Below are 115343 nucleotides of genomic sequence, written 5' to 3'. Positions count from 1 at the left end.
CTTAGTTTCATACGATTCCCGGCCTAAATTAAACGGCACTTCTCCGCTGTCACCGTCTCCAACAAGATTATCCAGCAGCGCCATCCTAAGATCAGAATTTCGGACGAGGGTAAACAAAGCCGCGATTTTCACTAGAGCATCGCGTTTTGATTTATATTCCGGATTTTCCTCCAAGCCGGCCTGCGCGAGTCGGGCGGCGGCATATTCGAGATAACAAGTATTCAGCTCGCCCTCGTACAGTTCCAGATCCTGCTCAATGTCCTGCTCGCTCATAAGGTCTTTCAGGACGGCTTGAAAATGTTTGTGCTGCTGCCGCATCCGCCCTCGCCGTTCTTCTTTGGCTATGTCATTGGGATGCGGATGCAAAAACAAGTCCTGACGTACAAAGCGGCGAAAAAAACGATAGCCCGAGCCTTGACGTCTACCCAGCTTACTCCATTTTCGGTGCAGCTCACTTTCGTTCTCCAACGTCGACGGTCCGTAATTCAATTCAAGCGGCATCTTCCCGAATATGCGCCGGACTGTTTCTTCTTTTTGTTCGTCGCTTAGTTCAGAAGATGAAGAAGACGCTCCGGCTCCCATCCCATTGTCGTTCAAATACAGGATTGAATTCTCAAACGTTGTGAGCCAGGTGCTTGGATCCATAAAAATCAGTTCTTCCAACAGATCACCAAGCGTGCGCCCAAACAAGGTATGGTCTTCATATAATGTCATCAGCTCGATCTCACGCACCGTCAGATGAGACGTCTCTTCGTACAGTTGACGCATGGCATGCATTTTGACTTCTTCTTCGATCCATTCCGTATCCAGCTCCAGATACATGCAGGCGTCGCGCATCGGCTGTCCAATATCTACTGCCCGCAGAATCGAATCCAAACTCCATTCCTTGTAAATCTCCATAAAATCGAATTGGAAGTCGCAAGTGTCGATTATAAATTTACGAATTGCCCGACTTCTAGCCATTCTATCAGCTCCTTTTCCGTGCATTAGGTTTGCATATGTAACTGTGTACAAATTGTGTCTATTTCGGTTTTTGAAAAAGTAGTTTCGAGTAAAACGTGTCCTTTTTGTGTCTTCTGAACATGTTTGACTGCTTTGAATACCTTATTTGTATAAAGATTTTTCTCGATCGGCCTTCTTGCTTACCCGTTTAACAGGTTCAAGAGACCTTAAAGGCTCATGCTAAGCTCAATTCAAGCCAAAAAGGAGTGTGAATAGTGACGATCGTCACGAAAGGCAGAGGATTTTGTCCGTGGGTAAAATTTCCTTCTTATTCTATGATGAGGAAAGAGACAAAGTAAAGTGGGCGGTGAGGGGGATTTCTGGTTCGAAAGACATACGATTGGGCTCGAAAATACGCAAGCTCAGAAAGCAGCAGCATATGACACAGGAGCAGTTGGCGGAAAAGGCTGAAATCGATATCTCCTACTTAGGTCAGATCGAACGGGGAGTCCGACAATCGCCAAGCATCTTGATTGTTGGACGACTTGCAAGTGCACTGGGGGTTGGCGAAGGCGAGCTTCTGGAGAGAAGCCGAATAGATATTCCGAATTCCAACCATGATTCGGATATTCCTCAAAGAATCGCTGAAGAGTTGGGAAAGCTAACCCCCAAGGAGCAGCAGTTGTATGATCAGATTTTTCGAACTCTTCTGGAATTGTCGAATGTCAGAAAGCGATAGCTCTAACAGTCGGGTTTATTTTGCTGATTAGCGAGTGGTTATATCAAATCGTATCCATAAAGGAGAAATGAATATGTTTGCTATGGGATTGGTTGGAGGGGTTTTTGGAATTATTGCAGCGATTGTAGCTATGATGATCGGAGGACTGGATGCAGCATTTTCCGATACGGGAACGTCGGAAATTAGCGGATTGGCTATTTCGGCTTTGTTGTTCAGCATTTTAGGCATCATTGGTGCGGCATTTTCCAAAAGCAAGCCCAAATTGGCAGGTTGGCTTATGCTGATTAGTGCGATCGCCGGTGTCATTAGCATCTCGATGTTCTACATTTTATCCGGTGTGCTGTTGGCAGTAGCAGGGTTTATGGGCATTTTCTCGAAAAAGAAGATTAAAGAAGTTCCAACGGCAGCTCCTTTGCCTTAAGCGAAAAACGGAGGAAATAAAAAAATGAAAATAACGATGAAGTTGGGTTTGATAGTGCTCGGTGTATCGGTCATAGCCGGGTGTTCTTCCACCTCCACAGATGCCGATATTCGGCATGAGACAGATCAAGCCGTGCAGACGGCTTCCGATCAATTGAACAATCTGGCGAATCTGACGGACGAGCATGTGCAGTCCGTCAAGAACGGGACCATGAACGGCCGCGATGACGTCACGATCGGTGAAGTCATGGACGCTTTCTTTGATGGACCGACGTGGCAGTACTTCTCGGGTACAGATGAGGATACGGAAGAAACATACGACGTAGTCGAATTCACCGGATATTTCCTTTATAACGAAAAGTCCGCCAAAGCGCGTATTCAGTTCCTTTTGCATGAAGACGGTACGTTCGAGATGGGGGCGGGATCATACAATGATATTGATCAGTCGGAGTTGGTGCTGGGGCTGCTGATGGATAAGGTGTACGAGACGTACGATGCGGGGAATGCTCCCGACGCCGGTGAAGAGGACACGACGGAACAGCCGTAAAAGTCGCATGTGGATACGGATTGTGGAGTCGGAAGGTAGTTCATTCATAGGGGAATAAAATAATCTGAGCACTTATTAAGAGGAAGGCTAGTATGTTTAAACGAAATCGGGTACTGCGGTGTTAGAGGGGAAGTGGAATGCGACTGCACGGGCGGGTTGGGTAAACAGGCTGCTGATGACGATTGTTATGCTTGCGGAGGCAGCGGTACCCATAGCTGCCCTGCTTGTAAAGAAACGGGGCGAGTGAGCGATTAAATTAGGCGAATGAAATTTCAATTATTTCCAAGCTAGTTCATCCGAACTAGCTTTTTTTGACGGATCATTCAGGTTTCGGAACGGAAAAAGACGAGAATATCACTGAGTCTAAAAGCCTAAAAATTCCGTTCAAGTTATTAAGCGATCGTGCTATAGTTAGAAAATGGTATATCAAGATAGCAGATAAGGGGAATGGGCCATAGTGGAAAAAGAAACGTCAGGATTACGAAGCTTTTTTATGGAAACGGCCAAGGCATATATCAGTTACAAAAGCTCCGGCAATGTCGATCTCAAAATATTTATGCGCCAGCAGCTTGAAGCCGCAGGCGTATATCGCGGAGAAAACGAACTGGCGGAAGCGATTGACGAAATAGATGAAACTTTTTCCAGAATCGATGCCAATCATCGTGAAATTCTTGAATACAAAAAGCGCGGAATTGCAACGAGCCGATGGATAGAAGAGAAAATTTCCAAGCTTCAGAACGATTATGCTCCCGGCGATAAACAGCAGATACCTGAAGTTATCCATCAGTCGATAAATCAAGCTACCCTAAAAGTTATCGAACAGGCCGATTTCATCGAAGGACCGGTGCAGTTGGAACAGCCGGCAAGTTATATATTCGAAGACCTGAATAAAAAAGCGGTCTCGCAGGCCATTCAACGGGCGGTCGGACAAAACCAAGCCGCCGATTGGGCCGAAGATGCCGGGGGAAAGGCCGAATACGTAGAAGATCATCCGGCCGCGGGCATATTCCGGGATTTTGTCGCTTCCAAGCTGGGAGAGCCTTCGGCGGCCGAGCAAACAGCCAGAACGATCGTGGCGACGTCCGCGATCAAGGCGGCCAATGCCGGATACCTCAAGCCTTTGGCCAATAAGTCGCCTGCCGAGATCGCGGCGATGGTGGATAGCGGCCTTACCCGCATCAAGATCGGTTACAAGATCGCGAACGGAGAAATAAAAGTTCCGGACGCGATCGAATACGGCGTCGATCGTGCCGCGGCTCGGGCCGAGGCTGTCGTTTCCCAAGCCTGCCGCAAAGCCGGGCGCTTCATGGGAGAGAAGATAGGAGCTTTTATCGGTTCCGTATTCGGTCCGGCAGGAACGGTAGTCGGCGGAACGGTCGGCAAAGTAGTCGGAGATATCGTGGGACAGCAGGTCGGCGAGAAAGCCAATCAAGGCGTTCGGAAAGTCGCCGAAGCTGCCAAAGAAGCCTGCAAGGAAGCATGGAATGGCGTTAAAGCCGCGGCGTCGAAAGCATGGAGCGGATTGAAAAGCGGATTCAAAAGTTTATTCGGCCGATAAAGGAGTATAAAGATGGCTAAAGTGATCAAGTTCAATCTGATTGTCGACGGTAAAAGCATTCGAACGTTGGCGGATCTGCGCGATAACTTCAATGTGGACGACGTGTATGACTTGTATAAAACCGGCGTGTTAAAAAAGTGGCTGGACGTTCGGGGGTACGAGCAGGAAGCCGAGGCGGTTGAAGCATTGACCGAACGAAAAGAAGAAAGTTTGTTCGACATAATTCCCAAGTTGGTCAAAATATTTATCGAAGTGGACGATTCCAATCTAAACCGGCATGCACAAGAAAGTTATGCAACCGTTCTGAAATTGTTTAACGACAGCAAATTAAAAGAAGCGCAGGAAAATGGATTTCAAAGCGATTTGATTATCCGAAAATACCATTCCGCTTATCAAAATATCAAAGAAGGCATAAAAACCAATCCGCAAAACTTTAATTATATTAAAAGTTATTTGCAAGAAATAGAAAATCGCTATATCGAACTGTTCAAGCTGGATCATCAAAATTTTTACGAAAACTACAAAGAAGATAAGCCGCTTGTTATTTTCCTGACACTGTCGAATCCGCGCCTGCGGGCCGTATTGTGGGAAAACGAAGAGATCAAAGAAGACATTCGGAATTCGTATTACGATGCGGAAGCAGCCTCCCCGAAAGCAGGACCGCATATAAAAACATTCATTGGTTCTACGAATGGATTGTGGAAGTATCTGGGCGACAAAGGGAAAAAGTACATGGTCATCCATTTGGATAACGGAGCCTGCAGGGTAGGCGAAGAACGCGCGAAAAATAACGATTATTCTTCGGACGATATCAATGGAAATTATTTGATTCTGGAAGAATTGCTGTTCAAATCGGATTCTTCTTATCTTAGCGTCACCTACATGGAGGTATAGCCGTGCGAACCAGCATGCTTAGCAAGCTCGAATCCTACGTAGACGCTTTGCGGACGATTATTTACATCCATTACTTCGATTTCGACAAGATCGATTCGCTGATTTCGGAAATATCGGATGAAGTTTCCGTTTACGAGTTCAATAATGCCGACGGCTATGTCGATTTCAAGACCAAGTTATCCAAAGGCGATTACACGCTGGAACAATTCCTCAAATTTCTGGACGAGCCCGGGGATGAGCCTTCGTTCATCGTTCTGAAAGATGTCCATCATCTGTTGGAGGAACCTGTGATCGTGGCGAGACTTAAATCTATCGCGGCCAAAAACATGCATCACGAAGATTTTCACTGCACCGTATTTATCGTCTCCAGCAAGCTGGTCATTCCGACCGAATTAAGCCCTTATATTACGCTGCTTGACGTCCTGCTGCCTTCTTTCGAAGAGATCGACGACATGATTCGGAAGTTCGCCGATGCCCAGCAGATCGAAGTGGAAGAAGACGTCCGGAAGGAGCTGGTCCTTTCTTTCAAGGGACTGAACGAATTCGAAATCACCCAGATTCTGAATTTGGCTTATCAGGCGGGCGGCGTTATCAATGCCGAGGACAAAGAACTCGTGCTGCAGGAAAAAGAGCAGATGATCAAAAAGTCCGGCATGCTGGAGATCGTGAACTTTAAAGAAGACTTGCACGACATAGGAGGCCTTGAAAATCTCAAGGAATGGCTTAAGAAGAAGTCGAAAATTTTTAAGCATTTGGACAAAGCACTCAGCTTCGGCGTGGACATGCCCAAAGGCGTACTGATCGTGGGGATGCCGGGCTGCGGAAAAAGCCTTGCGGCGAAAGCGACGGCCAAACTATTCGAGGTTCCTCTGCTGCGGCTCGATATCGGCAAACTTTTTGGCAAATACGTAGGCGAGAGCGAAGAAAACATGCGCCGCGCGCTAAAAATCGCAGAAGCGGTCAGTCCCTGCATCTTATGGGTGGACGAAATCGAAAAAGCCTTTTCCGGAGTCGGCGACGGGGGCGGCGGAAACAGCGTGACGACGAGACTGTTCGGGAATTTCTTGACCTGGATGCAGGATAAAGAAAGTACCGTGTTCGTGGTCGCGACAGCCAATGACATTTCCAAGCTTCCGCCGGAATTCTTAAGAAAAGGACGTTTCGACGAATTGTTCGCCGTCGACCTTCCGCATGCCGAAGAACGGCGGAATATTTTCGAAATCCATCTCAAAAGGCGTAAGCAGTTCAATCGGGAAATCGATACGATCCGGTTGATTCAAAATTCCGAAGGTTTTAGCGGAGCCGATATCGAAGCCGTGGTCAAAGAAACGATCGAAAATGCGTTTATCGAAAACAAACCCAAAATCACGACGGAAGACTTGGTGAAAGTCCTTAAAGAAACGAAAAGCATATCCGTCTCGCTTAAAGATAAAATTGTCGAGATGCGTGCTTCCATGAAAAGGATGGACATTTCCGCCGCAAGCCAAAATTCTTCGGATTAAACACGTTTCGCGCGGCACTCAATAACACTTAAAGGAGAGAAAATCATTGCTTTATCTTATTGCGGGAATTATTCTGCTTGTCATCCTTTTCACTTTCGGCCCGGCAGGCCTGCTTGCGGCAATCGTTGGGTTCATTCTCTGGCGGATCGGAGCCTTGGCCTTTATTTTCAACATGATTAAAAAAATTTTTGAATGGATTCTTATACGGGTTATGAAAATATATGATAAGTTTTTTGCCGAAGACGAATCCGTTTCTTCCTATCTGTTCGACTTCGGACGTGTATTGTTATCCTAATCGCGAAGACCGGAGGTTTTTATGTTACCGATTCGTCTTTCCAAAATCAAAACGAGAACGAGCGCGGAAGGTCCGGGCCTGCGTTACGCCATTTGGGTGCAGGGCTGCCCGATTCGCTGCAAAGGATGCTTTAACCCGCACACCTGGGATTTCGGCGGCGGGTATTTGTCCGACATGGAAACCGTTTATGAAGACATCAAACGTACGGCCGACAGCACGCCCGATTTGTCGGGCGTGACGTTTCTCGGCGGAGAACCTTTCGAACAGGCGGAGGCGCTGAGCGCACTGGCCGAGAAAGTGCAGGCGGACGGGCTGGGAGTCGTCACTTTTACGGGTTACGAGTACGACCGGATTTTGAAGTCGGCGAACAGCGACGCTTGGAGAAAGCTGCTGCGGCATACCGACCTGCTGATCGACGGCCCTTATATCGAAAGACTGCATGATTTGAGCCGTCCCTGGGTCGGATCGAAAAATCAGCGCTATCGCTTCCTTACCGACGTCTACCGGGAATATGAAACTAAGCTGGAAGAAGTACCGAACAAGCTGGAAATTTGTTTGCATCCGGACGGAACGGTCTCGGCCAACGGAATGGCCGGACCGCTCGATCTCCGGATGCTGGAGAGCCTGATGGAATTCGACGGGAAGGCGGGAGAAAATCGATGAGCCTGGAAATTCTGCTGGTACCGCTGGCGATTGCGGCGACCAAAGAGATTGCCGAAGCGATCATGAGACAAACGGATCGACAAAAGGACGTCGGGTACGTGGAAATCCAGACCCGAATGAAAGACGAGAACCTGCTCAAACAAGCGTTGAAAGAGTGGGACACCGACTTTCGTCAGGTTGAAGACGCGGCGTCGCTGCGGCTGGATACCCAAAACGAGGCCGTATTCACGGTGAACGAGGAAGGTCGTTACCTGCTGCTTTTGCCTCAAACGGCGGATCTGGAAAAGTACGCAAGTTGGATCGAAGACGTGGAACGCTCTTATACCCACTACTTGCAGCAGGCCGTTTACCGGAAGCTGCTTGAACGCGCCGAAGAGCGGGGAATGACGCTGGAAAAGGAAGAACTGATGCAGGATGATTCCATTCAATTGACTTATGTGCTGAACGGAAAATAAAAACCAAAGGATGATCGACGTGACCACCTACACAAACAGGGGAACGAAATGGGAATGGGCAGCAAGCTGGTGGATTCTGTTGACAATTGTGCCCTTCGGCCTGACTTCTTTTATCGGATTCATTTACGCGGGATCGGCGACGGGCAACCGCCGTTGGACGATGTACGGTTATGCCTATCTTGCCGCCGTCATTGTTGCGATGCTGACTACGGCTGTCGGAATCGGCGCATTTATCGCAGTAGCTGCATGGGTGGTCTCCATCATACATGCCTTCAAGATCCGGCCTGCTTTTCTGATCCAGCTGGACATGCGAAATCGAAACAAAAAGGCGTTGAATGAACAGAAGATATCCCGACTTCGTCAAGAAGCGGAAAGTCTGCTTAAGGTTCAAGATCAAGTGCCTCCCGTCAAAAAGCAGGTCTCCAATTCCTACAGCAAAGAAACGGATTCCGAAAAGGTTCGCAACGAACTGCATGATACACTCGATTCGTTGAGCCGGCGTCCGCCTTTGGTCGATCATGCCGACTCCAATGCGGGGAAGATCGGACCGGAGGCGAAAGTCCGTCCGAAAATCGACGCGAACCGAGCATCGGAAGCGGAACTTGCCTCCATTCCGGAAATCGGCATCATATTGGCGAAAAAGATTGTGCTTAAACGCGAAGAAATCGGCGGGTTCGTATCCTTCGAGCAGTTCTCGCAGTCGATAACGCTTAGGGAACAGGCGGCGGCCAAGCTTGGAGAGCAGCTTATGTTCGTGCCGCTCGAATCGCCTCAGACCGACAAAGAACTTAAACAAGGCCGCATGATCGACTTTTAAGGAGGAACCCCACCGATGACCGTTCGCAAAAACAACGAGGAATTTCGTAATCTGGTCGCCAATTTGATGAAAGCCCGCTTCCCTTATTTGTATATCCAGACGTGGGAAGAAGACCGCGTCCTTTCGGTGCTGCGTTCCGTGGCCCAGGATGCCGAGCGCATCAAAACGCCGAGGGAAGTACTGACGTGGACAGTAACGACAGGCCTGCTGGACGGAAAAAGGGGAACGTTGGGAGAAACCAAAACGCCGCTCAAAGCGCTGGAGTATATCGAAAGGTACGGCAAACCCTGTATCGTCGTCCTTCAGGATTTCCATATCTATATGGGAGCCTCGGGCCGTCCGGCGGACGTTCAGGTGATTCGAAAACTCAGGGATATGCTGCTTCCGATCAAACAAAACGCCAATCCGATCAACGTCATTTTCGTCTCCCCGTTCCTGACGCTGCCGGAAGACCTGCAAAAAGACATCACGATCGTGGACTTTAATCTGCCCGCTTTCGACGAGATCAAAGCAAGCCTGGAAGAGCTCATTTACTTTAACGAAAAAAGCGGCAAGATCAAGATCGACCTGAACGATAACGGAAAAAAGCATCTGGCGACAGCAGCGCTTGGATTGACTTTGTCGGAAGCGGAAAATGCTTTTGCGAGAGCGATGGTAGAGCGGGGACGCTTAACGATTGAAGAAAGCGAGATCATCCTGGAAGAAAAAGAGCAAATCATCAAAAAGACCGAAATTCTCGAATTCATCAGAAGCGACCTGAAAATTCAGGACGTCGGCGGACTGGACAATCTGAAACGTTGGCTGATCAAACGCAATAAATCGTGGTTGGACGCCGCCCAACAATACGGCCTGCCTTCCCCGAAAGGCGTGCTGATTACCGGCGTTCCCGGCTGCGGCAAAAGCCTGATCAGCAAATCGATCAGCTCCATGTGGCAGCTTCCTTTACTGCGGCTCGACATGGGGAAGATTTTTAGCGGCCTCGTCGGCAGCAGCGAAGAGAATATGCGCAAAGCGATCAAAACCGCCGAAGCGATTTCGCCGTCCATTTTGTGGATCGACGAAATCGAAAAAGGCTTCAGCGGAATTTCCGGCGGCGGCGATAGCGGAACGGCGGCGCGCGTATTCGGGCAATTTTTGACCTGGATGCAGGAAAAAACGAGTCCGGTATTCGTCGTGGCGACCGCAAACCGGATTCACAGCCTTCCGCCCGAACTTATGCGAAAAGGAAGGTTCGACGAAATTTTTTTCGTGGATCTTCCTACGGCAAAAGAACGCAAAGACATTTTGCGCCTGCATATCAACAAGCGATTGACCAGCATAGAAGCCAAAGGGAGCTTTGTGCTGACGGAGGAAATCCTGGAGAGTTTATCCGGCAAATGCGAAGGTTTCGTCGGCGCGGAGATCGAGCAGCTGGTGATCGATGCTTTGTTCGAAGCCTATGCGCAGAGCCGCTCTATTCGTACCGAAGATTTCGAAAAAGCTATTATCAATACGGTTCCGCTGTCCGTCACGCAGGCCGAGCAGATTCGCGAAGTTCGGGAATGGGCAAACGTCAGGGCGGTTGCGGCCACGCCGCAGGAGGACCGGAGCGGATACAAGCACGATGCCCTTCCACCCAAGCGGCCGGATGGAGAAAAGCCTGCATTCCCGGGATCGCCGGCAGCTCCGCCTGCATCGCCGCCGGCGATCGAAGACGATATCGTGCTTGTACGCGGCGGCCGGACGATCGATTTTTAGAAGGAGGTTTCCATGGACGAAAAGTTGCTGATCCGCATTTTTGCGGATGGACGCATTCAAGCCGAAACCAAAGGGATCAAAGGAGAAAAGTGTACGGACATGATTCCCCTGCTGGAAGAACTTTTGCAGGCGGAAGCGATAGAGGCGGAGTATACGAGCGAATTTTACGAGACGGAGCAGCGGGAAGAGCAGTTGGAGCATGAACAAACGCCGACTGTGAATGTTCGCGGAGAAAAGCGATGACTCGTCGGTGAAATGATACAAATAAGCACTCTCAAATGACATGAAGAACCCGTCCGGGAATCCCATGACTATTTGAGAGTGCTTTTTCGATTTCCGTGTTACAGCTCTTTCGTCATAAACATACTATGAGGATCCGCCGCATAATCCCCGAACGGCCCGGACTCCGTGAACCCGTGCTTCTCGTACAGCTTCCGTGCCGGGGCAAAAGCATCCATCGAACCCGTTTCCAGACTGATCCGCTTATAGCCGCGCCCGCGCGCTTCTTCGAGGATATGTACCAGCAGTTTCTCCGCCACGCCTTTGCGCAGATGCTTCGTGTCGGTCTTCATCGATTTCAGTTCGGCATGTTCGGGATCGAGTTCCTTGATCGCGCCGCAGCCGAGCAGTTCTCCCTGGTCCCACAAAGTCCAGAACGTGATCTCCGGCTTGCGCAGCTTGTCCAGATCCAGGGCATGGATACTTTCCGGCGGCGAATGCAGCGTCATGCTGTGGAGATGGTCTTCGAGCAGCGCCGCAATTTCGGGGCCTTGCAGATTGTCGATTTGGATATGCATGCAGGTTCACTCCTTGAGAGGTTTTCTTTCGTTTATCTATTTTAAACCGGATTTTCTCGGGGAACAAGCAGGAAAACTTACGTCATAGCAGGAATTGATGATTTGCATCAGTTATTTTTCGGGAAAAAGGCAGGAAAGATAACATGAAGTCCGTTTTCCAAGACGTTTATCGGGAGTTGACCCTTCTTCGGACGGCGTTATAAGGTAAAGGAAATGCGACAACAGGAGGAGAGGAAGTGACGGGAACAAGCGGAAGCCTGTTTGGACGCGAGCTGCTCGAGAGCGGGTTAGGCCCGCATTTTCATGCCTATTATTACAAGCAGTGGGCATCTTACCGGATGGACTATCATTGCCACGATTCCACGGAGATCATGTATTTGATGACCGGAAGCTGCATTGTGGATGTGAGGACGGAAGCCGGAAACGAGGAGCGTTATACGCTTAAAAAAGGCGAGCTGATCCTGCTGGACGCCGGCGTCCCTCATCGTCTTATTGTCGGAGAAGGTACGGTCTGCCGGATGCTGAACGTGGAGTTCTCCTGGGCGCCCATTTCGCCCGGCGACGAGAGTGCGCCGAGTATCGGCATGCTCGCCCGTGAAGAACCGGCGCTGGCCGAGCTGCTGCAGATGCCTTTTGACAGCCTTGTCCTGCCGGATCCCGAGGAAGTGCTGCATACGCTCAAGTCGCTGGTGCTCGAATTGGATCGGCAGCAGGGCGGGCAGAACGTGATGGTGCGGCTGCTGTTCGCGGAGCTGCTGCTGCGTCTGGCCCGGCTGCGGCGGGAGCAGCTGCATTCGAGCCGCCAGCACGCCCAGCATTATGTGCGCGCCGCGATCGAATACCTGCATCAGAACTATGATCGCGGTATCCAGGTCAAAGAAATCGCCGCCGCCGTCAATCTGCATCCCGGCTACCTGCACCGTCTGTTCAAGCAGCATACGGGGCGTACACTGACGGATTATCTGAACAATCTGCGTATGGACAAAGCCAAGATGCTATTGGCAGGCAGCTTGATCCCGGTAGCGGATATCGCGGACTACGTGGGTATCGCCAGCCGGCAGTATTTCCATCTCTTGTTCCGCAAGTACAGCGGCTGTACGCCGACGGAATACCGGGAACGTGTCGAGAGCGATTCTTGGAAGAAGGAAGAAAAGTGAGGATTCTTGACACTTATCCGCTTAAGTGGTCACGATATTGATAACGCTTTCCCAGTCCTCCCTGCTAAGATGAACGTGCAGGTTAATCTTAAGCCGCCGGGCAGTGACCGAAGCGGCGAAAGGGGCAAGACGGATGTCTTTTAAAGTGACGTTTATCGGGGCGGGCAGTATCGGATTCACGCGGGGACTGCTGCGGGATCTGCTCAGCGTGCCGGAATTCGCGAATATCGAAGTCTCGTTCATGGATATCGACCGGCGCAATCTGGATATGGTGACGGAGCTGTGCCAACGGGATATCGACGAGAACGGACTCTCGATCCGTATCCGCCCGACGACGGATCGGCGCGAAGCGCTGGACGGGGCCAAGTACGTATTTTGTACCATTCGGGTCGGCGGCCTTGAAGCGTTCGCGACCGATGTGGATATTCCGCTCAAGTACGGCGTGGATCAGTGCGTCGGCGATACGCTCTGCGCGGGCGGCATCATGTACGGACAGCGCGGAATCGCCGAGATGCTGGAAATCTGCCGGGATATCCGGGAGAAGGCCGCGCCGGACGTCCTCCTGCTCAACTACTCCAATCCGATGGCGATGCTCACCTGGGCGTGCATCCAATACGGCGGCGTGCGCACGGTCGGGCTGTGCCACGGCGTCCAGCACGGACACCATCAGATCGCGGAAGTGTACGGGCTCGACAAAAAGGACGTGGATATCATCTGCGCCGGCATCAATCACCAGACGTGGTACGTATCCGCCAAGCATGAAGGCCGCGATCTGACGGAAGGGCTGCTGGACGCGTTCGAGCGGCATCCGGAATACAGCCGCACGGAGAAAGTCCGCATCGATATGCTGCGCCGCTTCGGTTATTACAGCACGGAATCGAACGGGCATCTGAGCGAATACGTACCGTGGTACCGCAAGCGCAGCGACGAGATTCAGGATTGGATCGACCTCGGCAGTTGGATCAACGGAGAGACGGGCGGTTATCTGCGGGTATGCACGGAAGGGCGCAGCTGGTTCGAGACCGATTTTCCGAACTGGCTCCGGGACCCGGCGTTCGCCTACGGAGCGGAGCATCGCGGCGAAGAACACGGCTCCTACATCGTGGAAGGTCTGGAGACGGGCCGCGTATACCGGGGACATTTCAACACCGTCAACAACGGCGTGATCTCCAATCTGCCGGCGGATGCGATTATCGAAGCGCCGGGGTACGTGGACCGGAGCGGCATCTCGATGCCGGTGGTCGGCGACCTGCCGCTCGGCGCGGCCGCCGTGTGCAATGTCAGTATTTCCGTCCAGCGGCTGGCGGTGGAAGCGGCCGTCCATGGCGATGATAAGCTGCTGCGTCAGGCTTTCATGATGGACCCGCTCGTCGGTGCCGTCTGCAATCCGAAAGAGATCTGGCAGATGGTCGACGAAATGCTGGCGGCCGGAGAGAAGTGGCTGCCGCAGTACGGCGGTGCGATCGCGGCGGCCAAGGAACGTTTGGCAGCCGGCAATCTGATTCCGACGCGGGCAGACAGCCAAGGCGCGGCGCGGCTCAAGGTGAAGACGGTCGAAGAGATGCAGCAGGACCGCGACGCGGCGAACAAAAACGCGGGCGAGTCGGACAAAGGGAAAGACCGGGAGAAAGTGCAGCCGCAGCCGTCTTGACGGCCGGCCGGCACGAAGCCGTGCCGGGAACGAAGCCGACGAAGCCGACGAAGCGAGTGCGGGGTCCGCGGGGATCAACGAAGTCACGAGACCGAAGCATGTGCGGCAATCGCAGGGGCAGCAAAGCCGCAGCGAGTGAAGTCTAAGGAATCGCTGTATCGCTAATTCAGCTTTTTCGGACATTGGGTAAATGTAACGAATCCTCGTATCGCTGTTCGCTTCTTTTTGGCCGAATCTGCCGCTTTGGAGCGAATTAGCGTGATAAGGATTCGTTAGCCGTTAGCCGTCAGCGTGCGGGGCCGACGCCCGATTTAAAGGGCAGCGGCGAAGAGCGGAAATAGCGGAAATTCGCGATACGGGAAAATAAGAAAAAGCGAAAGTCTCCACCTCCGTGGAGCTTTCGCTTTTTGGCGCGTCCGGCCGTTCGGCCAACGGCTGCTTCGCCAACGTTTGCGCCGCAGGCCGGGCTGCGCGCTTAAGTCCGTGCCTGCATCGTTTCCATCAAAGCATAGAAATGGCGTTCCTCGCCCGTGTTGAAATAGTTGTACCAGGCTTCCAGGGTTTCTTCCGTGAACAAGTCCAGCATCGCGATCACTTCGCGCGCCAACAAGAGTCCGCCGGTCGCGCCGGTGGTGATCAGATTGCCGTCCGAGACGACCTTCTCATCGCGATAGTGGGCAGACCCCCGGTAGGAAGGGCAGAACAAATTGAGATATTCCAGTCCGTTGCTCGTATGCGGACGATGATCCAATAGGCCTGAATCGGCCAGAGCCGCCGTGGCTCCGCAGATCGCCGCGACCCTGCCGCCCTGTTCCAGCAGTTCTTTGGTTTTTTCGATCATCGGCAGGTGCTCCGGATTCGTCCAGGTGTTTGCTCCCGGCAGCAGCAGGATCGCGGAAGTATCGTGCGTGATCTCGTCTACGGTCAGATCGGGCAGAACAGTCATACCGCCCATGGTGGTAATCGGACGCTTGGAAGCTCCGACCGTTCGAACGGGAAGGCGGCTGCCCGGAATTTTGAAATACTGCCCCGAGTTGAGCTGCGCGGTGACCCATCCAAGCTCCCAATCGGCCATTGTATCCAGTACATAAACATAAGCGTATTTCATAAAAGTCCTCCTTGGGAATCGGTTGTAGTTGGTCATCGTGTGCAATCTCAGTGTAGACGTTCAACATGGACAGCATAGTGTCGAGGATACAAAAAAGAGTGAAGGTTCGCCTCAGCGTACAATCGCTCTTTTTGGCGGAGAAAGCAAGCGTAGGAGAAGGAGGAACTCCTTGTCAGGGCAGCGGCGTCAGATAGTCCCGAATCCCGTCGTCCGTCTGGTATCCTTCGCGAAACATGACGTTCGTCCCATCGTCGGCCAGCATGAACGTGTACAGCACCGGCTCGCCCGTATCGAACACCACTTTGTAAAAGGTCGGGTCTTTCCCTTCGACATTCGAACGGTAGTTTGGCGTATAGGTCGTATATTGGAGCAGCCGGATCAGCGGCTGCACGGCCTCGCCGGATACGACGCGTAAAGGTTGAATCTCACCGAGGCGATAAATCGAAACCGAAGAAGGTTCGGCCCGCAGCGCCGCTTGGAAGCTCTCTTCCGGCAGCCTTTCGACTTGTTCGCGTGCATACAGCTTGTATCCGCCGATTTGATCATCCGCGCGTACCGCGAGCACATCTTCCGCAGCGAACCCTTTCACCCGATACAGCTTCGTCCCTTTTTCCAAAAAGGCGGCGTCTCCCGGTTTGCTTCGGTAGCTTGAATCGTGTACGTTTTCGTCCAGCTTGTACCTTACGGTCGCGATCACTTCATCCGTAACGGTATCGGGATCGCGCAGCACACCGTTCCATACGCTTTCGTAGATTCCGTCTTCCGTCATGACGAAGTCCACCCAGTCGATGACACTGCCGTAACGCGCGTTCGAGCATCCCGAGGATAAGCACAAGCAGAAGAGCAGTATTCCCGTGACCCATCGAGCCCTTCTTTTTGCAGCCGCCGAATTTCCCATCGCAGTCCCTCCCTTTTTCTGATGAACGCGCTTGACCGAAGCTTTGTTTCCCGGGTACGGTAAATGCAGAATACGATTTCGCCAAAAAGGAGCTTTTCCATGAACAAAACGATCGGCATGCTGGCTCACGTGGACGCGGGCAAAACGACGTTCGCCGAGCAGCTGCTTTATCATACGAAGAGTATCCGCACCCGGGGACGGGTCGACCACCGGGATGCTTTTATGGACAGTCACGATATCGAACGGGCACGCGGCATCACCGTGTTTGCGGGTCAGGCGGTCATGCCGTACAACGGCTCGACCTATTATCTGCTCGACACGCCGGGGCACGCCGATTTCTCGGCCGAGATGGAACGCGCGCTGCGCACGATGGATTACGCGGTACTGCTGCTGAGCGCGGTGGAAGGCGTGCAGGGACATACGGAGACGGTGTGGCAGCTGCTGCGGCGTTACGGGGTCCCGACGTTCTTTTTCATCAACAAAACGGACCGGGAAGGTGCGGACGTGCAGCGGGTGACGGAAGAAATCCGCAGTCTGCTGACGCCGGATGTGGCCGATCTGACGGATCCGGCGGCGGAAATCGCGGATAGAGAGGCCGGAGAACGGAACATCGGGAGCTCGGAAGCAAAATTCGCGGACGAAGGGCAGTCCGAACTCGACCGTCCTTCGTCCGCGTCCCGCCCGCTGCCGCCCGTCACACTCTCCGACTCTCTCAAAACCTTTCTGGCCGAACGCGACGAGCCGCTGCTGGAAGGGTATCTGGACGACCGGCTGACGGAGCACGAGTGGACCGAAGCGCTGATCCGGCTGATCCGGGAAGGCCGCGTGTATCCGTGCCTGCACGGCTCGGCGCTGCTGGATATCGGCGTAACCGATTTTCTGCGCAAGTTCGACCGGCTCACCGTCACGGATTACGCCGCGGCGGATGAAGACGAGGATACCCGGAAACCGTTCGCCGGCCGAGTCTACAAGATCGGACACGACGGGAACGGAACCCGGCTCACGTATATCAAAGCTCTGCAGGGGTCGCTTGGCGTGCGGGAATTTGCCGCGTATGCGGACCGAAGCGACGGCGCGGCACGACCCGGCGTGCGTGAAGAGAAAATCACCGGCATCCGGATCTGCAGCGGCGACCGGCATACCCAAGTCGACCGCGTGTACGCCGGCGAGCTGTTCGCCGTGACCGGACTGACGCAGGCGCAGGCAGGCGATGGAATCGGGGACCTGCCAGGCGAAGTCGTGCCGTTCGGGATGACGCCTACGCTGACGGCAAGCGTTGCGTTTCCGCGCGAGCTTCCGGTTAAGGACGTGCTGCGCGTATTCCGGATGCTGGAGGAGGAAGATCCGGCGCTCGGCGTGATCTGGGAAGAGGAACTGCAGCAGCTCCAGATCCGCGTCATGGGCGCTATCCAGCTTGAAGTGCTGAGCGCCGTGCTGCGGGAAAGGTTCGGCCTGAACGCGACGTTCGGCGCGCCGGAGATTCTGTACCGCGAGACGATCGCGGCGCCGGTGACGGGGTACGGGCATTTCGAACCGCTCAAGCATTACGCCGAAGTACATCTGGAGATCGAACCCGGCGAGCGTGGCAGCGGCGTCGTATTTGAAGATGCCTGCCATGCGGACGATCTTCCCGTCGGCTACCGCAATCTGGTCGGGCAGCACGTGACGGAGCGCGAGCATCACGGGCTGCTGACGGGCTCTCCGCTGACCGACGTGAAAGTTACGCTGCTCACCGGCCGGGCGCATAACAAACACACGCACGGCGGCGATTTTCGCGAAGCGACGCTGCGGGCGCTGCGGCAGGGGCTGGAGCAGGCGGACAATATCCTGCTGGAGCCGTGCTACCGCTTCCGGATCCGCGCGGCAGCCGAGCATCTCGGTCGCCTCATGCACGACGTCCAGCAGGCGCACGGGATCTTCGATCCGCCGGAACTGAGCGAGACGCACCTGAGCCTGACCGGAATCGTGCCGGCCGCCTCGTTCATGAATTACGCGGTCGAACTGGCGTCCTATACCCGGGGCAAAGGCATGCTGAGTCTGACCTACGGCGGCTATCGCCCCTGCCATAACGCGGACGGGGTCATCGAACGGCGCGGCTACGACAAGAACGCCGATCCGCTGTATACGTCGTCATCGATCTTCTGCGCCAAAGGGGCCGGTTATTCGGTGCCGTGGGACGAAGCGGAGGCGGCGATGCATCTGCTGTAAGGTTGCATCGGCAGGCGCTTGATTCCAAGCACGCAGACGTCGTTTGTTGCGTCCTTTTTCAAACGGAGGTATCCTTAATTGAAGAAAATAGTCTACCCAATCCATAAGGAATCGAGCGATAAATCATGATTACACTCAAAAGCGAACGCGAAATCCAGATGATGGACGCGGCAGGGGATCTGCTGGCAGCTTGTCACAAAGAAATCGCCAAAATGATCAAACCGGGCGTCACGACGATGGAGATCGACCGGTTTGTCGAGAAATTCCTCAAACAGCACGGCGCGACGCCGGAGCAAAAAGGCTACAACGGTTACGAATATGCGACCTGCGCGTCGATCAACGACGAAGTCTGCCACGGCTTTCCGCGCCGCCAGCCGCTCAAGAGCGGCGATATCGTCACGATCGACATGGTCGTCAACCTGAACGGAGGGCTGGCGGATTCGGCCTGGACGTATGCCGTCGGCGATGTGTCGGATGAAGACAAACGCCTGATGGAAGTGACGCTGCGCGCGCTGGAGCTGGGCATCGCGCAGGCGGTCGCCGGCAATCGCCTTGGCGATATCGGCCACGCGATCCAGAGCTATGTGGAAGGCGAAGGCTTCTCCGTCGTGCGCGAATTTACCGGGCACGGCATCGGGCCGACGATCCACGAGAAACCGCAGGTGCTGCATTACGGCGAGCCGGGCAAAGGCCAGCGTCTCAAAGAAGGCATGGTCATCACCATCGAGCCGATGGTCAATGCCGGCGTCTGGCAGACGTCTCGGGACTCCAACGGCTGGACGGCACGGACGGCGGACGGCCGCAATTCGGCGCAGTACGAGCACACGCTTGCGATCACCAAGGACGGTCCGCGGATTCTGACGCTGCAGGACTGACTGCGAAAATTGAAAAGAGCACGGAACCGATTGTGGTCGGTTTCCGTGCTTTTTTGCCGTACGGCGAGGCGGAGCGGAAAAGAAAGCCGGAGCGGCGAAAGGATAAGCTCCCGCAAGCCCCGGCCGGCCGCGCGGATAGGTCGTGACTTTCTCTTCACCAAGCCGCAACAAATGCCAAAAAGCGCTTTGTCTCCGAAAGAGACAAAGCGCTTGGATCCAACAATCTGCGGAAAACGTGAATCAAATACTGCCTGCGCTGCCGTCCGTCGGCTTGCCGCCGGTACCGGAAGTACGCATGGAATCCTGTACGTTCGATTTGACGTCGCGCGCCGCGGATACCGTATCTTCCTTGAGTTCTTTCACGGCGCCCAGCGTTTCCTTGACGACTCCGGTCACTTCCTGGCTTTTCTCGGCCAGGGCATGGCCTTTCTCGTTCATCTGCGGGCCGGCTTCGCGCAGCGCCTCGGCCGCGTCAAGCACAGTGCTGCGAATTTGCTCGCCTTTTTGAGTAGCGACGATAACGGCGGCTCCGGCACCGATCAGGGCACCTGCTGCGGCGCCGATGGCGGCTGTGGTTACAAACGATTTATCCATGATAGTAATCTCCCTTCGATTAAAGTCTCTGCCTGTTATTACCCGGTTGGCGAGATCTCTAACGGATAAGTTTACTTTTTTGCAGACTTTAAATATCGGTAAACGTTGATAATCCCCTTTTTACATAGGTCTTTATCGAAATAGACGATGAGTTAACAGTGGGCTGATATGCTGGCATCACTGGACACAGGTTCCGGAATATGGTTTTTTGGGAGCGAATTATGTTTAAAAATTGGGGTCGCGCAGCATCCGCATCATTGAGTTTTGTTCTGCTATCGGGCGTTCTCAGTCCCGGTTTGTCGGTTCTTCGCGCGGAAGAAGCGGCGGAGAATCAAGCGCAGTCGAATATTCTGTTAACCGAACAGCCGCAGCTTCAGAATTCGGAAATCCAGCTTCCGACGGTGACGAACAATGTCTACGAAGAAGCCGCAATCAGCAAAATAACCGCAACTTTCTACGGCGACAGCCGGACATCGAGAGGATTTACGTGGTACACGCCGCTGTCCGTAACGGGCACGGATGTACAGATCGCACCCGTCGGCACGGCCGATTCCTCCCAGGTTCTCGAATTCAAAGGAACCAGCAAACCTTCGACCAATTCGTCTCAAGAAAATGTACATAAAGCGGTCGCTTCCGGACTGCAGGCCGGTGTGACCTACACCTACCGCGTAGGCGACGCCGCAAGCGGAATCTGGAGCGAAGCCGGCACTTTCCGGACCGATGACGGAGACGGCTCGTTCACTTTCATCGATCTGGCCGATACGCAGGCGAAAGAAGAAGATGAAGCGGCCCTGTCCGCGGAAACGCTGGAAAAAGCACTTCTTACCGTACCCAACGCCGAGTTCGTCGTCCATAACGGCGATATCGTCGACACGGGAACCAAGGAAGAACAATGGAACTGGCTGCTGGGCCATTCGCAGGGCAGTCTGCTGAAGACGACGATCGCGCCGTCCGCCGGCAACCACGAAGACGAGAACTATGCGTTTATCGACCATTTCAATCTCGATACGCCGGCTAACTCCGCGACCGAGACGGGAGCCTACTATTCGTACGATTACGGCAATGCCCATTTCGTCGTGCTGAATTCGAACGAGGATTCGGCCGAGTACGCCAACTTCTCGGCGGAGCAAGTCGAGTGGCTCAAAAATGACGTAACCCGCGCAAAATCCAACGGTTCGAAATGGATTATCGTCAATATCCACAAAGGTCCTTATACCACGTCGAATCATGCAACGGACAAAGACATCATCGGTCCGAACGGCGTACGCAATAAAATCGCTCCGCTGATGGCCCAGCTCGGAATCGACTTCGTCGTTCAGGGACACGACCATATCTATGCCCGCACCAAGCCGATCAAGAGCGACGGAACAGCCGGTCAGGCGGCCGTTATCAAGGAATCGGTCGGCGGGCAAAGCATCGAGTATACGGTCAATCCGGATGGAAGCATCTATCTGATTCCGGCTACGGCAGGTGCCAAAGTGTACTACAAGAACCAGAAACCGGCGCTCGGCGATGCTTATTACAATCTGTTTAACCTGGCCGAGGAGAACCATGCCGCAAAGTATGGTCCGGACCCGACCAACAATACCCGTCCGGTTCGCGGACAGGTACAGAATTTCGTCGCGATTACGATCGACGGCGGCCGCCTCACGGCGACCACGTACGAAATCGATCAACAAAAGGATAACGGAGCCGCCATTCCTTTCGTTATCGACCGTTTCGGCATTGTAAAAGAAACGAAAGCGCCGGACACGGGCGCGCCTTCCGTCCCGCAAACGCCGTCGAACCCTGCGCCGGTGTCCCCGGCTCCGTCGACGCCGGTGCCTGCGGCTCCGGTCCCGGCCGCTCCGGTGCCGGCGGTACCGACGCCGACACCTACCGTTCCGGTCCCGGCCCCTACCGCTCCGACTCCGACCGTGCCTGCGGATAACGGAAGCCTTCCGCAGCCGGCCGTAAGCGATATCGCCGGACACTGGGCGGAATCGGCCGTACGCCGCGCGGTATCCGCCGGGTTCGTCAGCGGCTACGCCAACGGCGAATTCCGTCCGGACAGCGCGGTAACCCGTGCCGAGTTCGCGGCTCTGATCGTGCGCGCGCTGGAACTGCCCGCTTCTTCCGATGCGCTGTCCTTCGCGGACAAGAACCGTGTCGGAACCTGGGCGGTCCCTCATATCGCCACCGCGGTCGAAGCGGGGCTGCTCGGCGGATATCCGGACGGTACGTTCCGCCCCGGCCAAGCCATGACGCGCGCCGAATTGACCGCGACTATCGTCCGTGCGGCCAAACTTCCGGTTGATCCGTCGGCGAAGCTGTCGTTCGCGGATGCGGCCGATATTCCGAAATGGGCCGTGTCTTATATCGCGGCCGCCGAAAAAGCCGGCCTGGCCGGGGGCGTAGGCGGAGGACGCTTCGCTCCGAACAAGGAAGCATCGCGTGCCGAAGCGGTCAGCATGATTCTGGCCATGATGCAGTAGTCCGGCCGTTTCGCGGAAGGAAGCCCCGTTCGGGGCTTCCTTTTTTGCGTTATAATGATGCTATGAACATTCAACATAACGATCAGACGATCGAATTTCACGTCGAATACGCCAAACGCAAAAAAATCTATGTCCAGCTCGATCCCAACGGACTGGTGACGGTCAAAGCGCCGAACGGCATGCCGGAAGAACAGATTCAAGCGGCGGTCGCCCTTCAGGGGGACTGGATTCTGCAAACCCTGGCCAAGCAGGAGAAAGCGCGCGAAGCACCCAAACCCAAAGAATACCGCGAAGGAGGCGAAGGCGAGTTTCTGCATCTGGGACGCCGCTGCCGACTCGACGAACTGATTCCGACAGAAGGACGGACGGAGGAGCAGCTGCGTGCGGACCTCAAGAAATTCTATTTTTCCAGCTGCAAAAAGATCGTCAACGAACGGATCGGCCCGTATGCCAAACAGCTCAAAGCCGAACCGAAATCGATCGAAATCATCGAATCCGTGAGCAAATGGGGCAGCTGCGATTCGAGAAAAAGACTGAACTTCAATTATCTGCTGGCGATGGCTCCGACCTACGCGATCGACTATGTCATCGTCCACGAGCTGTGCCATATCCACCATATGAACCACGACCGCTCGTTCTGGCGCAAGCTCGGCAGCGTGCTCCCGGATTACAAAGAAAGGGAACTCTATTTGAACCGGTACGGGAACTTTATGGTCATGTAAAAAAGCAGGGCCGGTTCATCGGAAACAGGATGGAACGCCCGTACAAACCACCGGACACTGTCCAAGGCAAAGGAGAGAATACCGTGTCATTCGTGAACGGGAACGGAGCCGAACTGCTCGGGAGGATCGAGCGCTCGGAGCTTGAAGTCAATGGTCTGGTGGTGCTGCGTGCGGGCCGGACCCTAGTGGAACATTACCGGGAGCCGTACCGGGCCGGCGTACCGCAGCTGCTGTACTCGCTCAGCAAAAGCTTCACTTCGATCGCCGTCGGGATCGCCTGCGACCTCGGTCTGCTGGCATTGGACGATTTGGCCTTGTCCTTTTTTCCGGACAAGCGGCCCGCCGAAGTCTCTTCCAATCTGGCCGCCATGCAGATCCGTCATCTGCTGTCGATGACCGCGGGGCACGACGGGGACATTTACCCGTCCGTAACAGCCCGTACCGACTGGGCGGCAGCCTTTCTCGCGCAGCCTGTCGAACATGTACCGGGCACGTTTTACCGGTATAGCACGCCGTCCACCTACATGCTGTCTGCGATCGTCGAGCGGGTATCCGGCCGCAATCTGGTCGATTTCCTCATGCCGACGCTGTTCGAACCGCTGGGAATTGCCCGCCCGGTCTGGGAAACGTGTCCGCTCGGCGTGACCGCCGGAGGCATGGGGCTCAGCCTGTCGACCGCGGATACGGCCAAATTCGGACAGATGCTGCTCGGCCGCGGCGTTTACGCAGGGCGGAGGATCGTCTCGGAACATTACGTCGGGCTTGCGGCTTCGGAGCAGAGCGACAATCGAGCGGGAGCCTGCCGGGACAGGATCGACTCCGCGCAGGGATACGGATTCCAATTTCATCGGTGCCGCTTCGGTGCGTATCGGGGAGACGGTTCATTTGGGCAGCTGTGTCTGGTGTCGCCCCGGCATGATCTGGTAGTCGCGGCCAACTGCGGTTTTCCGAGTATGAGCGGTCTGCAGGCGCTGCTGGACCTGATTTTCGATTGGGCCGGCGAGAAGGTCGGCAGCGCGGACAGGGAGCTCCAACTGCGTCGGGCAGCGGAGACAGATGCTTTAGGCTCCACAATTTACGCTTCCTTAATCACGCCCGCGACCGCTGCCGAATCCGGACTGTCAGGCTCGCCGCCGCTCGAACTTCCTTTTTCGCCGGAAACGGTCTACCGGTTGGATCCCAATCCGGCGGGTCTGCGGTCGGCCGTTTTCCGCCTCACGGAGAACGGCTTCGAATTGACGACGGATTACGGAGACGAACGCAGCGGTACGCTGCCGTTCGGCTTTTCCCGTGCGCTCGAGGCGGAAGACGTATTCGTCAAAGACCTGTCGCGGCATCGGCAAAAGGTGGTGACCTCGGTAGAAGCGGCCGGCGAAGACAGTCGATCGCTGCGGTTGAAGCTGCATTATACCGAGACTCCGTATCGGGTTCTCTACACGATTCGCCGGGCGGAATGCGGGATCTTATGGAGCTTTGCCATCAATGTATCGTTCGGATACCGGTCGTACGAGGTCCTGGGGCGGGAAGAAAGTGGTTACCGAATTTTAACCGGTAAATGACAACCCGGGTGCGGGCTGTTACTTTCCAGCTTCCAAAGTTTGCTATACTTGCAGCGAATGAGGAGGCTGAACACCATGAACACACTTCGCAGACTTTCCATAAGTACCGGTTGGCTGGCCTCGCTTATTCTTGCAGGCAGCTTGATGACAGGCTGTTCCGCCCGGGAAGGATGGTCCGACACGGGAGCATCGCCCCTGACCGTACCGGCTTCTTCCGTCGCTTACGAGACATCCGCTGCAGAAGCGCAGTCCGGCGCCGGAACCCTGACCGAACAAACGGAAACCCGGGAATTTTATTTAAACGACGGCCATATCGGCTGGAAAATAGAAGCGCAGGCCGACAAAAATTCAGAGATAGAGAACACCTTGTACCGAACGGAAAACGGCGGGGCGGTGTGGCAGCAGATCAACGATTCGGAAGCGGGCTCGCTTCCTTCCGGACTGATCGGAACCGCACGTTTTGCCGATACGAACCGGGCGTGGCTCGCGGTGGACAGTCCCCGGGAAGGCGATCCCCGCCTGTATGAGACGAGAGACGGAGGAGCCACCTGGAGCAAGACCGAACTTAAGATTCCCGCAAGCTTCAGCAGAGCCTGGTTCGAACCGAAGACGCCGACCCTGTTCGAAGCGACGGATCTGGGACTGTTCATCGCACAGACCGGATATCCCGAATCCGGGCAGGAGCCGAATCCGCTGCTGTTCTACGTAACGGCCGACGGCGGAGCGAACTGGTCCGATCCGCTTCACGGCGAAGAAGGCGAACAGGGCGGGCTGAGCTGGAAAACCAAGCGTCTGGCCGACCACACCGGCCGCAGCTGGGCGATTACGATCGATGGCCGGACCTGGACCTTCGAGCGCAGCGACAAATAAGAAGTCCAACAGACCGGCTGAAGCTTCAAAAAGCGCGGATTGCGTTCACCGGCTGCGTTCACCGGGCGAGCGGAATAGTCTTTTTCGACTCAGGCTCGACTTGTTCAACGCAGCAGGGGTGATCCAACCGCAAATACAAAAAAGAGCCGTAATCCGGCTCTTTTTTTGTGTTGATTTGGCGGTGGACTGTTGAAAGCGGAAGTTTTTCTGTCCGTGCGGACTGTTCGATGTTTCTTTTTCCATGATAAAATGAACGAAATTTCTTCTCGTGGAGGGTCCTATGAACCAATTTCCCCTGTTTATGCTGATGTCGTTCCTGCTGATCCTGCTGCCCGGCCCGGATACGGGACTGGCGACGCAAAACACGATCGTATACGGACGAAAAGGCGGCATCCAGACGGTGCTCGGCAGCGCAGGCGGCACGCTTGTCCACACGCTGGCTGCCGTACTCGGATTGTCGGCGCTAATCGTAAAATCGGCGCTGCTGTTTTCCGTTTTTAAATATGCGGGCGCGCTGTATTTGATTTATCTCGGCGTCACTTCGCTCTGGGCGCTGCGCAAGGCAAAGAATACGGTATCGGAAAAGGAAGACATTCGTCATAAAGGCCGTTCGCCGCTGCTGCAAGGCCTATTTACGAATATGCTGAACCCGAAAGTAGCCGTCTTTTTCCTGACCTTCCTGCCCCAGTTTCTGGTCACGGGAGCAGATCCGCTGATTCCTTTTCTCCTGATGGGACTGACTTACACCGTAATGACGTTAATCTGGATGGTGCTGTATGTCTGCCTGCTTGACCGGGTAGGCGCCTGGATGAAACGGCCGGGTGTGCAGCGGGCCATGCAGGGCATTACCGGATTGGTATTGGTCGGTTTCGGCTTGAAGTTGGCATTGGAGCGGCGTCCGTAGCCGGCAGGACCGGCACTGGCGCAAGAATGAATCCGGCTTGGAGCTCAGCGGCATCGTTATCCGTCCAGACGTTTCGTTTCCCCGCCGGCGATCTCGACCGCTTCTCCGTTCGCCGTGATCCAGACGGATCCTGCGGACGGATTGCGGACCAGCGTGCCGCCCACGGAAAACTCCAGTCTTCGCAGAGCTTCCAGATAGTCCGCGATTTCGATATTCGTGGCATACCAAATATCGGGGCGTCCCGCGAATGCGGCACAGAACTCTTCGATTTCGTTCCAGTTTCCGTCGTTGTCGAACTCGTAACTGTGGCCCCAGACGTACAGCAGCGCCAGATTTGCGTAATGCGGCGGCGGATCGAGAGCCAGGAAGGCTTCTCCGTGTTCCTTCATCTGCTTGTGGTGGCAGGTGGGATGCCAGGTCAGCAGGCGCTGAGGCACCGCGAAAGCTCCGGTCGAATGCACGGTGCGGCAGTAGCGGATACCCAGCGAACCGATCGCATCCGCGACTTCTTCGGTATAGGCGCCGTACGGATACGACATGCCGCGTACGGGATAGCCGGTCAGTTCTTCAAGCGCGCCGCGGTCGTCCAGCACTTCCATGATCAGCCGCTCGCGCGGAATCCGCTCGAGAAAAGGATGGGTGACCGTATGCGCCGATACTTCGTGTCCCGCGTACAGTCCGGCGACTTCTTCGTATTTTACATAACCGTCTTCGTCAAATTTGCCTGAATTGAGATGAAACGTCGCTTTGAGGCGGTGACGGTTGAACAGGTCCACAAGCTTCCGGTCCTGCATGCGTCCGTCATCGTAACTGAAGGTCAACGCTTTATGAAGCCCTCCGGGAAAAAGATTCAACAAAATATTCATGCGTATCCTCCTTGTAGGTGTGTCCCGCCGGCTTGTCTTCCTGCGCGGGCGCTCCGCGATTCCAGGAATAGAATACGCTTTCAGAACGCTGCGGTCAATCCTGAGAATGCGCCGGAGAAGACATCTTTTTGCAAAAAAAGAAGCGGGAGTCTCTCGCATTCGGGCCCGGAGCGGGTACAATAACCATAAGAAGACGGCTGGACGGCAAACGATCCTTGAAGCCGAGGCCGCTCAAACGAACGGGAGGGATTCCCATGTGGAGATTGTTTATCAGACCCGAGAAGAAGCAGCCCAAGCGCCATGTACCGACGAAGGAAGAACAGGAAGAAATCTGGTTTCGCTATTTCTATGAGACCCACCCCCGGCTCGAATTGAAAGAATGGGCCCGCCGGCTGCGCGTGTTCCGTTTCTGCCGCGCAAATGCCGACCAGACGGGAGACCGTGACCGCTTGATGGCCGCTTTTCGCGTATCGTCGCGGGAGGAGCTGCTGGAAATCTGCGATCATCTGGGCATCACTTTGCAATCGCTGCCGGAGATTGACGCAGCCAGTGCGGCCGCGGACCGGTTCCGTATTCAGGAGTATCCGAACCTCAAACAGCCCGGTCACCTGAAGCTGTTCAACCTGCCTGCGCATGTCTGGGTCCGGCCGGGCAAGCTCGTGATTACGATTTCGGACGCGGACAAACCGTTTGACGTGACTCCCCGAACCGTGAAGGCCGTCGAAACGTTCGAGACCAAGCTGGGCTTTCTCACCGACCGCGCAGTCGACCCGCCGCTGAACGACAAACATTGTTTCTGCCCCAAATACTATCCGGAATATTTCGCGTAGACAGGGAAAAATGAACACCTCACGGCATGAAATACAGGTTTTCGCAATTTGCGAAAAACCTGTATTTTTATTTTAAGAACAAATTGAGAAAAAACATAAATCCTTTCGAATACCTATAGAGAGAATAGCGGTCGCAGAAAGGAGAGCGAATATTTGATGGAAGATAACAGGATTCGGGAAGCGCTGATTCGACGAGAGCCCGAAGCGCTTGGCCGGGTCATAGAACGTTATTCCGGACTGCTATGGTCGGCGGTACAGTCCGTGCTGCATAGTCATTCGCACGAAGAAGTCGAAGAATGCGTCGCAGATGTCTTCTTTGATTTGTGGCAAAAACCGCAGGCTTACGATCCAATGCGTGCAAGCCTGAAGACCTATCTGGCCCAAGCCGCGCGTTACAAGGCGATCGACCGCTATCGCAAACTAAGCCGCGAACAGCTTGTTACGCTGCGCGACGAAGAAGCGAGGACGGTCGATCTGTTGGAAACCCTGGAGCGGGCAGAAGAATCCGACGAACTTCGTCTTGCCATTGAACGATTTCCGCAGCCGGATCGCGAGATCTTGTATCGTCGGTTTTACGAAGGGCAGAAACCGGACGAAATTTCAGGCGAGCTGTCGATCGGAGTCAGGCAGGTGCAGAACCGTCTGTATCGAGCCAAACTTCGGTTGCGCGAATGGCGAAGAAGTCTCAAGAGAGAGGAGCGGGAGGAATGAAGCAGCAAAAAGAAGCGGAATTCAACGTCAAAAGTTTGAAAAGAATCCAAGCCGACGTTTACCGTCGCGCGAATCTGTCGCTCCCGCAAGAAGAGCAGCGATTCAAACGAAGCCGCCAGCCCACAAAGGGCAAGAAAGCTTGGACAGCCGCGGCAGCCGTATTGGCGATCGGTATCGCAGCCGGAACGGCCAATGCGGCGGGAATGATCGATTTGAACGGTGTACTCGGTTTTATCGGAGGAGAACGGTTGGGTCTGATTAAGCCTATCCAGCGCAGCAGCCAAGATCAGGGGATCGAAATGACGGTACTTGGCGCGGTGCGGGATGCGGGCAGCGCGGAAATTTATGTGGCCATGCAAGATCTTACGAATGAACCAACCCAACGGATCGACGAGACGTTGGACGTGTACGATTACTTTGTCCAAGGCGGCTCCGCAAATAACGTACAGAAGGTCGATTACGATCCCCAAACCGGTCGGGCCATCGTGAGATTTTTGGCTAATGGCAGGATGCAGGACCGGATGACCGTGCGAATCACTTCTTTTTTACGCGGAGCCCATAAACAGGAACGGTACGATCCCAACCTTGATTTGGCAGCCCTGCTAACCTCTCAAAAACCGGCCCCGTACGTGACTTTGAAGAGGTCCGAAGATATTGGAGGAATGGGAGGACCGAAGCTTCTGCAAGTCAAGGAACAAGAAGAGATAAGAGCTCTTCCGCTGAACGGAACATCGATCAGTCTTCCAGGCATCAACGGGATCAAAATCTCCAATGTGGGATTCGTCGACGGAAAGCTGCATATTCAAGTAAAAAGAGAAGGCGAAATGGGAAAGTACAACCATGGCTATTTGTATTTTACGGATCCCAAAGGAGGCCGCGACCGGATCGCCGATTACAGCTTCTCTTACGGTCGCTATGACGATGAACAAGGAAGCTGGTCCGGAGCTTACGAAGAGCATGTATTTGACCTTTCCAATATCGAGCAGATCAGGAGCTTGAAGCTGTTGGGCTATTTTGTGGATTATGACGAGCTTGTTCAAGGCCACTGGGAAGTTACATTTAATCTGGCTGCAGAATCGCGCAAGCTTACAGGAGTCATCGATTTGGCGGCAGAAGGAAGGACTGTGAAGAAGATCGAAGTCTCCCCGCTCGGAATTACATGGCAAGGAAAAGGAATGGAGAGCACACAAAAGCGGGCAGAAGATTTGACAAGTCGTTTGAATCTTATCGTTCATTTCAAGGATGGAAAGGAAATCAGAGCGCAAAACGGGTTTATCCAAAGCTCCGATGGTTCCTTGACATGGATCGCACCGCAGACGCTGCCGCTCGATCAGATCGATCACGTAAGTCTGGACGGCCAGCGGATACAGCTGAAGTAAGCGGCCTCTGTTTCACCGTCCGGTATACAAATTCCTTTTGTAACCTTCCACCCCGTGGTACACTACATCAGTTGACTTATACAGGCTGCCAAGCATTTACGCAACTTAGGGGGAAGAAAAGGAATGACGCTCGCACCACGCATTTACGCTACGCTTCAGCATTTGTTTATGAAAGGCATTATCGAGACGGTCGAACTCCGGGAAAAGCCGGAGCGCGAAGAAGAGGATAAACGAACCTATCTGCTGACCGCGGACGGGAAGCCGAAATACGCACTGCGCATGGATACGCCGGAAAATACCGCCATGTCGGAGCAGCTGCACAAAGCTTATCCGGACAGCCCGCTGCTGCCGAATGTAAAGTACGCCGACCCGGTCAAAGGTTATCTCGTTCAGCTTTACGTGGAAGGAACGGCGGGAAACGTGACCGAAGAACGCGGGTCCAAAAAAGTCTGGCTTCCGCTGATCGTCACCGAGCTGCTGAACCGGTACGAAACGGACGAAGCCGGAGGCAAATGGGGACGCTTGACCGAACCTTGTTCCTCCTGGAGCGAGTTCAACGAGCGCGAGCTGTCGAAAGCGCGGGAGAACCTCAACGGACTGCAGCCCGCGGAAGACTGCGAGCGTGTCGCGCTGCTGCTGGATCCTTTGTCCGAAGCGGACGGCAAGTTCCTGCTGCACGGGGGGATGGAGGCCCGGAATTTGATCTTCCTCAAACAGGAATTGGTCGGGGTAATCGAGCCCAAGCCTACTGTGGGCCCGGTGCTGTACGATCTGGTGCAGGCTTTCTGTTCGACGCCGGACGATCTGTCACTGGAGGTACTGTTCGAAGCCTATTCGCGGCTTAACGAACAAACGGCGGGCCAGGAACGGCTCGTGCAGGAAGCGCTGCTGCGTATTTACTGCCGAATGGGCGTCTGCGCGGCGGAACAATCCGCCGAGCTGGACGAATACGTCGCCGCTTGGCAGTTCTGGCGGATGCTGCTGCCGGAAGCCTGATTTCTGCGCAAACCGAAAAAGAAGTTCGCTCCGAAGGTACGGCCGCGATGCGGTCGTGCCTTTTTGTGTTGACAAGAAACGGTTGCGCCGGTAATATCTAATTTAACATTTGACTAATTAGATATTTGTTAAATTAGATAAGGAGGAAAACACATGCTCCAACCTGCGAACCTACTGCGCGACTCGACCATCCGGAACTTTTTGGATCGGGAAGGACGGCTCAAAAGCATCCCGGCACAGCTTAAGAAAAAATTGATCGTCCTGGAATATCTGGCGGACAAGCTGGAACCGGAACGCGACTATGCGGAATCGGAAATCAATGCTTTCATTCGGCTGTACCATGACGATTATGCGACGATTCGGCGGGAGTTTATCGTACAGGGCTTTATGTCGCGCAGCAGCGAAATCTACAGACGCAATCCCAAGTCGGCGGCCCGGCGCTGGGAAGATCTGTCCTGAGGCGGCGAAGACATGGGCGAACTGCTGGAATTATGGAAAAAAGAACCGGCCTACCGCAAGCTTGCGGCCGCCAATTTTGTCAGCGGCGTCGGCGACTGGTTCAGCAGCGTGGCAATCTTGAGCCTGCTGCTGCAGCTGACCGGTTCCGGCATGGCCGTGGGGATTACGCTGGCCGCGAGGACGCTGCCTTATTTGGTTATGGGCCCGGTCGGAGGTCTGCTGGCGGACAAACGCAGCAAAAAAACGATTCTGCTGATCTCGGATTACGCGCGGATCGGTCTTGCCCTGTCGCTGCTGTGGGTCGATAAGCCCGAACGGATCTGGATCGCTTATGCCGCAACGGTGGGACTTGTGGTCTTCTCGGCGCTGTCGCTGCCGGCCCGGCAGTCGCTGATTCCCCGGATCGTGAGCCCAGGCAATCTGCCGGCGGCCAATGCGTTCGACCAGATGCTGGGCGGCATGAATATGACGCTCGGCGCCATGCTTGGCGGAGCGGCGAGCGCGATGTTCGGACCGCAGTGGTCGTTTATGCTGAATGCCCTGACGTTTCTGGTCTCCGGACTGCTGGTGGGGTCGATGCCGGATCCCGAACGCCGTTACGGTCGAGAAGCGATCCAGCGGGCGGTGATCGTGCCGTCTCCCGAAACGGAGACCGGCTCGTCCCTGGATCGCCGGATTCCGCGGCTTTCGCCGGGCAGCCGCGAAGCTGCGGATTTCTGGCAAACGTTCCGCCGTTCCGCCTTGATGAAGGTGGTAGCGGTTCAATCCGTCGCCTGGCCGATAGGCGGGGGCGCGATCAATGTGCTGATCAGCGTCTACGGCTATCAGGTATTCGGAGCGGGAGACCGTGGAGTCGGCGTCTTGTACGGATCGCTGGGGGTCGGTTTTATTCTCGGGGGTCTGCTGGCACCGTCTTTCAAACGCTGGCCGGTTCAGGTTGTTATTGCGGGAGCGGCGGTAGAAGGATTGGCCCATATCGGCGTCGGCACCGCTCCCCATCTGATCCTGGGCGCGATATTCATACTGCTGGCTACGCTTGGCGGAGGCTTGGCAAATGCGGCGCTGGCGACTCTGATCATGAAGGCGGTGCCCGAACCGGTTCACGGCCGCGCTTTCGCGCTCAACGAGACGCTGTCCAACGTCACGATGGGCGTATCGATGCTGACGGCGGGGGTGCTGCTGGATTTCCTGCCGGCCCGCATGATCGGTCTCGGCGCCGGACTGCTGATCGTGTTGTCCTGTATCCCGGCTCTGCTGCTGCTTCCGCTGCGCAGGCAGCTCAACGCTCTGGCTGTTGACGATAAGAGCCTTGAGCGGAATCGATTGAAGATGGAGGAGGCTGCGCCATGACCGTTACCGTTTGGCTGGTGCGTCACGGCCTGAAGAGCAGACAGATCGGCGACGTCCCGCTGACTCCTGCGGGGGTGAAGCAGGCGCAGGCGGCGGCCCGGGCTCTGCAGGGCAGATCGATCGGGGCCATTGTATCGAGTCCGCTGAGGCGTGCCGCGGAAACGGCGGGGTGCCTGGCGAATCGGCTTGGAATCGAACCGGTCGAAGATGCCCGTCTGCGGGAGCGGGCGAACTGGGGCGATATTCCGGATCAGACGTTCGAAGAATTTGTCGCCGTGTGGGACCGCTGCACGCGGGAGCCGGATTACCGGCCTCCGGGCGGCGGCGATTCGGTCCGGGAAGCGGCAGCCCGTCTGTGTGCGGCTGTATCCGATTGGACGAAGAGGGGCCAAGCGGGCAGCGAGGTCGTCTTCGTTACGCACGGCGGATTGATTACCGATTTTTTGGGCGCGGTATTCGCGCCGGATACGCTGAACGCGGCCGTACCCGATTTTGCCGCCAGACAGAACCTGCTGATTCCCGAATGTTCGATCACGGAACTGCTCGTCGACGGGCCCCGTCTGCGGCTGGGAGTTTTCGCGAATATCGGGCATTTGCGGGATTTGAAGCTTCCCGAAGGATAATCGCAGGAGTCGGTTTCCCGCTTGCTTCCGCCGCCGAGTTCGTGCTTCAATGGGGATAGACAAGGAAACACTATCCGAGAGGAGTACGGTTGGCATGCAGCTGGAGAAACTGGTCGCCTACCACAAAGCGCTGGCCGATCCGACGCGGATCCGGATGCTGATCCTGCTCAGCGAAGGCGAATTGAACGGACAGGCGCTGGCCGGACGGTTGAACGTGACGCCGGCCACCATTACGCATCATGCGTCGAAGCTGCGGGCAGCGAGCCTGATCCGGGAACGCCGGGACAAGAACACGATTTATTTCTCGCTCGACGATTATTTTATTCGCACCAGCGGATCGGCTACGGCCGAGCTGATCTATCGGCGCGGATCGGAAGAGAACGCCGAAGAGACCGAACCTTCGGCCATAGAGCGGCAGAGCCGGATGCGCGCATCCGTACTCAAAAGCTTCTTCGCGGCGGACGGCCGCCTGAAAAGCATCCCCGCCCAACTCAAAAAAAAGCTGATTGTGCTCGAAGAACTGGTGAAGCGGCTTGAGCCGGGACGCAAGTACGAGGAGAAAGAAATCAATGCGTTTATCCGGACGTTCCACGACGATTTTGCTACCCTGCGGCGGGAATTCGTGATGCATCAGTATATGTTCCGCGAAGACGGGATCTATGAGCTGAACCCGCCGGAACTGTGGGCACGCTGGGAGACGTTGAAGTGAATAGGGAAGAAGCGGCCGGGGAATATCCCCGGCCGCTTCTTTTTATACACGAACTGCGAACAATTATGGGCTGCAACTAGACTTGACGGCTGCCCGCTTCAGCGCTTGTCTTTGGGAGGCCAGGTTGCCCACAGAATCCACCAGATGAACAGCGGCTGCACGAGCAGGCGGAGCCACAGATAGATCGGCGGCGTGTAATGCTGGCCCGGCATCGGAATGTTCATGATCGCCGAATAGATATTGGCCGGGAAAATGAGCACCAGATAAATCGAAATGACGATGCCCATCAGCTTGCGGATCCGCGGCACGAACAGCAGGACCGCGAGGATCCATTCAACTACGCCGGTGACCCAGATCAATTCTTTGCGCAGCGGCACGAAGTCCGGCAGCATGGCCGCGAAGCCGATCGTTTCCCGAAAATGGTAGACGCCCGCGGCTGCGAACAGCAGCGCAAACAAGATTCGTCCAATCGTGCGCGGGACGGTAGTGGGGGGATTGCGGTCGTTCATCGCTTTCAGCTCCTTGTCGGTCGGATAGTCGAGGCAGGGTTGTCGGTTGTTCCAGATAAGCCTGCGAATAAGGAGTATTACCCTCCCCTTCCTGACGGTACACGGATCGCACGTATTCCGGCAGCAAAAAAAGCGTATCCGCTTCTCTGCCGCGGATACGCTCGGGTTCCAATCCCGGTTACGAAGCGGTTCCCGTTACGCTCGAACCGTTCTTGGTGATCGTGTAGGTGACTTTTTCCCCGCTCCAGAAGTGGAACGTCAGTTTCACGCTGCCGTCGTTCGTTTCGGCGAAGAACGCCGGCTGCAGCTTGATCGCGCCGCTCGTCGGCGTGAACGCCGTCTCGAACTCTTTGTAAGAGGTCCAGTTCTGCGGGCCGGCAATTCCGCCGCCGGCATAGACGGCTTCCATCGTCGCGAGCTGGTCGCCGCCAAACGCGGTCGGAATGGAGAACGCGGACGTCGCGCCGCTTGTGCTTGACAGCTTCGGCGTTTGGTACAGGACCACATTGAATTTCCAGTCCGCGCCGCCGCTGAACTTGGCGGTGATTACGGCGCTTTTGCCAAGCGTGCCGGAAGAGGTCAGTTGGGACAGGCGAGACGCCTTGAATGTCAGGGTGCTGCCGCTGAGCGTATAATCCGTGCCGGCCTGCAGCGCCGCGCCGTTGACACTCAGCGAGGAGAGCGTGCGGCCGTTCAAGTTGAGCGTGACGCTCTTATCCTGCGCGGCGGCTCCTTTTTTTACGTAGACCAAGTCGCTTGAAGCGGTGGCCGAACGGCCGCTCCAGGAAGCTTTGATGACGTTGAACAGGTCGGAATCGGACCATTTGTAGATTGTGCGGCCGAAGTGCTGACCGTTGTCCCACAGCATGCTGGCGATCTGCTTCTGCTTCAGGTAATGGCCGATGTACTCGAAAAATTTCAGCTTCTCGCCCTGTTCGATCACGCCGGTGTTTTTGTCGAAGCCGAGCAGGCCGTATTCGCCGACGATGACCGGAATGCCGCGGGCCACGAAGGTGTTGTAGACGTTGTCGAACGTGGTCGTGATATCGTTTTGGACTTCCGCATTGAACGTCGTGTAGCCCGCGATGTTCACGCTGAACGGCCAGAAGCCGTAGTAATGGACGGTCGCGATAATGTTTTTGTCGTTCCATTTGGAGATCGTGTTGTAGGTGGCCGTCATGCGTTCCTGAGACGGCGAAGCTTCAAGCGTCGAGATCACGAGCGGACGCGCCGTATTGCCGCCGCCGGAGCCGCGCACGATTTGGTGGAACGAATCGTTGAGCTCGTTGAGCAGAGCCTGCTGCCGGCTTTCGTCGGTCGTGCCGCCGTCGGTGAACCGGGGCTCGTTGACGCTTTCGAACATCAGCTTGTTGGAGCTGCCTTTGAAGGCGTTTGCCAATTGCGTCCAGACGGCGTTGTAGCGGGCCAGCGTCTGGTCATGGTTGTTCTCCATTTTGCTCAGCCAGATCCAGGAGTCGTGATGCACATTGACCATGACGTACAGATTGGCGTCAAGCGCCCACTGGGCGACTTCTTTGACCCGGTTCATGTAGGCGGCATCGATCGTATAATTCGGCGCTCCGCCGATATGGGCATCCCAGGTGACAGGAATCCGGATACTTTTGTAACCCTGCGCGGCAATATTCTGGATCAGTTCCTTGGTGATGCGCGGGTTGCCCCAGGCCGTTTCGTCCGAACCGACGGCGTCGAGCGAGTTGCCCGGGTTCCAGCCGGGCTGCATCGCTTCCACATAGGATTGTATCGCGCTCTGCGGAGCGGCAGCCGATACCGGGGGAGAAACAGGCAGCAGAGAGAACAGCAAAGCGGCGGCGAGCGCCAGAGCAGCCATCGGTTTGACGGTTTTTTTTCTCATGAACAGTCTCCTTCGCAATTAGAGATTACAAACATTTAATACAATGTAAGCGTTTGCTGATACTAAAATAACATACCGGATATTTTGAAAACACCCTTATGATCGGTCATAAAATCATATAAAAATCGGAGATCGAAAAAGACGGGCCTCGTAGGGCCCGCCTTCAAGCGAGATTCTCCGGATTCAATCCGAGCAGATCGTCGGCGGTGAACCGTCCGTCTTTGCTGATCAGCACATCGTCGAAATAAATCTCGCCGCCGCCGAATTCTTTCTTGAGCAGCAGCACGATGTCCCAGTGAATATCGGAGACATTGCCGTTGTCCGCATTCTTGTAAGCTTGTCCGAGCGCGATATGGATACTGCCGTTAATCTTTTCGTCGAAGCCGATATCGTTCATGATCCGGTTCACGTGAGGATTGGTGCCGATCGCGAATTCTCCGACGTACCGCGAGCCTTCGTCGGTATCGAGCAGTTCGTTCAACTTGGCGTTATTGTCGCTGCGGCAGGAGACGACGCGTCCTTGTTCAAAAGTGAACGAGACGCTGCCGAAGTTCTGTCCCAGGTAGGATGCGCGGCTGTTGAACGAGATGGTTCCTTCCACGGAATCGCGAACCGGCGCCGTATACACTTCGCCGTCGGGCAGATTGACTTTGCCGTCGCATTTGACGGCGGGGATGCCGGCCACGGAGAAGGACAGATCCGTACCCGGAGCGACGATACGCACCCGCTTGGCGGCTCCCAACCGTTCGGTCAGCGGGTCCATCGCGGCCGACATCCGGCTGTAATCCATCGTGCACGTGTCATACAGAAACTGCGTATACGCTTCGGTACTCATTTCCGCCAGCTGCGCATAGGCTTTGGTCGGATAATTGAACAAAATCCATTTTTTCTTGGTTTGTTCGTCGGTGATCGGCTTGTACCATTTGCGGTAGGCATCGCGTTTGGCGGCCGGGATATCGGCATATTCGGACACATTGTTTTCGCCGAGAACCAGCACGACGGCGTCCATCTGTTTCATTTGTTCCAGTTTGAGCGCCGCGTCGAGCCGAAACTGCTCTTCGGTGCCGCCGAGCATCATGCGGCGGTTCACCGCGTAATCGCTGAAATCGAGAAAGGCGTGACCGCCGGCTGCATGGATTTCGTCGATAAAAGGAGCGAGAATATCGGCATCATGCACGTCCAGCGCCCGAATCAGTACCTTTTCACCAGGCTGTACGTTTGCGGAATAATGCACGACGGTACGGGCGAGCTGCTGTAATCTGGGATCTGTCATAAGAAAAGTTCCTCCCGGGCTGGTCCGTTCCCCGCGAACGATCCTCGCAAAGAGAAGCGCTGCCGGGACGGGAATCGAAGGTGTGGGTTCTGGGTGCCGGTTCTCGTTTTATCATAAGACAAAAAGGAAAAGCTGTCTGCTGCCTGCAAAAAAAGAAAGCCGCCTGACACCGGTATACGGGTGTCGGGCGGCTCCAAGGCAGACCGCGGCAAGAGTCGGGATCGTGCTCCGGCTTTTCCTGCGATCAATTCCTGTTAATCCCGATTACTGGGCCGGTTGTCCGCTGACGGCCGTTCCGTTCTTGGTAACGGTATACGTCAGTTTGTCGCCGCTCCAGAAGTGGAGCGTAAGCTTGACGGCTTCGCCATCGCGCAGCGTGTCGAGCAGGGCCGGACGCAGAACGATTCGGCCATCCTTATAGTCGGGGCTGAAGGTCGATTCGAATTCCTTGAACGAAGTCCAGTCATTCGGACCGGCATTGCCGCCCGACCCATAGACGGCTTCCATCGTCGCCAGTTTGTCGCCGTTCCAGGCCGTAGGGATCGAGAAGTCGGCTGTGGTACCTTCTGCCGCGCTCAGCACCGGCGTCTTGTGTACGGTCAGATAGAAGTTCCAGTCCGGACCTTTGGTGAACCCGGCGGTCAGCACGGCATTGACGCCAAGTTTGCCGGAAGCGGTCAGACGGTCCAAGGTCGCTTTTTTGATTGTCAGGGTCTCACCGCTCAGGGTGTAATCCTGATTGCGCGTCAGACGTTGGCCGTCCGCTTTGAGCGATGTGAATTTGTTGCCGTTCAGTTGAAGATGAACCGTCTCGTCGGTCACGGCCTCACCCTGGCGCAGCTGAATCAAATCGGATTCGGCGACGGAAGAACGCTGCTTCTGCCCGGAGCGGATGATTTCATATAGTTCCGGATCCGACCATTTGTACAGGGTGCGGCTGAAGTGCTGTCCGTTATCCCACAGCATGGTCGCGATATGTTTCTCTTTCAAATAATACGTCAGGAATTCGAAGAATTTGAGCTTCTCTCCCTGTTCGATCGTGTTGGTGTTTTTGTCGAAACCAAGCAGGCCGTATTCGCCTACGATGACCGGAATCCCGCGTGCCGTAAAGGTCTCGTAGACATTATCGAAAGTCTGCGTGATATCTTTTTGGGTCGTTTCGTCGAAAGTCGTCGTACCGGCAATATTCACGCTGAACGGCCAGTACCCGTAGTAATGCACGGTCGCGATCAGGTTCTTGTCGTCTTTGAGCTGTTCGAACGTCTTGTACAATTCGTTCATGCGCTCCTGCGACGGCGAAGTTTCAAGCGTCGGCAGGACAAGCGGCCGGACCCCGTTCTTGCCGCCCGAGCTGCGCACAATTTCGTGGAACGAGAGATTCAGCTCGTCCAGCATTTCCTGGGCTTTCGCTTCATCCGTTGTCCCGCCGTCCGTGAAGCGCGGTTCATTGACGCTCTCGAACGAAAGTTTGTCGGATTCGTTCTTGAAGCGATCGGCGACCTGTTCCCAGATGGCATTATACCGGGCCAGCGTCTGATCGTGATCTTTCTCCATTTTGCTGATCCACAGCCACGAATCGTGGTGAACGTTGATCATCACGTACAGATTTTCCGACCGGGCCCAGCCAACGACTTCCGCAACGCGGTCGAGGTAGGCGGGATCGATCTTGTAATCCGGTGCGGGTCCGATATGGTTGTCCCAGGTCACCGGAATCCGGATGCTGTTGAAGCCCTGGCGGGAGATCTGCTTGATCAGCTCGCGCGTAACGCGGGGGTTGCCCCAAGCGGTCTCGTCGGCTCCGACGGAATCCAGCGTGTTGCCGAGGTTCCAGCCGGGCTGCATATTGTCGACATAGGTCTGCATCTTGCTCTTCGGCGGATTCTCGGCTGCGGAAGCATTTCCTGCGCCTGCGGGAAGCAGGGCCAGCAGAAGTACGGCAGCGAGCAGTACGGCAAAAGCGGGCTTGAAGCGACTCTTGAACATGTAGGCCTCCTAGGTATGTAGAAATGGATGCACGGATTTGTAACCGCTTTATCTTTTACCCGGGCAAAGCGCCAGTGAATATAAAACGTTATCGAAAAGCGGGGTTTTTTAAAATAAAATCGTTTCGCCGGCCCCCAAAAAATTATTTTGAATAACTGAAGGAAAGGAAGCTTTAATTTACGTCTTTTCTTTCCGATAAAAAAAAGACTGGAAAACAGGTCCACTTCATGGGTGCAATTTACAACGGGGAGCGTGCAGAACGAAATGAAGAAGTTCAGGTTCAATATCGGAGCCAAGATCGGAGTCGGGTATTTGTTTGTTATTGTCGCATTGGCAGCCGCCATTCTGATCGTTCGAGGCCAGCTCGATAAATTGGAAGATGAGATGAACTTTATAGCGGGCCATGACATGGATGTGCACGACCGCATCAATCAGATCGAGAAAGACGTAATCGATATGGAGACGGGTCAGCGCGGATTCATTATTACGGGGGAAGACAAGTACCTCGATCCGTATAACACGGGCAAAGCGGAATGGATCGACCATTATAACGTGCTGTACGAATTGGTTTCCGACAATCCGGCGCAGCAGGAGAAACTGGATCAACTCAAAGCAAAAGTCGAAGACTGGATTCAGGTAGCCGGCGAGGCTACGATTGCGATGAAGCGGGCGGGAGATACCGCCGGGCTGGACCGGTTCTTCGTGGAAGATCCGGGCAAACAGGATATGGATGCTTTCCGGGAAACCGTTAAGATCTTTGTCGATACGGAAAAAGAACTGACCGTTCAACGGGTGGACAATTTGCATGGCAGCAACCAATCGTTAAAAACGATGCTGCTTATTCTGTTGATTGCGGTAATCGTCTCTGCTCTACTGCTGGCGACATTTATCTCTTCGCGGATTTCCCGCAATTTGAGAACCGTCACCGGAACGATCCGCGAGATCGCGTCCTCCGGCGGAGATCTGACGAAGCGAATCGAAGCCCGCAGCAATGACGAAATCAAGGATCTCGGCGATGCAACGAACCTGCTGCTGGCCAGCCTCCAGGATATGATCCGCGATCTGAAAGGCAATACGGAGCAGCTGCTCGGCGCGTCCTCCGTTCTGCAGCAGGGAGCCCGGGAGAATTCCCGCGCAGTCAAGGAAGTGACCGTGTCCATCCAGCGCGTAGCGGAAGGGTCGGAGCGTCAGGTCTCGCAGACGGAAGATATCTCGGCGGTCATGCAGCAGACGATTACCGGTCTGGAGCAGGTAGCCGAAGCGACTTCCGATGTAGCCGATCTGGCCAAGGAAACGCGCGGCGTAGCCGCCGACGGCGAACGGCGCATCAAGAGAAGCGTCGCCGAAGTTCAAAGCGTTGCCGATGCTTTCCTGACGATTCGCGGCAGCGTATCGGAGCTTGCGGAACGTTCGAATGAAGTTTTGTCGATCACGGGGTATATTTCCGAAACATCCAGCCAGACCAATCTGCTCGCCCTGAATGCCGCGATCGAAGCGGCGCGCGCCGGCGAGCACGGGCTCGGTTTCAGCGTGGTCGCGTCCGAAATCCGCAAACTCGCCGATCAGTCTTCCCGCTCGACGCAGGAAGTCAGCCGGATTATTACGGCGATGACGGGCGGAATTCGCGATATCGTCGAACTCGTCGAAGCCAGCTCCGGCAGCGTCGATCACGGCGTCGCTTCGCTCGGTGACGCGGGCAGCGCTTTTGAAGCGATCGTGGAGCGCGTCAACTCGCTCAGCGGACAGGTGGTGGAAGTTGCCGCAGCCGTCGAACAGATGTCGGCCGGATCGCAGAGCGTCGGTCAGTCCGTTACGGAAATTACGCGGGTAACGGAAGAAATGGCCGCCCTCACCGAAGAGGTCTCCGCGATGAGCGAAGAACAAGCCGCTTCGATGTCCGAGATGGAAGGCACGTCGATCCGCTTGAGAGACATGGCCGGTTCGCTCGCGGCCATTGTGGACCGTTTCAAAATCTGACAGCAAGCCCCCGGCCGTGCAGCGCCGGGGGCTTCTTTTGTATGTGCATATAGAAGCGGACGCCGGATCGGAATCCTGCACAGCCGGACGGGCGGGAGAAGTTCGTCAGGCCTGCAGGCTTTCCGTTATAATGAAGGAAAGGGCGAAGATCGCTGGAGAAATCGCAGGCGGGAAAGGAACAATTCTTATGAAGACGATTCAATTGAAGCGGCTGGAGCCGCAGGATGAAGAAGCACTGCTGCGGTTCGAAACGGAGAACAGGGCTTACTTCGAACGTTCCGTTCCCGGCCGCGGAGACGATTATTATCAGCCTGCCGGATTTGCGGAGCGGCATCGGGAACTGCTGTCTGAGCAAGCAGAAGATCTGGCGCGGTTTTACCTGGTTCAAGACGAGCTTGGACGTATTGTCGGGCGTGCGAATCTGAACGACATCGACCGGATCGAAGGGACGGCGGAAGTCGGCTACCGGATCGGAGAAGCCTGGACGGGGCATGGGCTGGCCAAGCGTACGTTGATGCTGCTGATCGACGAAGCGAAGGAAGCCGGGTTGAAGCGGTTATACGCCAAGACAACCCTGTCCAATCCCGCTTCGCGCGTCATCTCGGAGAGCGGCGGGTTTGTCCAGGTCCGAATCGAAGAATCGGATTACGAATTAGGCGGACAGCGGGTGAGCTTCGTGCATTACGCGCGCGGGATTCGCGGCGTATAGCGTGTAGGTGTATACAGAAAAGGAGGAGCAGACATGTTTATCGTGAATGTGGAAGGGGCAATCCGCAAAGACGGACGCTGGCTGCTGATCCGCCGGGGAGCGGCCGAAGAACATGCGGCCGGGACGCTTGCCCTGGTCGGCGGCAAAGTCGAAGCGCAAGGAGCGGCTTCGGCTGTGCTGGAGTCGACGCTGCGGCGCGAGATTTCGGAGGAAGTCGGCCTCGCCGTTGAAGACGTCATGGTGTACGCGCACAGTACGTCTTTTGTGACGGACCGGGGCGCGCCGGTGGTCAATGTCGTTTTCGCCTGCCGCTGGGCCGAAGGCGAAGCCTACGCGGCAAGCCCGGACGAGGTGGCGGAGATCTTGTGGCTGACGACGGAGGAAGCGCTGGGACGCTCCGATGTACCCGAATGGACGCGCGATAGTCTGAAGCGGGCGGCGGAAGCTTTGGGCGCGGAGTAATAGGCAACCGAATAGAAGCAAGAGCGGCATTCCGATAATGGGAATGCCGCTTTTTTATGAATACACGGAAATGAAAAAGAATTTACCCTGGATCGGAAGGTATAATGTAGGAAGTAAGCACACGGGAAGACTATAATTTTTTGACGGGGTGCGAGAATGAATTATTTTATTACCGACATTGAGATTGAAAAAGTACGTCACATAGAGGATTTTAAGATTAGATTGTCCACAGATAAACGGAAACACCTTCTGATTACGGGGAGAAACGGCAGCGGGAAGACTTCGGTTCTGGAAGAGATCAAAAAACAATTGGAAGGGATTTATTCTGGCGATTCTCTAGAGTTTATTAATTGGAGGTCTACAAAAGAAAGGCTCGAGCAAGAGCTTGAACAAATTAAGCAGAAAATCCCTTTCACGACACGGGATTCTGAGAGAATAGAAATAGAACGGAAAATAAAGATATTTGAACAAAGTATCGCCATCAATAAAGACTATCTGGAAAAGTATTCAAAAATAAGCCTGCATTTCTCTTCGATAAGTAACCTTGTCGCCGAAGCTCAATCCGGCCGTTTCATTCTCGCCTTTTTCGGAGCGAACCGCCAGCTTTCCATGAAAATACCCGATGCAATTGCCAAAATTGATTTTAAGGACGCCTATGCCCCCAGCGAAAGGGCTGCTGACAAGTTTCTTCAATATCTGGTGTATCTGAAAACGCAGCAGGCTTTTTCGATGACGGGCGGAGATCTGGCGGAGGCGGATCGGATCCAAGGTTGGTTTGACAGACTGCAAGAGCAATTGCGCAATCTATTTGAAGACGAGCAGCTGAAATTGGAATTCGATTCCCGCAATCTCAATTTTGTGCTCAGACTCGAAGGCAAGCGCGAACCCTTCGATTCTACGGTGCTTTCCGCCGGCCATACCGCTTATCTGGAGATCGTGTCCGAACTCATCATGCGCATGGAGAAGAACGAAGTCAGTTCCTATGATCTTCAAGGAGTCGTGCTGATCGACGAGATCGAGACCCATCTGCATGTCAGCCTGCAGAAGAAGATTCTGCCGTTTTTGACGGCTCTTTTTCCCAAGCTTCAATTTATCGTGACCACACATTCGCCGTTCGTGCTGAATTCGATTGGCGATACCGTGATTTGCGATCTGGAAAACCGGACGGTGATGGAGGACTTTTCCGCGTATTCCTATGAGAGCATTGTCGAAAAATATTTCGGGGCGGAGCAGTACTCCGAGGAAATCAAACAGAAAATGAACGAGTATATCGCATTGTCAGAAAAAAGGGAGCTGAACGTTCAGGAAGAACTTGCGTTGGATCAGCTCCGCATGTATCTGGACAGCATCCCTTATAACATGGCTCCTGAAGTCAAAATCAAGTTCGATCAGTTGGAACTGGATCGGGAGAGTGAGCAGCTTTGATCTTTTTCGAAAAATCACAGCCGGCTCCCGCTTCACTTGTTTCCGAGAAATTAAAACGTTCAGGAACCTACAGGCAACAGGATGTGCTGGATCGACTGGTGGACGATTTTAAAAATAAATGCTATCTCTGCGAACAGGATAAGCTGACTTCGATAAATATTGAACATCGGATTCCCCATCGCGACGATGTGAATCTCAAGTTCGATTGGAATAATCTATTCTTGGCCTGTCCGCACTGCAACAATATGAAGTCGGATAAATATGATAATATTTTGAATTGTACGGTCAAAACCGATGAGGTAGAAGATCGTATCAAGCTTAAGCTCGATTCTTTTCCAATGTCCGAAGTCGAGGTTGTCGCCAATAGAGCAGATGAAAGAACTAGGCAGACTGCGGAATTGCTTCATGCCATCTACAACGGTACAACTCCGATGAAGACCAAAGAAGCAGAGAGTCTAACATCAAAACTCGATGCGGAAATTTATCAGTTCCAGCAGCAGCTGCGCAGCTACATGGAAGCGAAGAAGCACGGAGACGAAGAAGAAATGCAAAGCTTGAGACGCAAGATCGGATACAGTTTGCAGAAGACTTCTCCGTTCACTTCTTTTAAACGATGGATCATTCGGGAAAACCCCAAACGAAACGCCGAATTCGGCAATTTGTTCGAAGTCGGAGAATAGCCCGAAGAACCCTAACCCAAAAAGCGGTTCCCGCTCGTTCAATACGAGGGGAACCGCTTTTTATTTATAAACCTTATGCTCTACCGGCAGTTTCCCGGGAATTCATCCGTGTGTCTGAACCTTCCCGTCCTTGCTCCACAGCTCCCGGAAATAGCCGCTGCGCGCCAGCAGTTCGTCGAAATTCCCCTGGTCGACCAGCTCGCCGCCGCGCATCAGGAGGATACGATCCACGCTGCGAATGGCGTGCAGGCGGTGGGCGACGATAATCAGCGTACGTCCCCGGAATCGCTCCAGCATCGTCTCCATGATCCGCCGCTCCGTCATATTGTCGAGCGCCGAGACCGGTTCGTCCAGCACGACCAGATCCCGGCTCTGCGCCAGCACACGGGCGAAGGCCAGACGCTGCTTCTCGCCGCCGGACAGCTTCATGCCGCGTTCGCCGACCGGAGTATCGAGCCCGCCCGGCAGACTGCGCATTTTGTCGCCGAGCATGACCTCTTCCAAAATACGGAGCAGCCGCCCGTCGTCCGCTTCATCGTCGAATACCAGATTGCCCCGCAGCGTATCGTCGAAGATCGGAGCGTCCTGCGAGATATACGAGGTGCGGGCGTACAGACTGTCCAGGCACAGTTCGTCGATTTCGGTACCGTCGATCAGCAGCCGTCCCGAGTCTTTTTTCAGCAGGCCGAGCATCAGCTTGACCAGGGTCGATTTGCCGCTGCCGCTCAAACCGACGATCGCCGTCGACGAGCCGGCCGGCAGAGAGAAGGAAACGCTTCGCAGCAGGGCAGACTGGCCGCCGCTGTATCCGAAAGCCACCTCTTCAAAATCGATCTCGCCCCGCAGCTGTGTTACCTGCCGGCCGCTGCTGAGATTGCGATCTTCCGGCGCGTTCAGCTGTCGTTCGAAACGGTCATAAGCCAAACGGTCGAGTTTGTAATCCACATAGACGACGTTGAAGATCGCAATCGGCGTATACACTTTGTCGATCAGCAGAAGCAGGGCCAGCACGACCCCGATCGTCGATTCGCCGGACGCCGCTTCCCGGATGCCCAAGGCCAGTACAACGATTTTGATCGCAATGACCAGCAGTTCGAATCCGGCAAAAAAAGATTCGTGCACCATACGGATCTGCACATTTTTGCGTACGATTTCTTCGGCGGTGCCCGTCAGTTTGCGGATCTCGCTGTCGTAACGGCGGTTCAGCCGGAATACGACCAGTTCCATAAAACCGCGGACGGAATAGCGGGACAAGCTCTCCTGGCTCGCCAGCAGCGATTCCTTGATCGAATAGAGGAAGCGCAGCAGCAGGCGGCTCAGGAGGAAAACGACTGCATAACCGGCCGCGACGACGAGCATGATACGCGGACTGTAAAAACCGATGAAAAGCAGGCTGAACAGCATCGCCGGCAGCAGTTCGTGCAGGATCCGCAGGTAAAAACCGTAGACGATCCCGGAACCGGCCCGGGCTCCGCTGTCGATGCTCTGGATCAGTTCGCCTGTACCGAGATTGCGATAAGCCTGATAATCCATGTTCGAGATGCGGGACAAGGCGAGCAGCTTGAGCTTTTCGGTTATTCCCCGCGGCAGTGCCGTCCCGGGATATTCCGACAGATAGTTGAGCAGGGCGGAGCCGGCGAGCAGAATGCCGTACAGAGCCAATAATCCGCCCAGTTCCCCGAGACCCGAAGAGGAGGGGATCGCGTCGATCAGACGCTGGAATGTATGAATGCCGTAGGCGGAAGCAAACTGCAGGGAGAAGCCGAGCAGCACATACAGCAGAATTTGTTTTTTGAACAGGGACACGCACATTTTCAGCACAAAAAAACCGCCTTCCAAATTGGGTGGAAAGCTGCGCGCAGCAAAAAGAGAAGGTTCCGCGCAGCATCGTCTCGAGCAGCCGGGGAAGTACGATCAAACGGGCAGACTGCCCCCTTGATAGCCGGTACGCGTTTTGATCCGGCCCGATTCCTAGTTACTTCGAACGATGCGGCAGAACATTCTCCAGGTCACCTCATTTGAAAAGATGGGTCCACTATAACAAAAAAAGTCGAATTCGGCAAAACCGAAAAAAGTTTTGGATTTATGCAACCAAACTGAAGGCACGTTCGTCTATAGGGTATACGTATTCACGGAAAAGTTCCCGGAAACGATGAAACCCGTTCCCCGGCTCGTGCGCCGGAAGGAACGGGTAAATGGAAAGTCTTTATTTGCGATGTAAGAGATGCAGGGAAAATACGAAGAAAATCATCTGTTCACCATCTGCTCGTACGTCCAATCGCTTGTAACGCGCTTGGCGGTGACATAACGGTTGGCCCAATACGAATTGGACAGGCTTGCTACGCTAACGCCCTTGCTGCTCGAAGAGTTGGCGAATTTGCCGTTGCCTACATAGAAACCTACGTGCGAAATCCCGCGGCCTGTCGTATTGAAGAAGACCAGATCGCCTACCCGAAGGTTGGACTTCGAAATGGTCGAGCCCTGCTGAGCTTGGCTTGCCGCTGTGCGTGCCAAGGTAACGCCGAATTTCTTGAAGATGTATCTGGTAAATCCGGAACAATCGAAACCTGATGTGGTAGTACCGCCATATTTGTAAGGCGTTCCCGAGACTTGACTGACTGCGGCATTGATCGGTGCGGAGCTGGCGGCATATGTACTTGCTGCCCCTGACGTAAGTACGATGGCTGCTCCCAATACGGAAATGACTAGCTTCTTCAAAAATTTTTCCCCCTGATGCCTACGGAGTTAGCTAAGGGTTCGGTGGTAGGAATTTCCCTATACTCCCTCTGGAACAAGAATAATTCACCCGACATGGTTCCCCCGTTTTCTTGCAAAGAAATTCGGCATTTATTAATATTTTGTAACTATTGATACTCTACCCTACCGCCTGCTGATTTGTCAAACCCCTATTACAAAGTTCTTGGACCAGATGATGCGAAGTGTCTAAAAATGAAACATAAATGACAAAAATGTAACGAATACAGGACAAAGCCGTTTGAGCTTGTTACAATTAGCCGAATAACGGCTTTTTTTTATACCGTGCAGCAGCTTCCGTTATTCTTTTTCGGCATGTTAAGCCATTTTCTCAATAGTTTTCCGTAAATAATTTGATATAAAATATGGGAATTCTATTTCGGGAAGCTGTCGGTTTACCGATTTTAAAGGTAACATGAATTCGCGCGGGAGGGCGTGCAGATGAACAAGGAAGAGATCCAGAACGAGATGGAGCACCAGCGGCGGATTTTGTATCAGCTTGCGGACCGGTACGGTTTTCTGGATGAAAGGGTGCTGGTTCAATCCCGGAAGCTTGACGATTGGCTAAATGAATATGACCGCCGCAAAAGCGGCTGAAGCAGACCGTTGAAAAAGGAGCAAGGCAGGTCTGTGATCGGAGGATTTCCGTCCATCTGGATAAGCGCGTGCGAGACGCGCTTTTTTTGTGTGCAGTTTCCCGGGCATCGCTTTCGGCACCGCAATCTTTCGGGGTATAATTGGAAAGAGAACGGAGAAATGAAGGAGGGACCGCCAAGATGGGCATGGAAATCGAACGTAAATTTTTGCTGGGCCGCAAACCGGAAGAACTAATTGCAGAAGGTGCTTTTATCCGGCGTTCGGAGCAGAAAATCGAGCAGACGTATCTGGCGCTGGACGAGCAGCAGGAAGTCCGGGTGCGGCGGCTGGTCGATGTCGATACGGGAGAAGTGGAACATACGCATACGTTCAAACAGGGCAACGGCATGAGCCGCGAAGAGATCGAATATTCGATTACGGCCAGCATTTACGAGCAGCTGTTTCAAGCTTCGGGTGCCGTCCCGCTGACCAAGACGCGCACGACCGGCGAGTGGAACGGCTTCACGGTCGAAATCGACCGCTACGAACAGCTCAATCTTACCGTAGCGGAGGTGGAGTTCGAATCGCTCGAAGCTGCGGAAGCTTTTGAAGCCCCCGACTGGTTCGGCGAGGATATCAGTTCGAAGCGGGAATACAGCAACAAGAAAGTGTGGAGAGATCTGCAGAATCGGATCCACGGCGGTTGAAAAGGATTGAAGAACCGGCGTGAGAAGCGGCTGTCGGGCATTTTGCCGAGCCGCTTGCGCCGGGCGTATGGTACAATAGAGCCAATTCGTGCGCAGAAATGCGGGCAAACCAACGAAAGAGGTGAGGATCATCGCAGTCAACTATCAGGTTCAGCATACCCCAAACCCCAATTCGGTCCGAATCGGAGCGGATTCCGTTCTGTTCGAAGGTCCGAAAAGTACGTCCGTGAAAGCGGGAGAATCCAGCGATCATCCGCTGGCTGCGGCACTGGTCGCGATTGACGGAGTGGACAATATCTTCGGCATGCGCGATTTCGTGACGGTCAGCAAACAGCCGGATGCCGACTGGGACAGCATTCTTCCCGAAGTGGAAGAAGCTTTCCGGCGCGTATACCCGTAGGACGTTTTTGGCAAGCTAAAAAACGGCCGTCCGATCGATGAACGCCTTCGCCGCCGGCATGATACTTTGTATGCGGGCGGGGAGGCGTTTTCTTTTTTTAGAGCGAAAAATTTTCATGAAGTCCGCATTCCGGGTATTATCTATAGAAGAAACGAAAGTTGGCACGACCTATGCGCATCAATAAATATGTCAGCGAGACCGGCTTCTGTTCCAGGCGGGAGACGAATCGTCTGCTGGCCGCGGGACGGATCTCGATCAACGGGCAGCCGTGCGGCGGGGCAGACCACGTACAGCCCGGCGATAAGGTAACGATCGACGGCCGGGCGATTCCTCAGAAAGCCGAGGCGGTCTATCTGGCGCTCAACAAACCGCGGGGAATCGTGTGTACGCATGCGGAAGGAGTAGCGGGCAATATCGCCGATTTTATGGACTTCCCTGTGCGGATCTTTCCCGTGGGCAGGCTCGACAAAGATTCCGAAGGTTTGATTCTGCTCACCAACGACGGCAGTATCGTCAATCGGATGATGCGGGCGGAGAACGGACACGAGAAAGAATATGCGGTTACGGTGGACAAACCGGTGACCGAAGATTTTCTGCAGCGTATGCGGCAGGGAGTCGCCATCATGGACACCGTTACCCTGCCCTGCCAAGCCTACGCGATCGGCGAATGTTCTTTTGGCATTCGACTGACGCAGGGACTGAACCGGCAGATCCGCCGCATGTGCAAAGAACTGGGGTACCGGGTTACGCAGCTCCGGCGCGAGCGTATCATGAATGTGCGGCTGGACGGTCTGGAGACGGGGCAGTGGCGGAATCTGGGTACGGAAGAGCTGAATAAACTGTTCGAGGCTCTGCAAGACGGGGAGGACCGGCAGGAAGAGGCCGGAAAGAACGACGAGATCACAGACGAAGGGACTGCTTGCGATGTTTGAATTCGACCAGATACCGTTTGCCGCGGAGTTTGCGGAAAACCCCGAGCCGAGATGTCCCTGCATTTTGCTGCTGGACACTTCGTATTCGATGAGCGGGCAGCCGATCGAGGAGCTGAACCGCGGCCTGTCTTCTTTTAAGGAAGAACTGATGACCGACAGCATGTCCGTCAAACGCGTGGAACTTGCCGTGGTCAGTTTCGGACCGGTGCAGGCTACCTCCGATTTCGGCACGCCCGACGATTTCTACCCGCCGATGCTGACGGCCAGCGGCAATACGCCGATGGGTGCGGCCATCGAGAAAGCGGTCGCGATGCTCGAAGACCGCAAGAATGTCTATAAACAAAACGGGATCTCGTATTACCGGCCGTGGATCTTCCTCATTACCGACGGAGCGCCGACCGACGATTGGCAGCGTGCGGCCTCCCTGGTCCGCGAAGGCGAAGCGGCGAAGTCGTTCATGTTCTTCGCGGTGGGCGTCGAGAACGCCGATATGAACGTACTGAACCAGATTGCGACCCGCGCGCCGCTCAAGCTCAAAGGGCTGCGCTTCGCCGATCTGTTCTCCTGGCTGTCGAATTCGCTGAATTCGGTTTCGCATTCGACGCCCGGCGACCAGATCCGGTTGGAAAATCCGGCTTCGCCGGAAGGATGGGCGCTGATCTGATGTGGAAGTACGCGAACGTCTCCGTACGCGGCACGTCGCATGCCAAGAACGGTACTCCCTGCCAGGATTATTCGCTGAGCCGGACGTTCGAGGGTCCGGGCGGTACCCGGGTGCTGCTGGCGGCCGCTTCGGACGGTGCCGGAAGCGCCTCGCGTTCGGACGAAGGCTCGGAGCTTGCCTGCACCCTGTTTGCCGACGCGGTCGGCAGCCATTTTGCCCGCGGAGGGCAGGTGGAGGAATTGACGCGCGAATTCTGCGAGAGCTGGCTCGGCCGGTTCCAGCGGGCCGTAAGAGCGCGTGCCGCCAAAGCGGGCTGCCGGTCGAGGGAGTTCGCCTGCACGTTTCTTGCGGCGGTCATCTGCGAAGGCGCGGCGGTCTTTATCCAGATCGGCGACGGCGCGATCGTATATGCGGAAAAGGAGGACGAGTATATGTGGGCATTCTGGCCCCAGCAGGGCGAATACGAGAACATGACGTATTTTGCGACGCAGAGCAGCGCCAAAAAGTTTTTGCAGCACAGTCTGCATACGGAGCGTACGTACGGCGAGGTCGCCGTGTTTACCGACGGGCTGCAGCGTCTGGCGCTGCATTACCAGACCCGGAGCGCCTATGCCCCTTTTTTCCGTCCTTTCTTCTCCGTACTGAGACGTCTCGAAGAAGAAGATCATACGCGCTACAGCGATTCGCTGCGTGCGTTTCTCGACTCGGATCGGGTCAATGAACGGACCGACGACGACAAGACGCTTGTCCTGGCGACCTGGCAGCGCGAACGGGAAGAATCGTCATGAAGCGGGCGGACCGGATCGTAAGCGGAAGGGGTGCGGATGTGATCTTCGGCCAGGAACTGGGTCGGGGCGGAGAAGGTTCGGTATTTGAAGTCGCCGGCCGTCCGGAAGTGGTCGCGAAAATCTATCATAAGCCGCTGCCAAAAGAAAAGCAGGACAAGATCGAAGCGATGGTGCGGCTGAAAACGGAAAGGCTGCTGCGCTTCACCGTATGGCCGGTCGAAGTGCTGCGGGATTCCGGCCGCCGCGTCATCGGATTTCTGATGCCGCGTCTAAACGGCAAGGAAATTCACAAGCTTTACGGTCCGAAGACCCGTTTGACCGAATTTGCCCAGGCCGGTTATCCGTTCCTGGTACATACCGCCGCCAATCTGGCCCGGGCTTTCGCGGCCGTCCACGAAGAAGGCCATGTGGTCGGAGACATCAACCACAGCAACTTTTACGTGACCGATCAGGCTACCATCCTGATGTTGGACTGCGACAGCTTTCAGGTCCAATCGGGCAGCAAACGATTCGGCTGCGACGTCGGCATCCCTATGTATATGCCGCCGGAGCTGCAGGGCGTCACTTCTTTTCGCGGCATGGTCCGCACCCGCAATCACGACAATTTCGGTCTGGCCGTCTTTATCTTCATGCTGCTCTTTATGGGGCGCCATCCGTTTGCCGGCAAGTATTCCGGACAGGGCGAGATGCCGATCGAGCGGGCGATCCGCGAATTCCGTTTCGCTTACGGCCCTTCTTCGTCCGGACGGCAGATGCAGCCGCCTCCGGGCTCGCTGCCGCTGCAGCTGCTGCCGCCGACGGTGCAGGCGCTGTTCCTGCGCGCTTTTGCGCAGGAGTCCATGACGCGCCGTCCGAATGCGCAGGAATGGGTGTCTGCGCTGCAGGAGATGGGCGGAACCCTGGTTCCTTGTGCCGCCAATGCCTGGCACCATTATCCCGCCCATGCCGCCTCCTGCCCCTGGTGCGCCATGGAAGCCGCAACCGGCGGCCTTCTGTTTCGCCCGGCGGATTCCGCTTACCGCACTTCCGCGGGCGCTGCACAGGCCGGCGCGGGATCTTCCTCCGCCGATCCCGGCGCCGGATTCCACCTGCCGGCCGTATGGGGGCAAATTCAGCGCGTGCCGAAGCCTGCGGGCGCGCGTACGCTGCCGGAACCGTCGTCCCTGCAGCCGCAGTTCTCGGCACCGGTGACGGCCTATCTCAGGCGAAAAAGATGGCGGGGGGCTTTGTCCCTGCTGTCCCTGGCTTCGGGTGCGGGGGTATGGATCTTCCTGCCCGGATTCTGGATGCTGACCGTCGGCGTGCTGGCAGGCTTCAATCTGCTGCTTCTGGCGGCGGGAAGAGGCCGCCGGGCTCTGCGCGAAGAACGCACCGAAACCTGCAGCCGTCTTCGGGTCCGGTGGAACGAGGTCTCCCGCCTCTATATCGAAGCGAGCGGGCACGGCGCTTTCTCCGCCAAGCTTCAGGAACTGGAGCAGGCGCGGCGCGATTATCTCGATCTTGAGGGCTACAAAGCCGGCGAGCTGCGCCGGCTGGAAGGCAGGCAGCGTGCGGTGCAGCTGCAGGTTTATCTGCGGCGGCAGCGGATCGAGCAGGCGCAGCTTGACGGAATCGGCCCGGGCCGCCGGGCGACGCTGGCGCTGTTCGGTATCGAGACTGCGCTGGAAGTCGAGACGCACCGTCTGGCGCGCGTTCCGGGCTTCGGCCCGGCCAATACGCGCATGCTGCTCGCCTGGCGGGACCGGATCGAACGCCGGTTCACTTTCGATCCGGTGCTCGGGCGGGTTCCGGCGGCCGAAGTGCTCGCCGTGGAACGCGCGGTCGAAGCCCGGACGCGCGAGCTGGAACGGCGTCTATCCGCGGGTCCCGGAGAGCTGATGCGCATCTCGTCGGGCATACGCGCCAGGCAGGAAGCGGCGCTGCGCGAAGCGGGCGGTACCGCCCAGGCGCTGGCTCAGGCGGAACTCGATCTGAAAGCTCTGTGATCTTTGCTTGGAAATCATGAAACGAAAGCGACGCAAACCGAAATCCGCCGGGCGCGGATTCCGGTTTGCGTCGCTTTTTTTGTCTTTTTCCGGCATGTTCATTTTTTGTATATGTGCTTGGTCTATGCTTCTTCTCAGGCGATTGCCAAGCAAGCATGTTTACATACACAAAAGGAGGATAACGGAAAATGAGAAGGAAAATGAGCCTGCTGGTCATCGGCCTGCTGCTTGTGGTTCAGATTCTGCAGGGCTTCGGCTTTGCGGCGGCTGCACAGGCGGAAGAGGCGGGGACCGGTACGGCGCAGACCTCGGAGATAACCGACGGTACGCAGCAGTCGGAACAAGGTACGGATCCGGAAGCATCTAAGCCCGAGATAACCGCCGGTGGGCAGGAACAGACTCCTGCAGCGGGAGAAGCCGTCCCGGCAGAAGAACAATCTCCGGCTCCGACCGTCGAGGAAGAAAAGGCTCCGGCGGAAGAACAACCCCCGGCTCCGGTTGTCGAGGAAGAAAAGGCCCCGGCCGATGAAGAAGGAGCCGCACCGAAGGAGACCGAAGAAGCCGCGCCCCAGAAATTTTCCGCACTGGCCGCGGAGCCCAGAGCTCCAAAGGCGATGACGGAGAACCTGATTACGTCGGTTGAGCTGACCGTATTCGACGCGAACGGCCAGACGGTTACAAACGGCGTGTACGAACAGGGAGCCAAAGTGAAGCTGGACTTCAATTGGGTACTCGGCGACGGACACGATTACGTATCCGGCGATACGTTTACGTTCGACCTGCTTCCGGCCGACAAGTTCGTGCTCTTCAACGACATTTCCGGTCCGCTGCTTATGGACGACGGAAACAGCGTAGGCACGTTCAAGGTGGATCGGCAGAGCCGTCAGGTCGTGATGACATTCAACGAATCCATTACGCAGTACGATGCCGTGCAGGGCAAGCTGACGGTGGAAACCCAATTCGATAAGCAGAAGATTACGGGTTCCACGCAGCAGCAGATCAAATTCCCGATCAAAGGCGGCGAACAGGTCGTCGATCTGGTATTCAAGACGAACATTGCCCCGGACATGAGTAAAAAAGGAACGCCAAACGGAGCTCTGAACGCCAAGAGTATCGATTGGACACTCGAAGTAAACCGGACCGGTCAAAACGTGCAGAACGCGATCGTAACCGATCCGCTTCCCGCCGGACTCAAACTGCAGGAGAATTCGGTGGCCGTCTATCCGCTGACGTTCAATTTGGACGGCAGTCCGGCAGCGGCCGGAACGGCTCTGCCAAGCAGTGATTACACGCTGGGCAAAGCGGACGGCGACAAAGAATTCACGCTTTCTTTCAACAATCCGATCGATTCCGCTTACCGGATCGTATTCAAGACGGATGTGACCGAAGCAGCGGTATTTAACGGCGCTCAAGCCAAATTCGACAACACGGCGACATTCGACGGCGATAATATCGACGAAGCGAACGCCTCGGCCAGTGTAACGATTCAAAGCGGAGCGCTGCTTAACAAGAAATCGACAGGCACCAACGCTATCGACCAAAGCATCTCGTGGGCAATCGAATATAACTACGGAGAACGTTCGATCACCCAAGCGGACGCCAAACTCGAAGATTTGTTCGATGCTTCCCAGAAATTGAAAAACGGCGCGTCTGACATCAAAGTCTACGAAGTATCCACGGCATCCGGCAGCGCAGTCAAAGGCGCCCTGGTAGATGCATCGGCATACACCGTAACGCTGACGCCGGAACAAAACGGCAAGACCGGATTCGTGCTGCAGTTCAACGCACCGATCGATTCGGCCTACGTGATCGAATACCAGACGATTGCGGCCAAAGAAGTGTACGGAAAAGAAACGATTACGAACACCGTAACTGCAAACGGCGAAACCAAAACGGCTACACGGGATCTCAACCAGGTCTTCCTGGATAAAAAGAGAAGCGGCGTCAACTACACGGACAAAACCGTGAGCTGGACGATTACCGTCAACCAAAACAAAGCCAAAATGAACGGAGTCACAATCACCGACACGTTCCCGAACGGCGGCCTTACGCTGAAGCCGGAAACGGTTGTGGTCAAGGATTCCAGCCAAAACACGGTGAGCGACAGCGTGTACGAGCTGAGCGCCCTGGGCACTCCGCCGGACTACTCCAAAGGCTTCACGCTGACTTTCAACAATGAGATCGAAGACAAGTATACGATCACGTATACGACCGAGTTCGATCCGAAGAAGGTCAATATGAAAAACCAAGCGGCGCTGAACTGGATCGATACGCTGGACAGCAAGCCGCGCGAAGTAATCAAAGAAGACGGCTTCGATCCGAACGCCTATACGAAAAATAACGGCTACAAAAACGGCAGTTACGATGCCAAGACGAAGCAGCTGAGCTGGTCCGTAGGAATCAACTACAACGGCGAAGCGCTGAACGGGGCTTCGATCGAAGACGTGCTGGAAGCCAATCAAAGTCTGGTTGCCGATTCGCTGAAACTGCACAAAATGGTTATCAAGCCGGACGGTACCGTAACGGCAGGAACCGAAGTAACCGCTGCGGATTATGCGTTTACGTATGATCCGGCGGCCCGCAAGATCGTGGTTACGCTTAAGCAGAATGATACTTCCGCTTATATCCTGACCTTCAAAACGACGCTCGAAGGCAAATTGATCGCCGATAAAGCTTCGAATACCGCAGTCGTGAAAAACGGTAGCAACGACTCCTGGTCGCTGACCGGTTCGGTCACCATCCCGAAAGGCGGTCAGTATGTCTCGAAAAACGGCGAACAAAACGGCGAAAATATCGATTGGAAGATCGAAATCAACGCCGCCCAGTCTTCCGTAACCGATGCGATCGTTACCGACAAGCCGACTGCCAATCAGGTTCTGCTTCCGAAGACTTTCCGTCTGTACGAAGCCGATGTCCAAGTCAATGCGCAGGATCCTGCGAAAAGTACTTTGACAAAAGCCAAGGAATTGACGCCGGAGACGGATTACAAGATCGAAATCAAGAAAAACGCGCAGGGTAACGATTACTTCACGTTGACCTTTGCCGAGAAAGAAATTTCCAAAGCTTTCATTCTGGAATATTCGACGCTGATCAATGCTGCCAATAACGAGAAAGTTTCCAACACGGTCGCTTTCGAAGGCAAAAACGTAGATACGATCAGCAAAGAAACAAGCGACGATGTTATCGTTGGCGTATCGTCCGGTTCGGGCAGCGGCAGCGGAGTCAGAGGACAGCTGACGGTTGTCAAAGTCGACGCGAATGACAGTTCCAAGCTGCTTGCAGGTGCGGTCTTTACCCTGGATCGCAAACTTGCGGACGGCACGATCGTGCGAATCGGCGAGCAAACGACCGGTGCAGACGGCAAAGCCGTATTTACCAAGCTGCTGTCCGGTTCGTATATTCTGACCGAAACAAACGCTCCCGAAGGCTATGCACTGGATCTGACATCGGCCAAGCGCACAATTGAAGTGAATGCGGCCGGTACGAACAATGTAACGATCAAGAACAGCAAAACGCCGGTAACGCCGCCGGTAACGCCGCCGGTAACGCCGCCGGTGACTCCGCCGGTAACGCCGCCGGTGACTCCGCCGGTAACGCCGCCGGTGACTCCACCGGTAACGCCGCCGGTAACGCCGCCGGTGACTCCACCGGTAACGGGCTTGTTCTTCCCGGTTCTGCCTCTTCCGACGCCGCTGATTACGCTGCCGGAAGATGGACCTCCCGCGGGCGGAATTGACGTTGACCCGGATCCGGTAACGCCGGAGCCTACACCGGTTACCCCGCCGGCGCCGACCGTACCGGTTGTAACGCCGCCGGCACCGACACCGGTACCGACACCGGTACCCGACGACAGTATCGACATTAACGACGAGACGCCTCAGGGCGGTCTGGATGTAAATCCCGATCCGACGCCGGGCGAGCCTCAGCCTGTACCTGCACCGGTGGAATCGCCGGACGGACCGACCCCAAGCGGTACGGTATCGGTTGAAGGCGATGTCCTTCCGCAAACGGGCGACTTCAGTACTACTCCGATTCGCGGCGTAGGGCTGGGCCTGATTCTGATCGGACTGATCGGCTTCCTGTTGGTTCGCAAGAACAGTCTCCAAAAGTAAGACAAGGCCTGGATTGGATCGAATAACCTCTCCCCCACGCAAACAAGAAAAGCCGCTTCCGAAGGGATAACTCCTTCGCGAAGCGGCTTTTTTGCAGGTGAACGATTTTTCTCCGGAATAAGGCAGGCCAAGCGGAAGAGCCTGCTTACCGGACAGCCGACCGGAGAGCCGGAGGTACGACTCCGCTGCCGGAAATCTCGCCCGCATTCCAGCGTCTGTACCATTCGGACAAAGCGATCGGCATTTCCACATCCAGTTCCTGTTCGAACAAACGCTCCGCCAGACGATAGCGGTCGTCGACGGCAGCGGGATCGCCCAGCAGGGCATAAGCCTGCAGCAGGCCCAAATGGGCATGTTCGGAGTAAGGGTGAAGCAGGGCGAGCTTTTCATAGGCTGCGGCCGCTTCGGCGATCCGGTTGTTCTCGAGCAGAAACAGGGCCAGTCCCGAGCCGTGATGAAGCTGCATCGTCCGAAGCCGCTGGCGTTCGCCTTCCGCCCAGGCGTAATCGTAATCTTCCAGGTAGTCGCCGATATAGAGGTCCGACAGGCGCAGATGATCGGCGCAGTTGTCCGCTTTGACAGGACCGAGCGAGCGGATGCCGCTCTCGAACCGATCCACATCCAGAGCGACGCTGCCCAGGTGCAGGGTGTATCCTTCGCCGCCGCTTGCGTTGACGATCTCCGCATCGATGCCGCTCTGCTTGAGACACTGACGGATCTGGTAGATCGTCGTGTACAGATAAGTGGAAGCCCGTTTGAACGGGGATTCGGGCCAGAACTGCTGAATCAGATGGTCTTTGCCGACAAAGCGTTCGCGATGATAGAGCAGATAGGCAAACAGTTCCTGGGCCCTCATGGTCCGCCAACGAAAAGGCGGCGCTTCGGAAGCGCCGGGGACGGCGCAGGAGCGAAGCGTCTTGAAGCAGCCGATCACCGTTTCCTGCGGGATCGGTTCGGAAACCGTATCTTCTTTGCGCCTTCCGTTCAGCCGGGACAGTGTCTTGGCGAGTCTTGCACGCTGCACGGGCTTCAGTACGTAATCGAGCGCATTCAGCTCGAAAGCTTCGATCGCGTAGCGATCATAGCCGGTTACAAATACGATGTCGGAATCGGGACTTGCCTGCTGCAGCATTTCCGCGGCCTGCATGCCGTTGATCTCGGGCATGACGATGTCTAGAAAGATGACGTCCGGCCGGCTCCGGCGCGCCGCTTCCACGGCGGCGGCCGGATCGGTGTACGATTCGACCTCTTCGAACTCCGGCAGTTCGCGCAGCAGCTTTTCCATATGCATCACGGCCAGCTTTTCGTCGTCGATCAGCAAAGCCTTCATCATGTTCGACTCACCTCTTTAGCGATTTTCTTTTGGGACAAAAAAGCGGGAAAGCGGTGTTAATCCGAAGCCAGGCCGCTTTGTTCCGGCGGATACCCGCCTTCGGGAATACGGAACGACACGGTCGTTCCTTCGCCGAGGCGGCTGCGGATCGAAAGGCCGGAACCGTACAGACGCTTGAGACGGCGGTCGGTATTGAGTGTTCCGATGCCCTGGCGTCCGCTGCGAACGGGAATCAGCAGACTGTCCAGCGTCTCGTCGTCCATGCCGATTCCGTCATCGGTAACGGTAAAGACGATGTCTCCGTCCACGGCTTCCGCACGGAGCGAGACGCAGCCGCCCTTGGAGCGGCTGAGGACGCCGTGCCGCACCGCATTCTCCACCAGCGGCTGGATACAGAGCGGCGGCAGCAGCAGGTCCGGATCGATATCGTCCGCGATGTCGACTTCGACGCGCAGCCGGTCTTCGAATCGCATCGTTTCGATATACAGATAAGACCGGACGAGTTCAAGTTCGCGTTCGAGCGGAACAAGAGGGCGGGCACTCCAGTAATCGAAGCTGATCTTTAAATAAGAACCGAAAGCTTCGATCGTTTCGTTCATCTTATCGATATCGATCCCGCTCAGCGCTGTAATCGAGTTCAGGGCATTGAACAGGAAATGCGGCTGAATCTGGGCCTGAAGATAAGCGGCTTCGAGGCTCAGGCGTTCGCTGACCGCTCGCTTGAGATCGGTCAGCGCCTTGACCCGGTAGTTCAGTTCCAGCGCATCGGCGGGCTTGGACAGATAGTCGCTCGCTCCGGCCGCGAAGCCGGCATAGATATCTTCGGGACGGCTTCGGGCCGTCAGCAGCAGAATCGGCAGTTCCGCCCGCGAATACCGTTCGCGAATCCGGGATGCCAGCTCGTAGCCGGACATCTGCGGCATCATGACATCGGCGATGACGAGGTCCCAGGTCCGATTCTCCAACAGTTCCAGGGCTTCCGCGCCGCTGAGTGCCGACGTGACGCGGTAGCGTTGTTCGGGCAGCATGCTGCGAAGCACGCGCAGATTGACCGGATCGTCGTCGACCGCCAGCAGCTGCGGCCGCGAATCGCCGTCTTCCGCTTCGCGGTGCAGGTGCATTTCGTTGTCCGTATCTCCCGCAAAGCGCTCTCTCACAGAATAAGCCGTAACCGGTTGTTTGTCATCCGGGTCCAGCGGCTCCGGCCAGGAAGCGGTCGGAACGCCGGCAGCAGAATCCAATACGCCCTGCTGCAAGGAATCGGAAGTCCCGGTGCCGACTTCCCAGGCGGAGAGTTCCGCCAGAGGCAAGGAGAAGAAGAAGGCCGCCCCCTGTCCCGGTTCCGATTCCGCCCGAAGTTCTCCGCCGTGCAGCTCCGCCAGGCTGCGGCTGATACTAAGACCAAGGCCAATGCCTGCGGCGTTGCGCAGCGAATCGCCTTGCTCGTACGGGAGGAAAATACGGGCAAGTTCTTTCACGTCGATTCCTGCCCCGGTATCGGCTACTCGGATTTCGGCGCGGTCGCCGACGATCCTTGCGCTGACGTTCACGCTGCCCGACGGCGTGAATTTGATGGCGTTATGTACAAGATTAAACAGGATTTGGGCCAGACGCTCTTCGTCCGCATAAACGGAAGGAAAAGTATCGGGAATGTCCAGTACCAGTTCCAAGGGCTTGCCGACCGCCATATAACGAAGCATGTCCAGCACTCCCGCGGCCACGGATTGGATTTTTACAGATTCGAGTCGTATGGAAAGCCGGTTTTCGCGCAGCTGTGAAACATCGAGCAGATCGCCGAGCAGAATATTCATCCGGCGGCCAACTTGGCCCAGCAGCTGCAAATCACGCCTGGAGCGTTCGCTCAGCGTTTCGCCTTCGGCCGCAAGCACACTGTCCGCCATATTGATCATGCCGTGCAGAGGCGTACGCAGTTCGTGGGAGGTATTGGCAAGAAAATCGCCTTTGGTCTTGTTTGCTTGCTGCAGTTGAGCCGCCAGCTCTGTCAGCGCCATATTATTGCGGAAATAATGTCGGACCGCATAGGCGACCGTGCCGAGGAAGGCGAGCAGAATATCAAAAGCGTAAAAACCCGGTTCGACCCAGCCGGCACTTTTGAATCCTCCCCAGATAAGCGTCGATGCCATTCCGGCTGCAGCAATCAGCAGAAAGACGGCCTGGCGGTCTTTCTGGATAATGTACCGAACGAGCAGGACCGGTACCCAGAATGATGGGAACAAGGTAGCGACACTGAAAATGCCGATTTTCGCCGAATACAACGCCGCCTCCACAGGCGCCAGGACAATAAACAGCCCGTAAATCCATGCGAAAGCAAAATAAAACCGGTACTTTCGCCGCCTGCGCGGATCCAGAGCGAAAGAAACGACCAAATGCAGCATCAGGGTAGACATAGCGGCGTATGAAAACAAGGAAATTTTCTTGGTAACGGCATAATCAAACGGCCAGATCGCAAGCAGAATTTTGTCTTCGTCGAGCGAAATGCTGAATATGGCTGCAACGATAAGCAGGGTGAACAGAAGAAAAACTTTGTTCCTTTTGCTGAAGAGGTAGATCAAGCCGCTGTACAGGGCATGCATGAACAAAATGGAGAGCGTGATCAACTGCATGCCGAAATTGTAAGTTCGCTCGGAATTGATTGCATTTGTGGGGCCGAATTTGATTGCCCGGGTGATCCCTCCTCTGCGGGCGTTTTCAAAATTCGACACTTCGAAGATCAATTCGATTTCCGCCGTCTGGGGCAGCGTGACCAGATCGGTGTTAACCTGGGCCCGATGGGTATTTTTGCCGGATGAAGGAGTGCCGAGCTGGGCCGCGGGCTGACCGTTCGCATACAGCCGGAAAGCGGTTTGAATATCTTTGATCATCAACTTGTAAGCCGGTTTCCGGGCCGGATCGGTCAGAATTCGCAGCCGGTAGCTTCCGTAGCCGATAGCGGAGTCTTTATTCGTAGGCAAAGAATCCGTCCATGTGCCCGGAACGTGGATATAAGAAGGCTGTTTTTTCTTTCCGGGATCGGAATGGATAAATTGTTCCGGGTAAAACTCCCACTCGCCGTCCAGCGGCAGGGTGTGCCAGTTATCGAGCGGTCTATTGCGCAGGTCGATAACGCCTTGCACGGCGGCGGGAGCATTCTGCATCGAATACGGATTGGTGAAAATCAATCGGAGTCCTGACAGAATCACGAGCAAAAGCAGCAGCAGGATAAAAATCGACAGAGTCGGCGGAAGCCGAAACTTTTTTTTGGGAAAATGGCTTATTAAGGTTCTCATATCTTCTACTTTAATTCCGAAAAGCATTCGAATCCACCTTTTCTTTGTCCGGGCAGGCTCTGAACCGCGATTTTTTGTATTCGGATACGTTAAAAAGCCGAAAAAACGGGAGAACCCCTCTTTTTCGGCCCACAAGATCCGTCCGCGCACTCCGCAATCCAAAAACCTCCGCTTCACGAGTCGGCGGAGGTTTTCGGGATCGGATTTCACAAAATCAACAGGCCCGTAAGTCCGCACAATATGCCGAGTCCGACCACCGAACCGGCCACGAACAACAGCGCTTTTTTGGGGAAAGAGCGGGATACCATGAGCAGGGAAGGAAGACTGACGGCCGGGAGCGTGAACATCAGGGCTGCGGCAGGGCCTCCGCCGAGGCCCAGAGCCATAAACGACTGCACGATCGGAATCTCGGCCGCTGTCGGAATCACGAACAGCATGCCCGCAATAGCGAAGCCGGCAATGAACAGCAGTTGATTCCCGCCTTCGAAGCCTCCGGCCGGAAACAGCCAGACCTGAACGGCACCCAACAGCAGCACAAATACGAAATAAGTCGGGACCAGGGTCAACGCCATTTTGGAGGCGCTTTTTACCCACAGGAGCAGCAGAGGCTGCTTGGATTCCGCGAAAGCGGCTGACGGTTCGTTTGCGGGCTGCGGCCGCAGCTCTTTCGGCAGTTCGGCTTCCGGAGCGAATCGGTTCGCCCAATAGCTGACACCGAAGACGAGCAGCAGACCGAACACGATGCGCAGCAGCACGAATTTCCAGGAGAGCACAAAGCCCATGAAGATCAGCGCGGCCGGGTTCAGCGTCGGGTTGCCCAGCCAGAAAGCGAGTGCGGCTCCGACGGAAGCCTGCTTCTGGCGCAGACCGACGGCAATCGGAGCGGCGCAGCAGGAACACATCATGCCCGGAAGCGAAGCTGCGCCGCCGGCGAGCGTGCTTCCAAAAGAAGTTCGTCCCAGAACTTTGAGCAACCACTGCGCAGGAAGCATAACCTGAACGAGCGAGCCGATCAGGATGCCGAACACGGCAGCTTTCCAGACGGCTTTGAAGTAAACGACGGCATAATCCCAGGCGGCTGCCCAGGAAGCGGAAGATCCGTGTTCGGCAAGAATCGAGGCACCGATCGAGTGATCCGCCGCCGCTTTGAACGCTTTGTGGTAATAAGGCCACCATTTTACGTAGAACAGTCCCGCAGCCGCAATCAGCACGAACAACGCGGCGAGCAGAATCGTTTTTTGACGTGTGGAACGAGAGGGGGAAGCCGAAGGTTCGGCAGGCATCATACATTCTCCTATCTAGTGATTGTCATTTTACAAATGTAAACTATAGCATATCTTCGGCGGGGCGATAAGCTTTTCAGAAAGCATTGAATTTTCGGTTTCCTAAATTTTGCTATCGCATCTTAAAGCAAGTTACAGTATACTGATTGGGAATGTTCATTATTCGGCTGCCTCAAAGGTTGTAGAGCCAATGTGTCCGAATCTTGGGCATATCTTCAAAAGCTGGGCCGGTGTTTGATGATGAATGAAAAAGAAACAATCAGCCTGGTGACGAGTTACGTCGGTAAGCTGCTGAGAACCCGTTTTGGCAAGGGCCCCGAATCGGTAAACGCCTTTCTGTGCGAACGGTGCTTGGTGCTCCATTTGCGGAATTTTATGGGACCGGTAGAGAAATTTCTGCTGACGCAGGAAGAAGAGAAGGCTTTCCGCTACACGCGCGAGCTGCTGATGGAATCGCTGCTGCCGGAACTCAAATCTTTCCTGCAGGAACACACAGGCTTGAATGTGTCCGAGTTCTATTACGATTGGGGCGTGCATAACGCTTCCGGCGTAATTGTCGGCATGTTCAATACGGCTCCGGGTGCTCTCGAGGACTACCCGGGCAAAGAAGACGTTCATGAGCAGGTCGTCAAGGTGACGGCCGCCATTCAAAAAGTACCGGAGCATATCGACTCCTGGTGGGTCACACCCAGAATGTTGGCAGTCTTTAGACAGGGTATAACCGTACTGCTGGAAAAGGAAATGGTCGAACTGGGTTACACCGAAGTACTCAAAGCCACCAAGCGCCGTCTGGAAAAGCGCATGCTGGAACAGGATGCGAATGCGGGTACCATTTTGAACAAAACGCTAACGGATCTGTACGCGGATTGGGATTTCGATCGCGATCGCAGCGTCGTCATTTATATATTCCAGCAATAAGAGACGAATAAAATCGGTAACGATTCAGACACTTATGGGATGCGCTGATTAATCGGGCCGAAGAAGAGGTGTGAACACCTCTTCTTCGGCCTGTTTTTTGGCGGGAAAGGATGGTTGAATTGCGGAGAGACACGACGTGCGTGCTGTACATTGAAGACGATCGTGCGAGTATGCTGCTGATGAGGCACATATTCAGAAAAAAGCTTCCGGGACTCACTCTCCTGGAAGCCGGCAGCGTGGAAGAAGGAATTGCGCTCGCGCAGCTTCACCAGCCAAACCTGATTCTCATGGATATTCAACTGCCCGATATGGACGGGTTCGAAGGGATAGGCAGTCTGCGTTCCGATTTGAAAACGGCATCGATTCCGGTATGGGCGGTCAGCGCAAGCGCGCTTGACGACGACGTGCGGCGGGGGCTGGAAGCGGGGTTTCAGCAGTATTTGAAGAAGCCGCTGGGGATGGGGCCTTTCGTCCGGCAGATCAAGGAAAGCCTGGATCTGCCGGACTGCGAAAAGTAACCCCAGGCTTTTTTCGAATGTAAGATCGATTATGGATCCGAACAGGCGTATACTGGGTACGAATACTCGCCTTCGGTTGAATCGCCAGTATCCAGATTCCGGACGCCGGGTATATCTCCGGGAAGTGAAGACGGGTAACTTGGATGACGAATCAAAAAGAAACGACAAGCTTGATTATGCGGTATGCAGGGAAAATGCTCAGGACCCATTTTGGCAAGGGACCCGAAGTCTTGAGCGTTTCCCTGGATCACCGGAGCCTTGTGCTCCATATGAAAAAATTCATCACGCCGATCGAAGACGCGCTGCTCGCCAAGAAAGACGAGAAGACGTTCCGGTATACGCGGGAGCTGATGATGAAAGCTCTTGTACCGGAGCTTGAGACGTTCGTTCGCGAAGAACTGCATCTGAATCCGATGAGTTTGTATTACGACTGGAATCTCGAGAATTCTTCGGGAGCCATTGTGGTTCTGTTTGATGCGGAAGCCGATATGCACGAAACTTACGAGAACAAAGAAGGCGTTCATGAACAAATTGTCGAAGTGCTGACGAAGACCCAGGCTAAGCCGAGCACAATCGAATCCTGGTGGGTCGATTCCAAGACGCTGCTCATTTTTCGAACGGGTATAGCCATACTTCTCGAAAAAGAGCTTCATGCTCTCGGGTATACGGACATTCTCAAAACGGTCAAACGCAAGTTGGAAAAAGAAATGCTGTGGGAACAGGCGGGAATCGGAAGAGTGCTGCACAGACCCATGGCAGATCTATATATCGACTGGAACTTCGACCGCGACGACAGCGTGATTGTCTGCCGGTTCTGAAGCCGCAGGAATGGCGAAGAAACAGGTGAATATGACGGTAGCGATTCAGACATCTTGCAGGTGAGCTGATCATTCGAGCCGAAGAAGAGGGTGCGCGGTCCGCATCTTTCTTCTTCGGCTTTTTTTGGAGGGAATCCTATTGAAAAACAATTTGCCGGCATGGATGGGTACCAGGGACTGCAGAACCTTCGGAACCTGCCTGAAACGCGAAATATTCCGGTATGGGCATTGAGTTCTTATCTGCCGAACGCAGCGGCGGTCGGAAAAGTGGTAGAATAGGAAGCGAACAGCCGATAGCAAGCAGCGACAGAAAGGAAGATCTGTAATGTCCATACCCGAAAAAATCAAATTGACTTCGCTTTCCTCCAAAGGCGGCTGCGGCTGCAAGATCGGGCCGGCCGATCTGGCGGAGGTGCTGCGCAAGCTTCCGCCGCAGGCGGCAAATCCGAATCTGCTCGTCGGACTCGATACGAGCGACGATGCGGGCGTGTACCGGCTGACCGATGATCTTGCGCTCGTTCAGACGCTGGACTTCTTCACGCCGATCGTCGATGATCCGTACGATTTCGGCCAGGTGGCCGCGGCCAACGCGATCAGCGATATTTACGCGATGGGCGGGCGTCCTCTGACGGCGCTGAACATTGTCGCTTTTCCGATCCATACGCTCGAAAAGTCGGTCCTGACCGAGATTCTGCGCGGGGCGGGCGACAAGATGGCGGAAGCCGGCGTGACGCTTGTCGGCGGGCATTCGATCGACGACAAAGAGCCGAAATTCGGCCTGGCCGTGACGGGAACCGTGCATCCGGACCGGATTCGGACGAATGCCGGAGCCAAAGCCGGAGATACCCTGATTCTGACCAAGCCGATCGGCGTAGGCATTCTGACCACGTCGATCAAAAAAGATCTGCTGAGCGAAGAAGAAATCGCACGCGTTACTTCCGTCATGGCGACGCTGAACAAGACGGCCGCCGAGACGATGGAACCGTATGACGTCAACGCTTGTACCGATGTAACGGGATTCGGTCTGTTGGGCCATGCGGTCGAGATGGCCAAAGGCAGCGGCATGGGGATCGTGATCCGCTCGGCGGACGTCCCGCTGCTGCCGAGAGTACGCGAGCTGGCCGAGGGCGGTTCCGTGCCGGGCGGCACCCGCAATAATCACGATCACGTCCAGCCGGACGTTTCGTTCCCGGATGACCTGGACCAGATCGGCCGATGGATCCTGTGCGATGCGGTCACGTCGGGCGGACTGCTGATTGCCGCTCCGGGCGACCAGGCGGACGAGCTGTTGGAACGCCTGCAAGCCGCCGGCGTCGAAGCTTCGGCGATCGGGAGCGTCACCTCCGAGAATCCCGGCCGTATTACGGTCATCTAGCCGGTCCGACAAAGGAGAGAACCGATTTGTTTCAAGACATTACGATAGAAGAACTTCTTGTCAAACGCTCGAACGGCGAGATCGCGGCGATCGATGTCCGGTCTCCGTCCGAATACCGCAGCGCGTCCATACCGGGCAGTCTGAATATCCCGCTGTTCGACGATGAAGAGCGTGCGGAAGTCGGCACGCTCTATACACAGACAGGGGTCGAAGCGGCCAAAGAACGCGGTCTTCGTATCGCTTCGGCCAAACTGCCGGAATTTGTCCGGCAGTTCAAAGAAATCGAAGGGCCCAAAGCCGTGTTCTGCTGGCGCGGCGGCATGCGCAGCCGGACGACAGCGACCGTGCTCGATTTGATGGGCATACGCGTCTATCGGCTGAACGGCGGTTTCCGCGCTTATCGCAAATGGGTCGTGGCCCGGTTGGAGAACTTCGAGCTGAACGCGCAGGCGTATGTGCTTGGAGGAAATACCGGCAGCGGCAAGACGGCTGCCCTTCAGAGGCTGCAGGCAGAAGGATACCCGGTTGTCGACCTGGAAAATATGGCGGGACACCGCGGTTCCGTATTTGGCGGGATCGGCGTTGAAGCCCGCAATCAGAAGACATTCGACGCTCTGCTGCTGGAACGGCTGCTTGAGGTTGCCGACTCGCCCTATATTCTGCTCGAAGCCGAAAGCAAACGAATCGGCAGGATCGAAGTTCCCGCTTTTCTCATGCGCAAAAAAGAAGAAGGCGTACAGATTCGCGTCGGTCTTCCCATGGAAGAGCGCGTCCGTCATATTCTCGAAGATTACCGGCCCCAAGAGCATGCCGAGGCCTGCATGGCGTCTTTTCTCCGGATCAAAGCCTATATCCACCAGCCGGTTGCCGCCGAAATCCATCGCTTGATGGAGAGCGGCGAGTATGCCGATGCCGTACGCATGATGCTGGAATCGTATTACGATCCCAAATACGATTATTCCGCGGACGGTCTGGATCCGGAATCGGTACGGGAGATCCGTGCCGCTACGGTTGAAGAAGCCGTGCAGCGGATCAAAGACATTCTCGCGGAGAAAGCTGCAGCCGAGCGTTCCTAGGGCTGCATCCTCCGTGCACACACTTTCTTTGCGTGCGTTGAAGACCCTGCGGGGTCTTTTTTGCGTGCCGTGTTTTGGCGGACAATTTTCGGATTGGTTATCCGGTTTTGCCCGATGCTGTGATACAATGGCTTACGCCGCGTCTTCGGGTTTGGAAACGCGACTTCTTTTATTTTTGGACCAAAGCCGCATCAAGCGGCGGAAGCAGGAGGATTTACATGAACCAGATTCCTTTTATCGCGGTCGAAGGGCCGATCGGAGCGGGGAAGACGACGCTCGCCACCCTTTTGGCCGCGGAATTGAATATGCCTTTGCTCAAAGAAATCGTCGAAGAAAATCCGTTTATGGAAAGGTTCTATCAGAACCTGGACGAATGGAGTTTCCAGCTCGAGATGTTCTTCCTGTGCAACCGGTACAAACAGCTCGGCGACGCCGAAGCCCATTGGATCCGGCAGGGCAAACCGCTGGTGTCCGACTATCATATTTACAAAAACCTGATTTTCTCCGAACGGACCCTCAAAGGGCGCGAGCGCGAGAAGTATCGGCAGATTTACCATGTGCTGACGGACGATCTGGTGAAGCCCGACGTGATCGTCTATATCAAAGCCAGTCTGGAGACGCTTCTGGCCCGTATTGCCAAAAGAGGACGTTCTTTCGAGCAGGATATGGACCGGGCCTATCTGGAGCAGCTGATTGAAGATTACGAGTCGGCGATGGCATCGCTGGCCGTCACGGAGCCCGATACCGTTATTCTGACCATCGACGGCGACGCTACGGATTTTGTGGCCGATCCGGAACACTTCGCCGATATCGCCGCCCGCGTCAAAGCAAGTATTGCGCACAGAAACTTTAGCTGATCGACGTCCGCACGGACTATTTTATCGAACAAAAGGAGCCTGACCTGACTTATGACATCCCCATCCCTGTTTGCTGTTCCTTCCGACGCCCTGATTACCGTAGCCGGAACGGTCGGTGTCGGCAAATCGACATTGACCGCGGCTCTCGCGGAGCGGCTCGGCTTCAAGACTTCCCTGGAAAAAGTCGACCATAATCCGTATCTCGAGAAGTTCTACCACGACTTCGAACGCTGGAGCTTCCATCTGCAGATCTACTTCCTGGCCGAGCGCTTCAAAGAGCAGAAAGCGATCTTCGAAGCGGGCGGCGGATTTGTCCAGGATCGTTCGATTTATGAAGACACCGGCATTTTTGCCAAAATGCATGCCGATCAGGGCACGATGTCCGCAGTCGACTACGAAACGTACACCAGCTTGTTCGAAGCGATGGTGATGACGCCGTACTTCCCTCATCCGGATGTGCTGGTCTATCTGGAAGGCAGCCTGCCGTCCATTCTGGGACGAATCAACGAGCGCGGCCGCGAGATGGAGATCCAGACCGAAGTCACCTATTGGGAAAAAATGCACGGCCGCTATGCCGACTGGATCGGCGGATTCTCCGCCTGTCCGGTGCTGCGCCTGAATATCGACGAGTACGATGTCAACGATCCGGCTTCGCTGGACCAGATTCTGGTCAAAGTCGGAGAGAAAATCGCGGAATCCCGCAGGGAGAAAGCGAATCTGAACGTCCAATAACCGAAGCGGAGGTGGCGGCGTATGAACCTGTTCCGAATGTCGCCGTTCGTCGGGGAAAGAAGCCGGCTGGACGACTTTCTGCGCGACTGCTTCGTCAGTATCGGGTACCCGGGGATCGGAAGTCTGGAAAACGCGGAAGCGGCGGAGGTTTCTAAGCGGCTTAATCGGGTGTATGGATATGAGGGGAACGTGCTGAAGTCGAGGCTTGGGAGCGTAGAAGCGTTCGTTCGGGACATGAACGACGGCGACTATGTTCTGCTTCCCTGCGGCGGAAGGACCTGGCTGGGCGATCTGGGCGATTATTATTATCGCGACGATTACGACAGCAAGGAAGAAGCGACCTGCCACCGTCGTGGCGTGACCTGGCTGGGCGTGCTGCCGACCGCGGCGCTAAGCCCTGCGCTGCGCGAATTTTTGCGGGCAGCGGAATCCGGCCAGGTCGAGGACGGCACGGTCGCGCGCTTTGCGCTGCCGGCCGAGCAGGCCGGGCTCGAGGCGTTTGCCGCCCAGGCACCGGGCGGCATGCTGCCGGGATTCAAACCGGAAGCGCTGCCCGCGCCGGAGCGCGAAAGCGAAGTGCAGCAGGCGGAGGCCTGCGGCAGCGCCGCTGCGCTCGTCGGCGAAGAGACGCTGAAGGAAGCGGTCGCCGTGCTGCGGGAGGCGCTGCACGGCGGCGATCCGCTGCTGCGCGTGCGGGCGGCCGAAGCCCTGCTCCGGTATGCGAAATAACGTACGGAGGCCGGGACTTGCCCCGGCCGTACTGCCGTGCATGCAAAGCGCTGGATTGCTCGGCCGCCGCCGTGCTAAAATTGGAAGGGCCTTTAATACGATAAAAGAAAGCGGAGAGGCGGGAGAAAGTGGATTGGGATTTATTTTCTTTGTTTAAGGCGCTGATCTTGGGGTTCGTCGAAGGGATGACCGAGTTTGCGCCGGTATCGTCGACCGGTCATATGATTATCGTCGACGACCTGTGGTTGAAATCCAAAGAGCTGCTCGGTTCCAGGGAAGTGGCGAATACCTTCAAGGTCGTCATTCAGTTGGGTTCGATTCTGGCGGTCGTCATCTTGTTCCGTGAAAAGTTCTATCAGCTGCTCGGGCTGCGCGGACGGCATTCGGGTGCGCCTGCAGGCACGCCCAAGCTGAATCTGCTGCATGTGCTGATCGGACTGCTGCCGGCGGCTGTTCTCGGACTGCTGTTCAACGATTATATCGATGAGCATTTGTTCTCGCTGAGCACGGTACTGGGCGCCTTGGTGGTCGGAGCGGTTCTTATGATCGTGGCGGATATCGTCATGCGCAATTCCAAACGCAAAGTGATCGAAAGCGTCGATGAGATTACATACGGAAAAGCCCTCTACATGGGATTGTTTCAATGCGTCTCGCTCTGGCCGGGCTTCTCGCGTTCCGGGGCCACGATCTCGGGCGGCGTGCTGGTCGGCATGAGCCACCGGGCTTCGGCCGATTTCACTTTTATTATGGCCGTTCCGATCATGCTGGGAGCAAGTCTGGTCTCGCTGCGTCACAGCTGGGAATATTTCACGCTGGATTCGCTGCCGTTCTTCATTGTAGGTTTCATCAGCGCGTTCGTGTTCGCCATGATCTCGATCCGCTTCTTCCTGAAGCTGATTAACCGGATCAAGCTTGTGCCGTTTGCGATTTACCGGATTGTGCTCGCGGCCATCATCTACTTCGTCTGGTTCTTCTAAGGGCCGGAAGGCGCTGCCATCTTCCACCCCAAGCCTGTACGGCTCTGAAGCCGTACGGGCTTTTTGCCGTACTTTCCAGGCTGCAACCCCGAGGCGAAGCAAACGTATACTCTATCATTCCCGTCCCAAAGGAGAGACCGTGCATGCCAATCGGACAACTGATGAAAAATCTGATCAAAGGTCTCGTCTTCCTTTTTTATTTTCCGATCTATCTCATCCAGGTCGCCGGCGGATGGCTGTGGAACCAAGTGCTGGACCCGGCTCTTTCCTGGCTGATGCTGCGGATTGTGCTGCCGGTTTGGTCCTGGATTTGGCGCTTTGTACTGGAGCCGCTGTGGACCTACCTGTTCCGTATTCCCGGACTTTGGCTGTGGGAGAAGCTGCTGCGGCCGTTTCTTCTGTTTTTGTGGTCGTATCTGGCGTATCCCTTTTTCTACTATGTGCTGTACATTCCGCTGCGCTTGGTCTGGATCTACGGGCTGCGCGGATTCTATAGGCATATCCTGCTCCCGGTGGTAAACGCATGCCGAATCGCGGCGGCCTGGCTGGGGAGAACGCTGGCCGCTTTATGGCAGTTCCTTGTCCTGCGTCCTCTCCGCTGGCTGTGGCGCACCCTGATTGTTCGGCCGGTTCGCTGGCTCTATCGGACGCTGCTGCACCCTCCGCTGGCCTGGTTAAGACGCGAAGTGCTGCAGCCGATTGCCGGATGGTTCAAGGAATGGTTCCGGTAAAAAGCGGGATTGCGGCGGCGCAGGCAAAAGATACAGTTTTGTCTCTTTTGCACAAATCGATAGCACACGGCTTGGTTTAGGGTAAAATAAAACGGCGATGTTCTTAAAATCCAGCGTGAACGAGGCAAATTTTGTCGATTTGTGCAACTTATCTCGAATCATTCGCGTCTAATTGGAAAGAGACATCCGATCTACAGCGTGTCCGAGGACACGACGCATCAGAAGGGGGAAAGACAAATGAAGAATTTAAGAAAATGGACGGCCGCGCTTACGCTGCTGGCTTTGTTCATCGGAAGCTTCTCCTTCGCAGGAGCCGCTCAGGCTGCGGGAAGCGGAGAACAGCTGATCATCATCAACAAAAAGACGAACCAATTGGCCTTTTTCGATAATGGGAAGCTGAACTCGACCTTCCCGGTGGCAACCGGAAAAACGAAAGACCTCACTCCGGAAGGTAAATTCGAGATCGTGAACAAAATCAAGAACCGTCCTTATTACAAGGACAATATCCCGGGCGGCGATCCGAGGAACCCGCTGGGCGACCGCTGGATCGGCCTTGAAGTCGGCAGCACGTACGGCACGACTTATGCGATCCACGGCAACAACAACGAGAACTCGATCGGCAAGTACGTAAGCGCCGGCTGTATCCGGATGCACACGGCCGATATCCACTGGCTGTTCGATCAGGTCAACAAAGGCACGTACGCGGTTATCACTTCGTCGAGCCTGAGCTTCGAGCAGATCGCGGCCAACAACGGCTACGCCCTGAACGGCGACGGTAAATTCACAGGCAGCGTGTTCGTTAACGGCAAACTCGAAGCGATGAAGAACGATATCGTAACGCTGGATTCCCGTCTGTACATGCCGCTGCGCGAAGGCTTCCAAATGCTTGGCGGTAAAGTTGACTGGAACGCCAAAACGATGACCGTCACGGCAAAAGTAGGCGGCAAAACGATCGTACACAAAGCCAAGAGCAAAACGGCAAAAGTGAACGGCAAAACGCTCAATATGACGGCTTCCCGCTTTGTCGGCAACAAGCTGTACATCCCGCTGCGCGACGTATCCAAGCTGTCCGGCTACACGGTCAAATGGTACGGCACCGAAAACGTCGTATCGCTGATCGCGCCGAAGTAAGCAGGTCGCACGGGATTGCGAAGCTTCGGCTTCCAAGACCAGCCGGTTTCGTTTTTACCGAAGCATCCAACCGCCTTTTCCCTTATGGGGAAGAGGCGGTTTTGCTTATGCGCGGAGAAACAAGATAGAGCACAACTCTCACTGGCAATTAACGCGGATATGCGTTACCGTAATAGAAAGAACAACCGGACGGCCGGGCGAAAGGGGCAGAAGCAGTATGAATCGGATCGTGGAAGTCAGAGGGGTGCGCCTGGGAGAAGGGCTCCCGAAAATTTGTGTGTCGATGACCGGAAAGAATCGGGAAGAGCTGCAGGAAGAAGCGGAACGGCTGAGGACTCTTGATCTGGATATCGTGGAATGGCGGGTGGATTTCTTCGAAGCGTGCGGCTCGGTCGAAGCCGTGCTGGATAGGCTTGCCGAGCTGCGAGGTCTGTTGGGAGAGCTTCCGCTGATCTTCACTTTCCGCAGTCTGCGCGAAGGAGGACAGCGCGAGCTGCCGACGGATGTCTATCTCCGGATGAACCGGGAAGCTGCGGCTTCGGGCCATGCCGATCTGATCGATATCGAATTGTTCACCGGGGACGAAGAGGTTCGGGAGATGACCCGCGAACTGCATACGCTTGGCGTCTGCTCGATTGTGTCGAACCATGACTTCGACAAGACGCCGCCGAGAGAAGAACTTGTGTCCCGGCTGCGCCGGGCGCGCGAACTGGGCGGGGATCTGCCGAAGATCGCGGTGATGCCCCACAATGCCGGCGATGTACTGGCGCTGCTTGAAGCGACGCATATCGTCGCTTTGGAAGGCGAAGGTCCGATTATCACGATGTCGATGGATCGGATCGGCGCGGTCAGCCGGGTCGCGGGCGGGACGTTCGGTTCCGCGCTGACTTTCGGCGCGGCCCGGCAGGCATCCGCTCCCGGGCAGTTGGCTGCGGCGGAACTGCGCGGCATTCTGGCTGCCCTATACGGCGAATAACGGAGCGGGACGGAACACGGCTGCCTGAATCCGTACAAATAAGCTGCGTTAGCGTCATCCGTTTCATCTGCTGGGCCAAAGCCCGCAGCCTGCCGATCTCCGGCAGTCTGCGGGCTTTGGCGTTCTTCCATAAAAGCGGTACTTCATTTTGCTTCTTCTGTGTCTGGACAGCGCGTTCGGGCGTTGATCCAGTAAATTTAGATGGTTCAAAAAATAGATAAAACTTTGTGAAAAATATTACTTTATTCTCTTGACCCTTGTGATATATTGAACAAAGGTTGAGAGAACTTATTCATAAGGGGAGAATTAAAAATGAAAAAAGCAGTAAGCGTGGGTCTGGTATTGGGGATTGCTCTGTTGGCGGGATGCGGAAACAACGAAGAAGCCAAAACGGAAACACCGGCAGCGACCGAAACACCGGCTGCAGCCGAGACTCCGGCCAAAACCGAAACTCCAGCCGCAACCGATGCAGAAACGACGGCTTCGATCGTTAACGACAGCGATGCTTTCGTAAATGCAATCAGCGCCAAAGGCACATGGATCATCGCTGCGCTGAACGACCTGACGATCGATCAGGATCTGGTACTGGACGGACCCTTTGAAAATAAAGGCGAACCTGCCCGCAAAATCGCTCTGTACGCGCAGGATGCAGACCGCAATGTAACGGCCCGCTACACACTGACGGCTCCAAGACTGACAGTGAACAGCGAAAATGCACGTATTCAAGGCGGCACATTCAAAGGCGACGTGTACGTAACGGCCAACGGTTTCCAGGTGGTAGACGCTACCGTTGAAGGCAATCTGTACTTCTCGACTCAAGAACAACTGGACGCCTTCAAACTTGAAGACGGTGCGAAAGTAACCGGCGAAACGGCTGTCAAAGCCGAATAGTCCGGACACCCGGTCCGATATACGAATATACGAATGTACGAAGCCCCGAACCGCCAAGCGGTTCGGGGCTTTTTGATGTGCGGAAGGAAGTATAGAAGGCGACGCAGCGTCAAAATTGCTTCCAGCCCTGTCGAGCAATTTTGACGTTTCCGCGCCAGCTTTTACTCGCAGGCTCCCTGCGAGGTCCGTTCCAGATCGATCTCGGGATTCAGCGTGATCTCGAACGCGCGCCACCAGAGGAAGTTCGGGTTGGTCTCCGGCAGCAGGGCTGCGGCGTACTGCGCGTAGCGCCAGTCGCGGGAGTTCGGGCCCGCTTCGCCTTCGGGAACGCCGAAGCGGCGGATAGCGCAGGCCGGGGAACTAGTGCCGATACCGAAAGCCGGCATGGCGGCAAGTTCCTTCGTGCGCGTCTGCATGTCGGTGCGAAGCAGCTGCGTCAGGAAGTCGTAATCTTCCGGCGTGTTGAAAATGCGCATGTTCTGGTCGGCGGTCACGTTCGTGTACGGCGTACGGGCGCGAGATTCGGTCCGGATGACGCCGATTTCAAGCGATTTGTACGAATAGTCTTTGAGGAAACGCTTGAACAGCAGCGAGCCGTGCGCGTCGAGCGCGAGGCCGAGCGGACGCTCCTGGGTTTCCCGGCGAAGGAAAAAGAAACGGGACAGCGCCATGCCAAGCGACATGCCGATCTTGTTGCCGGCCGTGTTCCAGGCGCTGTAGCCCAGCAGACTTCCGGTCGCCGGCGAATTCAGCAGCACCGGCGTCACGACGGGACCCGCCGAGCCGCCCCGCGTGAAATCGACGACAAGCGTCGGGATTTGCGCCGCGCGGTTGGCTTCGATATGCGCGACCGCTTCGCCGATCGCGTCTTCGCCGGTCAGCGCGATCAGTTCCAGCTCGAACGGCGTATCTGCCGCTTCGACCGGCGGCGCGAGCGGAGAACGTCCATCGCCGACGTAGGTGCCGCCCGCGATATCGATATGCCGCAGGATATTCTGGTGCACATCCATATACTCGTACGGATTGACGATCTCGGCTCCGTCCCGGCCGAAGTAACGAACCGCGACAACCGGTTTTGCGGGCGCGCTCGTATCCGCGTGCAGGCGGGCAGCCATCCGGGCCATCAGGACATGGCCCAAGCCGTCGGCATCCGGCAGAATGACGGCGCGATCCGGATTTTGTCCGCCGCCGCCGCCGAGCCATTCGTCGATGCGCGCTTCGATCCAGTCGATTTCGTTCGCCTGCACGCCCTGCGTCGAAGCGTCGTCCACGCCGATTGCGGCAAAATCGATACCCGCATCCCGAACCAGCGTTTCCAGCACCCGGCGGTTCGTCTTGAATTTGTGGCGGCGCGCATTGTAATACCGTTCCTTGTTCAGATGGACGGTCTCTTCGTACGGGGTCCCGTCGGGTTTCAGATCATAGCCGCTCAGGATCGCATCGAATTCGGTCTGCGAAAGCCGCGGCTTCATCGTCAGCGCCCGGGATTCGTTGTACACCTCGATACTCAGGCCTTCGGCCATCGTCGTGGTCGCCAGCCGCATGACCGTATCGAGCAGGAAGACCGGCTTATCGGGATAATCGCGCTTCAGCCCGGCGATCGTGCCCAGCAGTCCGTCTACGGCCGGATCGTAATTCGGATAGTCGCCGCCGGCATCGTCGCGCAGGCGACGGCTGCCGATCAGCCCGCCGTAGACCAGCATATCGGTCGAGATAATGAAGCCGTCGGCTTCCGCGGCATGCTGCTGCAAGAACTGCCGCACACCGGCCGGGTCGCCGTATACCGCGCCGCTCGTTCCGACCACTTCGGTACCTTCGATCTCGCCCGTATCGTCCATACGGTTGCGAATGACAGACGCTTCCGGCGTCAGAACCTGCAGCCCCGCCGCTTTTCCCTGCAGGATCACATCGTCGAGATTGGCCGGACGATCGTCCAAAGGTACATACACTACTTTTTTCATCGTAATCGCTCCTTGTTGTTCGATTCGGCTCCGCCGCCGGCTGGCGGCGATTTCCGTCTTCATTACAGAAGGAGGGAATTCGGCTCCTTTTACAACCGTTTATCCAAAAAAATAAAAAGCCCCTCTATCGATGTACGTTCCGTTTCGTTAAACGTTGTGCCCTTTCCGGGAAATGGTTCTATCCAAAAGGCAAAGGTTATAATATAGATAATAGGAACATTTGTTCTTATTCGATTTGAAAGGAGATGCAGGGCGATGCGCGAGACGATCGGATATTATCGGGAAGAACTTCAGCGAACGGCCTGGCGTGCGGCTTATCATCAACGGAAGCGGCTGTACCGGGAGAGAAACGCGGTCGAATCGGAGGAATGGGAGCGCCTGCCGGCACACGACCCGGAAGAGACGGAGCGTTCCGTCTACGAGTGGATCGATTCGATTCCTTTTGACAAAGGCAGACAGGTGATGGAAGCGTTGTTTTTGCAGGGGAAAACGGAAGCGGAAACAGCCGACATGATGCGGATCAGCCAGCAGGGGGTGAATAAATGGAAACACAAATCGCTGGAGCATCTGCGCCGGACGCTGAATTCGTGAGCTTGGTCGAACGTTCGCGTGCCGGAGACCCAGACGCGCTGCTGGAAATCGTGGCGCTGCTCGAACCGGATATCGCGGAGCTGAGCCGGCGCATGCGGATGGAACGCAGCGATGCGGCGCAGACGCTTCGAACCCGGCTGATCGGGTTGGTCCTGCAAAAGCCTTTTAAATTTTAAATTGACTTTGCTCCGATTCGCCCGATATAATAGCAGATGCAATAGATGCACATGCAATTATAAAAACGGCCGAATATGAAGCATGCTTACCCGCCAAAGGAGAATGAAGATGGACAATGCTGCCGATACGCTGGGTTTTCTGCTGTCGCGCACTTATCTGGCTTATGCCAAACGAGCAGGCAAGGTGACTTCTTCGGAAGACATGACACCCGAACAGTACGGTGTGCTGCACCGCTTGACGCTGGCCGACGGCGTTTCGCAGAAAAAGCTGGCCGAGATTCATTCCCGCGACCAGACTTCGATCAGCAAAGTGCTGGACAAGCTGGAACACAAAAAAATGATCGTGCGCCGGAGCAACCCGTCCGACCGGCGAAGCGTACTGGTGTATTTGACGGAAAAAGGACGGGAAGTCGAACAGGTGCTGACTCCGCTGATGGAAGCGCAGAACCGGGGAGCGATCGAAGGATTGACGGAAGAAGAGTTGAATTTGTTCATTCGGGTACTGGACCGAATTTTCGGCAATGTATCCGGATGACTTTTTTTATCCAAATAGATGCACATTCAACCATTCAAATTTGAGTCACTGTTTGATACAGGCCCGACTTACAAGAGGAGAGAATTTTTTTAATGAACCAAGCTTTCAAGACTATGATGAGTATCACGACGACCCGGATCGGGATCGTCTTCGCGCTGTTCGTTCCGCTGCTGTTCGTGCTGCTGTGGATGACCGGTTATCAGGATGCGACCCAGCGGATCGACCGTCTGCAGGTGGCGATCGTCAATGAGGCCGGCGAAGCCGGTGCCGCCATCTCGCAGCAGATCGAGGCTTCCGCGCCTTTTGGCACAGAAATCGTCGCCGATCTTGACCAAGCCGTGTCCGCGATGGACAGCGGAGACTATTCGATGGTAATCCGTATTCCGGCCGACTTCGCGGCGTCGCTTCAACAAGGCTCGGCCAAGCTCGTCTACACGATCAATCAGGGGACGTCCGAAGTGGCGGCCGCGATGATGGAAGGCGCGGCCTCGCAGCTGACCGAAGGCATGAATACGGCGATTGCCGGAGGAAGCGCGAGTATGCCGGTACAGGCCGAAATCGTCAAGACGCATGACCAGGGCAACTTTGCCGTTACCATGCTGCCGATGATCCTCGGCTTCATTCCGTATATCGCGATGATGACCATGAATATCCAGTTCAATATTACGGCGCAGATCATGAAGCACCGTACAGGAAAATGGGCGGTTTTCTGGAGCCGCCAGCTGCTTCTGCTGCTGATCTGCGCCGCCGCTCCGCTTGTGATCGTGAGCGTGGCCCGGCTGTTTGTAGAGCCGGCCGCACCGCTGTGGAGCATGTGGCTGATGCTCGGCTGCGTCTTCCTGGCAAGCGCCTGCCTGACCCAGATGAGCTTCGCGCTGCTGGGCAACGTCGCCCCGCTGTTCAATGTGGCGCTTGTGCCGCTTCAGCTCATGACGGCGGGCAATATTATTCCGGCGGCCATGCTGGCGCCGTTTTATCGGCATCTCGGCAGCTTCCTGCCGGCGCCAAACGGTATTCAGGGCTTTATGCGTCTGATCTACAACGGAGACGGAGCGGGTGTGTTCGCCTGGCATCTGCTGCTGATCGCGCTGGTTACCTGGGCGATTACGCTGCTGCGGACCTATCTGCAGCCGGCGAACCCGGTTCCGGCGGCCGCTGCGCAGCAGACAGGCGCTCCGGGCAAACCGTCTGCGGCTCACTGACAGGCTGAAAGGTAAGGCGGCAAGGATGAAGCCGGCACAGCCGGCACGAGAAGCGGGCACTCTCCAGCAGAGTGCCCGCTTTTTTTGTGTATACACGAAAACCCGGCGGCAGGCGGAAAAGTTGATTTTGGCGGATAGAGCGGTTAATATAGAAAAAAGAATGATAGATATAACTATCAAAAGATAGTTTATATGATCGTATCTGGAGTTGTATCTGCAAAAGGAGATTCGACGAATCGGCCGGCTTCGGAGCCGGAAAAGGCTGCGCGGTGCAGGGGAATCAGGGCGGTAGATCGTCGATAACGAAACGGGCCTGCGCCCTGAAGGAGGATCACCTATGAAAATCGAAACGGGTTACGGCAGCATCCGCGTAGCCGAGAAGGCGCTTCAGAAGATTGTAGCCGGCGCGCTGGCGCAGACGGAGGGCATCGTGCTCAAGGAAGAGGAGGCCGCGGGAACTCCGGAGCGGCTTCGTGCAGCCGCCAAAAGCGGCCGGATCGCGCTGCATATCCGCGAAACGACGCTTGATGTGGAGCTTCGGGTCGATATGCGGTTCGGTGTGCGCATCCCCGAAGTCTGCCGGCATCTCAAGCAAAATGTCCGTACCGGGATCGAGACGCTGGCCGGATTTACCGTCGGAACGGTAACGATTATCGTCGAGAGTCTGATCGGAAAACGGGTCGACCGGGGCGGGGAAGCTCTGACTATTCAATAGAAACCAAGGAGAGTGTTCTGTCATGCCGACAATCGTAAAAGCCGATCCGAGTTCACCGGTAGGCGCCAAGCTGCCCATGATGGCGATGGGAGGAACGGCAAATACCCTGATCGGCAGCCGCAACGACCGGAAGGTGCAGCGCATCATGCGCAAGCCGTGGCGCGCGGGCGGCAACCGCTTCAGCCACGAGTACGCTTATGAAGCCGAGCATGCAGACGAAACGATGGGCGTTGTCACCTGCTGGCTTGTATCGGATTGAAGGAAGGGCTCGGCGATGAGTTCCATATCGCGGCCCTGGCGGCCATGCCGCAGAGCCGGGGTCTTGGAACCGGATCGAAAATGATCGCTTTTGCCGAAGAAGAAGCTCTCCGCCAGCGATTTACGGCCTGCTCGCTCACGGTCAGTCTCGGAAATCCGGACGCCAAACGGCTGTACGAACGGCTCGGTTACCGCGTCACGGAAGAACTGCCCGGCATGTCGCTGCAGCGGATGCGCAAAGCGCTGATCTGAGCCCGGAGAAGATCCCGACCGTGCCTCCTGCCGATTTGGGGAATGAGTTTTTTCGGGACTTGAGCTTTTGCTCCCCGGAACACATAATAGACACAGAACCTACATCGGGAATGGAGCGTCAACTTTTGAAAACATTCAAGAAAGTCTATATCGAAATCACGAGCGTCTGCAATTTGTCCTGCCATTTCTGCCCGCCGACAGCCCGTCAGGCCAAGTTCATCAAGCCCGAGACCTTCGCGCAGATTCTGGACAAGATCGATCCGCATACGAACCATATCTATCTGCATGTCAAAGGCGAACCGCTGCTGCATCCGAAGATCGATGTGCTGCTGGATTTGGCGCATGAACGCGGCTTCCACGTCAATATCACGACAAACGGCACCTTGATTGCCAAGAACCGCGACAAGCTGCTGGGCAAGCCGGCGCTGCGCCAGATGAACTTTTCGCTGCACAGCTTCGACGGCCACGCCGGTTCGACCGACCGCAACGGCTACCTGGCCGATATCCTCTCGTTCGTGCGCGACGCTTCGGAGCATGAAGTGTCGGGCAAGCTGATCTTCTCGTTCCGCCTGTGGAATCTCACCGAAGACAATATGACCAATGCCGCACGCAGCCGCAACCGCGAGACGCTGGAGCTGATCGAGCGCGAATACGATCTGGATTACCGGATCGAAGAACGGTTCGAGCGCGGCAAAGGGCTCAAGGTCTCGGGCAACGTCTATCTGAATCAGGATCACGAGTTCCAGTGGCCGAGCCTCAGCGCGCCGGAAGACGACGGCAAAGGGTTCTGCCACGCGCTGCGGAGCCATGCGGCTATTCTGGTCGACGGTACGGTTGTTCCGTGCTGCCTGGACGGAGAAGGCGTCATCAACCTCGGCAACGTTCTCGAGCAGGAGTTTTCCGAGATCGTGGAGAGCAAACGCGCCAACGATATCGTGTACGGATTCTCGCGCCGCGAGGCGGTAGAGGAGCTGTGCCGGAAGTGCGGGTACCGGAAGCGGTTCGGGGCTTGACGCAGAAGGAACAGTACGGCATGAAGGATCCATCAACAGAAGGAGGAGCTGCATGGAACAAGTTACCCTTGAACGGATGAACGAAGACGAATTCCGGTTGTTCAGAGCCCGTTCGGTCGTGGAATTCGCCCGGGACAAAGTGACGGCCGGCACCTGGACGGAAGAAGAATCGCTGGAGCTGTCCGAGGCCGTTTACCGCAAATACCTGCCGGACGGCGTACAGACGAAAGAGCATTATCTGTACGTGATCCGTTACGGAGCCGAGCCGACGAATATCGGCAGTGTCTGGCTGCACGTATCGGATGCGCCGGCGGGAACGCGTGCTTTTCTGTACGACATTATCCTCGAAGAATCGTACCGGGGCAGAGGCCTGGGACAGGCTACGATGCGTGTGCTCGACGAGGCGGCGCGTGCGCTGGGAGCTTCGACGATCGGTCTGCATGTATTCGGACATAATCCGACCGCCCTGCATGTCTATCAAAAGGCCGGGTACGCGATTACCGATTACCAGATGGAGAAGAAGCTGTAAGCCGGAAGACTTGAGGCATATACGAGCAAAAGCCTGACCCCTGCCCGAAGAACGGGCAGACGGTCAGGCTTTTTTCGGCGGATCAGGCTTTGCCGTGAAGAGTAATCAGATAGCCGTCCGGGTCGGCAAAAGTAAAGGTGCGCCCAAAAGGCCCATCAATCGGCGGAGAAGCAATCGCTACGCCCGCGGCCAGAAGCCGATCATGGATGTCCTGCGAATCGGGAGCCTGAAGCCACAGCGCGACGCCAAGTCCGGGCCGGGTGCCCGCGCCGAAGCCGACACCCGGGATCCGGTCGCGAAGAGCAAAGGCGATAGGCTTCGTCTCAAAGACTACGGCATGAGGAGGTCCCGCCTGCGAGCGAACCAGCCCAAGATGGTGTTGATAGAATTCGGCAGAACGTTCGAGATCGCTCACCTGCAAGGAAATAAAATCGGGTCCGGTTACTGACATGATAGCCTCCTGGGTATAAAAGTTTATTCTTTCGATGGGAATATCCGTATCCTACCAACCTGCTGCTGACAGCAGTGTGTCAGTAACCTTTGATTCAAAATAATCGATTTAGTTTTCGTATTCGCAAATCCGAGTCGTCCGCTTTGCTTTACGGAACCTTTTTTCTCTATAATAGAAGAAAGATCGGGACTGGACAGCGGAAGGGATGAGCGAATAATGAGGAAAAAAGCGATCGACGCGTTCGTCAGAAACGAACGCGAGGAGAAACTTGCGGCCTGGGCGGATGGTCTGGCGGAACGTTTCGCCGGGCGTGCGGCCAAACATGACCGCGAAGGTTCGTTTCCGTTCGAAAATTTCGAAGAACTCAAAGCGGCCGGGTACGCCAAGCTGACGCTTGCCCAAGAGCAGGGCGGCGACGGAGTATCTTTGTACGAGTGGCTGCTCGTGCAGGAACGCATCGCGCGCGGCGACGGTTCGACCGCGCTCAGCGCCGGCTGGCACGGAGGCATGATGCTGCACTACCGCGAGACGGATATTTGGCCGGAGCCGAGTTATTCCGACTTCTGCCGGGACGTGGTCGGTTTGGGTGCCATGGTCAACAAATTCGCCAGCGAACGCGCGACCGGCAGCCCGACCCGCGGAGGACGTCCGCAGACGACAGCCGTGCGCGTCGAAGGCGGCTGGAAACTGGCGGGCCGCAAAACGTACAGTACGCTTGGTCCGCTGCTGACGGACTATATCGTCAGCGCGGGAATCGACAATTCGCCGGAAGTCGGCGATTTCATCATCAGACTCTGCGCGTTGAACGGTGCAGACGTTACCGCCAGCGAATCGGCGGAAGCGCCTGCACCGGCCGGATCGCCGTTCGCTCCGGGCGGAGCGGCACTGCCCGGCGAAGCGGAAATTGCGCGGCGGGCCGAAGTTTCTCAGCGACGGGCGGCCGAACTTCGTACGGCCGCCGGCGTAACGCTGGAAGAAACATGGGATACCCTGGGCATGCGCGCGACCGGCAGCCACGATATCATTCTGGACGGAGTGTTCGTACCGGACGCACAAGTCATGGGAATTTATACACCGGGCCAAACCAAAGGCAGCATCGACGACGGGGACGGATGGATGCTCCATATTCCGGCCTGCTATCTCGGCATCGCGTACGCGGCGCGGGATTACGCGCTGAACTTCGCCAAGACGTATACGCCGAACAGCCTCAAGGAACCGATCTCCGCCCTGCCGCATATCCGGCAGTGGCTCGGCCAGATCGACAGCGAGCTGCGCCTGGCGCGCACGGCTCTGTACGATATCGCCGACCGCTGGGACCGTCTGCCGGAAGAACGGGCTTCGATGCGCCCGGAATTCGGCTGGGTCAAATACAATGCCACCCACCTGGCCGCGCAGGTCGTCGACAAAGCGATGAAGATCGTCGGCGGAGCCAGTTTGTCGAGAAACTTACCGCTGGAACGGTACTACCGCGATGTGCGGGCCGGTCTGCACAATCCTCCGATGGAAGATGCGGTGCTCCAGACGCTGGCACGTACGGCCCTAGACGAGTAGACGAGTAAAAGAGATCCGCCGCGGATGCGGCGGGTTTTTTTGTGTCCGGAATTCTGATAGAATAAATGTTGAAGAATAGGGGAACGTTTATTCGCTTTTTTGTAAAGAAATCGGCTTTTGGGCCGCAGCCGCGAGGAGGAACCACTATGAAGCTGACCGCAATCGTCAAAAGTTCCGGCCGCAAACGGGGAATCGCCGGGCGCGAGCTGGACCTTCCCGGCATGCCGCGCACGCTGCGCGAATTGATCGAACAAACGGCGCGGCTGATGGTCGAAGAATTCGCAGGGAAGAAGACAACCGGCAATCTGCTGCCTTATCTCACCGAACAGGAGATCGGCGAAGAGGCAGGCAGCGGACGGATCGGTTTCGGGGCCGTGTACGGGGAGAAATCGCCGGATGCCGATCAGGCGGTATCGGCCGCGATCCTGGCTTTTGAAGACGGGCTGTACCGCGTCTTTGTACGCCGCGAAGAAGTCACCGGTCTCGATGTGCCGCTCACGCTTGCGGACGGGGACGAAGTTGTATTTATGCGCTTTACGATGCTGGCCGGCGGCTATTGGGGCCGCTGACCGGATCGAACCCAGCGATCGAGGAGGCGAACGAATCATGAACGAAGAAGAGCGCATGAGGCAGGAGGAACGTTATTTCGAAGGCTTGAAGAGCCGGGCGCAGGAGCTTGGGGAACCCCACGCCGAAATTGCGGCCTGTCTGTACGAAATTTCCGGGAACGGCTATGTCCACGAGAATCAGGAAAGCGTGCGGGAGATGCGCCGGCTGCTTCTGAAGCGGGCCGAAGGTCATCCCGACACCCTGTTCAAGCCGCTGGAAGAAGCCGTATCCGTATGGATCGGGGACGAAGCCGGGCAGCGGGTACGCCGGATGGCGGAGCAGGCTGCCGACTATCCGTATGCGGTCGGCTACATGCGTCGTCCATTCCGGACTTCGGATCTATCCGCCCATTTGACGCGCATCCTGTCGCAGATCGTCGGACAGATGTGGCTGCAGGCTTCGGACTTCTCGCTGGACGACTATCTGACGCAGCGGGATTATTCGAGCGAGCGGACACGGGCTTTTTACCGGATCAGCCATACGCTTCCCGATCTGATCGCGCAGAAGCTCGACGCCAACGAGGCCGGGGTCGAGTCGGCGTTGCGGGATATCGTGCTCGGCGAGAACCAGACGGCCCTGCTCAGCCGCGAGATGATTGCCGGCATGCTGATGAGCCACCGCCCGGATCTGCACAAGAGTGTCGGAGATCTGCTCGTGGCGGCTCGCCTGCAGGAAGGACTGCGGCAGTCGATCGTGGAGAGCATGGATTTCGGTACACCGGAAGCGTTCCTGTATCTGCTGAGGCTGATTCTCGACAACGGATTCGTTCGTTATGCTTCGATTGTCCGCGCCGCCGGGGTCTGGACCGGGGTGCCTTTCGAAGCGGACGATCAGCGGGTGGTTACCAAGATGCTGGAACGGCTCTATACGGCGCTGGTCGACGCGCAGACGAGAGCCGATTGGCTGGACTCGAGCAATGCCCAGGAAGTTTATGTATCCCTGTTCGCCCAGGCGCTGGTCGAAGAAGCGGAGCTTCCGGGGCAGGTGCGCCGCATTATGGCGGGGAGCGAACATTACCGCAAGGTTGCGGCTCAATATGTCCTCTCGATGAGCCAGCATGCGGAACTTAAATACGCTTCGGCCGTCGAACTGCTGTACAGCGAAGAGCGTGATCCGGAGCTGCTGTATTGGATGCTGGTCAATTATACATATGAGTATAACGTCAATTGGACGATGGAAGACGATGAAGAATCGTTTCGGATGGGCACCGGACTCCGCAGACTTGGACTGGAGGAAGCGCCCGGGCTCGAAGACAAGGAAGAACGCCGCAGACAATTCGAGGCTTTCGCCGCCCTGCTGCAAAACGGCCCGGCCAAGCCGGTGAGCGGGACGTCCGGGGCGCTTGCTTTTCTGCCTTATGCCTACGATCCGTCCCAGGTGCTGCGCAAAATGATGTATCTGACCGCTTACGATATGGACGCGGAATGGACGGAGCGCTTGATCGGACTGTCGGGTTCGATGAGCGCCGACAACCGGCACGATCTGCTGAAGTTTTTCCTGATGGAGCCGGAGTCCGAGGTGCAAAGAGGATTTATTTTCGATACGCTGACGGACAAAAACATCCGCAACCGCGAGACGGCGCTCAAACGGGCAAGGACGCTCGAACTGAACGACAGCGAGCTTCGGCGCGTCGAGGCCGTGCTGAAGCTCAAGACGGGCTCGCTTCGGCAAAGCGCGACCGCCCTGCTGCTGAGCCAACCCCGGGCAGCGCTCGCAAGGACGCTGGACCGTCTGCTCGGCGCCAAGTCGGAGCTGCAGCGTCTGGCCGGTCTGGAGCTGCTGACGGAACTGTCCTCGGACGGAGAGCGCGCGGAAGATTACGAAGCGCTTCTTCCTCTTGCCGCCAAGGTGGCTCATCCGACGCCGAAGGAAGAACAGCTGCTGCAGAAGCTGGAGTCGCCTGCGGAGCGCAGCTTGTATACCGCCGAGAAAGGATTCGGTCTGTACGATGCGCATACGACCGAGCCGTGGCTGCTGGAGTCCTCGGGTCCGCAGGGCGAGTTCGGCCGGATCTTCTCGCTGGACGCGGAACGGGGCGAAGCGTTTATCCGCGGTCTGGATGAGCGGATTCATGAGCTGCGCGATACCGAATACGAAGTGGAATATTACGCGGAAGCCAAGGAAAAACTGCTGCTCGGCGCCGAATTCCGTCCGCTGTCCTACAACCGCGCCGGTTCTCACAATGCGGCTCTGGAGCAGGACTACAAGCGCGAGTCCGTACTGGATAACTATCCGCTGGCCGAAGAATGGCGGACCTACCTCGAAGAAAGCGGCCTGGGACCGGAAGAACGGCTTGCCCTGTACATGATAGCGGAAACGAAGTCGTTTGCCGGCATGCTGAGCGACCATTACAGCGAATTCGCCGCCCATTACGATTATCAGAAAATGCAGCGGCTGCCTTTCCTGTCGGATTGGCGGGAAGACTATGTAAGCGGCCTTTATCCGCTCGAGACCTTAAGGACGTTCTGGAAAATTCTCGACGAATGCCGTTATCCCGCCGCGGTCAGCCTGCTGATCGGCGCTTTTCTCGAGGACAGCGAGCCGGAAGTTTCCTACGAAGCGGCGGCTTCGGCCATGGAACGGCTGTTTGCCGAGTTTCCCGAGGATGCGCCGGGCAAAGACCGTCCCGCCTGGCTGGTGATAGCCAATGACTGGATGGCTCTCGTGCGCCGAAGAGTCTACGACGACGCTTCGTTCAAACGCAGCATCTCCCTGAGTTTCCGGTTCGACCAGACGCGCCGATCGTTCGACGAGCAGAGAGGTTCGTCTCTCGATATCCGCATGCTGTTCAAAGCCCACACGATGGGTCTGATCGGCGACAACGAAATCTATAAGCAGCTGCTCGGCAGCGAAGCCAACTATCTGCTTCGCAATATGACGTCCAGTCCGCCGGAAGAGCTTAAGCGGAGCGAACCGCTGCAGAAGATTCTGCGCAGCGTGGTCGACCGGCTGCTGGAGATCGAACTGGCGCGGGGAGACCTTGCGACCGAAGCGACTCCGCTTACCTTTTCCCTGCTGCGGATCGAAGGCATGGAAGCATTCATCCGGATTCTGGTCAGCCTCGGCGGCGAGACGTTTGTCCGCGGCTATATTTACGGTTACGGCGACAGCCTGACGAAGAAGGAGTCGCTCAGCGATCTGCTCAAGAACTGCCATCCGGCCAAAAGCGACGATGCGGCCAAACTGGCGGAGAGTCTTGTGGGTACGGGGATTTCGGAGCAGCGTCTGCTCGAAGCCGCCATGTACGCTCCGCAGTGGATCGAGATTGTGGCCGAATATCTGGACTGGCCGGGACTTCGCAGCGCCGCCTGGTATTTCCATGCGCACATCAACGAAAGCTTCTCGGCGGAAAAAGAAACGATCGTCGCGCATTATTCGCCGATCACGCCGCAGGAATTCAACGATGGAGCGTTCGATGTCCAGTGGTTTGAAGAAGCGTACGAGGCGATCGGAGCCGAGCGCTTCAAGCAGCTGTACGATTGTGCCAAATACATCTCGGGCGGCTCCAATCACCGCCGTTCGCAGCTGTTCGCGGATGCGGTACTGGGCAGGCTTAAGCTTGACGAGATTCGTGCTCAGGTGGCCTCCAAGCGAGGCAAAGACCAACTGCTGGCGTACAGTCTGATCCCGCTTGCCAAGAATCGGGAGAAAGATCTGCGCGAGCGTTACGATTATATCCAGAAGTTCCTGCTGGAAAGCCGCCAGTTCGGCGCCCAGCGCCGGGCCAGCGAAAGCGCGGCGGGCCGGATCGCGCTCGGCAACCTGGCCAGAAGCGCCGGTTATGCCGATGCCACGCGGCTGCAGTGGGATATGGAAGCAGGCAAAATGGACGAGCTGCGCGTCCATATGCAGCCGACCGAAATCGGCGATGTGCGGATGAAGCTGACGATCAACGATCGCGGACTGCCGGAGATCGAAGCGGAGAAGAACGGCAAACCGCTCAAATCGATCCCTTCGCGTCTGAACAAGGACGAGCATGTGCTGCGGCTAAAAGAAATCAAGACCGACCTGACCGAACAGCATCGGCGCTTCGTCCGCGAGCTGGAGCGCTCCATGGAAACGGAGGCGGTGTTCCGCGTATCCGAACTGCTCAAGCTGCACGGCAATCCCGTCGTCTCGCCGCTGCTGGATACGCTGGTCTTCCGTTTGGCGGATAAGACGGCGGAACGGCCGAAACTTGGCTATTTCCGGGCCGAAGAATCGGCGCTGGCCGATATCGAGAGCGGCGCGGGACTGCCGCTGCAGGCCGAAGCGGAGCTGGTGGTGGCCCACCCCGTCGATCTGTATGCGAGCGGACAATGGTCTTTGTTCCAGCGGAACTTGATCAAACGGGGTCTGCGGCCGGAACAGGCGCAGGCGCAGCGCCAGCCGTTCAAGCAGATCTTCCGTGAGCTGTACCTGCCGAATGCGGACGAGAAAGCCGCGGTCTTGTCGTCTTCCCGGTATGCGGGACATCAGGTACAGCCGAGCCGCACGGTCGCGCTGCTGCGCGGACGGGGCTGGACGGTCAGCTACGAAGAAGGACTGCAGAAGGTCGACTACGGACGCAATGTGATCGCGACGCTGTACGCGATGGCGGACTGGTTCTCTCCGGCGGATACGGAAGCGCCGACGCTCGAGCAGATTCAATTCAGCGACCGCCGTACGCACAAGCCGCTTCCGCTTGCCGGTCTTCCGCCGGTGCTGTTCTCCGAAATCATGCGCGACGCGGATCTTGTCGTGAGCATGGCGCATGTCGGCGGCGTCGATCCGGAAGCCAGCCTGACCACAATCGAGCTGCGCACGGCGATCGTGCGCGAGTCGCTGGATCTGCTCGGCACGGAGAATGTCCGTCTGGACGGCAGTTATGCCCGGATCGACGGAACGCTCGGCGAATATGCCGTGCATCTGGGCAGCGGGATCGCCTATAAGCAGGCGGCAGGCGCCCTGAATATCATTCCGGTGCATGGCGGTCAGCGCGGCCGTTTCTTCCTGCCTTTCCTCGACGAAGATCCGCGCACCGCGGAGATCCTGTCGAAGATCGTGCTGCTGGCCGAAGATACGAAGATCAAAGACCCGCAGATTCTGGAGCAGATCCGGGGCTGAGTCCAAGGTCCAATCCCAGCAGCCGGTCGATCCAGGCCTGCAGGCGCTGCTGCCGGAGCGGCTCAGTCTCGTCGATCGGCATCAGGAGATGGCGCTCTTCGGGCGGCAGCAGCGGGATAAGCCTCAGGGCGATCTTGTCGCCGTCGCCTTCGGATTGGCCCGCGTAATGGACATACAGCGCTTCGCCGGCGAGCGTATGCGTGATCAGGAAAGAAAATTCCAGTTCGCCCCGCACCGCTTCGGCGTGTGCGCGGATATTCGGATTTCCGAACGCATGCGTGCCTTTGAGTTGGCGGAACTTGTACAGAAACCCGTCCAGTTGGGCTTGGGTCAGATGATAATCCTCGGCAAAATAGCGTTCGAACGGCCGGCCGGGAGAAGTGTCGAAGGTTTCGAGATTCAAGATCAGCTCTGCGCCTTTGCGCAGAACCGGATGGGTGTAATCGGTCTGCGGCGCTTCAGAGACATAAGGTTTCAACAATGTGCGGACCAAATGGTCCATGTTGCCGTGGTCCAGGTCGGCACCGAAGGTGATGAGCAGCCTCCGGCTGCCCGCGCTTGGGGAATCAGGGATATCGTTCCCTCCTTTGTACATGATTTTTCGCAGTCGGGGATTCGGGGATTTGAACGCCCGGAAGCCGCTTTTCGTTACGGCCCGAACTGCCGATTTTTAAATTTTCTGACCCGTCGGGTCTTTTGCGGGGTAATCATAGTTAGAGGCTGACCCGCCGGACCTTACCGGACGGGTGCAGCCGCGCGATCACGGAAGGAGTGTGCTTTTATGGCAAAATCGATTATGGGAAAAGTCCGTTCGAACACGCAGGGGGAAGGCAGAGCGACGCTCGGCACCTATCTGTTCGATTGTCTGAAAAAAGAAGGCGTGACGGAAGTGTTCGGCGTGCCGGGCGATTATAACTTCACGCTGTTCGATACGCTCGAGAGCCGGGAAGGCATCAAGGCGGTACCGACCCGCAATGAGCTGAACGGAGGTTACGCGGCCGACGCTTACGCGAGAATCAAAGGATTGGCGGCACTGATTACGACGTTCGGCGTCGGCGAACTGAGCGCGGTCAATGCGCTTGCCGGCGCCTACAGCGAGAATGTGCCGGTGATCCATATCGTGGGGTCGCCGAAATCCGAGAAACAGAAGCAGCATAAACTCATGCACCACACGCTGATGGACGGCGATTACGATGCGTTCCGGCGCGTGTACGAGCCAATCTCCGCTTATACGGCCGTGCTGACGCCGGCCAACGCGATGGCGGAGATTCCGAAAGCGATCTTTATTGCCAAAGAGACCAAGAAACCCGTCTATTTGTCGGTAGCGCTGGATCTGGTCGATCAGCCGATCGCGACAAAGGCGGCGAAGATCGAACCGTTAAAGACCAGCGAGTCTTCGCTGAAATCGGCGTCGAAGCACGCGCGCAAGCTGCTCAAGTCCGCCAAGCAGGTCGTACTGCTCAGCGATGCCAAGGTCAAAAGCTGGAAATGGGAGCCTCTGGTCCGCGAGCTGTCGGAACGGATGCAGATCCCGGCCGCTTCGACGATCATGGGCAAAGCGGGCTTTGACGAGAGCCATCCGAATTACGTCGGGATGTACGGAGGGAAGCTTGCCAGCGAGAAAGTACGGGAACTCGTGGAACAGGCCGACTGCCTGATCGCCGCGGGCCATGTGCCGTCCGACATCAATCTGGGCGGCGAGACCGCCCGGTTGAATCCGAAGAAGATGATCGTCGTCCAGCCGGAATCCGTCACGATCGGCGGACATATTTATACGGATATTCGGGGCGAAGACATGCTGCGCGAATTGGCCGGCATGGGCCTGACGGCGGAACAGCCGATCCCGGCCGCCGAACATCCGTACAACAGCGGCACGCAGCTCGACGGCAGCAATCCGCTCGTCTCCAAAGAGTATTATCCGCTGATTCAGCGGCTGCTGCAGCCGGGCGATATCGTCATCGCCGAGACGGGATCGTTTGCCTACGGTCTGGCACAGACACGGCTGCCGCAGGGAGCGAATTATATCGGCCAAGCGGGTTGGCAGAGTATCGGCTATGCGACTCCGGCGGCATTGGGCGCTTCCATGGCCGCACCCAAACGCCGTGTGCTGCTCTTTACCGGCGACGGTTCGCTGCAGCTGACCGTACAGGAGATCAGTTCGATGATGGAATACGGCTGCAAGCCGATCATCTTCGTACTCAACAACGGCGGGTACACGATCGAGAAAGTGCTGAACTTCCGCGTGCCGGTCGAGCGCCAGCCGTACAACGAGATCCCGGGCTGGAATTATACGAAGCTTGTCGAAGCCTTCGGCGGAGACGCTTATACGCAGCGCGTCGCCACAATCGGCGAACTGGCCCGTGCTTTCCGCGAAGCGGATATGCAGCGCCAGAACAAGCTGTGCCTGATCGAGATGATCGCGTCCGACGAGATGGACGCTCCGGAATCCCTGCTTTTGTTGGGCGAGGAGATGAAGAAGCAGGAAAAAGGCAAATAAAAGCCGACTTTTCCTTACCGTGCGGTATTCCCGCATGCCGGCGAAGCCGGGTATCCCTCCTGGAGGGACATCCGGCTTCGCTTTTTAATTTTTGAACAAGAAATGCGCGGCTATCCTGTAACTTTAGGAGGGGTACCGGCGTCTATATGGGTAATGCGCCGTTTGGGCGTTTTGGACACTTTACGGATAAGGAGAGGTTACGGGGTGGGAAAAGGATGAAGGCAAACATGCGGGCGGGATATGCAAAAGCTTGGATCGCGGCAGTGCTTGCTTTGGCGGCGGTGTTTTTCTTGTCGGTTCAAGTCGGTCATGCGGCTTCGGGTACGAAGATCGTGCTTAACGACAGGGAAGTGACCGGTGCCAGAGACGTATTGACCGTGAAAGGAACAACGATGGTGCCGATCCGGGTCATCTCGGAGGAACTCGGTTATCCGGTCGGATGGAATTCGGCCAGCCGGCAGGTGACGGTAGGCAGTTCCGGCGATACGCTGACCCTTACGCTCGGCAGCACATCGGCGTCCGCGCCGGAAGGAACCATTGCGCTGGAACAGGCTCCTTTTTCGCAGGGGAATACGACTTATGTGCCGCTGCGCCTGGTCGGCACCGAGATGGGACTGCAAGTCAAATGGGACAATCGGGCGAAGACGGTGTTCTTGCAGTCGCCTCCGCCGATCGAAGGGCCGGATGGATCCGGACCGAACGATGACGTCGATCCGCCGGCTCCCGTTCCGGGAGGCAGCCAGCAGACGGCGGCGCAGGTCGAGCAGATCAGCTTCAGCGAGAACCGGTTGATGATCGGCGTAAGCGGCAGCGCGGAACCGAAAGTCTCCAAAGCGGATTCGCCGAACCGGATCATTGTCGATCTGAACAATACCTCGTTCAGTCCTGTGTTTGCCGAAGGGCAGGGGCTGCTGATCGGACAGCAGGGACAGATCGCGGTAAGCGGTTCGCCCGACGTGACGGGAATCCGGTTCGCGCTGAACAATGATTCGCCGATGAGGGTACGCGTCGTGATCGATCTAAGCAAAGCCGGAAATTACGAAGTCTACCGGGAAGGCAGTCTGATCTTCGTCGATCTGAACAAGCCGCAGGGCCCTTCGACGCCGGGAATCGGCGACGACGGGAAGAAAGTGGTCGTGATCGATGCCGGACACGGAGGCAAAGCGACGGGCGCGATCTACAGCGGAGGACCGACGCTTACGGAAAAAGAAGTCAATATGGACATGGCGCTCAAAGTGGAGGCGCTGCTCAAGCAAGTCGAAGGTCTGGACGTCATCATGACGCGCAGCGACGACACGGATGTCTCGCTGCAGGGACGGGTCGAGATCGCGGAGAGCGTCGATGCCGACGTTATGGTATCCATCCATGCGAACAGCATGCCGAAAGGAACCAAGCCGACAAGCGGGACCGAAACGCTGTATACCAAGCCGGAGAGCAAGAAGCTGGCCGAGACCATCCACAAGTATGTGATCGTCGCAACCGGCCTGCCGGACCGCAAAGCCAAGTATCAGAACCTGCATGTCGACCGCGAATCGAGCATGCCGACGGCTCTGGTCGAGACCGGATTCCTGTATGCCGGAGGCGATGTCGACAAGATTACCGATCCTGCCTGGCAGAATCGGGTAGCGGAAGCGATTGCCCGGGGAATTACGGAGTATCTGGGATTGTAGAAGTAGCAGCTTGAACAGTCTTCCATGTTTATAAATGAGCCCGTGCCGGTCTGATCGCAGACCGGCGCGGGCTTTTGTTTCGTCTGCGCCGCCCGAATTTGGAAAAAGCGGAAGAGCATCCGCGAAAAAGAATGTACGGAACCTTTTTCCGGGGTAAAAGAATAAAGACCGAAGCGGCAGTCGGCCGCGGACGGCATACGACAAGGAGGGCGCCCCATGGACAGACTGAAAACAAAACGGCTCTTCGCGTTCCTGCTCGCTTTCGCGGCAGCCGGCCTGGCTTCGGGCACGCTGCTTGGCTTGATGCTCAAAGGAGCCCAGCTCTACAGCGGACACCGGGTATACCGGCTGCTGCTGAACACGGATTATATCCCGGTGTTGAACCGGGTCCGATTGGACGAAGTGACGGAATTCGGGATTCATTTGGTGATTTCCGCGCTGCTGTGCATGGTTCTCGGTCTGCTGTGGCAAAAAAGAGCGCGGCGCATACTCCTGTCCACGAACGAAATGATTTTCGTGACGGCGCTTATCGGCGGCGCGGTGGGTCTGCTGCTCTATCCGACAACGCTGCTGTCCGCCGGAGGCACGCCCCCGATCGACAGCCTGTCCGCTTGGGGCTGGTGGCTGGCCGCGCATTTGCTGTACGGTGCCGCATCCGGTCTTTTGCTTCGTGCCATTCTCCTCGCTCAAAATCTTCAGGCGAAAAACAAATAAACGAATAATCGAAACGTTTTTGTCCGAAAAGCCGTTTTCTCTTGCACGAACAAGCATACGCGCCGCTGCGCCAATTGTAAAACTAATATTAAAATTCTTATCAAAAATGGTGACACAGCCGAACGATTGCCTTATAATTTAGTCAATTCGGCAGTAAAACAGCACGAAAAAATACTGATACAAGGAGGGTTCGGTTATTCTATCCCTGCAGGAAGTCAGCAAAACGTATACGGCGCAGGGCCAGATATTTCGGGCCGTCCTTCCCGTTAGCATGGAGATCGAGACGGGCGGCATCCACGGCATTATCGGAACAAGCGGAGCGGGCAAGTCGACGCTGCTGCGGTTGATGAATCTGCTGGAACGGCCCGATACCGGGAAGGTCCTGCTGGAAGGACGCGATCTGACCGCCATGAAAGAGCGCGAACTGCGGGAAGTCCGCCGTTCGATCGGGATGATCTTTCAGCAGTTCAATCTGGTCCATAACCGGACCGTGTACGGCAATGTGGCCTCGGCGCTGGAACTTTCGAGAACACCCAAGAAAGACCGGGACCGCCGGATCAGAGAAGTGCTGCAGTTCGTGGGACTCGAAGACAAGACGGGGCAGTATCCGGCAAGGCTCAGCGGCGGACAGAAGCAGCGCGTGGGCATTGCGCGTGCGCTGGCCAGCAGTCCCAAGCTGCTGCTCTGCGACGAGCCGACCTCGGCGCTCGATCCGCAGACGACGGAAGACCTGCTGAACGTCCTGCTGCATATCAACCGGACGCTAGGCGTGACGATCGTGATCGTAACCCATGAGATGGAAGTGGTGCGGCAGATCTGCAGCAGTGTATCCGTTATGGAAATGGGCGAAGTGATCGATACGTTCGCTCTGCCGAAACGCGCGGAAGAAGGCATCCGTCCGAAGCTGTCGTACCGGGAGCAAATTCTCGGCACGATAGACAAGGAGGAGAAGTCATGAGTGTGGATCGATTCATGGAAATCTGGGCACAGTATCACGAACAGATCTGGGAAGCGATCGGACAGACGTTTTATATGGTCGGGATGTCGACGATTGCGGCTGTAATTCTGGGCATTCCGCTTGGAACGCTCATCTATTTGACCCGGCCGGGTGAGATGCTGGCAAACCGTACCGCCTCGGCTTTTCTGAACACGCTTGTCAATGTCATCCGCTCTTTCCCGTTCCTGCTGCTGGTCGTATTCATGTTCCCGATCACCCGGGCCATAGTCGGAACGACGATCGGGACGACGGCCGCGACTCTTCCGCTTGCGATCGTAGCCATTGCCGGATATTCGAGGCTGGTCGAACAGGCCCTTGTGGAAGTCCCGCGCGGCGTTGTGGAAGCGGCCCGTTCAATGGGAGCTTCCCGGCTGGAAATCGTGTACAAGTTTCTGTATGTGGAAGCCCGCTCGGGTCTTGTGCTCGGTTTGACCACCTCCATTGTCAGCTTTATTTCGTATTCGACGGTCGTCGGCATTGTCGGCGGCGGCGGCGTGGGCGACTTCGCGATCCGCTACGGCTATCAGCGCTTCGAGATGGACGTTACGGTCTGCATGATCGTTTTGATGGTTCTGCTGGTCCAGATTGTACAGGTCGCCGGCAGCGCCTTGTCGCGCCGGATCGACAAACGTTAACGGAAGCAAGAGAAATCCTAGAGACCGTATGGCCATAACACTATCATTCAGGGGGTACATCGTTATCATGAAAAAGTCTTTGATTCTTGTTCTGACCGCACTGTTTCTTATTCTGGCAGGCTGCGGACAAAGCGCTTCGACTCCGGCGGACAAACCGGCCGACAAAGGCGCCAAAGAAGCCGCCGCTCCCGAAACTACGGAAAACAAAGAATTGACCACGCTGAAAGTCGCTTCGCTGCCGGCTCCGATGGACGCGATTCTGCTGCTCGTCAAGCCGCTGCTCGCGGAAGACGGCATCAATCTGGAGATCGTCGAAATGTCCGACAATATCCAGCCGAATGACGCCTTGGCGAATAAGGAAGTCGATGCGAACTTTTTCCAACACGTGCCTTATGCCGAAGCTTACAACGAAGCCCGGGGCAGCAAGATCGTGCCGGTACAGCCGGTCTATAACGCGCTGTACGCCGGTTACTCGAGCAAGCACGAATCGATCGACGAGCTGCCGGACGGCGCAGTTGTCGTAATCCCGAACGATCCGCCGAATATTGCGCATTCGCTGCTGCTGCTTGAGCAGAACGATCTGATCGAACTCAAAGAAGGCGCGGGCATCAAAGCCGGACTGCAGGACATCACATCGAATCCGAAGAATCTGCAGTTCAAGGAAGTCGATCTGCTGACGCTGAACCGGATGATGGACGACGCGGATCTTGTGACGATGTATCCGGCTTACGCCAAACCTCTCGGACTGTCGGCCAAGAAAGATGCGCTGATTGTCGAAAAAGACATGGAAGCCTTCGCGATCACCTTGATGGCCCGTGAAGACAACAAAGACGATCCGGCGATCCAAAAGCTGGCTGAGCGTATGCGCGGACCCGAAGTCGCGAAGTTCCTGGAAGAAGAATACACCGATACGTATCCGGCTTTCTAAGCCGGCAGCCTTCCCCGTTTGTCCCATACAGACCGATCGGCGCAGCCGAAAGGTCTTTTTTTGTCGAAAAAAAGGATAAGTCTCAACAAAAGCGGGCAGCCTGCCGAAGTAATAAGGAGAGAAATTAAATCTAGAAAAATTATACATACAGCAGAGGAGCGACAGCCAGTTGAAGTTTACAATCAGACAGAAGTTACTCGGCGCATTCGGGATTATGATTATATTGATTATTGTGTTGAACAGTTTGACCAATATGGGCACGCAAACGCTCAAGACCCGGGCGGACAAGCTGAAATCGAATGATATCCCGAATGTGGTTATGCTCGAGGAAATTAACGATCGTCTGAAAACGATCGATCAGCTGACGATGCGCAACATTCTGGAAACGGATAACGCCGATATGAGCGGAAGCCGCCAGGCCATCAATAACGCTCTGAAAGAGCTGAACGACACGGTCGGGGCTTATGCGGCACTTCAAACTTCGGACGAAGAACGCGAAGGAACCGTGGTGTTCCAAGAAGCGGCCGTAGGTTACGGACAGGCGGTGCAGCAAGTTCTTACACTGTCGGAAGCCAACAAGGACGACGAGGCGGCTGCCCTGCAGAAACAGACGCAGGAAGTGGTCGGCAAGATGTCGGAAGCGCTTCGCGGGGCAATCGATCAGAAAGTCAAAATGATGACCGCTTCGGCCGATGCTCAATCGGAAGCCACGCGCAGCATCATGACGATCTCGATCATCGCTCTTGTCATTGCCGTGATCTTGGCCCTGCTGCTTGCGGTTATCATCTCGCGCAGCATTACGCGTCCGCTCAATACGATGACCCGCCAGGTCAACTATATGGCCGAAGGCGAGCTGGACAAGATCGATGAGCTGCCAACAGGACTCAAAGGCGAACTGGGGCAGCTGGCTTCTTCGCTTCAGCAGATGGGCGTCAACCAGCGCGATATTCTGCTCGAAGTGGGCCGGACGGCCGGGGCGCTGGCCGCATCCGCCGAAGAGTTCAAATCGGTCGCCCAGGAAAGTGCGCACGGAGCCGAGCACTCGGCTTCTTCCATGCAGCGTATGGCCGAATTGAGCGCAAGCCAGCTGTCGACTTCGCGTTCCGGCGGCGATCTCATGCAGCATATGCTGGAGAAAATCGTGGTGATCCGCGACCGGATCGGAGAAACTTCCGAAGCGGCCGAAGACGCAAGTTCCCGCTCCCGGGAAGGCGGGCAGGTCGTCGGCCAAGCGGTACACCAGATGGAATCGACAACCGAAGGCATGGCGGTCATGACCGAAGCGGTCGATGCGCTGAACCGTCGCTCGATCGAGATCGGCGCAATCGTGCAGCTGATTACCGGAATCGCCAAGCAGACCAACCTGCTGGCACTCAACGCTTCGATCGAAGCGGCGCGCGCAGGCGAACACGGCAAAGGCTTCGCCGTCGTCGCAAGCGAAGTCGGCAAACTGGCCGAACAATCGTCGTCTTCCGCCGCCCAGATTATCAGCATGATCGATATGGTCCGTTCCGATGCCGAGCGGCTGAGCAAAGTCATCGCCGAAGCGACGGGCCAGGTGTCTGCCGGAAGCGAAGCGATTCGCGCGACGGGCGATCTGTTCGGGAATATCCGCGAAACGGTCGGACGGGTCGGGATTCAAAGCGAACAGGCCGTGCAGGCGTCCGGAGAAATGGTTCAAGTCGTCGAGCGTGTAGCTTCTTCGATCATGGAAGGCGGCGCGCAGATGGAACGCACGGCGGAAGAAATCCAGAGCGTGTCGGCCGTGTCCGAACAGCAGGCGGCTTCCATGCAGGAAATGTCCGCCAGCGCAGTGTCCTTGTCCGAGATGGCAGGCGAACTGGAACGCTTGGTCGCAAGATTCAAACTTTAAATCCGAAGGCCTCTTTCTTAAGCGAAAGGGGCCTTTTTGCCGATAAAAAGAAAGGCGGCCGGCAGGCAAGCGACCGGCCCAGAGTCGGGAACAGACAGGGAAGCAGAGGGGATGAGCATTTTGGAATTTCGGGGAATAGGCAAAAAAGCGGCAAAATGGGGAGCGGTGCTGTTGACGGCCGCGCTGCTGACAGGAACGGCTGCGACGGTGCAGCCCCAACCGGCGCAGGCTTACAGCGTCTGGAATCTGTACAATGAAGCCATGCGGCTGGACAAGCAGGGCAAATATGCGCAGGCGATCGCCAAATACGAGCAGGCGGGCCGGGAAATGGCCTCCAGCCGCGATTACGGCAATGCCGGACGGATGTACCGCAATGCCGGCGAAGCGTATGTGAAGCTCAAGCAGTACGACCAAGCCGTCGCGAGTTGGGATCTGGAATCGGCGTATTATGCCAAGGTGAATCTGGTCCAGGACAGTATCGCGGTCAAGCGCAAAGCGGATGCCCTGCGCAGCTCCGTGCAGCTGTATTACGAGACGGGACTGTCGGCCGCCGCGCTCGGGAACCGGGAGCGCGGACTGGCTCCGCTCGAGCCGGCGAACGGCATTCTGCTCGGAGCTTATGCGGAACAGAACAAGAAAGTGCATGCGACAAGCGGCAAATTCTATACGGACGAGTATCCGAAGTTTACCGGCAGGAAGCACGCGGGTTACCTGATCTACTTCAACTACGGCGCGCCGCTGTCCACGATCCGGTCGCATATCGAAGCGGCCAAGCGCAACGGCACGGCGATTGAACTTGGCGTGCAGCCGCTTAGCGGAATGGCGCAGGTGAAGAACGACGCCTACCTGAAGCAGTTGGCGAAGGATGCCGCGGCTTCCGGCGTGCCGATCTTCCTGAGGTTTGCGAACGAGATGAACGGCAACTGGACCCCTTGGAAAAGTACGCCCAAGACCTATATCGAGAAGTTTCGTCTGGTCGCCGACGTGTTTCACCGGGAAGCGCCGGATAACGTCGCGATGCTGTGGGCGCCCGGCGCGAATCCGATCGATAATATCCAGAGCTATTACCCGGGCGACCAATACGTCGACTGGGTCGGCGTCAGCTTGTATTCGATCTACAATCCGACCGCGGATCCGCTGGGGCAGGGAATCGACCGCAGCAGCCACATTCAGAAACTGGACGCGGTCTACGGGTGGTATGCCGACCGCAAACCGATCATGATCGCCGAAGGTTCGGTCTCGTACATGTATCCGGAGAAGATGCGCGATGTGACCGAGTGGTCGGTGTATCAGGCGCAGCAGCTGTACGCGACGCTGCCGATGAAATATCCGAAAGTCAAAGCGGCGTTCTGGTTCGATGTCGACTCCAAAGGCACGACCGATCGGGTCAAATACTATGGACTGTCAAACAACGACAAGATGCTGGCGGCGTACAAAAAAGCAATCGCGAATCCGTATTATCTGAGCGCGGTCGGCGGCAGTACTACGCTGTCTTACAATCCGATCACGACGACCGTTCCGGCCCAAAAGCTCAAAGTCTCCGGCTACGTCAAGACCTGGTCGCCGACGCTTGGCAAAGTCGTCTATAAGATCGGCGGCAAGCAGATAGGCGTTACGACGACTCCTCCCTGGACGGCCGAAATCGATTTTTCCAAGTACAAAGGGAAAAATATCACCCTCGACGTCCTGGCGTACGACAAGCAGGGCAGGTGGGTAACGACGCAGTCGGTGAAGACTAAGGTGCAGTGAGACTGTGAATCGAACCGAATACGAAACACAAGAAAAGGCGGACTCCAACGAGTCCGCCTTTTTCGCGTAGCAAAAGGCAACAGGAAGTCCGGCCCAAGGTCCATAGGCTTCTGCGGACTCATTCCGATTCGAGCAAAACGGGCTCTTCCCGCGTTTGCAGCAAATAGTCCGCATAACGCTTCGCGCTCCGCTCGATCTCTGCGTCGCTTGTCCGCGAGTTTACGCCGTATTGGACAAAAGGCGTTTCGTAACGCGCCTGAATATACTGCGCCGTAAGCTCGAACGGAGTGAGCAGCGTGGCCATCTCATATCGAAACTCCGCGCCCGGCCGGTAGTCTTCTTCCCGGACGCCGGCCGTGATGGCGAGGCCGAGGCTTTTGCTGCGGAACAGATCGACGCCTTCGCCGTAAGCCCAGCCTTCCAGCAGCACTTCGTCCAGCCACTGCTTGATCATCGGCGGGCAGTTGAACCAGTAGAACGGGAACTGCAGGACGATCCGGTCGTGGGATTCTACCAGCGCCTGCTCGGCGGCGATATCGATCACGCCGTCCGGGTATTTCTCGTGCAGGGAACTTACCGTAATCCGTTCCGGGTATTTACGGGCTTCCTCCAGCCATTTGCGGTTGACGCGCGAAGCATCCAGGGACGGGTGGGCGGCGATAATCAAAGTGTGCATGTCGGTCATTCCTCCTGATTATGAAATGGGTAGGATCGAAGACAAACGGTTTCGAATCCCTCTTGAGCCCATTGTAGAAGCGGGAGAAGTTCTTGTTAAGTACGCACTTTTCGGTAACCGCTCCGCTTGGATCAATCCGCCGTGCCGGCCAGGTCGGAATCCGCTTCGAACGGGTCTTCCAGCATCAGGCGTCTGTCGCCGTATACCCGGTCCAGATGGGCTTCGCCCCAATAGCAGAAAAAGTCCAGCACACCGATCAAACCGCTTCCGTATTCGCTTAATTCGTATTCGACTTTGGGCGGCACTTCTTCGTAATCGCGGCGCAGCAGAACACCGTCCCGCTCCAGCTCCCGCAGCTGTTGGGTCAGCATCTTGTGGCTGATCTCGGGGATGAGGCGCTTGAGTTCGTTGAATCTTTTCGTGCCGGAGACCAGATGATAGAGAATCAGACTTTTCCATTTGCCGCCGATGACATCCAGGGTGACTTCGACACCGACCCGGTACTTCTTTTGAGGCTGCTCCATGGGATGCGTCTCCTTTCGTTTGCCCGTATTCCTTCGTTTGGGTTAGAATAACATGATTCGAGAAAAGGAAGCGAGAGGAAGCGGCGCATGCGGATCGATTTTAGAACTTTTACCGTCAAAAATACCGTGTACGCGATCCGCTCCGCCAAGGAGGCGGATGCGGTTCAACTGCCGGATCTGCGGAGCCGGATCGACGGCGAGACGGAACATATGGACCGCGAATCCGGCGAAGCGCCGATCGACGAATCGGGCTTCGCCGCGCTGATCGAAGCCGATACGGCAAGTCCGGTGAATCTGTTTGCGGTTGCGGAGATCGAAGGGAAGCTGGTCGGCTATGCACGCTGCGAAGGCCGTCCGCTCAAGCGGTTTGCGCATCGGGCCGAGCTGGGGCTCGGCGTACTGCGGGATTATTGGGGGCTCGGCATCGGTTCGGCTTTGCTGGAATCGCTGCTGGAGCATGCGGGTGCAGTCGGTCTGACCAAGCTGACTCTGTCGGTCGTCGAAACGAATGTTTCGGCGATCCGGCTGTACGGCAAATACGGATTTGAAAAAGAAGGCGTACTCCAACGCGACCGGATTCACGCGGACGGCCGGTTCTACGCCACGGTGTTGATGGGGCGTTTTCGCGGGTAACCTTCGCCGCGAACAGCCGCAAATCGACCAAAGAAAAAGCTTCGCTGTCCCGCAAAGGGAAAGCGAAGCTTTTTGGTTAATCCGCGGAATCCCCGATTCAGCTGCCTTGCGGTGCCACACCTGGCTTTATTCGCCGCTCCAGACCACATCGACTACGTTATAGCCTTTGCTGGTGCCGGTTCCCGGTTTGCCGTCGAGCGTAACGGAGAACGAACCGCCCGCGTCTACAATGGAGAAGGCCGACGCGCTGACTTCTTCGGACTTGCTGGTCGCGCCTTTTTTGACGAAATACTGCTTGTACGTATTGCCGAGCGACAGCAGATCCTGCTTCGTCGTATAACGGAACGTCGCGGACGGGGTACCCGTTCCGCCGGCTACGCCTTCGACCAGATCGAAGATCTTGGCATCGGACGGAAGCGGGAAATCGGAAGGAAGCGTCTGCGGACGCTGTACCGACGACGAGCCCGTGGAAGGCGTCGAAGGGGTACCGCCGGTCGAACCGCCGGATGCGGATCCGCCGATCACGACGCGGCTGTTTTTGGCATCGTAAGTCACCGGCGTGTTCAGCGCTTCGCCGATCGAACGCACCGGCAGATACGTGGTGCCGTTGTACGTGATCGGAGCGAGCGTTTTGCCGTTGCCGTCTTTCGCGGTGTAGGCTTTGCCGTTGACGACGAGGCTCAGACCGTTGTTGAGCGAGGCGCGGATCTCCTGCAGATTCGCTCCCGCATATACGCCGGCCGAGGCGGTCAGGGTCAGTCCCAGAGTAAGCACGGCGGCCGTGATTTTTTTCTTCATGATCGCTTATTCATCCTTCCGGTTCTTTTTTGCCGGCAAAGAGCTGTAGGATGTGCCGCATGATGTAAGGCCGGTTGGAACCCATTACCCTCAAGGCAGACGCTCTCAAACGAAAATGGGCATAAATGGGACAATCGACGTCCAGTCGGGACGCGCCGGATGATCGTCTGTTCGCTACAAGAAAGGAAGAGGCGGAGATGGAACTGTATTTTTCGGATAAATTTTTCAATGCAGGGATTACGGAGATTATGAACGAAGCCGGCGAAGCGGTAGGCCGCATCGATCTGCGCAGCGCATTTGGCTCGTCGCTTGATGTGTACGGGCCGCAGGGCGAGCTGCGATATACGGGCAAGTTTCGAATGATGCTCAACCGCTGGAGAGTGCTGGACGCAAGAGAGAACGAGCTCGGCGTGCTTCGTCCGAGATTCACCCTGCTCAGCAAAAAGTTCGAATACGACGCGGGCGAGCGGGGGGAAACGGCTCTGCGCTTATGGTAAACTGAAGGTAAATGGATTCGGGAGGCTGTATCGGAGTGAAAAATCTGCTTGTGACCGGCTACCGTGCGAACGAACTCGGCATCTTCAACCAGAAGCATCCGGGGATTCCGTTCATTCGCGAAGCGATCAAGCGCCGGCTGATTCCGCTGGTCGAGGAAGGACTCGAATGGGTGCTGACTCCCGGCCAATACGGCGTCGATCTGTGGGCATGCGAAGCGGTGATCGAGTTGAAAAAAGACTACCCGCAGCTCAAACTGTCCGTATTGGCCGCTTTTGCGGGCATGGACGAGAAGTGGAGCGACGAGAAAAAAGAATACTGGCAGAACCTGCAGAAGCAGATTGATTACTACGGGCTGGTCAGCAAGGAACCGTACAGCGGACCCTGGCAGTTCAAAGCGCGGGACGGGCTGCTGCTGCGCAAGAGCGACGGCATGCTGCTCGTATACGATGACGAAGCGGCTCCGGGGAGTCCGCGTTACTTCAGGGAAGACGCGATCAAGAAGCGGGACGAGGAAGGGTATGTCCTGATTCAGATTACGCCCGAAGATATCCAAGCGGTTGCGGAAGACATGCAGGCCGATCTGGTCGATGTGCAGAGCGACGGAGCGGATTGGACGTAGGCGAGACGAAGGGAGGCAGGCATGGAACTGTATTTTGGCGGCAAAAAAATGTTCGGCAAAAGCGTGATCCGGCAGATCGGCGGAAACCGAAAAGGATCGATCGATTACCGGGGAGAAGGCGAAGGCGGTCTTTACGTCCTCGACGGCGACGATTACGTCCTGTATCGCGCCTGCCGGGAACGGTCGCCCGATCGCTGGACGATCCGGAATGCCAAAGAAGAAATCGCCGGCACGTTGAGCCGGGAATCGGCTTTTTCCGTTAAGCGCTTCGAATACGATGCCGGTGAACGCGGGTTCTATCTGATCGTGGAAGACATCGGCGGCTACCGAATCGAAGGAACGAGCGAAGCGGCTTTTGTCGACCGTAAAAAGCATCCGCTCAAAAGCGACGAATACTGGCTGCAGACCGATGATACCCAAGACGGCGGCGTCAGCGAATACGAATGGATCGCGGTGATCCAGGGCATCGAGGTGCTGCGCGGACGCTCGCTGAGGCCGATCGAGGCAATCGGCGCTTTGTTCCCGTAGCCGGCGCAGTACCGGCCCCCGAATAGATCGAAAAAACGCTTCGACAGCGGTCAAAAGACCCTTGTCGAAGCGTTTTTTTGAATCGAAAACCGGGCAGATGTTCGGAAGCGGCTACTTGCGAGAGAATCCTTCTTCTTGCAGATACTCTTCCGCTTCTTCGAGCGTCTCGAAAGCCATCTCCAGGCTGAAGCCGGAGTAGATGAAGTAAGTCTCGTCTTCCAGCTTCAGGATCAGTTCCTGATCGCCGCCGTCCGTCCAGGTCTCGTCGCCGGGTGCGGCGGAAGGAGCCGGCTGCGCCGGTTTCGGGCTCTTCGAAGAGGAGCCCGTGCCCGGAGCCAGCGAACGGATCGAAGCTTCGACGATCTCGCGCAGCTGCTCTTCCGTAAAGTCGCGGACGTTCACGAAGCCTTTGTCGTCCGTATCGTAATCGCCGAGGAGTCCGGCGAACACATAGCCGTTTCCGTTCGGATGGAAGCGGTAGCCGACCGTCTTCTTCTCGTGCGCGCTGCCTTCAAAGTGGTAATTGACGCGGCCGAGCGAGACGTCTTTGCGTTCCAGTTCCGGAAACGAATCCAGGATCGCGGTTTTTTGTTCAAAAGTAAGCATAGCAGGTTGAACCTCCAGGAAATTGAATTAGTCTGTTTTTCATTATAGCACACGATGTCGTCGATGACGGCAGAGCGGAGCGCGTCGAAGCGGATCCAAACCGAATCGAGCCGATCCCAATCAATCCAAGCCGCAGGCATCTAAAAGAACCCTGTTCGCTTGGCGTGAACAGGGTTCCCGATCGCTGCTGGGCTTCGTAACAAGGCAGCTTCCGCCCGTGCCGGAAGCTGCCTAGGCTGCACCGCCCAAAGGGAACGATGCCGCCCAGGCAATCCGCACGGCAGGCATGATCTGCGCAGCGTGGTCCCGGTTACAGCAGACCGACCATCTTTAATCCGTGCGCAATGCCGTCGTCTTCGTTCGTTTTGGTAACCCACTTGGCGACTTCCTTGATCTCGGGCAGTCCGTTGCCCATCGCGACGCTGTTCGGAATCCCTTCGAGCATCTCCAGATCGTTCAGCGCGTCGCCGAACGCATACTGGCGCTCCGGCGGGATGCCGAGCTTTTCCGTGATTTTGCGGATGCCTTCAAGTTTGCTTCCGCCCGCCGGCAGCACGTCGGCCGACAGCGGATTCCAGCGGATAAAAGAAAGGGAAGGGAAGATCGCGTGATACAGCGCTTCGTCCGCCTCGCTGCAGAACAGCGAAGCCTGGTAGACGAACTTCTCTTTGTAAAAGTGCGGGTCCGGCGTCGACAGCGAGATATAATTCAGCATCATGCCGAAGCCCTGCGCGACGAATTCGTCGTCCGGCACGGTGGCCGTCATCTGTTCGTCGTCGATCAGGATGACCGGATGATTGTGCTTCAACGCGATCTCCGTCATCTGTTCGACCGCGCGGGTATCGATCGGATTCGTGTAGATGACTTGACCGTTTAGTACGACATACTGTCCGCTGTAGCTGACGTAAGTGTCGATGCCGAGCTCTTCGCGGATTTCCTTGAACATGAACTGCGGGCGTCCCGTCGCGATTGCGACGATATGTCCCCGGCGTTTCAGTTCGGCCACCGCTTCCTTGGCGGACGGCGGAACTTTCTTCTGCTCGTCCACAAGCGTTCCGTCAATATCGAAAAAGATAATGCTTGGCTCCATCGTTGCGCCTCCGATTCTTGTAGATAATGATGCGTCCGTTCGCTCTGCCTAGAGCAGTCCGGCCAGCTTGAGTCCGTGGGCAATGCCGTCTTCGTTGTTCGAGGTGGTGATCCATTTGGCCGCATCCTTGGCTTCCTGCAGTCCGCTGCCCATCGCAACGCTGTTCGGAATACCCTGGAGCATCTGCAGATCGTTCAGCGCGTCGCCGAAAGCGTATTGGCGCTCCAGAGGAATGCCGAGCTTCTCGGTAATTTTGCCGATGCCTTTGAACTTGCTGCCTCCGGCCGGAACGACGTCCACCGAGAACGGATGCCAGCGCACGAAATCGAAAGCCTGCAGCAGTTCTTCGTAAGCTTTCTCTTCGCCTTCCGCGCAGAACAGCAGCGACTGATAAATAAACCGGTCCTTGTAGTAGAGCGGATCGTGTGCGGGCAGCATGCCGACGTTCAGCGTCCCCATACTTTCGTTGATCCGTTCGCTGTCCGGTACGTTGGCGCGCATATCTTCATGATCCATATAGACGACGGCGTGTTCGTTTTGCAGCGCGAGATCGGTCAGCGCCTGCAGGGAACTCTCGTCGAGCGGGTTGGTGAACACCACTTCGCCTTCAAGCACGACATACGAACCGTTATAGCTGACATAAGTGTCGATATTCAGTTCTTGGCGGATATGTTCGAAAAAGAAAGGCGCGCGGCCGGTTGCGATCGCAACGATATGGCCTTCCTTCTTCAAGGCGGCGATCGCCTCCCGGGTCGAATCGTTGATGCCTTTGTCGTCGTTCAGCAGCGTACCGTCCAGATCGAAAAAGACGATGCGTTTCTCCATGTTCAGGTTCCCTCCGTATGCGGATGTCGCGACAAGTATACCGGTATGCCGCGCTCTCGCCGTGTATTTGGTCTCTGTATTTGTCTGCAGCAGGGTCTCTCGGTCTTTTCTATTATAACATGAGGACGGCAGGTGAATCTTTTGTTTGCGAACTATGTTATAATGAGTCCGGATTTACTGTGTAAGCGTTATCAGACAGCGAGCGAGGTCTTGGACCTTCCGCCAAAACCGTATTCTCAGGAGGTAGACGATGGCCCTTGGAACGAGTATGATCATACGTTTGCAGATGGACAAAAAGCAGGTGACGTTCGGCGAAGTGGCGGGTGCGATCGGCGACGGAGGCGGGGATGTCGTCGCGATCGACGTGATCCACGCCAGCCCGGAGCATACGATCCGCGACCTGACCGTCAATCTCCCGGAAAAAATGCGCGAAGCGGTGTTGAAAGCGGTCGAAGCGCTGCCCGGCGTCAAAGTCGTCAACGTGTCGGACCGGACATTCCTGGCGCATTTGGGCGGGAAGATCGAAATCCGCGCGAAAACGCCGGTCAAAAACCGCGAAGATTTGTCGCATGTTTACACGCCCGGCGTGGCAAAAGTCTGTATGGCCATTCACGAAGATCCGCAGAAAGCTTTTACCCTGACAGTCAAACGCAACATGATCGCGGTCGTATCCGACGGCACGGCTGTGCTCGGTCTGGGCGATATCGGTCCGGCAGCCGCCATGCCCGTCATGGAAGGCAAAGCGATGCTGTTCAAACAGTTCGCCGGCGTGGATGCTTTCCCGATCTGTCTCGACACCAAAGACACCGAAGAGATTATCCGTACCGTCAAGCTGATCGCTCCGGCTTTTGGGGGGATCAACCTTGAAGATATCGGTTCGCCCCGCTGCTTCGAAATCGAGCGCCGGTTGACCGAGGAACTGGACATTCCGGTATTCCACGACGATCAGCACGGAACGGCCGTCGTCGTACTGGCGGGTCTGCTGAACGCCCTGCGGATCGTCGGCAAAAAGCTGGAAGACGCGAAGATCGTCGTGCTCGGAATCGGGGCGGCCGGTTCGGCCTGCGTCAAAATGCTGCTGTCGGCGGGCGCGCATAATCTGGTCGCGGTCGACCACTGCGGAGCGCTGCACAAAGCCGAGAAATACGACAACGAAATGTGGGACTGGATCGCGGATAACTGCAATCCGAACGGGGAAACGGGGCAGCTGGAGCAGGTGATTGCCGGCGCGGACGTCTTTGTCGGCGTATCGCGTCCCAACCTGCTGACGCTGGATCATATCAAATCGATGGCGCCCGATCCGATCGTGTTCGCCATGTCGAATCCCGATCCGGAGATCGATCCCGAACTCGCGGAAGAACATGTGCGCGTCCTGGCGACGGGCCGCAGCGATTTCCCGAACCAGATTAACAACGTCCTCTGCTTCCCCGGCATGTTCCGCGGCGCGCTGGACTGCCGCGCGAGCGTGATCAACGAAGAGATGAAAGTGGCGGCCGCCCAGGCGATCGCATCGGTCGTCGAAGACGACGAGCTGAACGAGCAGTATATCATCCCGAGCGTGTTCAACGACAAAGTGGTCGACCGGATCCGCGACGCCGTCGTCCAGGCGGCGCTGCGCACCGGCGTCGCGCGCCGGACGCCGCCGGAGTTCCGGTAAGCGAAGAGCCGAGCGCCCGCAAGCGGGAGCGCGGGAGAGATTCGTTAGTTTATGCTTCCGAAGTGCATTTCTTCGAAATGCTTTAGCTCCTGCACTGAATTTCTCCCGCAGCCTCCTCGCTTTATTTGGGATCAGACTTTCTCGGCACGTTGAGGAGAGGCGATGCGCCTCTCCTTTTTGTTTGCGGACCGAATGGCTTTCTAACGGATTGCATGTCCGTTAGACGGCTTTTTTAAGCATCCTTTGGATTCTAACGGACCGCATGTCCGTTAGGCGGCGCAAACAGGTCTGTAAGCCGCGGATTCGGAGCGCTAAGCGTCATATCGATCCGTTAGCGCGGGCTAAGCATCGGGAACGATGCCGAACCCAACCAAACCATCCAACAGCGCCGCGCCCTACCTGGGTCGCAACCGCCGGCCGTTATCGTGCTACCGATAAGGCAGGCCAAACAAGCAGAGCGATCCAGGCGGCCCGCTCGAAGAGCTCCGCGCCTGCGGCCGGGATCAAGGGGGCGTGGCCCGGCGAGACCGGGCGCGCGCCGCGCGTGACTTGCCGCCGAAACTTGCGTTATCATGGAGTCAATTCGGGAAGGAGGACGAGACTATGCGGCTTGAAGTAATTGCCTGCACGCCGGAAGAGGCGGCGGCTGCCGAATATGGCGGCGCGGACCGGATCGAATGGATCGCCGATCCGGGGGTCGGCGGCGTGACGCCGGACTTGTCGCGCGCGGCGGAGATGCGCCGCGCGGTGCGGGTGCCGATCCGCGTCATGGTCCGGCCGCGGGGAGGAGGGTTCGTCTACTCCGAAGACGAACAGGAGACGATGCGGCGGGATATTCGCCGCATCTCGGCCGCAGGCGGACTTGACGTCGTGACCGGCGTGCTGACGCCGGAAGGGACGGTCGACGAGTCCGCGCTGGCCGGGCTCCTGAACGCGGGGCCGGGCCTCGCGTTCACGTTTCACCGCGCGTTCGACGAGGCCGTCGACCTCCGGCGCGCGCTGGATACGCTGTCCGTCTACCCGCAGGTGACGGACGTGCTGACCTCGGGCGGAGCGCCGGGCGCGCCCGAGGGGGCCGCGGTGCTGGCGGAGCTGCTGCGCCGCTCCGCGGGGCGGCCGCCGCGGATTCTCGCCGGCGCGGGCCTGACGGCGGACAATCTGCGTCCGTTCCTGGACGCGACGGGCGCGAACCGGATCCATATCGGGTCCGCGGCCCGCTTCGGCGGCGATCCGTCGGCGCCGATCGATCCCGAGCGGGTGCGGACGATCCGCCGGATCCTGGAAGCTTCGGCGGGGCTGCTGTAAAAGCGTGTCTGCCGCGCCGATCGTTTCCTCTTTTCTCCAAAAAACGCTTGCATGCCTTTCCCAATCTCTGCTATATTAGTGACCTTCTCTTTTTTTCACCTTGTCTGAAGTGGACGTTCACCGTCAACCCAAAGCTTATCGGAGGTGTAAGATGATTTCTTTCAGGGCAAGTTCGTTTACAGGAAATATCCGGCTTTACAGGGTGCTGGCCGCCAAAGCCTACGCCCGCAACATCCAGTACCGGGGTTCGCATCTGCTGCATAATTTCGCGAGTGCCATCTTCGGCTATCTGTACGCCTGCATCTGGATCGGGCTCGGCCGCGACCATTCGCTCGGCGAATACGGCATGCTCGGCATGATGCACTACATCACGTTTACCCAGGCTTCGCTGTGGGTCTCGAGCTTCACGACGAACGGCCTCGGCATTCCGCAGTCGGTCCGCACGGGGCAGATCGCGCTCGACCTGATGCGTCCGGTCCATCTGTTTGCGCATCTCGCCGCCAAGGAAGCGGGGCAGGTCGCGTATCAGTTTCTGTACAAATCGATTCCCGTGTACCTCATCATGCTGCTGGCGCTCGGCCTGACTCCGGCGGAGAACGGGAGGACGCTGCCGATCGCGCTGCTTGCGCTCGCGGGAGCGGCATATGTGTCGCTTTGTCTGAATTATCTGATCGGGATCAGCTCGCTGTGGACGACGGAATCCTCCTGGCTCTACTGGGGTAATCAGGCGATGATGAATCTGCTGGCCGGTTTTTTTATCCCGCTGCAATGGCTGCCGCTCTGGCTGCAGCACATCGCATGGGCGTCTCCGTATCCGTTTATGCTCTATGCTCCGACACAGCTGTACCTAGGCAAAGGAGAAGCGGTCCTGCTGCTTGGCACGCTGGCCTGGTGCGCGGTGCTGACTTTGCTGTGTCTGCTCGCTACGCGTCTGCTGCGGCATAAGGTGGAGGTGCAGGGAGGATGACGGAGATTGCGAACAATCGGACAAGCAGACTACGGGCGGTCCGAAGTTACATAAAGCTGTATCGGCTGCTGATCCGTACCAGTATCCGCAGCCGGATGCAGTACCGGTTCAACTTTGCGCTGGGATCGATCCTGGCGGCGCTGATCCAGCTGTCCGAATTCCTCATGGTGGCGATCGTGCTGGCGAAGTTCGGTTCGGTCCAGGGCTGGAGCGTACACGAGGTCGGGTATTTGTTTGCCGTGATGACTTTTTCCAAAACGATTTATCGCACTTTCGGGGACGAAGTGCATCATCTGGAGCGCTATCTGGTCGAAGGGGAGCTGGATCAGCTGCTGACCAAGCCCCTGCCCGTGCTGCTGACGCTGATGCCCCGCAGTTTCCGGGTTATGTTCGGGGAAGTGATTCAGGGCGGAGCGATTATGATCTGGGCGCTCGGCGCGATGCTGGGCAGCGGCCAGGTGACGTGGTGGGCGATTCCGCAGACGGTTTTTGCCGTGTTGACCGGAGCGGTGGTGCTGTTCGCGATCGGCCTGGCCACGGCGACATGCGGGTTCTGGACGACGCGGATCTCAATGCTGCAAAATATGACCGAAGACGCGGCGCAGACGGCGGCCCGTTATCCGCTCACGCTGTATCCGAACTGGATGGGCGTCCTGCTGCTGACGGCGATTCCGGTCGGGCTCGTCAATTATCTGCCCGCGCTGTACATTCTGCGGGGAGAGCTCGGAATCTGGGTATTTCCGCTGCTGGCCGCTGCCGCTTGCCTGGTGCTGCTGTTTGCCCTGCGGTTCTGGGCGTTCGGGATCAGCAGGTATCAGAGCACGGGAAGCTGAAGGAGGCTATGCGATGAATACGGTCAAACGCGTTCAGGAACCGGCAATCGAAGCGGCGGGCCTGGGCAAAAGTTTCAAAACGCCGGTCGTGGCGCAGGGGCGCTTCGCCGGCGTACGCTCGCTTTTTGCCAGGGAATACCGGGTCAAAGAAGCGGTGAAAGGTATCGGCTTTACGGTGGAAAAAGGAGAATTCGTCGGTTATATCGGCCCCAACGGGGCCGGCAAGTCGACGACCATCAAGATGCTGGCCGGTATTCTGCATCCGTCTGAGGGACAAGTCAAACTGGCGGGCATCGATCCCCATGCCGAACGGGCGCGCTGCGCATCCGGAATCGGCGTCGTATTCGGTCAGCGAAGCCAGCTGTGGTGGGATCTGCCGGTCAAGGATTCGTATGATATTCTCGCCCGGATGTACGGGGTGAGCGACGCGGATAAAGACAGGCGGCTGGATCAATTTGCGAAGCTGCTGGACTTGAACGAGTTCTGGGATACGCCGGTGCGCAAGCTGTCGCTCGGACAGCGAATGCGGGCGGATATCGCGGCGGCGATGCTCCACGATCCGGAGCTGCTGTTTCTGGACGAGCCGACGATCGGGCTGGATGTGAATGCGAAGCGGAATATCCGGGGATTTTTGAAAACGCTGAATGAAGAATTCGGCAAAACGATCCTGCTCACCACGCACGATATGGACGATATCGAGCAGCTGTGCCGCCGGGTGATGGTGATCGGGGGAGGACGCCTGACCTATGACGGCACGGTGGAAGGCCTGCGGCGGGAGATCGGACTGCCGACAGAGATCAAGGTGACGTATCGGGACGGCTGCACCGTTCCCGGAGAGCGGCAGGGAACGGCGCAATCCGCGGCTCTCGGGACCGTCGGCGGAGCGTCGCTGCCGCTGCGCATCGTAGCGCGCGGCAAACACACGCTGACGGTCGAAGTGAACCGGCAGGAGACGCGGACCATGGACGTGCTGCGCGAGCTCGGAAGCTGGGGAGAGATCGACGACGTAGAGATGAGAGAGCCGGAATTCGAGGAGGTCATCCGGCGAATATACGGGTAATGATCGATTTGACCGAAGCGGAGGAATCAAACCCATTATGCAGCAGGGGAAACAAAGGATCATCGGCACTTGGGCCGGATTGCGGCGGGCGGCAATCTGGCTCTGATCGGGTCAGGCTTGTCGATCGGGCGCTGCGTCGGTGTCCGGGAAGACGGGGCTTTCCCGCGATTGTCGGACCGTTTGGTTCGCGTCAGCGCGGTCCAAGTCGGCCTGAACATGTCCAAAGCCCCAAGAACTTCGCGACTGCGTTGAAGTTCTTGGGGCTTTTCTTGTCTGCGGTGCAGATCTGCCATTTATGCCGGGCAGGTCGACAGGTTCGTTCTGCCGCAGGCGAATCCGGGCCTTCGGTCCATTTCCTGTTCGGCCCCTTACAAATCGTGCGACAACAGGGTATCCAGCGCTTTGCTGTACTTTTCCAGCCGCTTTTGATCTTTTTCCGAAGGTTTCTTGATCCGGGTCAGATCCATATTGTCCTGCAGATCGAGGATCTTGACCCTTGAAGCCAGGCGATTTTCTTTGATCCGAAGAATGAATTCATGATAGTTCTCTTCTTCCCGCCGCGACAGGCGGTCGACGGCTTCGACGATTTCGTCGGAGAAGCCTTCCCTGCGCAGATCGTCCAGCGTCAGGTCGCTGTCCTCGATCGTATCGTGCAGCACGGCGACGATCTGTTCTTCTTCGGTGAGCGCTTTGAGCATCAGCCGCAGCGGATGGAACACGTAAGGCCGACCGCCTTTATCGGTTTGTCCTTCGTGGCATCGGGCGGCGATCGCGATCGCTTTGGTCAATGTGGACATGGATATCCCTCCCGTATTTTTAATGAATCGCGTTTCGGGGAAATAACCCCGTTTACAAAAAGCCGTCTCCCCATGGAAGACGGCTTTGGCATTTCGCTTAAGAGTCGGGGTCCGTTCGAGGAATCCGAATCAGAAATCGAAGTTGTCGGGATCCGCGCCGGTACGCTGGTTCTTGTTCAGCGCTTC

General features: G+C 56.4%; 111 protein-coding genes and 1 riboswitch (2 of these 112 running past the window's edge). Of the genes, 85 read left to right on the top strand and 26 right to left on the bottom strand.

Going from position 1 to position 115343, the window contains the following annotated elements; translation table 11 throughout:
* Nucleotides 1-963 carry the 5' portion of a hypothetical protein gene (locus tag HOP44_RS12925; RefSeq protein WP_172253964.1) on the bottom strand. Its footprint begins 573 nt before the window's first position, so the window shows 963 of its 1536 coding nt (coding positions 1-963); its start codon is at nt 961-963; its stop codon lies beyond the left edge, outside the window.
* 289 nt (nt 964-1252) lie between these two features.
* Between HOP44_RS12925 and HOP44_RS12920 the strand changes: the two genes are divergently transcribed.
* From HOP44_RS12920 to HOP44_RS12865, 12 genes are all read left to right on the top strand, one after another.
* Entirely contained in the window at nt 1253-1681 is a 429-nt protein-coding gene (locus tag HOP44_RS12920) for a helix-turn-helix domain-containing protein (RefSeq protein ID WP_216667578.1), read from the top strand.
* Between the two features lie 73 nt (nt 1682-1754).
* On the top strand, nt 1755-2102 hold the full coding sequence (locus HOP44_RS12915) for a DUF4064 domain-containing protein (protein WP_172253962.1): 348 nt from the start codon (nt 1755-1757) through the stop codon (nt 2100-2102).
* 24 nt (nt 2103-2126) lie between these two features.
* Nucleotides 2127-2648 (top strand): hypothetical protein, encoded by a 522-nt coding sequence (locus HOP44_RS12910; protein ID WP_172253960.1) that lies wholly within the window; start codon nt 2127-2129, stop codon nt 2646-2648.
* A 493-nt stretch (nt 2649-3141) separates the two neighbouring features.
* Entirely contained in the window at nt 3142-4206 is a 1065-nt protein-coding gene (locus HOP44_RS12905; RefSeq protein ID WP_172253958.1) for a hypothetical protein, read from the top strand.
* Nucleotides 4207-4218: 12 nt separating this feature from the next.
* Nucleotides 4219-5100: a hypothetical protein gene (locus HOP44_RS12900; RefSeq protein ID WP_172253956.1), complete on the top strand. Its 882-nt coding sequence runs from the start codon at nt 4219-4221 to the stop codon at nt 5098-5100.
* 2 nt (nt 5101-5102) lie between these two features.
* Nucleotides 5103-6602 (top strand): AAA family ATPase, encoded by a 1500-nt coding sequence (locus HOP44_RS23160; protein WP_216667577.1) that lies wholly within the window; start codon nt 5103-5105, stop codon nt 6600-6602.
* Between the two features lie 46 nt (nt 6603-6648).
* Nucleotides 6649-6897 carry a hypothetical protein gene (locus tag HOP44_RS12890; RefSeq protein ID WP_172253954.1) on the top strand — a complete coding sequence of 83 codons (249 nt, stop codon included), beginning with the start codon at nt 6649-6651 and terminating at the stop codon, nt 6895-6897.
* Between the two features lie 21 nt (nt 6898-6918).
* Nucleotides 6919-7560 (top strand): 4Fe-4S single cluster domain-containing protein, encoded by a 642-nt coding sequence (locus HOP44_RS12885; protein ID WP_172253952.1) that lies wholly within the window; start codon nt 6919-6921, stop codon nt 7558-7560.
* On the top strand, nt 7557-8015 hold the full coding sequence (locus HOP44_RS12880) for a hypothetical protein (protein ID WP_172253950.1): 459 nt from the start codon (nt 7557-7559) through the stop codon (nt 8013-8015). The genes HOP44_RS12885 and HOP44_RS12880 overlap by 4 nt, the downstream gene beginning before the upstream one ends.
* 19 nt (nt 8016-8034) lie before the next feature.
* Nucleotides 8035-8832: a helix-hairpin-helix domain-containing protein gene (locus tag HOP44_RS23155; RefSeq protein WP_172253948.1), complete on the top strand. Its 798-nt coding sequence runs from the start codon at nt 8035-8037 to the stop codon at nt 8830-8832.
* A 15-nt stretch (nt 8833-8847) separates the two neighbouring features.
* The gene (locus HOP44_RS12870; protein ID WP_172253946.1) at nt 8848-10569 is read left to right on the top strand and encodes an AAA family ATPase; all 1722 of its coding nucleotides are present in this window, start codon (nt 8848-8850) and stop codon (nt 10567-10569) included.
* Nucleotides 10570-10581: 12 nt separating this feature from the next.
* Nucleotides 10582-10812, top strand: coding sequence for a DUF2997 domain-containing protein (locus HOP44_RS12865; RefSeq protein WP_172195825.1), 231 nt, complete (start codon nt 10582-10584; stop codon nt 10810-10812).
* 98 nt (nt 10813-10910) lie between these two features.
* Here HOP44_RS12865 and HOP44_RS12860 read toward each other — a convergent pair whose 3' ends face one another.
* Nucleotides 10911-11366, bottom strand: coding sequence for a GNAT family N-acetyltransferase (locus HOP44_RS12860; RefSeq protein WP_172253944.1), 456 nt, complete (start codon nt 11364-11366; stop codon nt 10911-10913).
* A 236-nt stretch (nt 11367-11602) separates the two neighbouring features.
* Here HOP44_RS12860 and HOP44_RS12855 point away from each other — a divergent pair, with 236 nt between their 5' ends.
* Both HOP44_RS12855 and melA read left to right on the top strand, forming a co-directional pair.
* The gene (locus tag HOP44_RS12855; RefSeq protein WP_343059876.1) at nt 11603-12523 is read left to right on the top strand and encodes an AraC family transcriptional regulator; all 921 of its coding nucleotides are present in this window, start codon (nt 11603-11605) and stop codon (nt 12521-12523) included.
* Between the two features lie 133 nt (nt 12524-12656).
* A complete protein-coding gene (gene melA / locus HOP44_RS12850; RefSeq protein WP_172253942.1) occupies nt 12657-14174 on the top strand; it encodes an alpha-glucosidase/alpha-galactosidase in 1518 nt (505 codons plus the stop codon).
* A gap of 475 nt (nt 14175-14649) precedes the next feature.
* Here the strand turns inward: melA and HOP44_RS12845 are convergent, their stop codons facing one another.
* Together HOP44_RS12845 and HOP44_RS12840 are read right to left on the bottom strand one after the other, a co-directional pair.
* Entirely contained in the window at nt 14650-15282 is a 633-nt protein-coding gene (locus HOP44_RS12845; protein ID WP_172253940.1) for a type 1 glutamine amidotransferase family protein, read from the bottom strand.
* A 172-nt stretch (nt 15283-15454) separates the two neighbouring features.
* On the bottom strand, nt 15455-16051 hold the full coding sequence (locus HOP44_RS12840) for a hypothetical protein (protein WP_172253938.1): 597 nt from the start codon (nt 16049-16051) through the stop codon (nt 15455-15457).
* A 228-nt stretch (nt 16052-16279) separates the two neighbouring features.
* Here HOP44_RS12840 and HOP44_RS12835 point away from each other — a divergent pair, with 228 nt between their 5' ends.
* On the top strand, nt 16280-18388 hold the full coding sequence (locus tag HOP44_RS12835; RefSeq protein ID WP_172253936.1) for an elongation factor G: 2109 nt from the start codon (nt 16280-16282) through the stop codon (nt 18386-18388).
* A 125-nt stretch (nt 18389-18513) separates the two neighbouring features.
* Nucleotides 18514-19263 (top strand): type I methionyl aminopeptidase, encoded by a 750-nt coding sequence (map, locus tag HOP44_RS12830; RefSeq protein ID WP_172253934.1) that lies wholly within the window; start codon nt 18514-18516, stop codon nt 19261-19263.
* Nucleotides 19264-19503: 240 nt separating this feature from the next.
* On the opposite strand, the gene HOP44_RS12825 is transcribed toward map, so the two are convergent.
* A complete protein-coding gene (locus HOP44_RS12825) occupies nt 19504-19857 on the bottom strand; it encodes a YtxH domain-containing protein (protein ID WP_172253932.1) in 354 nt (117 codons plus the stop codon).
* 221 nt (nt 19858-20078) lie between these two features.
* Here HOP44_RS12825 and HOP44_RS12820 point away from each other — a divergent pair, with 221 nt between their 5' ends.
* The 5 genes from HOP44_RS12820 (at nt 20079) to HOP44_RS12800 (ending at nt 26386) form a co-directional block, all read left to right on the top strand.
* Nucleotides 20079-22331, top strand: a complete 2253-nt coding sequence (locus HOP44_RS12820; protein ID WP_181286073.1) for an S-layer homology domain-containing protein — start codon at nt 20079-20081, stop codon at nt 22329-22331.
* A 62-nt stretch (nt 22332-22393) separates the two neighbouring features.
* Entirely contained in the window at nt 22394-23053 is a 660-nt protein-coding gene (locus tag HOP44_RS12815) for a M48 family metallopeptidase (RefSeq protein WP_172254223.1), read from the top strand.
* A gap of 83 nt (nt 23054-23136) precedes the next feature.
* On the top strand, nt 23137-24612 hold the full coding sequence (locus HOP44_RS12810; RefSeq protein WP_172253929.1) for a serine hydrolase: 1476 nt from the start codon (nt 23137-23139) through the stop codon (nt 24610-24612).
* 75 nt (nt 24613-24687) lie between these two features.
* A complete protein-coding gene (locus tag HOP44_RS12805) occupies nt 24688-25482 on the top strand; it encodes a WD40/YVTN/BNR-like repeat-containing protein (RefSeq protein ID WP_172253927.1) in 795 nt (264 codons plus the stop codon).
* Nucleotides 25483-25762: 280 nt separating this feature from the next.
* The gene (locus HOP44_RS12800) at nt 25763-26386 is read left to right on the top strand and encodes a LysE family translocator (protein ID WP_172253925.1); all 624 of its coding nucleotides are present in this window, start codon (nt 25763-25765) and stop codon (nt 26384-26386) included.
* A gap of 56 nt (nt 26387-26442) precedes the next feature.
* Here the strand turns inward: HOP44_RS12800 and HOP44_RS12795 are convergent, their stop codons facing one another.
* Nucleotides 26443-27252 carry a polysaccharide deacetylase family protein gene (locus HOP44_RS12795; RefSeq protein WP_172253923.1) on the bottom strand — a complete coding sequence of 270 codons (810 nt, stop codon included), beginning with the start codon at nt 27250-27252 and terminating at the stop codon, nt 26443-26445.
* A 254-nt stretch (nt 27253-27506) separates the two neighbouring features.
* Here HOP44_RS12795 and HOP44_RS12790 point away from each other — a divergent pair, with 254 nt between their 5' ends.
* The 8 genes from HOP44_RS12790 (at nt 27507) to HOP44_RS12755 (ending at nt 34309) form a co-directional block, all read left to right on the top strand.
* Nucleotides 27507-28082 (top strand): hypothetical protein, encoded by a 576-nt coding sequence (locus HOP44_RS12790; RefSeq protein ID WP_172253921.1) that lies wholly within the window; start codon nt 27507-27509, stop codon nt 28080-28082.
* A 156-nt stretch (nt 28083-28238) separates the two neighbouring features.
* Nucleotides 28239-28793 (top strand): sigma-70 family RNA polymerase sigma factor, encoded by a 555-nt coding sequence (locus tag HOP44_RS12785; protein ID WP_172253919.1) that lies wholly within the window; start codon nt 28239-28241, stop codon nt 28791-28793.
* A 161-nt stretch (nt 28794-28954) separates the two neighbouring features.
* A complete protein-coding gene (locus HOP44_RS12780) occupies nt 28955-30172 on the top strand; it encodes a hypothetical protein (protein WP_172253917.1) in 1218 nt (405 codons plus the stop codon).
* 123 nt (nt 30173-30295) lie between these two features.
* The gene (locus HOP44_RS12775) at nt 30296-31168 is read left to right on the top strand and encodes a hypothetical protein (RefSeq protein ID WP_172253915.1); all 873 of its coding nucleotides are present in this window, start codon (nt 30296-30298) and stop codon (nt 31166-31168) included.
* 153 nt (nt 31169-31321) lie between these two features.
* Nucleotides 31322-31627, top strand: coding sequence for a DUF2087 domain-containing protein (locus HOP44_RS12770; protein ID WP_172253913.1), 306 nt, complete (start codon nt 31322-31324; stop codon nt 31625-31627).
* A 12-nt stretch (nt 31628-31639) separates the two neighbouring features.
* Nucleotides 31640-32977, top strand: coding sequence for an MFS transporter (locus tag HOP44_RS12765; RefSeq protein WP_172253911.1), 1338 nt, complete (start codon nt 31640-31642; stop codon nt 32975-32977).
* Nucleotides 32974-33600, top strand: a complete 627-nt coding sequence (locus tag HOP44_RS12760; protein ID WP_172253909.1) for a histidine phosphatase family protein — start codon at nt 32974-32976, stop codon at nt 33598-33600. The genes HOP44_RS12765 and HOP44_RS12760 overlap by 4 nt, the downstream gene beginning before the upstream one ends.
* 94 nt (nt 33601-33694) lie before the next feature.
* Complete coding sequence (locus HOP44_RS12755) at nt 33695-34309, top strand: DUF2087 domain-containing protein (RefSeq protein WP_172253907.1); 615 nt, start codon at nt 33695-33697, stop codon at nt 34307-34309.
* 98 nt (nt 34310-34407) lie between these two features.
* Here HOP44_RS12755 and HOP44_RS12750 read toward each other — a convergent pair whose 3' ends face one another.
* The 4 genes from HOP44_RS12750 to HOP44_RS12735 all read right to left on the bottom strand — a co-directional run bounded on the left by HOP44_RS12750 (nt 34408) and on the right by HOP44_RS12735 (nt 39947).
* Nucleotides 34408-34818, bottom strand: a complete 411-nt coding sequence (locus HOP44_RS12750) for a DoxX family protein (protein ID WP_172253905.1) — start codon at nt 34816-34818, stop codon at nt 34408-34410.
* Between the two features lie 178 nt (nt 34819-34996).
* Nucleotides 34997-36691, bottom strand: a complete 1695-nt coding sequence (locus HOP44_RS12745; protein WP_172253903.1) for a cellulase family glycosylhydrolase — start codon at nt 36689-36691, stop codon at nt 34997-34999.
* 163 nt (nt 36692-36854) lie between these two features.
* Nucleotides 36855-37964, bottom strand: a complete 1110-nt coding sequence (locus HOP44_RS12740; protein ID WP_172253901.1) for an aminopeptidase — start codon at nt 37962-37964, stop codon at nt 36855-36857.
* Between the two features lie 264 nt (nt 37965-38228).
* On the bottom strand, nt 38229-39947 hold the full coding sequence (locus HOP44_RS12735) for a cellulase family glycosylhydrolase (protein WP_172253899.1): 1719 nt from the start codon (nt 39945-39947) through the stop codon (nt 38229-38231).
* A 264-nt stretch (nt 39948-40211) separates the two neighbouring features.
* Here HOP44_RS12735 and HOP44_RS12730 point away from each other — a divergent pair, with 264 nt between their 5' ends.
* The 5 genes from HOP44_RS12730 to HOP44_RS12710 all read left to right on the top strand — a co-directional run bounded on the left by HOP44_RS12730 (nt 40212) and on the right by HOP44_RS12710 (nt 45200).
* On the top strand, nt 40212-41924 hold the full coding sequence (locus HOP44_RS12730) for a methyl-accepting chemotaxis protein (protein WP_172253897.1): 1713 nt from the start codon (nt 40212-40214) through the stop codon (nt 41922-41924).
* Nucleotides 41925-42111: 187 nt separating this feature from the next.
* On the top strand, nt 42112-42633 hold the full coding sequence (locus HOP44_RS12725; protein WP_172253895.1) for a GNAT family N-acetyltransferase: 522 nt from the start codon (nt 42112-42114) through the stop codon (nt 42631-42633).
* Between the two features lie 33 nt (nt 42634-42666).
* On the top strand, nt 42667-43095 hold the full coding sequence (locus tag HOP44_RS12720) for an NUDIX domain-containing protein (protein WP_172253893.1): 429 nt from the start codon (nt 42667-42669) through the stop codon (nt 43093-43095).
* Between the two features lie 156 nt (nt 43096-43251).
* Nucleotides 43252-44520: an AAA family ATPase gene (locus HOP44_RS12715; protein WP_172253891.1), complete on the top strand. Its 1269-nt coding sequence runs from the start codon at nt 43252-43254 to the stop codon at nt 44518-44520.
* Nucleotides 44517-45200 (top strand): HNH endonuclease signature motif containing protein, encoded by a 684-nt coding sequence (locus tag HOP44_RS12710; RefSeq protein WP_172253889.1) that lies wholly within the window; start codon nt 44517-44519, stop codon nt 45198-45200. The genes HOP44_RS12715 and HOP44_RS12710 overlap by 4 nt, the downstream gene beginning before the upstream one ends.
* Nucleotides 45201-45302: 102 nt before the next feature.
* Here HOP44_RS12710 and HOP44_RS12705 read toward each other — a convergent pair whose 3' ends face one another.
* A complete protein-coding gene (locus tag HOP44_RS12705) occupies nt 45303-47012 on the bottom strand; it encodes an ABC transporter ATP-binding protein (protein ID WP_216667587.1) in 1710 nt (569 codons plus the stop codon).
* A 435-nt stretch (nt 47013-47447) separates the two neighbouring features.
* A complete protein-coding gene (locus HOP44_RS12700) occupies nt 47448-47918 on the bottom strand; it encodes a C40 family peptidase (protein ID WP_172253885.1) in 471 nt (156 codons plus the stop codon).
* Nucleotide 47919: 1 nt separating this feature from the next.
* A riboswitch (cyclic di-AMP (ydaO/yuaA leader) is annotated at nt 47920-48056 on the bottom strand.
* A 339-nt stretch (nt 48057-48395) separates the two neighbouring features.
* Here HOP44_RS12700 and HOP44_RS12695 point away from each other — a divergent pair.
* The 8 genes from HOP44_RS12695 to HOP44_RS12660 all read left to right on the top strand — a co-directional run bounded on the left by HOP44_RS12695 (nt 48396) and on the right by HOP44_RS12660 (nt 58118).
* Nucleotides 48396-48551, top strand: a complete 156-nt coding sequence (locus HOP44_RS12695; protein ID WP_172253883.1) for an aspartyl-phosphate phosphatase Spo0E family protein — start codon at nt 48396-48398, stop codon at nt 48549-48551.
* A gap of 179 nt (nt 48552-48730) precedes the next feature.
* Complete coding sequence (locus HOP44_RS12690; protein WP_172253881.1) at nt 48731-49237, top strand: CYTH domain-containing protein; 507 nt, start codon at nt 48731-48733, stop codon at nt 49235-49237.
* Between the two features lie 88 nt (nt 49238-49325).
* Entirely contained in the window at nt 49326-49637 is a 312-nt protein-coding gene (locus tag HOP44_RS12685; protein WP_343059872.1) for a NifU N-terminal domain-containing protein, read from the top strand.
* A gap of 170 nt (nt 49638-49807) precedes the next feature.
* Entirely contained in the window at nt 49808-50569 is a 762-nt protein-coding gene (locus HOP44_RS12680; RefSeq protein ID WP_172254219.1) for a pseudouridine synthase, read from the top strand.
* The gene (locus HOP44_RS12675) at nt 50562-51233 is read left to right on the top strand and encodes a vWA domain-containing protein (protein ID WP_172195904.1); all 672 of its coding nucleotides are present in this window, start codon (nt 50562-50564) and stop codon (nt 51231-51233) included. The genes HOP44_RS12680 and HOP44_RS12675 overlap by 8 nt, the downstream gene beginning before the upstream one ends.
* Entirely contained in the window at nt 51233-52021 is a 789-nt protein-coding gene (locus HOP44_RS12670; RefSeq protein WP_172253872.1) for a PP2C family serine/threonine-protein phosphatase, read from the top strand. The genes HOP44_RS12675 and HOP44_RS12670 overlap by 1 nt, the downstream gene beginning before the upstream one ends.
* Entirely contained in the window at nt 52018-54006 is a 1989-nt protein-coding gene (locus HOP44_RS12665; protein ID WP_172253870.1) for a protein kinase domain-containing protein, read from the top strand. The genes HOP44_RS12670 and HOP44_RS12665 overlap by 4 nt, the downstream gene beginning before the upstream one ends.
* A gap of 188 nt (nt 54007-54194) precedes the next feature.
* The gene (locus HOP44_RS12660) at nt 54195-58118 is read left to right on the top strand and encodes a collagen binding domain-containing protein (RefSeq protein WP_172253868.1); all 3924 of its coding nucleotides are present in this window, start codon (nt 54195-54197) and stop codon (nt 58116-58118) included.
* A gap of 145 nt (nt 58119-58263) precedes the next feature.
* Here the strand turns inward: HOP44_RS12660 and HOP44_RS12655 are convergent, their stop codons facing one another.
* From HOP44_RS12655 to HOP44_RS12645, 3 genes are all read right to left on the bottom strand, one after another.
* On the bottom strand, nt 58264-59451 hold the full coding sequence (locus tag HOP44_RS12655) for a response regulator (protein ID WP_172253866.1): 1188 nt from the start codon (nt 59449-59451) through the stop codon (nt 58264-58266).
* A 56-nt stretch (nt 59452-59507) separates the two neighbouring features.
* Entirely contained in the window at nt 59508-62738 is a 3231-nt protein-coding gene (locus tag HOP44_RS12650) for a hybrid sensor histidine kinase/response regulator (RefSeq protein WP_172253864.1), read from the bottom strand.
* 206 nt (nt 62739-62944) lie between these two features.
* Nucleotides 62945-64021, bottom strand: a complete 1077-nt coding sequence (locus tag HOP44_RS12645) for a permease (RefSeq protein WP_425501871.1) — start codon at nt 64019-64021, stop codon at nt 62945-62947.
* 237 nt (nt 64022-64258) lie between these two features.
* Between HOP44_RS12645 and HOP44_RS12640 the strand changes: the two genes are divergently transcribed.
* The 13 genes from HOP44_RS12640 to HOP44_RS12580 all read left to right on the top strand — a co-directional run bounded on the left by HOP44_RS12640 (nt 64259) and on the right by HOP44_RS12580 (nt 75750).
* Complete coding sequence (locus HOP44_RS12640) at nt 64259-64939, top strand: Na-translocating system protein MpsC family protein (RefSeq protein WP_343059870.1); 681 nt, start codon at nt 64259-64261, stop codon at nt 64937-64939.
* A gap of 140 nt (nt 64940-65079) precedes the next feature.
* Entirely contained in the window at nt 65080-65457 is a 378-nt protein-coding gene (locus tag HOP44_RS12635; RefSeq protein WP_172253860.1) for a response regulator, read from the top strand.
* 143 nt (nt 65458-65600) lie between these two features.
* On the top strand, nt 65601-66275 hold the full coding sequence (locus tag HOP44_RS12630) for a Na-translocating system protein MpsC family protein (RefSeq protein ID WP_172253858.1): 675 nt from the start codon (nt 65601-65603) through the stop codon (nt 66273-66275).
* Between the two features lie 325 nt (nt 66276-66600).
* Nucleotides 66601-67650, top strand: coding sequence for a selenide, water dikinase SelD (selD, locus tag HOP44_RS12625; RefSeq protein ID WP_172253856.1), 1050 nt, complete (start codon nt 66601-66603; stop codon nt 67648-67650).
* A 26-nt stretch (nt 67651-67676) separates the two neighbouring features.
* Nucleotides 67677-68726: a tRNA 2-selenouridine(34) synthase MnmH gene (gene mnmH / locus HOP44_RS12620; protein WP_172253854.1), complete on the top strand. Its 1050-nt coding sequence runs from the start codon at nt 67677-67679 to the stop codon at nt 68724-68726.
* Between the two features lie 218 nt (nt 68727-68944).
* Nucleotides 68945-69583: a deoxynucleoside kinase gene (locus tag HOP44_RS12615; RefSeq protein WP_172253852.1), complete on the top strand. Its 639-nt coding sequence runs from the start codon at nt 68945-68947 to the stop codon at nt 69581-69583.
* A 51-nt stretch (nt 69584-69634) separates the two neighbouring features.
* Nucleotides 69635-70315: a deoxynucleoside kinase gene (locus tag HOP44_RS12610; protein ID WP_172253850.1), complete on the top strand. Its 681-nt coding sequence runs from the start codon at nt 69635-69637 to the stop codon at nt 70313-70315.
* A 21-nt stretch (nt 70316-70336) separates the two neighbouring features.
* Entirely contained in the window at nt 70337-71044 is a 708-nt protein-coding gene (locus tag HOP44_RS12605) for a hypothetical protein (RefSeq protein ID WP_172253848.1), read from the top strand.
* Between the two features lie 128 nt (nt 71045-71172).
* Nucleotides 71173-72021 (top strand): undecaprenyl-diphosphate phosphatase, encoded by an 849-nt coding sequence (locus HOP44_RS12600; protein WP_172253847.1) that lies wholly within the window; start codon nt 71173-71175, stop codon nt 72019-72021.
* 143 nt (nt 72022-72164) lie between these two features.
* On the top strand, nt 72165-72752 hold the full coding sequence (locus HOP44_RS12595) for a hypothetical protein (protein ID WP_172253846.1): 588 nt from the start codon (nt 72165-72167) through the stop codon (nt 72750-72752).
* Between the two features lie 237 nt (nt 72753-72989).
* On the top strand, nt 72990-73883 hold the full coding sequence (locus HOP44_RS12590; protein ID WP_172253845.1) for a L,D-transpeptidase family protein: 894 nt from the start codon (nt 72990-72992) through the stop codon (nt 73881-73883).
* 217 nt (nt 73884-74100) lie between these two features.
* Nucleotides 74101-74859, top strand: coding sequence for a type I 3-dehydroquinate dehydratase (gene aroD / locus HOP44_RS12585; RefSeq protein ID WP_172253844.1), 759 nt, complete (start codon nt 74101-74103; stop codon nt 74857-74859).
* 312 nt (nt 74860-75171) lie between these two features.
* Nucleotides 75172-75750 (top strand): hypothetical protein, encoded by a 579-nt coding sequence (locus tag HOP44_RS12580; protein ID WP_172253843.1) that lies wholly within the window; start codon nt 75172-75174, stop codon nt 75748-75750.
* Between the two features lie 161 nt (nt 75751-75911).
* Here HOP44_RS12580 and HOP44_RS12575 read toward each other — a convergent pair whose 3' ends face one another.
* A complete protein-coding gene (locus tag HOP44_RS12575; RefSeq protein ID WP_172253842.1) occupies nt 75912-77711 on the bottom strand; it encodes a DUF4127 family protein in 1800 nt (599 codons plus the stop codon).
* Nucleotides 77712-77966: 255 nt separating this feature from the next.
* Between HOP44_RS12575 and HOP44_RS12570 the strand changes: the two genes are divergently transcribed.
* The 9 genes from HOP44_RS12570 (at nt 77967) to HOP44_RS12535 (ending at nt 82982) form a co-directional block, all read left to right on the top strand.
* The gene (locus HOP44_RS12570; protein WP_172253841.1) at nt 77967-78302 is read left to right on the top strand and encodes an RNA polymerase sigma factor; all 336 of its coding nucleotides are present in this window, start codon (nt 77967-77969) and stop codon (nt 78300-78302) included.
* Complete coding sequence (locus tag HOP44_RS12565) at nt 78299-78478, top strand: helix-turn-helix domain-containing protein (protein WP_172253840.1); 180 nt, start codon at nt 78299-78301, stop codon at nt 78476-78478. The genes HOP44_RS12570 and HOP44_RS12565 overlap by 4 nt, the downstream gene beginning before the upstream one ends.
* 109 nt (nt 78479-78587) lie before the next feature.
* Entirely contained in the window at nt 78588-79013 is a 426-nt protein-coding gene (locus HOP44_RS12560) for a MarR family winged helix-turn-helix transcriptional regulator (RefSeq protein WP_172253839.1), read from the top strand.
* Between the two features lie 92 nt (nt 79014-79105).
* The gene (locus HOP44_RS12555) at nt 79106-80215 is read left to right on the top strand and encodes a YhgE/Pip domain-containing protein (RefSeq protein WP_246369774.1); all 1110 of its coding nucleotides are present in this window, start codon (nt 79106-79108) and stop codon (nt 80213-80215) included.
* Between the two features lie 337 nt (nt 80216-80552).
* Nucleotides 80553-80930, top strand: coding sequence for an Asp23/Gls24 family envelope stress response protein (locus HOP44_RS12550; RefSeq protein WP_172253837.1), 378 nt, complete (start codon nt 80553-80555; stop codon nt 80928-80930).
* A gap of 22 nt (nt 80931-80952) precedes the next feature.
* Nucleotides 80953-81189, top strand: a complete 237-nt coding sequence (locus HOP44_RS23270; protein ID WP_425501864.1) for a hypothetical protein — start codon at nt 80953-80955, stop codon at nt 81187-81189.
* The gene (locus tag HOP44_RS23265) at nt 81186-81440 is read left to right on the top strand and encodes a GNAT family N-acetyltransferase (RefSeq protein ID WP_425501863.1); all 255 of its coding nucleotides are present in this window, start codon (nt 81186-81188) and stop codon (nt 81438-81440) included. The genes HOP44_RS23270 and HOP44_RS23265 overlap by 4 nt, the downstream gene beginning before the upstream one ends.
* Nucleotides 81441-81565: 125 nt before the next feature.
* Nucleotides 81566-82453: a radical SAM/SPASM domain-containing protein gene (locus HOP44_RS12540; RefSeq protein ID WP_172195772.1), complete on the top strand. Its 888-nt coding sequence runs from the start codon at nt 81566-81568 to the stop codon at nt 82451-82453.
* A 52-nt stretch (nt 82454-82505) separates the two neighbouring features.
* Nucleotides 82506-82982 (top strand): GNAT family N-acetyltransferase, encoded by a 477-nt coding sequence (locus tag HOP44_RS12535; protein ID WP_246369773.1) that lies wholly within the window; start codon nt 82506-82508, stop codon nt 82980-82982.
* Nucleotides 82983-83064: 82 nt separating this feature from the next.
* Here HOP44_RS12535 and HOP44_RS12530 read toward each other — a convergent pair whose 3' ends face one another.
* Nucleotides 83065-83433: a VOC family protein gene (locus HOP44_RS12530; RefSeq protein WP_172253835.1), complete on the bottom strand. Its 369-nt coding sequence runs from the start codon at nt 83431-83433 to the stop codon at nt 83065-83067.
* 216 nt (nt 83434-83649) lie between these two features.
* Here HOP44_RS12530 and HOP44_RS12525 point away from each other — a divergent pair, with 216 nt between their 5' ends.
* The 3 genes from HOP44_RS12525 (at nt 83650) to HOP44_RS12515 (ending at nt 90678) form a co-directional block, all read left to right on the top strand.
* On the top strand, nt 83650-84984 hold the full coding sequence (locus tag HOP44_RS12525) for an acyl-CoA dehydrogenase family protein (RefSeq protein WP_172253833.1): 1335 nt from the start codon (nt 83650-83652) through the stop codon (nt 84982-84984).
* A gap of 146 nt (nt 84985-85130) precedes the next feature.
* Nucleotides 85131-85553: a hypothetical protein gene (locus HOP44_RS12520; RefSeq protein WP_172253831.1), complete on the top strand. Its 423-nt coding sequence runs from the start codon at nt 85131-85133 to the stop codon at nt 85551-85553.
* Nucleotides 85554-85590: 37 nt separating this feature from the next.
* Nucleotides 85591-90678, top strand: coding sequence for a DUF4132 domain-containing protein (locus HOP44_RS12515; RefSeq protein WP_172253829.1), 5088 nt, complete (start codon nt 85591-85593; stop codon nt 90676-90678).
* Here the strand turns inward: HOP44_RS12515 and HOP44_RS12510 are convergent.
* Entirely contained in the window at nt 90641-91273 is a 633-nt protein-coding gene (locus HOP44_RS12510) for a hypothetical protein (protein WP_172253828.1), read from the bottom strand. The two genes, HOP44_RS12515 and HOP44_RS12510, sit on opposite strands and share 38 nt — an antisense overlap.
* Before the next feature lie 186 nt (nt 91274-91459).
* On the opposite strand from HOP44_RS12510, the gene HOP44_RS12505 reads away from it, so the two are divergent.
* The 8 genes from HOP44_RS12505 to HOP44_RS12470 all read left to right on the top strand — a co-directional run bounded on the left by HOP44_RS12505 (nt 91460) and on the right by HOP44_RS12470 (nt 101741).
* Nucleotides 91460-93175, top strand: coding sequence for an alpha-keto acid decarboxylase family protein (locus HOP44_RS12505; RefSeq protein ID WP_172253827.1), 1716 nt, complete (start codon nt 91460-91462; stop codon nt 93173-93175).
* Between the two features lie 215 nt (nt 93176-93390).
* Nucleotides 93391-94845, top strand: a complete 1455-nt coding sequence (locus HOP44_RS12500; protein WP_172253826.1) for an N-acetylmuramoyl-L-alanine amidase family protein — start codon at nt 93391-93393, stop codon at nt 94843-94845.
* Nucleotides 94846-95061: 216 nt separating this feature from the next.
* The gene (locus HOP44_RS12495; protein WP_172253825.1) at nt 95062-95559 is read left to right on the top strand and encodes a hypothetical protein; all 498 of its coding nucleotides are present in this window, start codon (nt 95062-95064) and stop codon (nt 95557-95559) included.
* Between the two features lie 196 nt (nt 95560-95755).
* Nucleotides 95756-96517 (top strand): ATP-binding cassette domain-containing protein, encoded by a 762-nt coding sequence (locus HOP44_RS12490; protein ID WP_172254211.1) that lies wholly within the window; start codon nt 95756-95758, stop codon nt 96515-96517.
* Nucleotides 96514-97191, top strand: a complete 678-nt coding sequence (locus HOP44_RS12485) for a methionine ABC transporter permease (RefSeq protein ID WP_172253824.1) — start codon at nt 96514-96516, stop codon at nt 97189-97191. The genes HOP44_RS12490 and HOP44_RS12485 overlap by 4 nt, the downstream gene beginning before the upstream one ends.
* Nucleotides 97192-97258: 67 nt before the next feature.
* Nucleotides 97259-98119 (top strand): MetQ/NlpA family ABC transporter substrate-binding protein, encoded by an 861-nt coding sequence (locus tag HOP44_RS12480; RefSeq protein ID WP_172253823.1) that lies wholly within the window; start codon nt 97259-97261, stop codon nt 98117-98119.
* A gap of 169 nt (nt 98120-98288) precedes the next feature.
* The gene (locus HOP44_RS12475) at nt 98289-99992 is read left to right on the top strand and encodes a methyl-accepting chemotaxis protein (protein WP_172253822.1); all 1704 of its coding nucleotides are present in this window, start codon (nt 98289-98291) and stop codon (nt 99990-99992) included.
* Between the two features lie 111 nt (nt 99993-100103).
* On the top strand, nt 100104-101741 hold the full coding sequence (locus HOP44_RS12470; RefSeq protein WP_172253820.1) for a glycosyl hydrolase: 1638 nt from the start codon (nt 100104-100106) through the stop codon (nt 101739-101741).
* 118 nt (nt 101742-101859) lie between these two features.
* On the opposite strand, the gene HOP44_RS12465 is transcribed toward HOP44_RS12470, so the two are convergent.
* Both HOP44_RS12465 and HOP44_RS12460 read right to left on the bottom strand, forming a co-directional pair.
* Complete coding sequence (locus tag HOP44_RS12465; RefSeq protein ID WP_172253818.1) at nt 101860-102417, bottom strand: NAD(P)H-dependent oxidoreductase; 558 nt, start codon at nt 102415-102417, stop codon at nt 101860-101862.
* Nucleotides 102418-102548: 131 nt separating this feature from the next.
* Entirely contained in the window at nt 102549-102941 is a 393-nt protein-coding gene (locus tag HOP44_RS12460; protein WP_172253817.1) for a winged helix-turn-helix transcriptional regulator, read from the bottom strand.
* Between the two features lie 87 nt (nt 102942-103028).
* Between HOP44_RS12460 and HOP44_RS12455 the strand changes: the two genes are divergently transcribed.
* On the top strand, nt 103029-103574 hold the full coding sequence (locus HOP44_RS12455; protein ID WP_172253816.1) for a GNAT family N-acetyltransferase: 546 nt from the start codon (nt 103029-103031) through the stop codon (nt 103572-103574).
* Between the two features lie 126 nt (nt 103575-103700).
* Here HOP44_RS12455 and HOP44_RS12450 read toward each other — a convergent pair whose 3' ends face one another.
* Nucleotides 103701-104372 (bottom strand): stalk domain-containing protein, encoded by a 672-nt coding sequence (locus HOP44_RS12450; protein WP_172253815.1) that lies wholly within the window; start codon nt 104370-104372, stop codon nt 103701-103703.
* 197 nt (nt 104373-104569) lie between these two features.
* Here HOP44_RS12450 and HOP44_RS12445 point away from each other — a divergent pair, with 197 nt between their 5' ends.
* Genes HOP44_RS12445 through HOP44_RS12435 form a run of 3 tightly spaced genes read left to right on the top strand, consistent with a single transcriptional unit; the run spans nt 104570 to nt 106017 of the window.
* The gene (locus tag HOP44_RS12445) at nt 104570-104869 is read left to right on the top strand and encodes a hypothetical protein (protein ID WP_181286072.1); all 300 of its coding nucleotides are present in this window, start codon (nt 104570-104572) and stop codon (nt 104867-104869) included.
* Between the two features lie 35 nt (nt 104870-104904).
* Nucleotides 104905-105489 (top strand): SLOG family protein, encoded by a 585-nt coding sequence (locus HOP44_RS12440; RefSeq protein WP_172253814.1) that lies wholly within the window; start codon nt 104905-104907, stop codon nt 105487-105489.
* Between the two features lie 21 nt (nt 105490-105510).
* Nucleotides 105511-106017, top strand: a complete 507-nt coding sequence (locus tag HOP44_RS12435; RefSeq protein ID WP_172253813.1) for a hypothetical protein — start codon at nt 105511-105513, stop codon at nt 106015-106017.
* 111 nt (nt 106018-106128) lie between these two features.
* On the opposite strand, the gene HOP44_RS12430 is transcribed toward HOP44_RS12435, so the two are convergent.
* From HOP44_RS12430 to HOP44_RS12420, 3 genes are all read right to left on the bottom strand, one after another.
* On the bottom strand, nt 106129-106623 hold the full coding sequence (locus HOP44_RS12430; protein ID WP_172253812.1) for a hypothetical protein: 495 nt from the start codon (nt 106621-106623) through the stop codon (nt 106129-106131).
* A gap of 310 nt (nt 106624-106933) precedes the next feature.
* On the bottom strand, nt 106934-107713 hold the full coding sequence (locus tag HOP44_RS12425; protein ID WP_172253811.1) for a Cof-type HAD-IIB family hydrolase: 780 nt from the start codon (nt 107711-107713) through the stop codon (nt 106934-106936).
* 48 nt (nt 107714-107761) lie between these two features.
* Nucleotides 107762-108538, bottom strand: coding sequence for a Cof-type HAD-IIB family hydrolase (locus tag HOP44_RS12420; protein ID WP_172253810.1), 777 nt, complete (start codon nt 108536-108538; stop codon nt 107762-107764).
* A gap of 250 nt (nt 108539-108788) precedes the next feature.
* Here HOP44_RS12420 and HOP44_RS12415 point away from each other — a divergent pair, with 250 nt between their 5' ends.
* The 6 genes from HOP44_RS12415 (at nt 108789) to HOP44_RS12390 (ending at nt 114612) form a co-directional block, all read left to right on the top strand.
* Complete coding sequence (locus tag HOP44_RS12415; RefSeq protein WP_172253808.1) at nt 108789-110195, top strand: NAD-dependent malic enzyme; 1407 nt, start codon at nt 108789-108791, stop codon at nt 110193-110195.
* Between the two features lie 603 nt (nt 110196-110798).
* The gene (locus HOP44_RS12410) at nt 110799-111500 is read left to right on the top strand and encodes a copper homeostasis protein CutC (protein ID WP_172253806.1); all 702 of its coding nucleotides are present in this window, start codon (nt 110799-110801) and stop codon (nt 111498-111500) included.
* Nucleotides 111501-111651: 151 nt separating this feature from the next.
* Nucleotides 111652-112467 carry an ABC transporter permease gene (locus tag HOP44_RS12405; protein WP_172253804.1) on the top strand — a complete coding sequence of 272 codons (816 nt, stop codon included), beginning with the start codon at nt 111652-111654 and terminating at the stop codon, nt 112465-112467.
* A complete protein-coding gene (locus HOP44_RS12400; protein WP_172253794.1) occupies nt 112464-113300 on the top strand; it encodes an ABC transporter permease in 837 nt (278 codons plus the stop codon). The genes HOP44_RS12405 and HOP44_RS12400 overlap by 4 nt, the downstream gene beginning before the upstream one ends.
* 13 nt (nt 113301-113313) lie before the next feature.
* Nucleotides 113314-114360, top strand: coding sequence for an ABC transporter ATP-binding protein (locus HOP44_RS12395; RefSeq protein WP_172253785.1), 1047 nt, complete (start codon nt 113314-113316; stop codon nt 114358-114360).
* Between the two features lie 69 nt (nt 114361-114429).
* Nucleotides 114430-114612: a hypothetical protein gene (locus HOP44_RS12390; protein WP_172253776.1), complete on the top strand. Its 183-nt coding sequence runs from the start codon at nt 114430-114432 to the stop codon at nt 114610-114612.
* A gap of 116 nt (nt 114613-114728) precedes the next feature.
* Here HOP44_RS12390 and HOP44_RS12385 read toward each other — a convergent pair whose 3' ends face one another.
* Both HOP44_RS12385 and HOP44_RS12380 read right to left on the bottom strand, forming a co-directional pair.
* Nucleotides 114729-115157, bottom strand: coding sequence for an HD domain-containing protein (locus tag HOP44_RS12385; protein WP_172253774.1), 429 nt, complete (start codon nt 115155-115157; stop codon nt 114729-114731).
* Nucleotides 115158-115286: 129 nt separating this feature from the next.
* Nucleotides 115287-115343 carry the 3' portion of an aldo/keto reductase gene (locus tag HOP44_RS12380; RefSeq protein WP_172253772.1) on the bottom strand. It continues 774 nt past the right edge of the window, so only the last 57 of its 831 coding nucleotides appear in the window; the start codon falls outside the window, past its right edge; it ends in the stop codon at nt 115287-115289.

Source organism: Saccharibacillus deserti (assembly GCF_013618475.1).
Lineage (GTDB): Bacteria > Bacillota > Bacilli > Paenibacillales > Paenibacillaceae > Saccharibacillus > Saccharibacillus deserti.
The sequence above is the reverse complement of the archived record's forward strand: the minus strand, read 5'-3'. Positions and strand labels throughout refer to the sequence as shown.

Bases quoted from the DNA above. Each gene is read 5' to 3' on its own strand.
- HOP44_RS12915 (WP_172253962.1), top strand. From the start codon at position 1,755: ATGTTTGCTATGGGATTGGTTGGAGGGGTTTTTGGAATTATTGCAGCG.
- HOP44_RS12910 (WP_172253960.1), top strand. From the start codon at position 2,127: ATGAAAATAACGATGAAGTTGGGTTTGATAGTGCTCGGTGTATCGGTC.
- HOP44_RS12905 (WP_172253958.1), top strand. From the start codon at position 3,142: ATGGAAACGGCCAAGGCATATATCAGTTACAAAAGCTCCGGCAATGTC.
- HOP44_RS12900 (WP_172253956.1), top strand. From the start codon at position 4,219: ATGGCTAAAGTGATCAAGTTCAATCTGATTGTCGACGGTAAAAGCATT.
- HOP44_RS12885 (WP_172253952.1), top strand. From the start codon at position 6,919: ATGTTACCGATTCGTCTTTCCAAAATCAAAACGAGAACGAGCGCGGAA.
- HOP44_RS12880 (WP_172253950.1), top strand. From the start codon at position 7,557: ATGAGCCTGGAAATTCTGCTGGTACCGCTGGCGATTGCGGCGACCAAA.
- HOP44_RS12870 (WP_172253946.1), top strand. From the start codon at position 8,848: ATGACCGTTCGCAAAAACAACGAGGAATTTCGTAATCTGGTCGCCAAT.
- HOP44_RS12865 (WP_172195825.1), top strand. From the start codon at position 10,582: ATGGACGAAAAGTTGCTGATCCGCATTTTTGCGGATGGACGCATTCAA.
- HOP44_RS12860 (WP_172253944.1), bottom strand. From the start codon at position 11,366: ATGCATATCCAAATCGACAATCTGCAAGGCCCCGAAATTGCGGCGCTG.
- melA (WP_172253942.1), top strand. From the start codon at position 12,657: ATGTCTTTTAAAGTGACGTTTATCGGGGCGGGCAGTATCGGATTCACG.
- HOP44_RS12845 (WP_172253940.1), bottom strand. From the start codon at position 15,282: ATGAAATACGCTTATGTTTATGTACTGGATACAATGGCCGATTGGGAG.
- HOP44_RS12840 (WP_172253938.1), bottom strand. From the start codon at position 16,051: ATGACGGAAGACGGAATCTACGAAAGCGTATGGAACGGTGTGCTGCGC.
- HOP44_RS12835 (WP_172253936.1), top strand. From the start codon at position 16,280: ATGAACAAAACGATCGGCATGCTGGCTCACGTGGACGCGGGCAAAACG.
- map (WP_172253934.1), top strand. From the start codon at position 18,514: ATGATTACACTCAAAAGCGAACGCGAAATCCAGATGATGGACGCGGCA.
- HOP44_RS12825 (WP_172253932.1), bottom strand. From the start codon at position 19,857: ATGGATAAATCGTTTGTAACCACAGCCGCCATCGGCGCCGCAGCAGGT.
- HOP44_RS12820 (WP_181286073.1), top strand. From the start codon at position 20,079: ATGTTTAAAAATTGGGGTCGCGCAGCATCCGCATCATTGAGTTTTGTT.
- HOP44_RS12815 (WP_172254223.1), top strand. From the start codon at position 22,394: ATGAACATTCAACATAACGATCAGACGATCGAATTTCACGTCGAATAC.
- HOP44_RS12805 (WP_172253927.1), top strand. From the start codon at position 24,688: ATGAACACACTTCGCAGACTTTCCATAAGTACCGGTTGGCTGGCCTCG.
- HOP44_RS12800 (WP_172253925.1), top strand. From the start codon at position 25,763: ATGAACCAATTTCCCCTGTTTATGCTGATGTCGTTCCTGCTGATCCTG.
- HOP44_RS12795 (WP_172253923.1), bottom strand. From the start codon at position 27,252: ATGAATATTTTGTTGAATCTTTTTCCCGGAGGGCTTCATAAAGCGTTG.
- HOP44_RS12790 (WP_172253921.1), top strand. From the start codon at position 27,507: ATGTGGAGATTGTTTATCAGACCCGAGAAGAAGCAGCCCAAGCGCCAT.
- HOP44_RS12785 (WP_172253919.1), top strand. From the start codon at position 28,239: ATGGAAGATAACAGGATTCGGGAAGCGCTGATTCGACGAGAGCCCGAA.
- HOP44_RS12775 (WP_172253915.1), top strand. From the start codon at position 30,296: ATGACGCTCGCACCACGCATTTACGCTACGCTTCAGCATTTGTTTATG.
- HOP44_RS12770 (WP_172253913.1), top strand. From the start codon at position 31,322: ATGCTCCAACCTGCGAACCTACTGCGCGACTCGACCATCCGGAACTTT.
- HOP44_RS12765 (WP_172253911.1), top strand. From the start codon at position 31,640: ATGGGCGAACTGCTGGAATTATGGAAAAAAGAACCGGCCTACCGCAAG.
- HOP44_RS12760 (WP_172253909.1), top strand. From the start codon at position 32,974: ATGACCGTTACCGTTTGGCTGGTGCGTCACGGCCTGAAGAGCAGACAG.
- HOP44_RS12755 (WP_172253907.1), top strand. From the start codon at position 33,695: ATGCAGCTGGAGAAACTGGTCGCCTACCACAAAGCGCTGGCCGATCCG.
- HOP44_RS12750 (WP_172253905.1), bottom strand. From the start codon at position 34,818: ATGAACGACCGCAATCCCCCCACTACCGTCCCGCGCACGATTGGACGA.
- HOP44_RS12745 (WP_172253903.1), bottom strand. From the start codon at position 36,691: ATGAGAAAAAAAACCGTCAAACCGATGGCTGCTCTGGCGCTCGCCGCC.
- HOP44_RS12740 (WP_172253901.1), bottom strand. From the start codon at position 37,964: ATGACAGATCCCAGATTACAGCAGCTCGCCCGTACCGTCGTGCATTAT.
- HOP44_RS12735 (WP_172253899.1), bottom strand. From the start codon at position 39,947: ATGTTCAAGAGTCGCTTCAAGCCCGCTTTTGCCGTACTGCTCGCTGCC.
- HOP44_RS12730 (WP_172253897.1), top strand. From the start codon at position 40,212: ATGAAGAAGTTCAGGTTCAATATCGGAGCCAAGATCGGAGTCGGGTAT.
- HOP44_RS12725 (WP_172253895.1), top strand. From the start codon at position 42,112: ATGAAGACGATTCAATTGAAGCGGCTGGAGCCGCAGGATGAAGAAGCA.
- HOP44_RS12720 (WP_172253893.1), top strand. From the start codon at position 42,667: ATGTTTATCGTGAATGTGGAAGGGGCAATCCGCAAAGACGGACGCTGG.
- HOP44_RS12715 (WP_172253891.1), top strand. From the start codon at position 43,252: ATGAATTATTTTATTACCGACATTGAGATTGAAAAAGTACGTCACATA.
- HOP44_RS12705 (WP_216667587.1), bottom strand. From the start codon at position 47,012: ATGTGCGTGTCCCTGTTCAAAAAACAAATTCTGCTGTATGTGCTGCTC.
- HOP44_RS12695 (WP_172253883.1), top strand. From the start codon at position 48,396: ATGAACAAGGAAGAGATCCAGAACGAGATGGAGCACCAGCGGCGGATT.
- HOP44_RS12690 (WP_172253881.1), top strand. From the start codon at position 48,731: ATGGGCATGGAAATCGAACGTAAATTTTTGCTGGGCCGCAAACCGGAA.
- HOP44_RS12680 (WP_172254219.1), top strand. From the start codon at position 49,808: ATGCGCATCAATAAATATGTCAGCGAGACCGGCTTCTGTTCCAGGCGG.
- HOP44_RS12675 (WP_172195904.1), top strand. From the start codon at position 50,562: ATGTTTGAATTCGACCAGATACCGTTTGCCGCGGAGTTTGCGGAAAAC.
- HOP44_RS12670 (WP_172253872.1), top strand. From the start codon at position 51,233: ATGTGGAAGTACGCGAACGTCTCCGTACGCGGCACGTCGCATGCCAAG.
- HOP44_RS12665 (WP_172253870.1), top strand. From the start codon at position 52,018: ATGAAGCGGGCGGACCGGATCGTAAGCGGAAGGGGTGCGGATGTGATC.
- HOP44_RS12660 (WP_172253868.1), top strand. From the start codon at position 54,195: ATGAGAAGGAAAATGAGCCTGCTGGTCATCGGCCTGCTGCTTGTGGTT.
- HOP44_RS12655 (WP_172253866.1), bottom strand. From the start codon at position 59,451: ATGATGAAGGCTTTGCTGATCGACGACGAAAAGCTGGCCGTGATGCAT.
- HOP44_RS12650 (WP_172253864.1), bottom strand. From the start codon at position 62,738: ATGAGAACCTTAATAAGCCATTTTCCCAAAAAAAAGTTTCGGCTTCCG.
- HOP44_RS12645 (WP_425501871.1), bottom strand. From the start codon at position 64,021: ATGCCTGCCGAACCTTCGGCTTCCCCCTCTCGTTCCACACGTCAAAAA.
- HOP44_RS12640 (WP_343059870.1), top strand. From the start codon at position 64,259: ATGATGAATGAAAAAGAAACAATCAGCCTGGTGACGAGTTACGTCGGT.
- HOP44_RS12630 (WP_172253858.1), top strand. From the start codon at position 65,601: ATGACGAATCAAAAAGAAACGACAAGCTTGATTATGCGGTATGCAGGG.
- selD (WP_172253856.1), top strand. From the start codon at position 66,601: ATGTCCATACCCGAAAAAATCAAATTGACTTCGCTTTCCTCCAAAGGC.
- HOP44_RS12615 (WP_172253852.1), top strand. From the start codon at position 68,945: ATGAACCAGATTCCTTTTATCGCGGTCGAAGGGCCGATCGGAGCGGGG.
- HOP44_RS12610 (WP_172253850.1), top strand. From the start codon at position 69,635: ATGACATCCCCATCCCTGTTTGCTGTTCCTTCCGACGCCCTGATTACC.
- HOP44_RS12605 (WP_172253848.1), top strand. From the start codon at position 70,337: ATGAACCTGTTCCGAATGTCGCCGTTCGTCGGGGAAAGAAGCCGGCTG.
- HOP44_RS12595 (WP_172253846.1), top strand. From the start codon at position 72,165: ATGCCAATCGGACAACTGATGAAAAATCTGATCAAAGGTCTCGTCTTC.
- HOP44_RS12590 (WP_172253845.1), top strand. From the start codon at position 72,990: ATGAAGAATTTAAGAAAATGGACGGCCGCGCTTACGCTGCTGGCTTTG.
- aroD (WP_172253844.1), top strand. From the start codon at position 74,101: ATGAATCGGATCGTGGAAGTCAGAGGGGTGCGCCTGGGAGAAGGGCTC.
- HOP44_RS12580 (WP_172253843.1), top strand. From the start codon at position 75,172: ATGAAAAAAGCAGTAAGCGTGGGTCTGGTATTGGGGATTGCTCTGTTG.
- HOP44_RS12575 (WP_172253842.1), bottom strand. From the start codon at position 77,711: ATGAAAAAAGTAGTGTATGTACCTTTGGACGATCGTCCGGCCAATCTC.
- HOP44_RS12570 (WP_172253841.1), top strand. From the start codon at position 77,967: ATGCGCGAGACGATCGGATATTATCGGGAAGAACTTCAGCGAACGGCC.
- HOP44_RS12560 (WP_172253839.1), top strand. From the start codon at position 78,588: ATGGACAATGCTGCCGATACGCTGGGTTTTCTGCTGTCGCGCACTTAT.
- HOP44_RS12555 (WP_246369774.1), top strand. From the start codon at position 79,106: ATGAACCAAGCTTTCAAGACTATGATGAGTATCACGACGACCCGGATC.
- HOP44_RS12550 (WP_172253837.1), top strand. From the start codon at position 80,553: ATGAAAATCGAAACGGGTTACGGCAGCATCCGCGTAGCCGAGAAGGCG.
- HOP44_RS23270 (WP_425501864.1), top strand. From the start codon at position 80,953: ATGCCGACAATCGTAAAAGCCGATCCGAGTTCACCGGTAGGCGCCAAG.
- HOP44_RS12535 (WP_246369773.1), top strand. From the start codon at position 82,506: ATGGAACAAGTTACCCTTGAACGGATGAACGAAGACGAATTCCGGTTG.
- HOP44_RS12530 (WP_172253835.1), bottom strand. From the start codon at position 83,433: ATGTCAGTAACCGGACCCGATTTTATTTCCTTGCAGGTGAGCGATCTC.
- HOP44_RS12525 (WP_172253833.1), top strand. From the start codon at position 83,650: ATGAGGAAAAAAGCGATCGACGCGTTCGTCAGAAACGAACGCGAGGAG.
- HOP44_RS12520 (WP_172253831.1), top strand. From the start codon at position 85,131: ATGAAGCTGACCGCAATCGTCAAAAGTTCCGGCCGCAAACGGGGAATC.
- HOP44_RS12515 (WP_172253829.1), top strand. From the start codon at position 85,591: ATGAACGAAGAAGAGCGCATGAGGCAGGAGGAACGTTATTTCGAAGGC.
- HOP44_RS12510 (WP_172253828.1), bottom strand. From the start codon at position 91,273: ATGTACAAAGGAGGGAACGATATCCCTGATTCCCCAAGCGCGGGCAGC.
- HOP44_RS12505 (WP_172253827.1), top strand. From the start codon at position 91,460: ATGGCAAAATCGATTATGGGAAAAGTCCGTTCGAACACGCAGGGGGAA.
- HOP44_RS12500 (WP_172253826.1), top strand. From the start codon at position 93,391: ATGAAGGCAAACATGCGGGCGGGATATGCAAAAGCTTGGATCGCGGCA.
- HOP44_RS12495 (WP_172253825.1), top strand. From the start codon at position 95,062: ATGGACAGACTGAAAACAAAACGGCTCTTCGCGTTCCTGCTCGCTTTC.
- HOP44_RS12485 (WP_172253824.1), top strand. From the start codon at position 96,514: ATGAGTGTGGATCGATTCATGGAAATCTGGGCACAGTATCACGAACAG.
- HOP44_RS12480 (WP_172253823.1), top strand. From the start codon at position 97,259: ATGAAAAAGTCTTTGATTCTTGTTCTGACCGCACTGTTTCTTATTCTG.
- HOP44_RS12470 (WP_172253820.1), top strand. From the start codon at position 100,104: ATGAGCATTTTGGAATTTCGGGGAATAGGCAAAAAAGCGGCAAAATGG.
- HOP44_RS12465 (WP_172253818.1), bottom strand. From the start codon at position 102,417: ATGCACACTTTGATTATCGCCGCCCACCCGTCCCTGGATGCTTCGCGC.
- HOP44_RS12460 (WP_172253817.1), bottom strand. From the start codon at position 102,941: ATGGAGCAGCCTCAAAAGAAGTACCGGGTCGGTGTCGAAGTCACCCTG.
- HOP44_RS12455 (WP_172253816.1), top strand. From the start codon at position 103,029: ATGCGGATCGATTTTAGAACTTTTACCGTCAAAAATACCGTGTACGCG.
- HOP44_RS12450 (WP_172253815.1), bottom strand. From the start codon at position 104,372: ATGAAGAAAAAAATCACGGCCGCCGTGCTTACTCTGGGACTGACCCTG.
- HOP44_RS12445 (WP_181286072.1), top strand. From the start codon at position 104,570: ATGGAACTGTATTTTTCGGATAAATTTTTCAATGCAGGGATTACGGAG.
- HOP44_RS12435 (WP_172253813.1), top strand. From the start codon at position 105,511: ATGGAACTGTATTTTGGCGGCAAAAAAATGTTCGGCAAAAGCGTGATC.
- HOP44_RS12430 (WP_172253812.1), bottom strand. From the start codon at position 106,623: ATGCTTACTTTTGAACAAAAAACCGCGATCCTGGATTCGTTTCCGGAA.
- HOP44_RS12425 (WP_172253811.1), bottom strand. From the start codon at position 107,713: ATGGAGCCAAGCATTATCTTTTTCGATATTGACGGAACGCTTGTGGAC.
- HOP44_RS12420 (WP_172253810.1), bottom strand. From the start codon at position 108,538: ATGGAGAAACGCATCGTCTTTTTCGATCTGGACGGTACGCTGCTGAAC.
- HOP44_RS12415 (WP_172253808.1), top strand. From the start codon at position 108,789: ATGGCCCTTGGAACGAGTATGATCATACGTTTGCAGATGGACAAAAAG.
- HOP44_RS12410 (WP_172253806.1), top strand. From the start codon at position 110,799: ATGCGGCTTGAAGTAATTGCCTGCACGCCGGAAGAGGCGGCGGCTGCC.
- HOP44_RS12405 (WP_172253804.1), top strand. From the start codon at position 111,652: ATGATTTCTTTCAGGGCAAGTTCGTTTACAGGAAATATCCGGCTTTAC.
- HOP44_RS12400 (WP_172253794.1), top strand. From the start codon at position 112,464: ATGACGGAGATTGCGAACAATCGGACAAGCAGACTACGGGCGGTCCGA.
- HOP44_RS12395 (WP_172253785.1), top strand. From the start codon at position 113,314: ATGAATACGGTCAAACGCGTTCAGGAACCGGCAATCGAAGCGGCGGGC.
- HOP44_RS12385 (WP_172253774.1), bottom strand. From the start codon at position 115,157: ATGTCCACATTGACCAAAGCGATCGCGATCGCCGCCCGATGCCACGAA.